Below are 115,343 nucleotides of genomic sequence, written 5' to 3'. Positions count from 1 at the left end.
CCTGCACACCAGTTCGAGCAACGCCGGCATGGGCGCGCGCCAGTCGTCGATACGCGCCATGGTGCCGATCATCGCGGGCTCCTCGACGCTGTCGGGCAGCCTGACCTCGCTGCCCTGTCGAAGCACTACGACACCGAACTCGGTGCCGTCCGCCAGACATCGCTTGATCATGTCGAGGTAGCGCACCTCGAAGATGCGCAAATGCAACACCCCGGAAGGGAACAAGGCGTTGCCGAGCGGGAAGAGCGGAATCTGTGCCATGCCATATGATGACATGAAGTTGTCCTCTGCAAGTGTCATGTCACGCGCCGTCCCGACACTCCTGGCATCTCCGACTCCGCGTCGCGAACGCCTACTGCGTCACGGACGGCACAATGCCCGTCTCGCCGCCATGGCGCACCAGACAGACATCCGGCAACGTGGCCGACTCCTGCGCGAAACGCTCGATCAGGAAGTCGAGCAAGGCGCGCACGCGCGGCACCATGTAACGCGTACGATGCCGCACCGCATAGACACCGGCCTCCTGCGCAGTGAATGTCGGCAGCAATATCTTCAGCCGCCCGGCGCGGACGTCGTCGGCAGCGTCCCACAACGTCTTGCGAACGATGCCCCGGCCGTCGAGCGCCCACCGACGCGCAATCGTGCCGTCGTTCGTCTCCCACGCCTGTGCCATCGGCACGGAGAACTGCCACGTCGCCTCTTCCTTTTTGAAATGGAATTCGTTGAGTGGCCCGGAGGAAGTAACGAGCACGATGAACTGATGCGCCCCCAGCGCATCCGGGGTTTCCGGCTCGCCGTTGCGCGCCAGATAGTCGGGCGATGCACACAGCACGCGGCACATCGGCGCGAGACGACGCGCCACCAGCGTGCCGTCCTCCGGCTCACTGAAGCGAATGGCGATATCCACATCGTCCTGCACGAGATTGGAGATCGAGTCGGTCAGCGTCAGCGATAGCCGAATGTCCGGGTAACGCTCGACGAACGCATCCAGCCACGGCGAGAGCTTATGGGTACCGAAATCGGTCGACGCGGACAGCCTGATCTTCCCTCGAATCGCCTCGCACCCCGCCTGCAGCGCCGCTTCGCCATCGTCGATGGCCTGCAACGCTACAAGGCAGTGCGACAGGTAGACGCGCCCCTCCTCCGTAAGCCGCAACTGACGCGTCGTGCGAACGAAAAGACGGGTCTGCAACGACGCCTCCAGCTTCGCCAGCCGCGCACTCGCCGCCGCAGGCGACAGTCCCAGCTTGCGTCCGGCCGCCGAAAGGCTGCCCAGCGTCGCTGCCGTGGTGAACAGGCGCATGTCGCCCAGTTTGTCCGTCGCCATTTTCTATCTGGTTTTGAAAGTCATTCAAATTTACGACAGATTATCAAATGCAACGAGCATTGGCAGACTACGTCACATCGTCCCGTCGGGGACACTCACGCTCGACGCCCAACCATGTCCGCTTCCTCGCCAGCCCTCCCTCCGTCATCCCCTTCGACCTCCCACAAGCATCGTAGCGACGCCACCGTATGGGCATCGCTCACCGCGCTGATGCTCGCGACCTTTGTCGCCGCCGCGAACGAAACCGTCCCCGCTGGATTGCTGCCGCAACTGGCGGACAGCTTTCGCATTTCCGAATCGTGGGCCGGTCAAATGGTGACGCTGTGCGCGTTGGGCGCAGGCCTCGGTGCCGTGCCGCTCACCGTGCTGATGCACCGCTGGTCGCGTCGCACAGTCCTCGTTGTCGCCCTGCTCGGCTTCGCCGTGTGCAACGCCGTCACGGCGTTCTCGTCGAACTATGTGCTAACGCTCGCGGCACGCTTCGTCGTCGGACTTGCGACGGGGCTTGCATGGAGCGAAATCGCCACATACGCACGACGGCTCGTAAGTCCGTCACGACAAGGCCGCGCGCTCGCATTCGCCATGCTCGGCATTCCGCTGGCGCTGGCTGTCGGTGTTCCCGCCGCCACGACCCTCGGCCACCTGATCGGCTGGCGCTGGGTCTTCGGCGGCTTGTCGACGTGCGCCCTGATCCTCGTCGGATGGATGTTGCTGATCGTGCCGGAGGTGACTGATGTAGACGCGACCAGCGCCCCCGCAGCCCGCGCCTCCGTGATAGACGTATTGCGTTTGCCGGGTGTGCGTCCGGTGCTTGCGGTGGTCATGCTGTGGGTCATCGCGCATTACACGCTCTACACGTACATCGCGCCCTTTCTTGCGTCGTCCGGCATGAGCGAACGGCTCGCGACGATGCTCTCGCTCTTCGGCATCTTCACGCTCGTCGGGCTCTGGGGCGTTGGCCTGTGGGTGGACCGCTGGCTGCGCCGACTCGTGTTGACGGCACTGGCAACGTTCGTCGTCGTAATCGTCGCCTTTGGCGTCTGGCCGACGTCGTGGCCCGTGCTGATGGCGGGTGCGGTGCTCTGGGGACTGAGCTTCAGCGGTGCACCGACGATCTTGCAGACCGCGTTAGGCAACGCCGCAGGCAAGCACGAGAACGTAGCGCAGTCGATGCTCGTGACCGTCTTCAATCTCTCATTCGCTGCCAGCGGCGTGCTGGGTGGTGCCGTGCTGTCGACGTGGGGTGCCGCAGCACTGCCGCATGTCCTCGTGACGCTTGCCCTCGCTGCGTGGGTCGTCGCGTTCGCCGCACGACGCCACGGGTTTGCGACACGCACGCCGCACTAGTCTGCAACCACGCAGCAAGGGCCCGCCTCAGCTAGCGCAAGCCGTCAAGCGCTGTGCGAGGGCCATCGCCTCGTCACGCGTAGCGACCGCTTCGTGCGGGATGCCGAAGGCCTTCACCGCCGTCTCCCCCATCGCACGGACGGCCGCACGTCGCGTTTCGTTCGGCTCGATGCTCACCAGCGCTTTGCACACCTCGGCCAGGGCCGCCTTGTGTTGCTTGAGCCAGATGGCGCGTTGCTTGCGGTCTTCGTGGGTCTCGTCGCGCGTGAGTTGGTCATAGACGACCACGAACGGCTTGCCGTGCTTTAGCAGTGCCGTCATCTCAGCCTCCCAGTCACGCGCATAGCCAGGCTCGGCGGCCTCCTGATTGAAGACGACGAACGGCAGTTCGCGGATGTCGTGGATCGAAAACAGATGGGGATCGAGTGTCATGAGGTTCGCTCCTAAGCGATGAAATCAAAGGGAAGCACGGGAAGCGGGTTGAATGGGTGCCGTGTCTGGCGCCCACCCCGCGCCCAGTGCTTTGTAAAGCGCGATGGCATTGAGCACCTCACCGCCCTGACTGACGGCAAGGGCGTCACGTGCGCGATTGGCGGCACGTTGCGCCACCAGCACGGGGAGATAGGGACTCAAGCCGCGTTGGTAAAGGCGCGTCGTGCGGACCAACGCCTGCTGGCTGTCGTCGACCGCCGAATGCAGCGCGACTTGCCGCGCACGCTCACCATGCAGGCCGGTGAGCGCGTCTTCCACGTCGCGAAGCGCGAGCCGGACATCCCGGTCATACGCAAGCCGCGCCGCATCGGTGGCGGCCTGCGCGACCGTGACACCGGCGCGCGACCGGCCGCCATCGTAGAGCGTCTGGCTGCCGACCAACGCAGCGGACCACGCGACGCTCGCGCTGGAAAACAAGTCGTGGATCAGACTCGCCGTCGTGCCCAGACTCAACGGGATGCTGAAGCGCGGGAAGCGCTCGGCCTGCGCCACACCGATCTGTGCCGTAGCGGCAGCAAGCCGACGCTCAGCCGCGCGGATGTCGGGACGCTCTCGAATGACGTCGGACGGTAACGACAGCGGTAGCGCTGGCATGACCGGCAATACGGCAGCGGGCGCCGCCAGCGTATCGCGCCATTGCGCAGGAAATCCGCCTGCGAGTACGCCGATTGCGTGACTCAAACGTTCGATGTCCGCCTGCAATCGCGGCGGCTCCGCCTGTGCGAGCTCACGCTCCGCGCGGGCCTGAGCGACTTCGGCGGAGGTTCCGAGACCTTGCGCGAAGGCGCGTTGCGCCAGACGCTCCCCCTCGAACAGCGTACGGATGTTCTCCTGCGCGATGGACAACCTCGCCTGCGTAGTCCGCAACATCGCGTAGTCGGCAGCCAGCTCGGCTAGCAGGCTCACGCGCACAGCCTCCCGGTCGAACGCCACTGCTTCGACATGCGCGTCAGCCGATTCCACCGCCCTTCGCGTACCGCCGAAAACGTCGAGTTCCCAGCTTGCGTCGAATCCCAATTGCCATGTACGCGACTGCCCGATGCCCGGTGGCCAGTCCAGACGCTTGCTGGAGCGCAACGCCTGCGCCGTCCCGCCAGCCGAGACTGTCGGCCCCAGTCCCGACGCGATCTGCATCCGCTGCGCGCGTGCCTGCACGAGATGCGCCTGGGCAATACCGAGATCGCGGTTGTTTTTAAGCGCCGTGTCAACGAGTTGGTCGAGTATCGGATCGCCGAACGACCGCCACCACTCGCGCAGCCGCGAAGCATCGGACGTGCCCAACGTATCGACCGCATCTCGCGTCTCATGCCACTGAGCAGGCACGTCGGTCTGGGGCGTGTGGTAGTCGGGACCGATCGTCGTGCAGGCTGCGGTGGTCAGCAGCAGGCTCATCCCGCCCATCGAAAACGCTCGACGAAACGCATGGCTAAACACCTTGCGAGAAACATCTGACGCCGGTAAGGCCACGAACGCACCCGGCCATTTCAATGCGAGCTTCATGACGTCACATCCAACGCATCAGCAGGCTGGCGAGATGCCCCTTCGGCACGCCTGTGGCCTCGGGCCGACCGACGTCTACGCTGCACGTCATGCCCGCAGCCAGCACCACCCCGCCAGGCACGTGGTCGATGGCGATGCGCACCGGGATGCGCTGCGCCAGACGCACCCAACTGAAGCTCGCTTCGACGCTTGGCAGCCCCTGTGCGTCGGCGTGCTCGTTGGCGTCGGTGATACCACGGCCGATACCCGCGACATGGCCGTCCAGCATCTCGTCGAACCCCATCAATCGGATACGCGCTGGCGCACCGGTGCGGATGCCATGCAGCTTGGTCTCCTCGAAGTAGCCCGTGACCCAAAAGCTGTGCGCGTCGATCAGTGCGACGTTACCCCGTCCTGCCACCGCGTAGTCGCCCGGACGCAGCCGCAAATGGGTGATGTACCCATCTGCGGGGGCCCGCAATTCGGTGCGCGTCAGATCAAGGCGGGCTACGTCGAGTGCGACCTGCGCGCGACGTTGCTCGGCTTGCGCGACAGTGACTGCGTGATTCGCGCGTTGAATGTCCTCACCGGGCACAAGATCGTCCATGCCGCGCCGACGCTTCGCGTCCTGCATCTTTTGCTGCATGACGGCCGTCGCCGCACTCAACTGCGCTTCGGCCTGCGCCACGGCATAACGGAAACGCTCGGGGTCGATTCGATACAGCAACTCGCCGCGCTTGACGAGCTGATTGTCGACCACCGCCACGTCAAGCACCGTCCCCGACACTTCAGGGGCGATATGCACAACCTCCGCACTGACGCGACCGTCGCGCGTCCAGGGCGCGACGACATACGCCCGCCAGAGCGCCGCAACCAGCGCCACCGCGAGAGCTACCGCTACCAACGTACCCGCCGCCCTTGCAGCGGGACGCAACCACATCATTCGATCAGACATAAATCACCAGCAGAGAAACCAGACAGAGAGAAACGGCGAACTCGAAGAGCGCCGGATGCCAGACGCGACGCATCACACCCGCGCGCGTCATGACGAAACGAAGACCTAGGAACACCGGCAAGGCAATGCAGGCGTAGACGAAGAACGGCGGCAGATAAATGCCCGCCACGGCAACTTCACTGAGCATGGGTTTCCGGAGCTAGAGGTTGAGGTTGGCCGAAGTAGCCTGCGTGTGCGTCGAGCGTCGCAGCGATGTCAATGAGCGCCGCCATGACGCGCCCGAGATGGCTAGCCTCGTCCGGCGAGACGGGTGAAGTGGGTAACGCCGCCTCAATTCGCGCCAGCCGTCGCACCGCATTGCGTGCATGGCGCGCTGCGAGCACGGGTTTGGGGTGACGCGCCAGTAAGCGGCGTTGCATCCGGTCAAGTACGACGGCAACGACTCGCCTTGCCTCCGCGAACTGGGTATGACGACGCTCTCCGGCCATCCACACCCGCACCCGCCACACTTCTCGCCCAAGATGGAGACCGGCAAGTGCGTCGGCGATGTCGCGATGCATGGCGTCCGGCTGCGACTTGCGGAGCGCGCCCAACGATGCGATGCGGTGTTGCTGACGCCATCTCCATACGCGGGACGCCGTTAGCAAGCTGCGGAAAGACGCAGACGGCGTAGGTGAACGAAACGTACGCAAGGCTTCGTCGCGAATCCGCATCCGCAGCCGCGCGACGTCTCGAGGCAATACCCGAGGCAGCAGCAAGCGGAATCCCATCCACGCAACGAGCGTCCCCACGATCCATGCGACCGACCAGTTGAGAAACAGCGGCAGGTTGTACTGCATGGGGTTGTCGGCCGCTGTGAGCGTATTGAAACCGACGAGGTACGCCAGCGCCGCCAGGCCATGCTGCGGCAACGTCGTTGCGTAAATCCCCGGCAGCCAAAACAACGCCAGCACGACGAGCAGCAACGGCAGTCCATTGATTTGCGGCAGCACGCCGAAGGCGCACACGAACGCGACAGGCACCGCAATCACCGACCCTTTGATGAACTGCCACGCACCGGCAGCCGGGTTCGGTGCGGCGGCAAGCAGCGCACAGTACGGCGCGACGATCAGCAGCATCATGTCGCCATGCGGCCAGCCGGTGACGATCCAGATGGCCCCTGCGGCGAACAACGTCAGCGCTGAGCGCAGACCGTTCTGCCACGCAGCGCGCGGATCCCTGTGAAAGCTGACGACAGCCTTCGCGCCTGCCGGTCGCGGACGATGCAGCGATGCAAGTCCATCCAGCGCGGCGAGATAATCGTCGATCTGATCGATCAGCAGGTCGATGGCGATGAAGGTTGCCGACGATGTGGCGTCAGCACCCGCGCGTGCATCGATAAGCCGCTGCTTTGCCTCTCGCATCACGCTCGCAGCCTGTTCCAGTCCCTGCGAACCGGTGCCGACGGCCTGTGCAGCTTCGCGCCATGCAGCGGCGAGCATTGACGACAACGTTTTCCCGAGCGGTTCTCGCGAGCCACCGGCCAGTGCTGCAAAGAGCGACGCCATTGCATGCCGTACGGCATGCGCACGATGCGCGAGGTCCACCGACTCCGCCTTGCCGACGGCCAGCAGATCGTCCACACCGTAGATCTCGGTCATCAGCTGACGTTTGGCGTCGGCGGCAACGGCGTGTGATTTCGCCTCGTCGGCCACGTTGACTGCGGCCAACACCTCCGCAGCCTGTGCGGTCAGTCGCGTCAGCACACCCTCCAGCTTCCCCCGCACGCTGCGGGCGCTGAATAGCGCAGACACCAGCGACAGACACACCACACCCACCATCACGGTCGAGGCACGTCCGATGACGTGATCGAACGTGAGATGTGGGTGTTGCAGTGCGCCGAACGTCGCCAGGCCGACGGTGTACCCCGCGACCACCACGCCCGACGCCCGGAAGTGCCTCAGCATCGTCATACCGGCCACGCACAGACCCAGCCAGACCGAGAATCCGAGGAGAAAGAGCCACGGCATCTGTCCGAAAGCAGACATCAGCAAGAACGACGCGACCATGCCCGCGAGCGTGCCGAGCACACGCCACGCGCCCTTGCCGATCACGGCCCCCTGCACGGGGTTGATGACGAGTAACACGGTCGTTGCGGCCGAGAACGGCATCTCCAGTTCGAGGAGATACGCGACGCACAGCGCCAGCCATGCGGCGACGATGGACCGAAAGACGTAGGTGGCACGCGGCGACGTGAAGTCCGTACGCGAGACGATGGCAGCCAGCCAGCTCAGCCGCGACGCTTTAGGCGCGCCGGACCCGGTGACCGAAACAGGTGTCGATGACACGATGACCCTTGAACACAGTGACGATGCTCATCACTGTAGGGTCGGGGTCTGTCATGCGAAAAGTGACTTGATTGGAATGAACGATTGCATCCAACGCATCGATTAGCGCATCAGTACATCTCGCAGATCGTGCGCACGGTGCGGCGCAGCCATTGATGCGCCGGATCGGCCTGAAAGCGCGGATGCCACGCTTGCGTCAGCACCACCGTCTCAAGCGGCACGGGGAAATCGAACTGACGCAAACGCATCCCCGCTTCCAGCGCGCTTTGCGCAAGGTGCGACGGCAGCGCGAGCAGCAAATCGCTGCTAAATAGCGCGAAAAGCGCTGCGGACGGCGTGGGGACGACCAGCGCCACGTGGCGTCGCAACCCCAACGACTCCAGCGCATTGTCGATCGGTCCGGCGAACTTCCCGCGTCGCGACACGCCGATGTGTCCCCATCGGGTGATGCGCTCAGGCGTAATGTCCTCGTCGAAAATCGGATGATCGTGACGTGCCATGCCGACGAAGCTGGTTGTGAACAGCGGTTGTACGCGAATCTCCGGGCCCAACGGTCGCGCCGCACTGATGAACAGATCGATCCGCCCGCTACGCAGCGCCTCGTCGTCCATATCGTCTTCTTCCGGCGAGAAGCGCAGCATGGCGCGCGGCATCTCGGCGGCCATCGCTTCGAGCAAGCGTCCCGAGTGCAGGCCGACGACGATATCGTTTGCACGCACATTGAAGCGCCGGTCGAGCGTTTTGAGGTCAACGCCATCGCCGGGCGTAAGTACCTGTCGCGCCTGCTCGACCGCCAGCCGCACCTGCTCACGCATAGCCAACGCACGCGGCGTAGGCACCAGCTTACGGCCCGCCTGCACGAAGACGGGATCGCCCAGCGTTTCGCGAATCCGGCTCAGCGTACGGCTCATCGCTGGCGGACTCAGATGCATGCGTCTCGCCGCACCGACAACGCTGCCCTCCTCCAGCAGGATATCGAGCGCGTGAAGCAGGTTGAGGTCGGGAAGCGACATGACGGCATCCGTGATGATTGCATAAAACGCAATGCTAACGCGTGTCGCGTGTCTCCCGCAAAAGCCATTCGTGGACGTCGGCGATTTGCGCGGCGTGCCGGGTGCGGCGGGGATACACGATGTAAAAGCCCGCCCCCGTACGCAGCTCGGTATCAAAAAGCCGCACAAGACGCCCCGCCGCAATATCCGCTGCTACGAAGTCGCGATGCGCGAGCGCCAGTCCTTGTCCGGCGACGGCGGCATCGATGGCCAGCGCCGTCTGGTTGAACCGCACGTTCTTCGCTTCCGACATCTGGGCCTTAGGTAACGTGAGGTCAAGAAACTGCGGCCAGGCGTTGTGGGCGTCGTGAAGCAAGGCATGACCTCTCAGGCTCGCCGGGCTACCTGAGCCATCCGTTTTGCCAGGATGACCGGCGGCCGCGATCACGGCAGGACTCGCGACCGCGACTTGCGCCTCCTCGAACAACGGCTCCACGACGAGCCCGCTACCAAACGGCGGACGGCCGTAGCGAACGGCCAGATCGACGGCGTCTGCCTGAAAGTGTGACAACCGGTCCGTCGCGAGGATACGCAGATCGATGTCGGGATGCGTTTCAAGGAATGCGGGCAGTCGGGGAATCAGCCATTTCGATGCGAACGTCGGCGTCACACTGATCGTCAGCCGCAGCGGCTCCGGGCGCAGCGCTTGCGTTGCTTCCGTCAGCATCTCGAAAGCGCGCCGCACGCCGCTTGCGTAGCGTCGTCCGTTCTCGGTCAGCGACAGCGCACGCGGATGCCGATCGAACAACTTCATCCCCAATTCCGCTTCGAGGCCGCGCACTTGCTGTGCCACAGCGCCTTGGGTCACGCCCAGTTCTTCCGCCGCGAGCCGGAAGTTGAGATGCCGACTCGCCGCTTCAAAAGCACGCAACGCGTTGAGCGACGGCAATCGCCCGATGGCTTCCGTCATGGTGTAGTTTTTCTACTGATTAAAGTGTCGAAATCTGATTCGTCGGCCGGGTCGCACGGTGTTACGCTTTGAACACTTGAGAACAGTGTTAACCCGTCTGACGTGCCCATCGAGCGGCACTCGACGTCATCGGAGGATAGCAGCATGACAGTAGAAAAAGTGGCATTGATTACGGCCGGTGGCAGCGGCATGGGTGCGGCGGCGGCGCGACGTCTCGCAGCGGACGGTTTCAAGGTCGGCATTCTGTCGTCGTCCGGCAAGGGCGAGGCGCTGGCGGCTGAACTGGGTGGCATCGGCGTGACGGGTTCGAATCAGTCCAACGAATCGCTCAAGGAACTGGTCGATCTGGCGGTGCAACGCTGGGGACGTATCGACGTACTCGTGAACAGTGCTGGCCACGGCCCGCGCGCCGCCATCCTGGAGATCAGCGACGAGGACTGGCATCGAGGCATGGATACGTATCTGATGAACGTGATCCGCCCGACGCGTCTCGTCACGCCGATCATGCAAAAGCAAGGTGCGGGCGCGATCATCAATATTTCGACGGCATGGGCCTTCGAGCCGAGCGAGATGTTCCCGACGTCGGCCGTGTTCCGTGCGGGGCTGGCGTCGTTCACGAAGCTGTTTGCAGACAAGTACGCGAAAGACAACGTCCGCATGAACAACATTCTGCCGGGCTGGATCGACAGCCTGCCGCAGCAGGAAGTACGCCGCGAAAGCGTGCCGATGCAGCGGTATGGCAAAGCCGAAGAAATTGCGGCGACGGTGGCGTTCCTGGCGTCCGAGGGTGGCGGTTACATCACCGGGCAGAACATTCGCGTCGACGGAGGCCTTACTCGCTCGGTGTGACGTCGAGCAGGAACGGGAGGATGTCGGCCAGCAGCACTTCCGGCGCTTCTTCTGCAATGTAATGGCCGCAAGGCAGCGGGTGCCCGCGCACGTCGGACGCCACCCGTTGCCACTCGTCGAGCGGCTTGAAGCATCGGTGCACGACGCCCTGCTCGCCCCACAACGCGAGTACCGGCATGGGCAATCGACGTCCGGCGTCGCGATCCGCGCGGTCGTGATCGAGATCGATGGTGGCCGCGGCCCGGTAGTCTTCACAGACACCGTGCGCTGCGCCCGGAAGCGACAAGCATCGCTGGTACTCCGCCAAGGCGCGCGGATCGAACGGTGCCAATCCGGCACTCCGACGCCCCATGACATCGCGCAAATACGCTGCCGGATCGGCTTCGATCAGGCGCTCCGGCAACGGCGCGGGCTGAATCAGGAAGAACCAGTGCCAGTAGGCGCGCGCAAAAGCGTCGCTGGCTTGTTCATACATCGCAAGGGTTGGCGCGATATCGAGCAGCACCATGCGCCGGACGATATCCGGATGATCCGCCGCCAGTCGATGCGCGACGCGCGCCCCGCGGTCGTGGGCCAGCACCGAAAACGTCGAATGCCCCAACGCCTGCATGGCGGACACCATGTCCTGTGCCATGACGCGCTTGCTGTAGGCCAGATGATCGGCGCCACCAGCCGGTTTGGCCGAGTCCCCGTAGCCGCGTAGGTCGGCCAGTACCAAGGAGAAATGCCGGGCCAGGGTCGGCGCAACCTTATGCCAGATCGCGGACGTTTGCGGGTGGCCGTGGAGCATCAGCAGCGCCGGGCCACTGCCGCCCGTCAACGCATGAATGTGCTGGCCGTCAGGCGTTGGCAAACGATAGGCGGTGAATCCGGGGAACAGCGCTTGGGAAGTCATAGACCCTTTTACCTTTTTCTGCGTGCGGGTTCGGTGCGATGCGCGCGACGCTGGGCGGCATTCGCGTTCGGCCACGTGTCATGCACATCCTATATTTGATGCAAAACGACATAAAGTGACTCAGAATCACTTCATTGTTAATTGCAGGACACGAATCACCATGTCAATCGACGGATTTTCCGATCTGCGCTTTTTCGCGACGCTCATGAAAGAAGGCAGCATGGCGGCCGCTGCGCAGCAGATGGGCATTACGCCACCGGCGGTGAGCCGTCGGCTCGCGCAACTTGAGCATCGTCTTGGCGTGCGATTGCTGCATCGTACGACACGACGCATCAGTCTCACGCCTGAAGGCGACATGTACTTGCAGGACGGCGCACGTATTCTCGGCGAACTGGAAGCGCTGGAGCATGCGGTGACCGGTGCACAGTCGTCGCCTCGCGGCCTGCTCCGGCTGGCGGCAACGCTCGGTTTCGGGCGGACGCACATCGCCCCGGCGTTATCCGTGTTTGCACGAGAGTATCCGGAGGTGGAGGTGCAACTGCATCTGACGGACCGTCCGGTGAACCTCGTTGAACAAGGGTTCGATGCGGCGATCCGTTTTGGCGACTTGCCGGATTCGCGCCTGACGGCGCGACAGCTGATGCCGAACGCGCGGGTGTTATGCGCGTCGCCGGTGTATCTCGCGGACGCGGGCGAACCGGTGCAGCCGTCGGATCTGGCGGCGCATCAATGCATCGTGATTCGCGAGAGCGACGAGACCTACGGCACGTGGCACTTCCGTCAGGCAGATCGCCAGGAGACGGTCAAAGTGCGCGGCATGCTCAGCACCAACGACGGTGCGGCCGCAACGACATGGGCGCTTGACGGTCACGGCATGCTGATCCGGTCGATGTGGGATATCCGTCCGTATCTGGCGTCGGGTCAACTTCGTGCTGTGATGTCTGACTGGACGTTACCCGCTGCCGATATCAAGCTCGTCTATCCGACGAAGAGTCATCTCTCTGCCAAGACGCGTGCGCTGGCGGATTTTTTGGTGGGGTGGTTCAGGGACGCGGCAGTGCGCCCGGAATGCTAGACGCGAAGGGGAAAACGGGGCGACTACCTAAAACGCGGTATCGATTCGGGCGAGGTCGTCATGATAACGTCGCTGCGAACCTCAATGCGTAAGCGACCTGGAGACGCCCTGGGCGCCGCGCGCCTTACCGCTGTCCCCAGCCACCCCGGCTTCCCTTCCGTTCCGGAGTTCTCTCGCATGACCGAGTTCCAACCTCACCGCAGACGCACACTCAAGCTCGCTGCCGCCACGCTCGCATCGCCAGCACTGCTCGCGCAGTCCCCCAATGCCATGTCGGCCAGCCGTCCGATACTCGACGACGCCGTCCTGCGCTTCGGAAAGCACGAACCGGCGACTTCGAGCTGTCTGGTCGTCGCGGACGTCCCCAATGGAACCGGCTGGACCTCGGCTTACGAACCCAATCGTTATCTTTTCGTCGGCAGTGCCGTCAAAACGTTCATCCTGGCGCAATTTCTCATCGACGCCGAATCGGGCCGCAACGGCCTCTCCGGCACGAAACTGTGCGACGTGAACGACGCGGTTCGCACACCGGGCAGTCCTGTGTTTATCGGATTGAGCGGCCAGACCCAATACCGCACCGCGCTCGAATCGATGATCGCGCACAGCGATAACATCGGTACCGATATTGCGCTCGCGGCAGTGGGACCGCAGCGCGTGCGCGAGTTGATCCGTCAGGCACAACTAAGTACACCGCACGTTCCCGATTCCACTCGAATTCTCTTCTCATATCTCGCGGGCGCTGCCCCGGGCACGGATCTCGGCTGGGCGGGCATGCAGAAGCTTGAACATGGCGATAATCTTGGCCTCACACCGCGTCGGGACGTCATCAACAACAAGCAGACCATGACGAGTTCGGCCACCGATCTCGTGAACTGGTATCGGGACACGCTTAACGGCCGCTTCTTCCACAAGCCCGAGACGCTGCTCGAATTCAAGCGCATCTCGGCCATGGCAGATGCGGCATGGATGACGGTACCCGACGGCCTACCAGCGTATGGCAAAGGCGGCAGCCTGGATTGGGAGAACTTCCACGCGCTGTGCTTCGCCGCACAGATGCTCGTGGGCAAGACGCGCGTGACGTTTTGCTTCACATGGAACTGGCTGAACGGGAAGACCAGTGTCGAGCGCACCGGCGAGTTCATCGACAGCGTTCGCGACGTACTGAAAGCCGCAACCGACGCCGCACGGACCTGAGCCCCGGTCCCGTCGCGCTCATTCACAGGCCCGGACGATCGATTGTCCGGGCCTTCGTCATATCGACGCGCGTCGGCTTAAAAGTGCTTTGCCAAGCGTAATGCTGCGCTTTGTACCGTCTGAGAGGGCGCGGTGCGAAGGCTGTACTCCGCACGGACTTCAAGGCCCTTGTCCGACAGCAATTCGACGCCGGCCGAGAAGTTGCCATAGGCGCGCGGCTGCAATGCACTCACCGCAAACGTCGCGCCGGGGAACTGCACGAACGAGACGTCGGTGCTCAGGCGGCGTGTCGACGCGAAGCTCATGCCTAGCGAGAGATACGGACGCAGTGTCGCGCCTCGCAGATCGAACCGCCCGCCCACCTCGATGGCAGGGCTGAGGATTGCCGTCGTATGCCCCTGCCCCGATACTGCGAGATCGAATACGCCCGCGCCGCTCTCGCGATAGGCACCGCTGCGGTCATACACGACGTCCAGATCCGCGTAGGGCTTCACATACCACCCCGAAAGGTTCAGTTGATACGAGAGTCGCGATCGCGCGCCGACGAAAAACGCGTTCGGCTGGCTGCTCGCACGCGCAGTGGCTTCCGGATAATCGACGGCACGGTTCTGCGTGCCGCTCTCAAAACCGCCCAGCAACGCGAGCGCGACCTGCCACGGGCCCATCTGCCGTTTGAGCGTGACGCCGGCGCGAAAGCCATCGCTGGAGACATCCATCGACTGGTCGGACGACCGCGCGTGCGTTACCACGTAGCTCGCCGAGCCCCCAAGGAACCAGTCCGGCGCGATCTCCTTTTGTACGCCGAACTGGTAGGTCACCTGCTGGCTGCGAAAGCCGACGTCGTCGGCCGTATCGTAGCGGTCCGCGCGCGTGCCGATCACGCGTGCCCAAACGCAACTCCCCTCCGACAAACGCGTTCCGCCACTCATGAACTGCGGGCAACTCATCAGGCGATTCAGGAAATCGAAGTTCTCCTGCCCACGCGATCCCGCGCGCATGAGTGATGCCGCGCCGGACAGTGTGTTGAGCGCGCGCCGATAGCTCGCCGCATCGCCCACGCTCGCAAACGGCTGGAACAGCGGCCCCGCATCGACTAGCCCCTGATCCCAAAGCCATTGCAAGTGATTGGCAAACGAAGACTGATTTCCATTGAGCGCAACGCCTTGCGGTTTGAAGTTGGCATCGACGGAGATCAGCGGGTCCTGCGTGCCGCCGTAGTGATCCTTCATCTGATAGCTGAAGACGAGCGCCGTACTTTTCGCTGTCGCAGACTCGCCCGTTGGCGCACGGTCGAAGTGGCCAATGCCGAGCCAGATGTTCTTCACCGGATTGTGCAGCACCGGCACGACGCTGCCACCGAACGTCAGCGCACCGGTGGTCGCCAGAAAATCGCTGTTGTGACGCGTGAAATCGAGATCGGGCGCGTACACACCGGTGCCCGTTTGCGAAAACGTGCCGTCGACGGTCGATGCCTGAAACACGCCCGGACCGCCAGGATTGAGCGTGCCGAAGTTCTGCAACAGCCCTGTCGTGACCCGGCTAGCCGTATACAGTGCACCGCTTGTCTGGTTGACGAACGTGCTGTCGTTCGTGAGCTGAACATTCCCCCGAACCTGTCCGGTATTGCTCACGCTCGCACGGCCCGCCGATTCGATTGCCGTGGCCGCCGTGAGTGTGCCCGCGTTATCGATACTCACCCCATCGGTCGTGATCGCCAGCACGCCGATCCCGGAAGCCGCGTTGGCGGCCACAGTCGCCCCGTTGCCAATGGTCACGCTGACCGGCTTGCCTTGCGTGGTGTCGCTCGCATTGCCTCCAGTGCGGCCCGCACTGATCGCAGCGATTGCCGGCGAGCCTGCGCCCATCGCCACGACCGTCGCGCCCGGCCGAATCGCGACGCTCACTGCGCCACCACTGTTCTCGCTCGCATTGCCCGGGTTCTTGAGCAGGATGCCTCCGTCGCTGAACACCGCCCCACCGCCAAGACTCATGGCGAGGATGGCCGGCGCATTGGCACCGTACGTGGCGACGCCACCCGCAACGTCGACCGTCACCGTGTTACCCACGCCCACCGCACCTGCGATGCCGGTCAAATGTACGACGTTCGTCCCATAAGCGATGGAGGCTGCATCGCCAGCAATGCCACCACCGCCACCGACACTTTGTGCGAGGACGCCGACCGCGCCGTCACCGGTCGTCTTCACCTTGCCTGCGACCGATACGTCGACCGTGCCGCCGTCGTTCGCGCCAGCGGCCGTGAACGAGTTGTTCAGCGACGCGAGCGTAACGCGACCGGGGGCAGTCGTCAGACCGGCGATACCACCGCCGCCGCCCACGCTTTGCGCGACGATACCGAACGCGTTGCGACCCTGCGTCTGAACGACTGAATCGGCATCCGCCGTCACACTGACCTGTGCCCCCGCGCCGCCGGTTTGCCCCTGCGCGCCTAACTGCAAACTGGTGATCGGTAACAACGATGGCTCGCCGTCGCTCACCGTTGCGGCATAACCGCCGCCCCCGCCAATGCTCTGTGCCAGCACACCGAACGACAGCGCGCCAGCCGTCGCTATCGTTGCCGGAGCGCCGAGTGAGACGGTCACATTGCCGGCCATGCCCAAAAGGCTGTTGGCCCCCGATTGCGACGCGCCCAGTTGCATCACCGGTCCCGCGAGCAACGCCGTCGCACCACCGCTCGCGACCCACCCTGCAGCACCGCCGCCGCCCGACACCGACTGCGCAAAGATGCCGTGAGAGAGTGCTCCTGTAGTCTCGATGGTCGCGGTATTCGTCACGGTCACCGTACCGCTGCGAACGATCGCGGGTGCGGCCATGCCGGTCACCGAAGCGCCCAGCGTCAACGCCGGTGACGTCGCCGCCTGCCCTTGGGCGAGATGCGTGCTCGCGCTCCCTGCCAGATTGGCGACGGCAGCACCACCGCCGCCCGCAATGTTCTGCGCGAGCACGCCGCTCGAATCGTCCCCGTGGGTGCTGATGGCCCCCCCGCTTTTCACAACCACCGGAAACGACGTACCGCTCACGCTGCTAATCGTCGAGTCGTAGGCTGCGCCGAGCGAGAGTGCCAACGCGGGTTGCGTGGTCCCAGCCGTCGCGCCGAATGTGCTGGGTCCGAACGTATAGGCACTTGCGCCAGCGAGTCCCCCTCCGTCGGCAATCCCTTGCGCAAGAATGCCCGGCGAGCTGTCACCGAGCGTTTGAATCCGGCTCGACGCGCTGCTTGCATCTACGGTGACCAACCCCGCATAGCCTGCGCCACCGCCTTTCGCGCCAACGCTCACGTTCACGTTGTGCTGGGCGCTCGCCAGATTGGAACCAAGAAGATCGACGATGCGGGTGATGTCGCTCAGAATGCCAGGCGCGTCCTTCGCAGCCCAGTTGGACAGGAAGACCTCAAGGTTCTGCGCGGTCGAAACACCGGCACCGCCCCCGCCGCCGATGCTTTGGGCAACGATGCCGGGGGAGGCGAAGCCCTTCGTAACGATGGTGCCCGATTGGGTTACACCGACCGACCCGCCGTTGCCTCCGCTCCCGCCCGATCCGCCCACGGCAACATTGGTGCCGGTGTTCGGAGACACCTGAAAATACTGACCGACCTTTCCCGTCGCCACACCGAGCAAGCTGTCGATGCTCGACATGAGGCTCGACGCGCTCGTCGACGTGGCCGTCCCGCCGCTACCGCCCCCGCCGCCGACGCTCTGCGCTACGATGGCGGCTGCGCCGTCTCCCGTGGTCGTGACTTGCCCACTGTTGAACACGCTGGCGCCAACGCCGTCACCGCCGCTGCCACCCGAGCCGCCTACGCGCACGTCGACACCGACCTTGAGCGAGCCGAATTTCACGTTCAGCGACTGACCGGACGTCTCCAGCCACTGGATAATCGTCTGCAACGTGCCAAGTGCGGAAGTCGGCGAACCCAGCGTTGCCGAGAACGACTGGGCAGTCTCCTGTTGGACGCTGCCGCCACTACCGCCCCCACCGCCGACACTCTGCGCCAGAATGCCGATGGCGTGATCGCCGGATGTCTCGACGATACCCATGACGCTATTCGTCACAGTGGCGACGCCGCCGGTGCCTCCGCTGCCACCCGCCCCGCCGATGGACACACCCACACTGAGGTCCAACCGGCTCCCCGGAGCCGACACCGTCTTCGCGCGTAACGGGGCGGCGGCGTTGCCGCCTGCGCCACCCCCGCCGCCAATGCTCTGGGCCAGAATTCCGAGACTGCGGTCACCCCGCGTCACGACGTTCCCGTCGTTTTCGACCTGCGCCAATCCGCCGTTTCCACCGCCTCCGCCACGCCCCCCCAGGCTGACATGCGGACTTATCGTGCCGGTCGGGAGATCGGGTCCAAGATCGGGAGCGATGGTGATGCTCGAAGCGCTGGCCAGGCCACCATAACCGCCACCGCCGCCGATACTCTGCGCGACCACGGCATCGCTGCTCACGCCTTGCGTTGTGACGCTCGCGAAGTCGTCCACGCTCACGCGGGCCGTGCCACCCGTGCCGCCCTGTCCGCCACTGCCACCGTGACTGACGGCAACACCAAGTCCAATACCGACTGTGATCGCGGACGACGACCCGCCCACCCCGCCGCCGCCGCCGATACTCTGCACGACCGCGCCGGCCGCCCCTGCGCCCGCCGTGGAAATCGCGCCCGCCTGATCGAGCGTAGCAGTATTGCCATCGCCGCCCGCCCCACCGCGACCGCCTGTGGCAATGCCTACGATAATGCCCGTCGTATCCGCGTCGCCGCCGTGCCCACCACCGCCACCAACACTCTGCACCACTGCGGCGGGACTCTGGTCACCCGTCGTGAAAATCGTGCCGTTGTTCTGGACGTAGACATTGCCGCCTTGTCCGCCATTACCGCCTGCACCGCCGCCAATGTTCATCAGGCCCTGACTGATTTCGGCGTTCCCTGCGCCACCACCGACGGCGTGCGTGAGAATGCCGATCGCATCGCGTCCGTTCGTGAGAATGTTGCCGTTATTGACAATGTTGACCGCGAGCGCCCCGGTATTGCCGCCTGCGCCGCCATCGCCGCCGTGCCCCGACCACGGCCCGGACGCCCCACCATTGCCACCGCTGCCGCCGACGACCACCACGCGAATGCCGGTCGATCCGAGCCCCTGCGTTGCGATACTGCCGGAGTTCGTCACGGAAGCGCCACCCGGTGTGCCGCCGTCGCCGCCGGGGAAACCGCTCCCCGAATTGCCATCGCCGCCATCACCGCCATCGCCGCCAAGGCTGTAGACGGCGATACCCGGAGCGTTGACACCGTCGGTGGAAATTGCCGCCCCGTTTTGCACGAAGACGTGCCCGGCATTGCCGCCATTCCCGCCTTTCACATCGGTGCCCGCTCCTTTCGGGCTGCTGCCTCCTACGGCGCGAGCCAAAATACCGCCCTCGCCGGTGCCGTGTGCGGTGATCGTGCCGTCGGCAATCGTCACATTGACATTGCCTGCATTGCCGCCCCATCCGGAATCGACGTACCCGGCAATGTCGTCATCGACACCAAGGCCACCCTGACCGCCAAGCGATTCCGCGCGAATCGCAGCGCCACCCGTGCCACTCACCGTAATGACAGCGCCGCCTTTGACAGTGACGTTTGCGTCTCCCGCATTGCCTCCGTAACCCGCGTTCAGGCCGGGGGCAAGGCCGCCAAAGGAGGGAATGGCGCTGTCCTTCCCGTTACCGCCGACGGATTGGGCCGAGAGTCCGTAGCCGACAGCGTTGACCGAGCCGCCCACCAGGGTGAGGGCGGCCAGATGACCGTCACCGCCAACGCCATGACCGTCGCTGCGATTGCCCCACAGGCCGCCATCGCCGCCGGCAGAAAGCACGCTGACGCCTATGCCGGTGCTCATCACCGTGCTTTGAGCGAGCGTGAAGTCGATGATGCGGCCAATGCCGCCGTTACCCCCCCAGTGGTCACGGCCGTTGTCGTCGTCGTTCGTATTACCGTTTCCGCCATTGCCGCCACTGACATCGACCAGCACGCCCGTGGCCCCGCCCGTCGTGCGAATGTTCAGTCCCATCGCCGTTTGCGTGACATCCTGACGGCCATTCTCGCCGTTGTATCCGTTGCTGGACGTGCAACAGCCCCCCGTCGCACCGCGATAGTTCAGTACATAGGGGCCGGACGACTGTGCTGCCGCGTGACCGGCGAGGATCACACTGGCCATCCCGCAGAGGGTCTTGAGCCGCAGTGGTGCCGCCAACGCGCCGGATTTGTCTCGCACGCTTCCCCCGAAATACCAGACGATGTTGCCGCTATGACAAGCGGTGTGCCCGGTATGCAAAGGTGGTGCGCCTTTGCGATGTGTCGCCGGGTGCGCTGAATTTCGCAGCAACATACCACTCGCCCGGCTCGGTACTCCATCCCCCGAAATGAGTAATACGAAGGATCGGCGCCCGACGCCGATCGAGTCCCCCATCTACCCCCCTGTTTCGGGGATAGCAGACGTGTTCGCAGGCGTGCTATTTTGCGATACCGCTACTCCAGCCCCCTTCTCCACTTCGCCTGCCATGTCTGCCAGCACGCTTGCGAATATCGAACCGGTATTGCCCGGTCCGTTGTTGCTCGTAGAAGACGATCCGGGCATGCAAATTCGCATGCGCGCCATTCTCCATTCCCTTGGCTATGCTGACGACGCCGTGCAAGTCGCCGGTAGTCTCGCGCAGGCGCGGGCGGTGCTCGCTGACGAACCGTTCGCACTCGTATTGATCGACGTCGGCCTGCCCGACGGCAGCGGCATCGACCTGATCAGCGAGCTGCATGCGCGCGACCCTGCTCTGCCGATTCTGGTAATCTCCGCGTGGAGTACGGAGCAGATCATCGTTGGGGCCCTGCAACGGGGTGCCACGGGATATCTGCTCAAGGAGCGCGAGGACGCAGAGATCGCGCTATCGATTCGAAGTGCGTTGCGCGGGGGCGCGCCGATCGATCCGTTCGTGGCACGGCACATTCTGGGGCTGGTTGCGCTCGCACCCGGCGGCTCACGCATACCGGTGCCGCCTTCCGGTACCGGCAGCGGCCTGGCAGCGGCGCGAATGTCCGATGTCCCGTCGATGCTAAGCCCGCGCGAAGTCGAGATTCTCGGACTCGTGGCCAAAGGCATGACGAACCGCGAGATTGCAGCATTGCTCTCCATCTCCAGCCTCACGGTCGCATGTCACATCAAGAACATCTACAAGAAGTTGGCAGTCAACTCGCGCACTCAGGCCGTGTTCGAAGCCCGCATCTCCGGCTTGTTGCCCTGACGCTGATCACGCTGATCGCACTGCTCTGCCTGTTCTCCGCCACTGCGCACGCGCAGCGCTCCATCGCCCCGCGTCCGGTTTCCGACGCCTCGTTGCCGTTCGAGCACGTTGAAGCCGTGCGCAGCGACTGGCAGGCAACGCAGCCGCCGAATGCCGGTTGGGTTCCCGTAACGCTGCCGGACGTGTGGACATCGCGCTGGCCGCGTTTCGACGGCGTCGTCTGGTACCGGCTGACATGGCAGGAGCCGTCGCCCGTCAAGGCACGGGGCCTGATGCTGGAATACCTGAACATGGCTGGCGCGGTGTATCTGAACGGCAGCCTGATCTCACGTGACGATTCGTTGGTCGAGCCGCTGAGTCGCGCCTGGAATACACCACGCCACTGGGTTGTCGACGCGCCGACGCTTCGTGCCGGTTCCAACGTGTTGCTGGTGCGTGTCTCGGGCCTTGCGGCATACAGTCCGGGACTCGGTCCGGTGCTGCGGGGATCGCCCGACGCCATCCGTTCGGCGTACGACAGGGCGCGATGGCTGCGCCACGATCTGCAGCTTTTCAGTCTGGCGATCACCGTCACGCTCGGTGTCGTAGTGCTTACGCTTTGGCTATACCGCCGGCAGGAGACGTCATACGGGTGGTTCAGCCTGATGTCCTTCGCATGGTGGCTCTACGCGATCAATCAGATCGCCACACGACCGTGGCCCTTTGCGACCAACGATGGCTGGCAGTTGTTCGTGTCCATCGCGTTTCTCTTTTACTGTGCGTGCTTCACCATGTTCGTGCTGCGCTTCTGCGGCAGACGAATGCCTCGGATCGAGGCCACGATGTGGATCACGTTCGGTGTGGGCGCAGCAACGCTGATCGTTGCACCACGCACCTATACTGAAACGCTGCGCGCGATCTGGGCTGTCGTGCCCGGCATGACGTGGCTGGCAACCTGCGTGCTGTTGTTCGTGCTGACGTGGCGCGAACGGCAGACGGAACAACGGATCGTCTCGCTTTGTGCGCTCGTGTTCGTCGCCGCCGGGTTACACGACTTTCTCGTGTTCTTCGGCATTCTGAGCTCCAACGTCTACTACACCGCGCAAACCTCACAGATCCTGATGATCGGCATGGCCGTTGTGCTGGCGCGACGATTTGCCAACAACGCCCGGCGCATCTCGGAGTTCAATGACGAACTACAGCAGGCGATCGACGACGCCCGAGGTGAATTGTCGTCCACCCTGAATCGTCAGCATGAACTGCAAGTCGCCAATGTCCGGCTCGCCGAGCGGCTCAATCTGGCGCACGACCTGCACGACGGATTGGGGGGTACGCTGGTGTCGGGCATCGCCGCCATCGAACATGCGCCACACACGCTTCCACCCGAGCGCTTTCTTGCGTTGCTGAAGGAATTGCGGGATGAATTGCGCTTCGTCGTAGACAGCGCAACGGTGCATCAGGCAGGAGAGCAGACGCTGGCAGAGCAGATTGCTTCCCTGCGCCATCGAATGACGGCGCGTTTCGAGATTCAGATGATCGAGTGCGAATGGCGCGTGGAAGGCATTGAGCGATGCGAAATGGGCGCCGCCCGATCGCTGGAAGTGCAACGCATTTTGCAGGAGGCACTGACCAATGTCCTCAAGCACAGCAAGGCGAGTTGCGTGCGCGTCGAACTCCGTGACGTCGACGGAGAATTTACGCTGCGGGTGGAGGACAACGGCGTTGGCTTCGACACCGGTCGTTTTGACGACGCTGGGGAAGCCGTTCCTCGCACGATGCACGAAGGTGCCGGATTGCACAGCATGAAGCGGCGCGCGCAGAAACTTGGCGGCACGATGACGATTTCCCGGAATGGGCCTTACACAGTCTTGTGCGTCAGGATGCGAACCGCTTAGGAGGTCCAAGTCTCGTCTCGACCACCGAATAACGGATCATGTAGCCTGACTTGGAGAGCGACGCCCTCTCCTTCTTCGACAGCCTGCGACCAGCCGATACCAAACAGGAATGCAAAAAAGCCCGCAAAAATCGCGGGCTTAGGTGTGCTTTACTGTCAGCGGACGCCGACCAGTGTCAGACGCCGAATCACTCCCACTCAATCGTCGCAGGCGGCTTGCCCGAGATGTCGTAGACAACACGGTTCAAACCACGCACTTCGTTGATGATGCGGTTCGAGACCTTGCCGAGCAGTTCGTGCGGCAGGTGTGCCCAATGTGCCGTCATGAAGTCTTGCGTCTGCACGGCGCGCAGCGCCACGACCCACTCGTACGTGCGGCCATCGCCCATCACGCCCACGCTCTTGACCGGCAGGAACACCGCGAACGCCTGACTCGTCAGCTCGTACCACGTCTTGCCGCTGTTCGGCTCGACCGTGTTGCGCAGTTCTTCGATGAAGATCGCATCGGCGCGGCGCAGCAAGTCCGCGTACTCCTGCTTCACTTCACCCAGGATACGCACGCCCAGACCCGGACCCGGGAACGGGTGACGGTAGACCATGTCGTGCGGCAGGCCGAGCGCCACGCCCAGTTCGCGCACTTCGTCCTTGAACAGATCGCGCAGCGGCTCCAGCAACTTCAGACCCAGCGTCTCCGGCAGGCCACCCACGTTGTGGTGGCTCTTGATCGTCGTCGCCTTCTTCGTCTTCGCGCCGCCCGACTCGATCACGTCCGGATAAATCGTGCCCTGCGCCAGCCACTTCGCATTCTTCAGCTTCTTCGCTTCGGCCTGGAACACTTCCACGAACTCACGGCCGATGATCTTGCGCTTCTGCTCCGGATCCGTCACGCCCGTCAGGTGGCCCATGAACTGTGCCGTGGCATCGACATGCACAACCTTCGCGTGCAGACGGCCCTGGAACATTTCCATCACCATCTTGCCTTCGTTCAGACGCAGCAGACCGTGATCAACGAACACGCACGTCAGTTGATCGCCAATCGCACGATGAATCAGCGCCGCCGCGACGCTCGAATCCACGCCGCCCGACAGACCCAGAATCACTTCCTCGTCGCCCACCTGCTCGCGGATCGCCTTGACGGCTTCCTCGATGTGGTCGCGCATGATCCAATCCGGCTTCGCACCTGCAATCTCCAGCACGAAGCGTTCGAGCAGTTCGCGGCCCTTCACGGTGTGCGTGACTTCCGGGTGGAACTGCACAGCGTAGTAATGACGCTTGACGTCAGCCATACCGGCGATCGGGCAGCTCGGCGTCGACGCCATCAGCGCAAAGCCTTCCGGCAGTTGCGTGACCTTGTCGCCGTGGCTCATCCACACCTTGAGCATGCCGTGACCGTCGTCGGTACGGAAATCTTCAAGCCCGTCGAGCAGCGGCGTATGGCCATGGGCGCGCACTTCGGCGTAACCGAATTCGCGATGGTTGCTGGCTTCGACCTGGCCGCCCAACTGGACCGTCATCGCGAACATGCCATAGCAGATGCCCAGGACCGGCACGCCCAGATCCCAGACGGCCTGAGGCGCACGCAGATCCTGATCCTCATACGTGCTCGCGTGGCTACCCGACAGAATGACGGCCTTAGGATTGAATTCGCGGATGAATTCGTCCGTTACGTCGTTCGGGTGGATCTCGCAGTAGACGTGCGCTTCGCGAACGCGGCGTCCAATGAGCTGGGTGACTTGCGAGCCGAAGTCAAGAATGAGGATTTTGTCGTGCATCGTGAGGTACGGATGAAGTGGATTCGTTGGACGTCGGCGCCGTGTCGGACGGCACGGGCGCGACAATGCCGGTGGCGCCCACGGGCGCGACCGGCGTGCTATTGACTGGTGCGGAGCCGCCACGAGGCGTCTCCATGCGCGGCTCAGCGCGCGTGCCACGGGCCTCGTCGACGACCCGGGCATCGGCATAATCTCTCGGTGCGTCGCGTCGCGTGTCGCTCACGACACCGCCACGCACCCGCTCGCCTGCCTGCTGCGCCGCCTGTACACGCTCTTTCGTGCGCACACTCGACGCCAGCTTGACGAGAATCCCGCCCACTACCAGCAGGACAGCCCCGAGCATGGCAAGCATCCACTTGCCGCCGCTCGACACCACCAACTGGCCGGAGATCAGCCACCCCAACACGAACGCACCGCTGATCCAGCTGATATGTCCCGTCACCTTTGCCACGGTCGACGTCAACAGGCCATTCACGGTGGCGTGCCATTGCAGCCAGGCCACGCCAATGAAGGCCACACCAAGCACCTGCGCATACAGCACGGGCGATGGCGCGGGCACATCAATGGCCGCATACAGCGATGACCAGAACGACGCAATCAGCAGCACGCCAAGTGCCAGATTCAACGCCGCATCGAGGAACAGTACCGTACGCAACATGGCCTTCATGGGCAATTACTCCACGTGGTAGTTGGGGGCTTCCTTCATGATCTGGACGTCGTGCACGTGCGATTCGCGCATGCCGGCGGACGTGATTTCGACAAATTCTGCCTTCTCGTGCAAATCCTTGATCGACGGGCAACCGAGGTAGCCCATCGACGAGCGGATACCGCCGGTCAACTGGTGCAGGATCGCGTTCACGCTACCCTTATAGGCCACACGGCCTTCGATGCCTTCCGGCACGAGCTTGTCGGCGTTGTTGGCCGGGTCCTGGAAGTAACGGTCTGCTGCACCGTCCTTCATTGCACCCACCGAACCCATGCCACGGTAGCTCTTGTACGAACGGCCCTGATACAGAAACACTTCGCCCGGCGCTTCTTCCGTGCCGGAGAACATGCTGCCCATCATCACGGTGTGCGCACCGGCGGCCAGCGCCTTGGCCACGTCGCCCGAGTAGCGGATACCACCGTCGGCGATCAGCGGAACGCCCGTTTCCTTCAGTGCCTCAGCCACATTCGCGATGGCCGTGATCTGCGGAACACCGACGCCTGCAACGATACGCGTCGTGCAGATCGAGCCCGGGCCGATACCGACCTTGACAGCGTCTGCACCGTGCTCGACCAGCGCCAGCGCGGCGCTTGCCGTCGCAATGTTGCCGCCGACGACTTCAATCTGCGGGAAATGCTTCTTGACCCACTGTACGCGGTCCAGCACGCCCTGGCTGTGACCGTGCGCCGTATCGACCACGATCACATCGACGCCGGCCGCAACCAGCAGCTCGACGCGCTCTTCATTATCCGCGCCCACGCCAACAGCAGCGCCGACACGCAGCTTGCCGTGTTCGTCCTTGCTTGCCAGCGGGTATTCCGTAGCCTTGGTAATGTCCTTGACGGTCATCAGGCCGCGCAGTTCGAACGCGTCGTTGACGACCAGCACGCGCTCAAGGCGGTGATCGTGCATCAGACGCTCGGCGTCGGCCGGGGAAGCGCCCTCACGCACGGTGATGAGCTTTTCCTTCGGCGTCATGATCGCGCGCACCGGCTCGTCCAGGCGGCTTTCGAAACGCAGGTCGCGGTTGGTCACGATACCGATGAGTTGCGCGCCCTCGACGACCGGGAAACCGGAAATGCCATGCTGACGCGACAGCGCGATCACATCGCGCACCTTCATGTGCGGCGGAATGGTGATCGGATCACGCAGAACGCCCGACTCAAAACGCTTGACCTTCGAGACTTCCCGCGCCTGCTCAGCCGGCTTCAGATTCTTGTGAATGATGCCGATACCGCCCTGTTGCGCCATGGCAATGGCCAGACGCGCTTCGGTCACCGTATCCATGGCGGCCGACAGCAAAGGCATGTTCAGGGTAATGTTGCGCGTGAGCTTGGTTTTCAGGCTGGTGTCGCGCGGGAGAACGGCAGAGTAGGCCGGGACGAGGAGCACGTCATCGAATGTGAGTGCTTTTTGGATCAGACGCATGGCAAATCCTATAGGCGCAAAACCGAATTATACAGAAATCGCGCGCTGCATGGCAGGTCTGCCCCACATGTCAAGGGGCTTTTTCCCCGAGGGACGGATTCGGCACCCGCTGAGGGCAAAACCGGCCCTCGGCGGCCCGAAGCCGTGACGCGGGCTTATCCCCCGCCAAGTGCCGGATTTCACAATCAGCCTGCGCGGAGCGAGTGCTATTCTTGCGCCCTTTCCGGCAGGATTTCGGCCGGACGCTTCTTGTATCAACGACCAACTGCGGGCTAGATTTCATGGGGAAAGGCATTTCGTACGGACTGGCGGCGGGCGCGCTGTGGGGACTGGTGTTCCTTGCCCCGCGCCTGCTACCCGGATTCTCGCCGCTAGAGTTGTCGGCTGCGCGTTACGTCCTGTACGGATTGGTCTCGGCGGTGTTCCTCGCCCCGCTCTGGCCGCGCTTGCGGCATACCGTCACGAGTAACGACTGGCGCGCGTTATTCCGACTGAGTCTCGTCGGCAATCTGATCTATTACCTGTTTGTCGCCGCATCGGTGCAAATGGCGGGCATCGCGCCGGCGTCGCTGATCGTGGGCGTGCTGCCCGTGACGGTCACACTGGTCGGCAGCCGCGATCACGGCGCCCTCCCGCTGTCGAAGCTGGCGGGCCCTCTGGCCCTGGTCGTCGCTGGCATCGTCTGTATCAACGTCGACATCTTCACGCACGCCGCCGCGAGCGGTGGTGACTGGCGGCTCACGCTAGCCGGCGTCGTTTGCGCGGTGGGGGCATTGGCAAGCTGGACATGGTATGCCGTCGCCAACGCCCGATATCTCGCGAAATTCGGGCATTTCACGAGTCAAGAATGGTCGTTGCTTACGGGGGTAGCGACGGGGGTGCTGGCGTGCGCACTGGCGATTGCCGCCTTGCTGCTGCCGCATCCGATGACAGCGGATGTGCCGCGTGACTGGCAGATGTTTCTGATCGTGAATATCGCCGTGGCCATCGGTGCGTCGACCATCGGCAATGCATTCTGGAACGCGGCGAGCCGGACGCTGCCGCTCACCCTGTCAGGGCAGCTGATCGTGTTTGAAACGCTGTTCGCGCTCGTCTACGGCTTTATCTATGAGCACCGGCTGCCACGTCTGCTGGAGATCGCCGCGGTGGCGTTATTGCTGGCAGGTGTCAGTGCGTCGGTGCGATTGCATTCGCGGGGATCGACGCACTGATCGACGGCAGGTCCGGGACGAGACGTCCGGCCTGCCTCAGCCTTGCGCCACCAGCATTAGCTGCCCTTACGGGCGCTGCCCAGCCACTTCTGTCCTTCCCGGCTGCCCTCGTTGCGGACTTTTTCGACGCGCCGTTGCCGCGCCAGCTTCGGATCGGCCTTGAGCGTGCGGTAAATCTCGACGCGATCGCCCGTCTCCACCGCCGCATCCAGCGCACGCACCTTCCCGAACACGCCGACCTTCATCCGGTCGAGATCCAGCTCCGGAAACCGTTGCAGCAGTCCGCTTCGTTCGATCGCGTCGCGCATCGTCGCGCCTTGGGCCAGCCTCAGCGGGACAATCGTTTGTTCGCTGGGCAGCGCGTAGCAGACTTCGATGTTCAGCTCACTTGGCATAAACCGTCTCCGCACGTTTGACGAAGGCGTCTACGAACGTGTTCGCAATGTGGCTGAACACCGGACCGATAACCTTTTCCAGCAGGAAATTCGCAAACTCGTAGTGCAGACCGAACTCGATCTTGCAGGCGTTCTCGCGCAAAGGCGTGAACTTCCACGTGCCGTGAAAACGTTTGAAAGGCCCCTCGACGAAGGTCATCTGGATGGAGTGCGGGCGCTCCTGGATGTTGCGCGTCGCAAACGAATGCTTCAGGCCTTTGAAGTCGATGATCAGCGACGCTTCCATGCTGTGCTCGTCCTGATGCCGAATATCGACACCACCGCACCAAGGCAGGAATTTAGGGTAATCGGCGACATTGGTCACCAGATCGTACATTTGCTCGTCGGAGAAATGCACGAGAACAGTTTTACTGACTTCGGCCATCGTCTGTCGGGCTGTGAGTGCATGCGATACGTGCGCCGTCGAGCCGCGTGTGTCGCAAGCCGCCTCTTGCCGAGACTCTTTGTTAAAATCGCTATTTTACCCGAGCCCGACTCACCGGGTCCGACCAAGTTACCCCGCCAAGGATCCATGAGCATCATCGACAACAGAAAGGCCTTCTTCGACTACTTCATCGAGGAGCGATTCGAAGCCGGGATCGCGCTCGAAGGGTGGGAAGTCAAGGCAATTCGCGCCGGGCGGGCGCAGATCAAAGAAGGCTATGTCGTCATCAAGAATGGCGAGATCTTTCTGATCGGCGCGCACATCAGCCCACTGCAATCGGCATCGACGCACATCAACCCCGATCCGGTCCGCACCCGAAAACTGCTGCTCAAAGCCGATGAAATCAAGAAACTCATCGGCAAGGTCGAGCAACGCGGCTACACGATCGTCCCGCTTAACTTTCACTACAGCAAGGGCCTCGTGAAATGCGAGATCGGGCTGGGCAAGGGCAAGAAGCTGCACGACAAGCGCGAGACGGAAAAGGAACGCGACTGGAATCGCGAGAAAGCGCGACTCATGCGCAACCCGACCTAAGATCAACGCTGAACGACACGTGAGGAGCGACAGCGCTCTCGCACAAAGAAAACGGCCCGCTCGGGCCGTTTTCTTTTCGTCAGTCAGTTGTGCAACCGAGAGCGCCCCCCCCCCGGCCCCCTCATCCATCTGCTTGCACTCAACGGCGCGGCACGGAATTGCCGAAACCGCCGGCACTTCCATCGACGGGTGCATTTGAACCGCCCTCGGTGCCGCGCACTATCTTGAGCGCTGATGCGATCATGCCGCTCATGTCTGAAAAGTTGCCCGGCACGATCAGCGTGTTGCTCGTCTTGGCGACCTTGCTGAAGGCGTCGACATACTGCTCGGCGACCTTCAGGTTGACGGCTTCCATGCCGCCTTGCGTCTGAATCGCCGTAGCAATCTTATGGATGGCCTCGGCATTAGCTTCCGCCACCGCAAGAATGGCCGCCGCCTCACCCTGCGCCTGGTTGATCGCCGCCTGACGCTCCCCTTCCGACTTCTGAATCGCCGCCTCACGCGCACCGGACGCCAGGTTGATCTGCTCCTGCTTCTTCCCTTCCGATGCCGCGATCAGCGCACGCTTCTCACGCTCCGCCGTGATCTGCGCCTGCATGGCGTGCAGAATTTCCTTCGGCGGCGTCAGATCCTTGATCTCGTAACGCAGGACCTTCACACCCCAGTTCGCCGCTGCTTCGTCGAGGGCATTCACCACGCTGTGGTTGATGAACTCCCGCTCCTCAAACGTCTTGTCCAGTTCCAGCTTGCCGACCACGCTACGCAAGGTGGTCTGGGCGAGCTGGGTAATGGCCACGATGAAGTTGCTCGAGCCATACGACGCCTTCATCGGATCCGTCACCTGGAAGTACAGAATGCCGTCCACCTGCAACTGCGTGTTGTCCTTGGTGATACAAATCTGGCTCGGCACATCGAGCGGAATTTCCTTGAGCACGTGCTTGTACGCAACACGGTCGACAAACGGCACGACGATCGACAGGCCCGGCGTAAGCGTCCCGTGATACTTACCGAGGCGCTCCACCACCCACGCATGCTGCTGCGGCACGATCTTGATCGACCGGGCCGCAATGATCACCGCGATGATGAAGAGAATGAATGCGACGTTGGATAACATATTTTCCCCTGAAGCGCCGACCTTGGGCGGTCAGCTAGTTCCCCGACGCCCCGCAATGGCGGGACATGTCGTCAGACCGCAACGACGCCGAAGTGTTCTGCCCACGGATCGACATCGGGCGAGAAGCTTCGACGTCGGCCATTGAACTGCGCGATCCGTGCGATCTATGCCGCCACATGCGCGACGTACAACCGGCTACCGCGCACCTCGCGGATAACGAACCATCCGGCATCGGGTGCCTCCCCCGGCATCAGCTCCACATCCCACTCTGCGCCCCGGTACATGGCGCGCGCCTGACCATCAGGACGCCATCCGTCGACATGCAAACGCTGGCCGATATCCAGATTGGTGTTGGGGTCGGCCGAGGCATCGACCTTGATGCGACGCCGCCCAAACCGGCTACGTCGCAACAACCAGACCGCCATCCCGGCGACGATCGCCGCCACGACCCACTGCAACGGCCCGTCGGCACGCAGCAGCGCCGCAACGCCGCCGGCCGCCACACCAAGCGCCACCATGAGGAGATAGAACGTCCCGCTCGCCAGCTCCAGAACCACGATCAATCCGGCAACGCCGAACCAAAGCCAAGCCTGCTCCATCGCAACTCCCAGAAACGAAAAAACCCCGGTGTTATACCGGGGTTTATAGCACGAAACCCACCGATCAGCGCGCGCATCCCAAGGGATTGCGCAGGCTTTCAGCGGCGTCCGAGATGCCGCTCGGACGCTTCCTGTTTCAGGTGTTTCTTGCGACGCTTACTTCGCCACTTTGGCGAGTTGTTGCCACGTTTCCACGACCGTGTCCGGGTTGAGGGACATCGAGACGATGCCTTCCTTGACCAGCCACTCGGCCAGATCCGGATGGTCCGACGGGCCCTGACCGCAGATGCCGACATACTTACCCTGCGCCAGGCAAGCCTTGATGGCACGGCTGAGCATGAACTGCACTGCCGGGTCACGTTCGTCGAAGTCCTTCGCCAGCAACTCCATACCCGAATCGCGGTCCAGACCCAGCGTGAGCTGCGTCAGATCGTTCGAGCCGATCGAGAAGCCATCGAAGTACTCGAGGAACTGGTCAGCCAGAATCGCGTTCGACGGCACTTCGCACATCATGATCAGCTTGAGGCCGTTTTCACCGCGCTTCAGACCGTAGCCGCCGAGCATGTTGACCACGCGCTCCGCCTGACCCAGCGTACGCACGAACGGCACCATGATCTCGACGTTCGTCAGACCCATTTCGTCGCGAACGCGCTTGAGCGCACGGCACTCCATCTCGAACGCTTCGGCGAAGTCTTCCGAGATGTAACGCGACGCGCCACGGAAGCCCAGCATCGGGTTTTCTTCATCCGGCTCATAACGCGAGCCGCCGATGAGCTTCTTGTACTCGTTGGACTTGAAGTCCGACAGACGCACGATCACTTGCTTCGGATAGAAAGCCGCCGCAATCGTGGCGATCCCTTCAGCCAGCTTGTCGACGTAGAACGCGCGCGGCGACGCATGACCGCGAGCGACCGATTCCACCGCCTTCTTCAGGTCGGCGTCGATATTCGGGTACTCGAGAATCGCGCGCGGGTGAACGCCGATGTTGTTGTTGATGATGAATTCGAGACGCGCCAGGCCCACACCGCTGTTCGGCAGCTGTGCAAAGTCGAAGGCCAGTTGCGGATTGCCCACGTTCATCGTGATCTTCACCGGGATCTTCGGCATTTCGCCACGCTGGATCTCGGTCACTTCGGTCTCGAGCAGACCATCGTAGATCTTGCCTTCGTCGCCTTCTGCGCAGGACACGGTCACCAGCGCGCCGTCCTTCAGCACGTCGGTAGCGTCACCGCAGCCGACCACGGCCGGCACACCCAGCTCACGCGCGATGATGGCCGCGTGGCACGTACGGCCGCCACGGTTCGTCACGATGGCCGAAGCGCGCTTCATCACCGGCTCCCAGTTCGGGTCGGTCATGTCGGCCACCAGCACGTCGCCCGGCTGCACGCGCTCCATCTCGCTCGGATCCATGATCACGCGCACCGGACCTGCACCGATCTTCTGGCCGATTGCGCGGCCCGTGGTCAGCACCGGAGCGTCGCCCTTGAGCTTGAAGCGTTGCTCGGCCTTGCCGACGGACTGGCTCTTCACCGTCTCCGGACGCGCCTGAAGAATGTAGATCTTGCCGTCCTTGCCGTCCTTGCCCCACTCGATGTCCATCGGACGACCGTAGTGCTTCTCGATGATCAGCGCGAACTTGGCCAGCTCGACGCAATCGTCGTCGGTGATCGAATAGCGGTTACGCAATTCCATCGGCACGTCGATGGTCTTCACACGGCCCGGTTCGCCCGGTTGCGTGAATTCCATCTTGAGCAACTTCGAGCCGAGCGTGCGGCGAATGATCGGGTACTTGCCAGCGTTGAGCGTCGGCTTGAAGACGTAGAACTCGTCCGGATTCACCGCGCCCTGCACAACCGTCTCACCCAGACCATAGCTGGCCGTGATGAACACCACGTCCTGGAAGCCCGACTCAGTGTCGATCGTGAACATCACGCCCGACGCGCCGCAGTCCGAGCGCACCATACGCTGCACACCGGCCGACAACGCCACTTCGGCGTGCGTGAAGCCCTTGTGAACGCGGTACGAGATGGCACGGTCGTTATACAGCGACGCGAACACGTGCTTCATGCGATCCAGCACGTCTTCGATACCGACGACGTTCAGATAGCTTTCCTGCTGGCCTGCGAACGAGGCGTCGGGCAGATCTTCGGCGGTTGCCGACGAACGCACGGCGAACGACGCGTCCGGCTGGTCGGCCGTGATGCGAGCGAACTGTTCGCGGATGTCCTTCTCGAGCTGCGGTTGCAGCGGCGCGTCGACGATCCATTGACGGATTTCGGCACCGGCTTCTGCGAGCGCCTTGACGTTATCCACGTCGAGGCCCTCGAGACGCTTGGCAACGCGCTCGGTCAGGTTGTTGTGCTGGAGGAACTCGCGGAATGCGAAAGACGTCGTGGCGAAGCCACCCGGCACGCGAACGCCTGCGTTGGCCAGTTGGCTGATCATTTCGCCAAGCGATGCATTCTTGCCGCCGACCGACTCGACGTCGGTCATGCGCAGATGCTCAAACGGCACCACGTAGGCGCCGTCGTGTGCTGCGTTAGTCATAAAAGCCCCTAAGGTAAGAAAAAAAATTCTCGGCGGACCGGCTGGGACTGACGTGGGCCGGTCGACCTGTTGGATAAGAAATCGCGCCTTGGCAGCGTCGGGTACCAGGGGCTAGCGCCCGACGTCCTGCATCGAACCACCGTCATTTCCCGTAGCGCCCCGTCAGGCGGGGCTGACATGGAACCGGGCGCGATGGCCGCGCAATTGCTTATCCAACAAGTTGCCGCTATTCTACCGTGCAATGCACCATTTTGCGATTCTGCGCATGAGCGACGCCCTCACTCCCGGAAATTCCCCTACACCCGCCCCTGACGGCCCCGCCGCGCCGGTCAAACCGGTTGCCGCACGGCCCGTTTTCATCGTCTCCGATGGCACAGGGATTACAGCCGAAACGTTTGCGCACTCGATCCTCGCGCAATTCGAGATGCGTTTCCGTCAGATTCGCGTTCCGTTCGTGGATTCCGTCGATAAAGCCTATGAAACGGCCCAACGCATCAATGAAATGTATCGGACCGAAAACGTTCGTCCGATCATCTTCAGCACGTTGGTGGACGCCAGGGCCAACGAGATCCTGCGCAATTGCCAGGGCGTGATTCTCGACATGTTCCAGACGTTCATCGAGCCGCTGGAGCAGGAACTCAATCTCAAGTCGATGCATGCCATCGGCCGCGTGCACCAGAACGCCGACAGCGAAGCGTACAAGAACCGGATCGAGGCAGTGAACTTCTCGCTCGCCCACGACGACGGCCAGTCCAACAAGAACCTCCAAAGCGCCGACGTAATTCTCGTGGGCGTGTCGCGCAGCGGCAAGACGCCGACAACGCTCTATCTCGCCATGCAGTACGGCGTGAAGGCGGCCAACTATCCGCTGATCCCGGACGATTTCGAGCGCGAGAAACTGCCCTCCACGCTCGATCAGTACAAGGAAAAGATTTTCGGACTTTCCATCGATCCGCAACGACTTTCGGAAATCCGCAACGAGCGTCGTCCGGGCAGCAAGTATGCGTCGCTCGAAAACTGTCGCTACGAGGTCAACGAAGCCGAGGCGATGATGCGTCGCGAAGGGATCAAGTGGCTCTCCTCGACGCACAAGTCGATTGAGGAAATCGCGACGACGATCCTTCAGGAAATCAAGCTGGAGCGCGACGTCTACTGACGTCAACCGACGCCCGCCTGAGCTCTATGCAGGACGATAGCAACGCAAAAGGGACGCATAAGCGTCCCTTTTTCATTCGCACCGGCCGATCACGACAATCGCTGCCGCACCGCCTCGAACAAGCAAATAGCGGCGCACGCTGCGACGTTCAACGACTCCATCCCACCCGGCTGAGGAATGCGGATCGGTGTCTGTACACGTTCGAGCCAATGGGGTGATACGCCCGCCCCTTCGTTGCCGAAAACCCACGCCACAGGACTACGCAAATCCTGTTCGTAGAGCGACGTACTCGCTTGCAGGCTTGTCGCCAGCAACGGCACCGACAGTCGCGGCGCCAGCGAATCCGGCGTGCAATGCTCGACGATGTTCAACGAAAAATGTGCACCCATGCCCGAGCGCAACACCTTGCTGGACCATGTAGTCGCCGTGCCCGACATGCAGTAGACGTCGCGCACGCCAGCGGCCGCTGCGCTTCGAAGGATGGAGCCAACGTTGCCTGCGTCCTGCACAGCATCGAGAATCACGCAGTCGGTCGTTTGCGTTGCGGGTAGATGACCTGACGGCATCTCCACCACGAAGAGCAGCGGCACCCCGTTGACCAACGTCGACAACGGCTCGAACAGCGCCTCGGGCAAACATACGCGTCGATCCGGATCGACCCGCGCCCAGATCTGCGCGACTTCGTCGTTATCCAGCGCCGATTCTGCCGCTACGCAAACGAGTGGCTGTCCGAGCGCACCGAGATAGGCGTCGGCAAGATGCACGCCTTCGAGCAACGTCTGCCCCAGCTTGCGGCGCTGCTGGTTCGACTGCGCGAGTAGCTTCAGGCGCTTGTAGAAGGGATTGTCTTTGGAACTGATGAGCTTCATGACGTACGGACCACGCGTGACACCGTCAACGTGCCGAAAATTTCAAACGCATCGCGCACAGGCGCAAACGACTGGCGATGATGCGGGCTCGGCCCATGCGTGCGCAGCGCTTCGAGGTGCCTGGGCGTACCGTATCCGACGTGCTCGTCAAAACCGTACTGCGGAAACTCCTCATGAAGTGCTGCCAACTGACGGTCACGCGTGACTTTCGCCAGAATCGACGCCGCCGAAATCGCAGGCACCTTGTCGTCACCCTTGATCACTGCTTCGGCACGCATCGGCAACACGGGGCACCGATTGCCATCGATAAGCGCCAGTGCTGGCACACGCGAAAGTCCGTTCACCGCGCGCTGCATCGCGAGCATCGTCGCATGAAGGATATTCAGGGAATCGATTTCCGCCACGCTCGCCTCGGCGATGCAAAATGCCAGCGAGCGCTCGACGATTTCCTCGTAAAGCGCCTCGCGACGAAGTGCCGTGAGCTTCTTCGAATCGGCCAGTCCTTTGATCGGGCGCGACGGGTCGAGAATCACCGCCGCTGTCACGACCGGACCGGCCAGCGGACCGCGACCGACTTCGTCCACGCCGCAGGTCAGATCGGCTGCGATATCCGCGAACAGATCGAACGCCATCTGCGGAGGCGTCGCTTTCGCCACACGCGTGCGGGGCTTCACGGCGGGAGACGTCACGCCATTGCTAACGGCAGTCTTGCGCGTCGTCCGATGCACCTTCACGTCGTCCGTCATAGCCGCCCCTTTTCGCGCAGTACACGCTCGATGACCTCCGCCGAACGCGCCGCCGTGTTCTGACGCAACTCTTCGTGAATCTTCGTGAAACGCGCTTGCAGCGATGCACGCAACGCCGGATCGGTCAATTGCTGCCAGACAGCATCGGCCAGCGCTTCGGGCGTTGCAAAATGCTGCAACAGCTCCGGCACGACGAACTCGCCGCACAGAATATTCGGCAAGCCCACGTAAGGCAAATAGCCCTGGCGCTTCATGATCTGCGCCGTCAGCCAGGGCACCTTGTATGAGATCACCATCGGCTTTTTGTACAGCGCGGCCTCCAGCGTTGCCGTCCCGCTTGCAAGAAGCACGCTGTCTGCGGCTTCCAATGCCAGCGGCGCACGTCCGTCGATCACTGTCAGATTGAGGTCGCTGTGGGCATCGAAAATCGGCTGCATCAGCACGCGCAGACGGGGCGTTGCAACCGGCAGGACGAATCGAATCGACGGCTCTCGCTTGGCCAGCAGACGCATCGCCGCGAAAAACACCGGCGTGAGACGCTGCACTTCAGACGTGCGGCTGCCCGGCAGAATCGCAACGACAGGCCCGTCGCTCTGAAGCCCCAATGTGGCCCGCGCCCCTGCGACGTCGGGCACCATCGGAATCTTGTCCGCCATTGGATGACCCACGAACGTGGCGTCAATTCCGGCACGGTGATAGATCTCGGGCTCGAACGGGAACAGGCACAGCATGTGATCGACGGCGCGCTTGATCTTCTTGATGCGCCCACCGCGCCACGCCCAGATCGACGGGCTCACGAAGTGAATCGTCGGAATGCCCGCTTCACGCAGCTTGACTTCGAGATCGAAGTTGAAGTCCGGCGCATCGAAGCCAACGAATGCGATCGGCTTTTCCGCAAGCCAGCGCTCGCGCAGTTGCTTTCGAATCGAGAGGATTTCGCGCAGATGCTTGATGACTTCGACGTAGCCCATGACGGAGAGCTTGTCGATCGGCCAATAGGCGTCGAAGCCCTCTTCCGCCATATGCGGACCACCGACACCCGCGTAGGCGATGTCGGCCGGGAGACTTTGCTTGAGACCGGCAAGCACGTTGCCGGCAATGAGATCGCCTGACAGCTCCCCGGCCACCATCGCCAGGGTTCGCTGGCCGGCGCCGGGAAGGGTCGGCGACATAGGTCAGCGCACGATACCGCGCGTGCTTGCGTTGAGGAAATCGAGCAGTGCGCGCACTGCCTCGAAGACGTCCGGCGCACCGGCATTGCCGAAGGCTTCGATTTGCACCTTGGCTTCATCCAACGTCAATCCGCTCTTGTAGAGCAGCTTGTACGCGTGGCGCAATGCCGTGATTGCATCGGCGGAAAAACCGCGACGGCGCAACCCTTCGACGTTGATGCCGTACGGTACCGCGCGGTCACCCGAAGCGATCACGAATGACGGCACGTCCTGTACCAGCACCGACGCACCGCCCACCATCGCATGAGCACCGATGCGCACGAACTGGTGCACACCGGTCATGCCGCCGATGATAGCCCAGTCGTCGACATGGACATGGCCCGCCAATTGCGCGTTGCTCGAGAACACCGTGTGATTGCCGACGTGACAATCGTGCGCGATGTGCACGTAAGCCATGATCCAGTTGTCGTTGCCGAGACTCGTCAGGCCACCGTCCTGCACCGTACCGGTGTGGATGGTCGTGAATTCGCGAATGGTATTGCGGTCGCCAATGACAAGCTTGGTCGGCTCGCCCGCGTACTTCATATCCTGCGGACTGCCGCCAACCGATGCGAACGGGCCAATCTTGTTGCCCTCGCCCAGCGTCGTATGACCGTCGATCACCGTGTGCGCGAGAATCTGCGTACCCGCGCCGACCGTCACGTTGGGGCCGATAATCGCGTACGGACCGACAACGACGTCGGCCGCCAGTTGCGCCTTCGGATCGACGACGGCAGTGGAATGAATGTTCGTCATGAGCGTCTCAGTTCCGGTTATTCGCCGTTCTTCTTGACCATGCACATGAACTCGGCTTCGGCAGCCAGCTTGCCGTCCACCGTTGCCTCACCCTTGAACTTATAAAAGCCGCGCTTGTGGCTGATGAAATCGACCGAGAGAATGAGCTGATCACCCGGTTCGACCGGACGCTTGAAGCGTACGCTCTCGATACCCACGAAATAGTAGAGCGTGTTTTCGTCGTGCACCGCCTCTTCCGAGAAGGTGAGCAACGCTGCGGCCTGCGCCAACGCTTCAACGATCAGCACACCCGGCATCACCGGACGCTGCGGGTAATGGCCGGTGAAGTACGGCTCATTGATCGTGACGTTCTTGATGACCTTGATGTTCTTGTGCGGCTCCAGTCCGATCACGCGATCCACCATCAGCATCGGATACCGATGCGGCAGCAGCTTCATGATCTTGTGGATGTCGATAGTAATAGTGGTCTCGCTCATTTGTCTTGCAGGTCCTTGACCTTCGCTTCAAGTTGACGCACGCGGTCGCGCATCTTGTCCAGATTGCGCATGATCGCCGCGTTTTTATTCCATTCGGCGTTCGGGATTGCCGGAAACGCGCTGGTGTAAGTGCCCGGGCCGGGGATCGATTTCGATACCCCCGACTTTGCCGTCACGATGACCTTGTCGCCTAGCGTCACGTGGCCCGCGATGCCGACGTTGCCGCCCAGCATGCAGAATTTACCGATCGTGCTACTACCGGCAATACCGGTGCATGCCGCAATGACCGTAAAGGCGCCGACACGCACGTTGTGCGCGATCTGCACCTGATTGTCGATCTTGCAGCCGCGCTCGATGACGGTATCCGCCATGGCGCCACGGTCGATGGTCGTCGACGCGCCGATCTCGACGTCATCTTCGATCACCGCACGCCCCACCTGCGGAATCTTCACCCATTCGCCGCCCGTTGCGGAGAAATCAGGCGCAAAACCAAAACCGTCCGAACCGATGACGGTGCCCGCGTGAATCACGCAACGCGCACCGATCACACTCGTGTGATACAGCGTGGCATTCGGATAGACGAGCACATCGTCGCCCAGCGTCGTGCCTCGGCCGACGAACACGTTCGCCATCAAACGGACACGCTCACCCAGACGCACCCCCGCCTCGATCACGACGTTCGGTCCGATCACGCACGAGGCCGGCACGACGGCCGAAGGATCGACGACGGCACTCGGATGGGCACCTGCAGGCGGCACTGGTGTCGCCGCGTCGGCGAACATCTGCGCCACGCGGGCGAAGTACGCGTACGGATTCGGCGCAACGATCCACGCACGGCCTTCATGCGAAGGCAGCTTGTCGAAATCGGCTTTGGAGAGAATGACAGCAGCTGCGCCCGAGTTAGGCACTTCTGCGAGATACAGCGGATTGGACAGGAAGGCCAGTTGCTTCTTACCCGCACGATCGAGCGGAGCCAGGCCTTCGACGGCAACGTTGCCATCGCCCACCAGGTCGCCGCCGAAGCGCGCGACCAACTGGGCCAGGGTAACGGATGGCGCGGACGACGATCCCGACATGGAATGCCCGCCCGTCACTTGCCGCTGGTGCCGCCACCCGAACTTGCGTTCAGCGTCTTGAGCACCTTGTCCGTAATGTCGATACGCGGGCTGACGTAGACCGCTTCCTGCACGATCAGATCGTACTTGTCCGTCTCGGCAATCTGCTTGATGACGCGATTCGCGCGATCGAGCACGGCCGCGAGTTCTTCGTTACGACGCTGATTCAGGTCTTCACGGAACTCACGCTGCTTGCGCTGAAATTCGGTGTCGGCGGCGGCCAGATCACGCTGACGCTTGGCGCGCTCGGCGTCGCTCAACGTCGGATTGTCCTTGTCGAGCTTGTCCGACATCGCCTTGAGACGTTGGGCCATGTCTTGCAGCGCCTTGTCTCGCGTGGAGAACTCGGCCTCAAGTTTGGCTTGTGCGGCCTTGGCCGGTGTGGAATCGCGCAAAATGCGATCCGAATTCACAGCGGCGATGCGCGCATCCTGAGCCGTGGCAGCAAAAGCCGCACCAGCCAGCAACGCCGCGGCGACGCCGCGAAGGCAATGCTTACGGATACCGTTCAATGTATTACCCCTTACAACGATGAAACGTTCGGAACCGGTCGATCTGCCGTCGTTAGAACGACGTACCGACCTGGAACTGGAATTTCTGATACTGGTCGCCCGTCTTCTTGACGAGCGGGAAGCCCATCGAGAGCTTGAGCGGGCCAATCGGCGAAATCCACGACAGACCGAAACCGTAAGAATAGCGCAGGTTATTGAAGGTAATCGCCTGACCGTTATCGAACACGTTACCGCCGTCGAAGAACGTAAAGATACGCAGCGTACGATCGTAACCCGTGCCCGGCAGCGGGAACGTCAGTTCGACGTTACCGATCAGCTTCGATGCCCCCCCCAGCGGTTCGCCGTTGGTGTCCTTCGGACCCAGCGAGCTCGGCTCATAACCACGCACCGAACCGATACCGCCCGCGAAGTAGTTCTTGAAAATCGGGAACGGCTGACCGCCCATACCGTGGCCGTAGCCCACTTCGCCGTTCAGCGCCAGCGTGAAGCCACGGCTCACCGGGTAGTAGTACTGGTGCTGATAGTACGCGCGGAAGTACTTGGTCGTTCCGATCGGCGTACCGATTTCGATGTTCGCCTGTTGGTAATGACCGCGGTTCGGGATCAGCGCGCTGTCACGCGAGTCGCGCGACCAGCCCACCGTCAGCGGATAGTTGTTGCTGACGTAACCGAACTGGTTGGCATAGTCGACGTAGCGTTGCGGCGTCGTACCGTCGCTCGTCAGGTGCAGACGCGTTTGTTCGAAGCCCAGACCGAAGAAGACCGTGTCGACTTCGGAGAACGGCACGCCGAACTTCAGGTTACCGCCGAGCGTGTTGATACGGAAATCCGAATCGCTCGTCAGCAACAGCGGCTGATACGTACGGTAGTAGATGTCGGTAATACGGCTCACACCGTCAACCGTGAAATACGGGTCGACTTGCGTCACCGCCAACGTACGGTACGTCTTACCGGTGTTCACGTTCACGGACAGCGACGTACCCGAGCCGAACACGTTGTCCTGGCTGATACCGGCCTGCAACACCACCTTGTCGGTCGACGAGAAACCGGCACCGACGTTGATCGTACCGGTCGGCTTCTCTTCCACCTTCACCTGAAGGTCGACCTGGTCGTTCGAACCGGCCACCGGCTCAGTCGTCACGTTCACGTCGGTGAAGTAGCCCAGACGGTTGATACGGTCTTGCGACAGCTTCAGGCGGTCGGCGTCATACCACGAGCTTTCGAGCTGACGCAGTTCGCGGCGAATCACTTCGTCACGCGTACGCGAGTTGCCCACGATGTTGATCTTGCGCACGTACACACGACGGCCCGGATCGATCGTCAGATTGAGCGCGACGGTGTGGTTGTTACGGTCGATGTTCGGCTGGGCGTTCACGTTCGCAAACGCGAAACCGTAGTTGCCCAGCAGGTCGGAGATGGCTTTCGTGCTCGCCTGCAGCTTGGCCGCCGAGAAGGTATCGCCGGCCTTGAGTTGAATGAGCTTCTGGATGTCGTCTTGCTTGCCGAGCATTTCGCCCGTCAGCTTGACGTCCGACACCTTGTAGGGCTCGCCTTCGTGAATGTTGATCGTGAGGAACATCTCGTCCTTGTCCGGCGTGATCGAAACGTCGGTGGAGTCGATGTTGAATTCCAGATAACCGCGGTTCAGATAGAACGAACGCAGCTTTTCCAGATCGCCCGTGAGCTTGTCTTTCGAGTACAAGTCGTTCTTCGAATACCACGACAGCCAGTTCGGCGTGCCCAGTTCCATCTCGGCCGTCAGGTCCGACGACGAGAAGGCCTTGTTGCCCACGAAGTTGATCTGCTGAATCGTCGCCTTCGGACCTTCCGTCACGGCGAACTGGATGCCCACGCGATTGCGCTCGAGCGGCGTGATCGTCGTCTTGACCTCAGCAGCGTAGTAACCGCGCGTAAGGTATTGGCGCTTAAGTTCTTGCTCAGATTTGTCGAGCAGGTTGCGGTCGAAGGTGCGACCTTCGGTCAGGCCGACCGAGCGCAGTGCCTTCTTCAGACCGTCTTTGTCGAATTCCTTGATGCCGAGGAAGTCGATGGAAGCAATTGCGGGACGCTCGTTGACGTGCACCACCAGCACGCTGCCCTGCGCTTCAACGCTCACGTCCGAGAACAGGCCCGTGGCATAAAGGGCACGAATTGCTTCGGTGCCCTTATCATCGTTGAACTTGTCACCGGGTTTGACCGGGAGGTACGAGAAGACGGTACCGGGTTCAATACGCTGCAAGCCCTCCACTCGGATATCCTTGACCACAAACGGCTCGACGGCCCGTGCCAGGAAACTGTGTGCCGCCAGAACCGCAATCACCAGGGTCTTCGGAACAAGGTGGTATTTATTCGACAACTTGCTTCCCCAAGAAACAATTGAATCGTGAAAAACTCGGATTTGCCTGCGACCGGCAGGCACGTGACGCTGTCCTAGTGCAACAACTTCGACAGGTCGTTGAAAAGTGCTACGGCAGAGAGCGCAAGGATGCAAACGATGCCCACTCGTTGCAGCGCGCCCTGCCACCGTTCGGAAACTGCCCGACCGGTAATCGCTTCGACCGCATAATATAACAGATAGCCACCGTCCAAAACCGGAATCGGCAATAGATTCAATACGCCGAGGCTAATGCTGACAAGCGCCAGAAAGGCGATGAAATAATCCAGACCGAGCCGGGCCGAACGCCCCGCGTAATCCGCAATCGTCACCGGACCGCTCAGATTCTTGAGCGACGCCTGCCCAGTGATCATCTTCCCAAACATGCGCACGCTGAATGCCGTCACATCCCACGTGCGCTGCGCCCCACGGCCAATCGCCTCGAACAGTCCATAGCGGACGGTCACCGAATCGACCTGACTGGCCAGCGCTGCGCCGATCTTGCCCACGCGCTCGCCACCCGCCGTCGCCGAATCGACTTCCACATTAGGCGTCAGTGTGACGTTTCGAAGGCTGCCGTCCCGACGCACCGTCAGGGTCATCGCCTTGCCAGGGTGGGCGCGAACGGCATCGACGAGCGCCTTGGCGGAGGTCACGGGAGTGCCGTCCACCGCCGTAATCTCGTCGCCCACGCGCAACCCGGCGAGTCCCGCAGCACCGCCTGCGATGATCTGCCCCACCTTGACACGCGCCGAGGGCACCAGGCCCAGACGCTGCATAAAGTCCTCTTCGCCGGCCGCATCGAAATGCTGCCCGGCCGCGTCCAGCGTGTATTCCGCACGGCCATCGCGCGTGCGCGCCACCAGCGTCACGCGCTGCCCTTCGATCATCGGATCGACAAGACGCCAGCGAAGATCTTCCCAGGAACGCACGGTCGCTTCCTCCCCGACGGCCTCATCGGGACTTCTGCCGTTTTCCCGCACCCCGGTGATCAGCTCACCGCCGGACAGCCCTGCACGGGCCGCGAGCGTACCGGCCGTCGGCGGCGCGATTCGCGCGACCGGCTCCGTCACGCCAGCCAGATTCAGGCTCGCATAGAGGGCAATGGCAAGGAGGAAGTTGGCGACCGGACCGGCCGCCACAATGGCGAAACGCTTGTAGACAGACTTCTGATTGAACGCACGCGCCCGATCTTCCGGGGCGACGATCTGCGTTTCGTCACGCTCGTCGAGCATGCGGACGTAGCCGCCGAGCGGCAATGCGCAGACCGTCCATTCGGTACGGTCCCGCCCCATCGTCCATTTGAGGAGCGGCGTCCCGAAGCCCACGGAGAATCGCAGAACCTTCACGCCACAAAGCCTTGCGACCGTGTAGTGGCCCAACTCATGGAACACCACCAGAACACCAATGGCGATGGCGAACGCTAGCAACGTGGTCAGCAGATTCATGAGCGAACGAGCCCCGGGAAAATTACGACATGGGCAGCGGCGTCAGGAACGCGCTGGTGCAGGCAAACCGGCAACGATCTCCGTCGCCAGTTCGCGGGCACGACGATCGGCTTCAAGCACGACCTCGAGCGAGGTGGCCTCACCCACGGCGACGGTATCGAGCACACGCTCGACCACTTGCGCAATCGCAGTGAAACGGATGCGCCCATCAAGAAACGCCGCCACGGCCACTTCGTTGGATGCGTTGAGCAAAGCCCCCGCCGTACCGCCGCGATGCAGCGTATCGAATGCCAGACGAAGACACGGGAAACGGCGCAGATCCGGCGCTTCGAACGTCAGCTTGCCGATGTCCGCGAGATTCAATCCGGCAACGCCCGACGCCACCCGGTCCGGAAACGCCAGCGCGTGAGCGATCGGCGTGCGCATATCGGGGTTACCGAGCTGCGCCAGTGTCGAGCCGTCGGTGTACGTGACCATCGAGTGAATCACGCTTTGCGGATGGATCAGTACCTCGATCTTCTCCGGCGGCATATTGAACAGCCAGTGCGCCTCGATGACTTCAAGGCCCTTGTTCATCATGCTCGCCGAATCCACCGAGATCTTGCGACCCATCACCCAGTTCGGATGCGCGCATGCTTCGTCCGGCGTCACGTTATCGAGCGACGCCAGTTCCCGCTCACGGAATGGGCCTCCCGAAGCAGTCAACACCAGTTTCTCGACGCCACGCGTCGAAATACGGCTCTCCCCGGCGACTTGCGGCAAGCATTGGAAAATAGCGTTGTGTTCGCTATCGAGCGGCAGCAACGTGGCGCCCGCGCGTTCTGCTGTCGCCATGAACAACGCACCGGAAAGCACCAGCGACTCTTTGTTCGCCAGCAGAATGCGCTTGCCTGCGCGCGCCGCAGCAAGGGTCGATTGCAGACCTGCAGCACCCACGATGGCCGCCACGACCATCGTGACCTCGCCGGCCTCGGCGATTTCGATCAGCGCTTGCGGACCGTACATCACGTCGATCTTCAGGCCAGCCTCAGCCAAACGCGCCGACAGCACGCGTGCGCCATCGGCGTCGGCCACGACCGCCACTTGCGGACGATGGGCAACGCACTGCTCAAAAAGACGATCGAGATTACGGTGCGCCGACAGCGCGTAGACCGAGAAGCGATCCGGATGACGCCCCACAACGTCGAGCGTGCTAACGCCGATGGAGCCAGTGGAGCCGAGAATGGAAAGACGTTGCGACATGATCAGACGAAGAGCATAGCCAGCGGGAGCACCGGGAGCAGTGCATCGATTCGATCGAGCACACCGCCATGACCGGGCAGCAGCGCGCTGGAATCCTTCACGCCGGCTTGCCGCTTGAGTTGAGATTCGAACAGATCGCCCACGACCGAGAAAGCCACCAGCACGGTCAGCGCGAGTGCGCCAAGTGCGAGGCCCAACGTGCTGGCGAGATGAGAAACGATGGTCGGCGCCTGCAATCCGCTGGCGAGCACTGCCGCGGCAATCACGAGGACCAGCAACCACCCGCCAATGGCACCTTCCCACGACTTTCCGGGGCTGATGGACGGCGCGAGCTTGCGTTTGCCGAAAGTCCGGCCAGCGAAATAAGCGCCGGTGTCGGCGAGCCAGACGATAACGAGCACCGACAGCAAGAACGCGATACCGCGCTCACGCGCGAGACAAAGCGCCTGCCAGGCAGCAATCAGCAATACCGGCCCAGCCACCAGCAACAGACCACGCCACGCGCCTTGCGTCGCGGGCTTACGTGCGAGGGTATAGGGTCCGGCGAGAATCCAGAAGACGGCGGCCGGTTTGAGCCAGATCGACGACAGCGTCCAGCCACCTGCCCAGGTCAACCCGACGCCCAGCAGTGCCAGCGCGCCATAAAAAACGGCGCCCGTGCCGTTCAGGCCGACCAGGCGCCCCCACTCCCACCCGGCGGCCGCAACTATCACGGCCGCGAGCAGCGCAAACTGCGCCGGCGTACCGGCGAAGATTACGGGCAAAAGGATGGCGAGAAGTACGACAGCGGTAATAACGCGTGTCTTGAGCATCAGGCGGATTGTCCCGAGGGGTTCTGGACTTGCGCGCTGGTACGGCCGAAACGGCGTTCGCGCTGCTGAAACTCGGCGACCGCCCGCTTAAGCGTATTGGCGTTGAAGTCCGGCCAGAATTCTTCGGTGAAATAGAGTTCAGTGTACGCCAGTTGCCAAAGCAGAAAATTACTGACGCGCTGATCGCCACCGGTGCGGATAAAGAGATCCGGCTCCGGCGCATAGGCCATGCTCAGGTAGGGCGCGAGATCGTCTTCCGAAAACGATGCATCGAGCGCTGCAGCCCCACCCTGCGCGACACGCGCAGCGGCGAGCTTCCGAGCAGCCTGGAGAATATCCCACCGCCCGCCATAATTGGCTGCGATGGTCAGGGTGAGACCCTTGTTGTCCTGCGTACGCTCTTCCGCACGCCTGACGAGTTCCTGAATGCGCGGCTCGAACGCTTCGAGCGCACCAATGACGCGAAGACGGATGCCGTTGCTGTGCAGTTTCCCCACCTCTCGCTCGAGCGCAAGGATAAAAAGCTGCATGAGTGTCGAGACTTCATCCTGTGGACGACGCCAGTTCTCGGAACTGAACGCGAACAGGGTCAGGTACTCGACACCAAGCTCGGCACATGCCGTCACCGCTTCACGCACGGCGTCAACACCACGCTTGTGCCCCGCAACGCGGGGCAATTTACGACTGGTAGCCCAACGCCCGTTGCCGTCCATGACGATGGCAACGTGGCGCGGAATGCTCGCTGTCTCGGGAGCAGAAAGCGTAGAGCTGAGAAAACCCATTGAGTTACGGCGCGGAGTCGGGCGCGAAAGTCTGCGGAGATATAGCGGTAAGTGCGCTGGGCACTTAAACCGTCATGATCTCAGCATCCTTCTGCTTCACCAGCTCATCGATTTCGGCGACGAACTTGTCGGTGAATTTCTGAACGTCGTCACCACCACGGCGCTCGTCGTCTTCAGAAATTTCCTTGTCCTTCACCATCTTCTTGAGCTGCTCATTAGCGTCGCGGCGCAGGTTGCGCACGGCAACCTTAGCGTTTTCGCCTTCCGACTTGACCAGCTTCGTCATTTCACGACGACGCTCTTCGGTCAGTTGGGGCATCGGCACACGAATGATATCGCCCTGCGTGGCCGGGTTCAGCCCCAGATCCGACTCGCGGATTGCCTTTTCGATCTTGGGGACCATGTTCTTTTCCCACGCTTGCACGCCGATCGTACGGGCATCGACGAGGCTCACGTTGGCCACTTGAGAGATGGGCACCATCGAACCGTAATAATCGACCTGAACGTGATCGAGCAGGCCAACGTGCGCGCGGCCGGTACGAATCTTCGCCAGGTTGTTCTTGAACGATTCGATCGAGCTCTTCATCTTCTGCTCGACATTCTTCTTGACGTCAGCAACGCTCATGGCAACCTCCAAACCTAAATTGTTACGCAAACATAAATGATACGGCGTCGACACGCCATTGCGCGTCGACGCCGCAATTTGAACTCAAACGTGGACGAGCGTTCCCTCGTCTTCGCCGAGAATGACGTGCTTGAGCGCGCCCGGCTTCACGATCGAGAAAACGCGCACCGGCATCTTCTGATCGCGGCACAGCGCGAAAGCCGTCGCGTCCATGACCTGCAGGTTCTTCGAGATCGCCTCGTCGAAGCTGATGGTCGAGTACTTCACTGCATCCGGATCCTTCTTCGGGTCGGCCGAATACACGCCGTCGACCTTGGTCGCCTTGAGCACGACTTCCGCACCGACTTCCGAGCCACGCAGCGCGGCTGCCGTGTCGGTCGTGAAGAACGGGTTACCCGTACCAGCGGCGAAGATCACGACTTTACCCTCTTCGAGCTGACGAATTGCGCGGGGGCGGATGTACGGTTCAACGACCTGGTCCATACGCAGCGCGGATTGCACACGCGCTTCGATGCCGGCGTGACGCATCGCGTCCTGCAGCGCCAGGGCGTTCATCATCGTGGCGAGCATGCCCATGTAGTCGGCCGTCGCGCGGTCCATACCTGCAGCACCGCCTGCCACACCCCGGAAGATATTGCCACCGCCGATCACGACGGCCAATTGCGTGCCCAGGCGAACGACTTCGGCAATGTCGCCAACCATTCGCTCGATGGTTGCACGGTTGATGCCAAACGAGTCGTCACCCATGAGGGCTTCACCAGAGAGCTTGAGAAGTACGCGTTTGTAAGGAGTAGACATGGCGGTCCTTAAGAAGTCTGGTCGGGCACTGTTGGGGTATTCTGGATGAAACAACGGGGACGACACCGCCGCCCCCGGATACTACGGTACTGCGCGAATTACGACTGCTTGGCAGCGGCCACTTGAGCAGCCACTTCAGCAGCGAAGTCGTCTTGCTTCTTCTCGATGCCTTCGCCGACCACGAACATGGTGAAACCCTTGACCGTGGTGTTGTTGGCCTTGAGCATCTGCTCGACGGTTGCCTTATCGTCCTTCACGTACGTCTGGTTGAACAGCGAGACTTCCTTCAGGAACTTCTGCACGCTGCCTTCCACCATCTTGGCGACGATCTCGGCCGGCTTACCCGACTCGGCGGCCTTCTCGGCGGCGACCTTGCGTTCCTTCTCGATCAGATCTGCCGCGACCTGATCGCCCGACACGGCGACCGGCTTCATGGCGGCGATGTGCATCGCGACGTTCTTGCCCACTTCAGCGTCAGCACCTTCGTACTCGACGATCACGCCGATACGCGTGCCGTGCAGGTACGATGCCAGCTTGCCCGACGTTTCGTAACGCTGGAAGCGACGAATCGTCATGTTTTCGCCGATCTTGCCGATCAGGTCGGCACGGATCTGGTCAACGGTCTTGCCGTCGAGCGGCAGCGCCGACAGAGCAGCGACGTCGGCCGGGTTGTTCTCGGCGACCAGCTTGGCCACATCTTCTGCGAACTTCAGGAAGTCGTCGTTCTTCGAGACGAAGTCGGTTTCACAGTTGATTTCAACCACGGCACCCGTGCCGCCGTCGATGTATGCCGAGATCACGCCTTCAGCCGTGATACGGCTTGCGGCCTTGCTGGCCTTGCTACCCAGCTTGACACGCAGGATTTCTTCAGCACGGACCATGTCGCCGTCGGCTTCGGTCAACGCCTTCTTGCATTCCATCATCGGCGCATCGGTCTTGGCGCGCAGTTCGCCCACCATTGCTGCAGTAATTGCCGGCATATCGTTACTCCTGTATATCGAATCAGTCGGGAGAGGGTTTCACAAGAGCGGCCTCACTGCCCACCCTTGGCGCCCCACTCACCCGACGCGGGGAAATCGGACTAAAAAAAAGGGGCGCCACAAGCAGCCCCTTTTGTTACGCAGCGGTGGCCGCTTACGCCTCTTCGTTCACTTCGACGAACTCGTCGCCTTCACCGCGAACGGCTTCAACGACTTCCTTGACGGCGTTTGCGCGGCCTTCGAGGATTGCGTCGGCAACGCCTTGCACGTACAGCTCGACAGCCTTGCTCGAGTCGTCGTTACCCGGGATCACGTAATCCACACCTTCCGGCGAGTGGTTCGTATCGACCACGGCGATCACCGGAATGCCCAGCTTGTTGGCTTCGGTGATGGCGATCTTGTGGTAGCCGACGTCGACGACGAAGATGGCGTCGGGCATGCCGCCCATTTCCTTCACGCCACCGATCGACTTTTGCAGCTTGGCCATTTCGCGATCGAACAGCAGCGCTTCCTTCTTGCTCATGCGCTCTTGTTCGCCGGCTTCCAGAGCCTGCTCCATGTCCTTGAGCTTCTTGATCGACGACTTCAGCGTCTTGAAGTTCGTCAGCATGCCGCCCAGCCAACGGTTGTTGACGTAAGGCATGCCGGCACGTGCTGCGGCTTCCGCCACGATGTCACGCGCTTGACGCTTCGTGCCCACGAACAGGATCGTGCCGCGGTTTGCTGCCAGTTGACGCACGTACTTCAGCGCGTCCTGGTACATCGGCAACGTCTTTTCGAGGTTGATGATGTGAATCTTGTTGCGATGGCCGAAGATATAGGGGGCCATCTTGGGGTTCCAGAAACGGGTTTGGTGACCAAAGTGGACGCCCGCTTCCAGCATCTGACGCATCGTGACAGACATGTGATTCTCCGTGAGGGTTAGGTCTTAGACCGGCTGCCGTACCCGTTTCGCCAGACTGCCATACAGCTTTGCATGACCCGCCTGCGAAGATCGGGCACCCTAGGTGCGCCGGCCCGCGATTTCAAAATTTCCAAGCCGAGAAGACAAGATCGTTGCCCGACGAATCACCGAACTCAGCGCCTTTCGGCACCAACTTGGGGCTAAACACCCCAAAACTCCGGCGAATCGCACAAAAAACCAAGGGGAAACCCTTGACCATATTGACAACTCGTCCTCGACTTAGCCCGAGATTATAGCATCGCACCGGGCCATCACTCAAGGGGCTCGTGAACTTGCGATGACAGACCGCAGATGCCCGGTTTGCGCGGCATACCGGCCGGTTCGGCTTCGCTTCCGACGAAGCGATCGGAACTGCGGAAATTCTCCGTCGGAATGCTCCGAAATCCACGCCTGACAAGGGCGAAACCCGGCCAAAACCCTCCATTGGTGCGATAATGCGTCACTGTTTCCGCAATTTGCCCAATTCCGCGATGGCCATCACTCTCAAAAATGCCCACGACATTGAAATGATGCGCGTCGCTTGCCGCCTGGCCAGCGAAGTGCTCGATTTCATTACGCCGCACGTGCGCGCAGGCGTCACCACCGGGGAGCTCGACCGCCTCTGCCACGAATTCATGATCAAGGAGCAGGGCACCGTCCCGGCACCGCTAAACTACCAGCCGCCCGGCTATCCGCCCTACCCCAAGGCCACCTGCATCTCGGTCAATGACGTGATCTGCCACGGCATTCCCGGCGACAAGGTGCTCAAGAACGGTGACGCGCTGAATATCGACATCACCGTCATCAAGGACGGCTACTTCGGCGACACGAGCCGTATGTTCATCGTCGGCGACGGCACGATCCTGGCCAAACGTCTGGCGCAAGTCACCTATGAGTGCATGTGGCTCGGCATCAACCAGGTGCGTCCGGGTGCGCGTCTTGGCGACATCGGTCAGGCGATTCAGACACACGCCGAGGCGCAGGGCTACAGCGTCGTGCGCGAATATTGTGGGCACGGGATCGGTCAGGTATTCCATGAAGATCCGCAAATCCTGCACTATGGACGTCAAGGTACCGGCCTGGAATTGCAGGCCGGCATGATCTTCACCATCGAACCGATGATCAACGCTGGCAAGCGCGAAATTCGGACAATGCCGGATCAGTGGACCGTCAAGACGCGAGACCGCAGCCTGTCGGCCCAGTGGGAACACACCGTGCTGGTGACGGAGACGGGCCACGAGGTGCTGACGCATTCGGCCCAGACGCCCGCACCGCCGCCGGGCTCGTCGTACGTCACCTCGTTCGCAGCAGCAGCTTAACAACGTAAGAACCATCAGATTCCAACGAAGCAGTAACGTCCGGCCGCCGGCATCTCTGGCGGCCGCCTGGCCCGGTCTCGCAGCATTCCGCAGCGCGTTGCCCGGCCTGATTCGTTTGTCCACTCCCTGGAAGCCGCCATGCACGCACGTGCACACGCCCCTTCTCCGCTACGTCAGGCCCTCAAGGACCGCAAGGCTGAACTCGTCGAACGATTTGTCGCTAACGGCAAGATCGACGGGCTGCTGAACGGTTTGTGCCACGCCGTCGATCAGGCCATGCGCGACGCATGGGCCGAGTACCGAATGCCGGACAACTTCGCGCTCGTGGCGGTCGGCGGTTACGGACGCGGCGAACTGTATCCGTATTCGGACGTGGACATTCTGTTGCTGCATCGCGGCACTGACGAAGAGGCGCTGACGTCGCACGTCGAGCCGTTCATCGGTTTTCTCTGGGATATCGGCGTTGAGATCGGTTCATCGGTACGCACTGTCGACGAGTGCATTTCCGAAGCACAGGCCGACATCACGGTGCAAACGAGCCTGCTGGAGGCGCGTCTGCTCACCGGCAATCAAGCGCTGTTCGACGAATTTCAGGAACGTTTCGCTGACGACCTCGACCCGCTTGCGTTCTTTCGGAGCAAGCAACTCGAGATCCGCCAGCGCCACGCGAAGTATCAGGACACCCCGTACAGCCTTGAGCCGAACTGCAAGGAAAGCCCGGGCGGTTTGCGCGACCTGCAAGTGATTCTGTGGATGACGAAGGCAGCGGGGCTCGGCAATAGCTGGGCGGAGCTGTCCACGCGCGATCTACTGACGGATCGCGAACTCAAGGAGCTGCGTCGCAACGAGCAATTCCTGAAGGGTTTGCGCGCGCGACTCCATCTGCTGGCACGTCGTCGTCAGGACGTGCTGGTTTTTGACCTTCAGACGGCGCTTGCGCAAAGCCTCGGCTTCGACGCCACGACGACGAAGCGCGCCAGCGAGCAACTCATGCGGCGCTATTACTGGGCTGCAAAGGCGGTCTCGCAGCTCAATACGGTGCTGTTGCTGAACGTTGAAGCCCGGCTGTTCCCGCAGACAAGCGGCGTCACTCGCGTGATCAACGAGCGTTTCGTCGAGAAGCAAGGGATGATCGAGATCGTTGACGACGAACTGTACACACGTCATCCGAATGCGATTCTCGAAACGTTCCTGCTTTACGAGCAAGTCGTCGGGGTGAAAGGGTTGTCTGCCCGAACCCTGCGGGCGCTCTACAACGCTCGCGAACTCATGAACGGGCAGTGGCGGGCGGACCCGGAAAACCGCCGCACGTTCCTCGAGATTTTGCAGCAGCCGCAGGGCATCACCCATGCATTGCGCCTGATGAACCAGACGAGCGTGCTGGGCCGGTATCTGATCAACTTCCGTCGCGTGGTCGGGCAGATGCAGCACGACCTGTATCACGTGTACACCGTTGATCAGCACATTCTGATGGTCGTGCGCAATATTCGCCGCTTCGCGGTCGCGGAGCATACGCACGAGTATCCGTTCTGCAGTCAGTTGATCGCGAACTTCGACCGTCCTTGGGTGCTGACGATTGCTGCCCTCTTCCACGATATTGCGAAGGGCCGCGGTGGTGACCACTCGACGCTCGGCATGGTCGACGCCCGCACCTTCTGCACGCGTCACGGCATCTCCAAGGAAGACACCGATCTGATTGTCTGGCTGGTCGGCGAACATCTGACGATGAGCACCGTGGCGCAGAAGCAGGACACCACCGATCCCGAAGTCATCCGACGTTTTGCGGAAAAAGTGGAAAACGAACGTCGCCTGACCGCGCTTTACCTGCTCACCGTGGCAGACATTCGCGGTACCAGCCCAAAAGTCTGGAACGCCTGGAAAGGCAAGCTGCTCGAAGACCTTTATCGTCTGACATTGCAGGTGCTGGGCGGCGCCAACCCGGACCCGCATGCGCAATTGAAAGCGCGCAAGGAAGAAGCGCTTGGACTGTTACGCCTGTACACGGTGCCGGAGCGGGCGCAAGAAGCGCTCTGGAGCACGCTGGACGTCGCGTACTTTCTACGCAACGACCCGGCGGATGTGGCGTGGCAAACGCGCCATCTGTGGCGACATGTCGACAGTGCATCGCCCATCGTCAAGGCGCGTCCGTCGCCCATTGGCGAAGGGTTGCAGGTGTTGGTTTATGTGCGCGATCAGGTCGATCTGTTCGCGCGTATTTGTGGCTACTTCGAGCGCAAGGGACTGTCGATTCTTGACGCCAAAGTGCACACCACCAGCCAGGGCTTCGCGCTCGACAGCTTCCTGCTGACCGACCCGGGCCTCGACACGAGTTATCGCGACATCATCAATTTGGTGGAAAGCGAGCTGGTGTCGTTGCTCACACGGGAAGAGCCTCTGGCAGAACCGAGCAAGGGGCGTCTGCCGCGCCGCTCGCGCAGCTTCCCGGTCACGCCTCGTGTCGATCTTCGGCCCGATGAACGTGGCCAGTACTACCTGCTATCGGTGTCGGCCAACGACCGCACCGGTTTGCTTTATGCGGTCGCTCGCGTGCTTGCGCGTCACGGCGTCAGCGTGCGAACCGCCCGCATCAATACCCTCGGCGAACGTGTTGAAGACACGTTCCTGCTCGACGGCAGCCGTTTGCAGGATAATCGCCTGCAAATTGCCGTGGAGACCGAATTACTCGAAGCATTGGAACCATGAGCGATACCCCGCGCGCCAAACTGAGCGCCAAACACCCCCGCACCCTCGACAAGACGCGCTCCCCTGTGCGCTCGGCTGGCGCATTGCGTCGTCCGACCAAATCAGTGCCCGCGTCGATGCTCGACGCCAGTGGCGCAAAGAAGCCTGCTGGGAAGCCGGCTCGTCCGCGTCCGGTGGACGATAACGCGACACCCGGAGGCGCTCGTCGCCCGGCCGGTAGCGGCACGGCACCGCGCAAGCCCGCAGGTGGCGGCGCGCCATACGAAAAGCGCCCGACGGGTGAACGTCCGCCGGCACGCGGTCAACGCGAGCGCGTCGCCGGTGCACGCCCCGCCCGCTTCGACGATGAGTCCCGCGCACGTCGTGACTTCGATAATCCTGCACCGCGTCGCTTCGATGAAGACCGTCCGCGTCGCAATACCGAAGGTGGCGCACGTGGCGACTTCGCTCGTCCGGTGAAGCGTGACTTCGATAACCGCGCGCCGCGCCGCTTTGACGAAGACCGTCCGCGTCGCAATACCGAGGGTGGTGCACGCGGCGACTTCGCACGTCCTGCCAAGCGAGACTTCGATGATCGCGCGCCGCGTCGCTTCGATGAAGACCGTCCGCGCCGCAGCACCGAAGGTGGTGCACGCAGCGACTTCGCACGTCCTGCCAAGCGAGACTTCGATGATCGCGCGCCGCGTCGCTTCGATGAAGACCGTCCGCGCCGCAATACCGAAGGTGGCGCACGTGGCGACTTCGCACGTCCTGCCAAGCGAGACTTCGATGATCGTGCACCGCGTCGCTTCGATGAAGACCGTCCGCGTCGCAATACCGAAGGTGACGCACGTGGCGACTTCGCACGTCCGGTGAAGCGTGACTTCGATAACCGCGCGCCGCGTCGCTTTGACGAAGACCGTCCGCGTCGCAATACCGAAGGTGGCGCACGCGGCGACTCTGCCCGTCCTGCCAAGCGAGACTTCGATGATCGCGCACCGCGTCGCTTCGAAGACGATCGTCCGCACCGCACTAACAAAGGGGCTGCGCGTGGCCGCTTCGCGCGTGATGACCGTGACAATCAGGCGAACCGCGCCGCGCGTCCCTCGCGTGCGCCGCGAGTTGAGCGTGACAACGATGACGACGATATCAAGATCCACCACGACGCCGTGGGCTCGCTGCGTTTGTCCAAGCGGATGTCCGAGCTCGGATTGTGCTCGCGCCGCGAAGCGGACGAGTGGATCGCCAAGGGCTGGGTCCGTGTCGACGGTAAGGTGGTGAAGGAACTGGGCACGAAGATTCTGCCCACACAGGAAATCACCGTCGTGCAGGCCGCGCAGAAGGAACAGGCCAATCGTGTCACGATCCTGCTGCACAAGCCGGTGGGTTACGTCTCGGGTCAGGCAGAAGACGGCTACGATCCCGCTGTCGTGTTGGTGACCAGCGAGCATCACTGGGCCGAAGACGACGCCGGCGTGCGCTTCTCGCCGTCGCATTTGCGCAGCCTGGCACCTGCCGGACGCCTCGACATCGACTCCACGGGTCTGCTCGTCCTCACACAGGACGGCCGCATTGCCAAGCAGTTGATCGGCGAGGATTCGGACATCGAGAAGGAGTATCTCGTACGCGTGTCGTACAACGAGCACTCGCAGAACGTGCAGGCGCACTTCCCGGCCGATCGCCTGGCGCTGCTGCGTCATGGGCTTGAGCTTGACGACCAACCGCTCAAGCCCGCACAGGTCGAATGGCAGAACCCGGAGCAACTTCGCTTCGTGCTCAAGGAAGGCAAGAAGCGTCAGATTCGCCGCATGTGCGAACTGGTCGGTTTGCACGTGACGGGCCTCAAGCGAGTGCGCATGGGACAAATCACCCTGGGCAACCTGCCTGTGGGTGAGTGGCGTTACCTGCGCGCTGGCGAAGGGTTCTGATTCGGCGACGACTCACCCATCGCGGCCATGAAAAAGCCCGCCATCTCGGCGGGCTTTTTTTGTGTCATCACCGGCAAGCGCCGGGGTGAAACTTCAATCGTAGATCAACGACACCTCTACCCCGGCATCGCACTCAATCATCACTATTCGGATCGAGCCCCGGGAAGAGGATTTCGGTAAAACCGAACTTGCTGAAGTCCGTAATCCGCATTGGATAGAGCTTGCCGATCAGATGGTCGCACTCGTGCTGCACGACACGTGCATGAAAGCCCTCTGCCACGCGGTCAATGGCGTGACCGTGCTGATCGAATCCTTCGTAGCGCAGCATCGAATAGCGGTTGACCATACCGCGCAGCCCTGGCACCGACAGGCAGCCTTCCCAGCCCTCTTCCATGTCCTGAGTCAACGGCGTAATGACCGGGTTGATCAGCACGGTTTCAGGCACTTCCGGGGCGTCCGGATAGCGCTCGTTGTGCTCGAAGCCGAAGATCACCACTTGCAGATCGACGCCGATCTGGGGTGCGGCAAGCCCAGCGCCGTTCGCATGCTTCATGGTCTCGAACATGTCGGCAATAAGCTCGTCCAACTCGGGCGTGCCGAACTGTTCGACAGGTTTGGCGATACGCAGCAAGCGCGGATCGCCCATCTTCAGAATGTCGCGAATCATCGGTTCGGTCCTCACATCAAAGCGCGGCCAACATCGCGCGCATAGCGTCCTCGTCGAGCACGGGCACGCCCAGTGCCTCGGCCTTTGCCAACTTGCTGCCCGCCTCTGCGCCCGCAACCACGTAGTCCGTTTTCGCAGACACCGAGCCAGCAACCTTTGCTCCTTGCGCTTCGAGCATTGCCTTCGCTTCGTCACGCGAGAGCGTCGGCAATGTTCCGGTCAACACAAACGTCTTGCCCGCCAGCGGCAACGGCGCGACAGCTGCCGGTTCCGACTCCGGCCAGGTGACGCCCGCCGCTCGCAGTTGCTCGATCACTTCGACATTATGATCTTCGCAGAAGAAATTGTTGATCGACTCGGCCACAATCGGTCCGACGTCCGGAACGGCCAGCAGTTCCGTCAGATCGGAATCGCGTTTGCAGACGGCGATCAGGTTGTCGAGCTTGCCGAAGTGTCGTGCGAGATCCTTCGCCGTCGCTTCACCGACGTGGCGAATGCCCAGCGCAAAGATAAAGCGCGCCAGCGTGGTATGACGCGCCGTCTCCAGCGCCGCGACGAGATTGGAGGCCGATTTGTCGGCCATCCGGTCGAGCGCAGCGAGCTTGGCCACGCCCAGCTTGAAAAGGTCGGCCGGGGTCCGAATGATCTGCTGATCGACCAGTTGCTCCACCAGCTTGTCGCCGAGCCCCTCGATATCGAGTGCGCGACGCTGCGCGAAGTGCAGGAGCGCCTGCTTGCGCTGCGCGGCGCAAATCAGCCCGCCGGTGCATCGTGCGATCGCTTCGTCCGGAAGCTTCTCGATGGCGGAACCGCACACCGGACACTCAGTCGGCATAACGAAAGCGCGGGCGTCGTCCGGACGACGGTCCAGCACCGATCCGACGACTTCGGGAATCACATCGCCCGCGCGACGCACAATCACCGTATCGCCGATCATCACGTCCTTGCGACGAATTTCGTCCTCGTTGTGCAGCGTGGCATTCGTCACCGTCGCGCCGCCAACGAACACCGGCGCGAGTCGCGCTACCGGCGTGATCGCCCCCGTACGTCCCACCTGCACTTCGATGTCAAGCAAGGTCGTCAGCGCTTCCTGCGCCGGGAATTTGTGCGCCAATGCAAAGCGCGGGGCGCGCGAGACGAAGCCGAGACGATCCTGCTCGTCGCGGCGGTTGACCTTGTAGACCACGCCGTCGATGTCGTAAGGCAACGAGGCGCGTGCCTCACCGACTTCGCGGTAGAACTTCAGCAGTCCTTGCGCGCCCTGCACGACTTCCCGCTTGTCGTTGACCGGAATACCCAGCGTCACATACCAGTCGAGCAAGGCTGAGTGCGTCTCGGGCATCGGCACGCCAACCAGCTCCCCCACGCCATAGGCGAAGAACGACAACGGGCGCTTGGCCGTAATCTTCGAATCGAGCTGGCGCAGACTGCCCGCGGCCGCATTGCGCGGGTTGACGAAAACCTTCTCGCCAGCCGCTTCCTGCGCCACATTGAGCTTGTCGAAGTCTGCACGGAACATCAGTACTTCGCCCCGCACTTCAAGCACCTCGGGCGGGTCGTCGGTCTTAAGCTTGAGGGGGATTTTCTTGATAGTGCGGATGTTGGCAGTGACATCCTCGCCCGTTGTGCCGTCGCCGCGCGTCGCAGCCTGCACGAGCACACCCTGTTCGTAGCGCAACGCAATAGCCAGACCGTCGAACTTCAGCTCGGCGGCATATTCAACCGGCGCGCCGAACAGGTCGCCGGATGACGCATTACCCGCCCCTGCAGCACCCGCTGCATCGGGACGCAAGCCGTCACTCACCCGTCGGTCGAACGCCTCGACGTCCTCATCGGCGAACCCGTTATTCAACGAGAGCATCGGCACACGGTGCACCACCGGTGCGAATCCGTCGACGGGCTTGCCCCCGACACGCTGGGTGGGCGAATCGGCCCGTTGCAACTCGGGATGCGCGTTTTCCAGCGCGACGAGTTCGCCGAAGAGGCGGTCATACTCGGCGTCGGGAATGAGCGGCGCGTCGTCTTCGTAATAGGCGCGGTTGTGGCGGGCTAGCTCAGCGCGCAACTCGGCGGCACGTTGTGCGGCGGCCGTAGCGTCGGCTGGCGTAGGGGCGTTCGCGCCCTGACCCGGAACGGAAGTTTGGGACATGCGTGCAAGACTCGGGATACGAGAAGTCAGAACATTATGCCTTCGACGTGCGCGGTTGCGCGTCGTCGATAGGTGCAATCCATCGGAACAAAAACGCCGCTCACCCGACGGTGAACGGCGTGCATCGAATGCGGCGGCAGGCCGCGTAAATCCGGCCTTGCCCGAACGCAGCAAATCGCCCTGAACTTACTGACTGAACAGACGGCGCGTGACGGGCGAACCCGCTGGCAGACCACGCGCTTCGAGGCGTTCGTACAGCTTGAGCAACTGTTTGTCGACGTTTTGCAGCGCAGCATCCGAGAGCGGACGGCGTTGATCATCCACCACGCGGCCACCGATACGTTGTCCGATCGAACGAGCGTAATCGCACATCAGACGGAACGGCAGGAGGTCTTCGTCGGCCACCGGCACGTCGAGCAGCATGGTGATCAGGTCGCCGCCCTTGTAAGTCAGGTCGTCGCGCAGGAAGTTGGTGTCGCCGAATTGCAGCATGAACACCGGATTCTGACGCGAATCGAGTTTGACGAAACGCATACCGTCGCGCGAGAGCAGCAAACCGTCCTGAGTGGCTACGGCCTGCACGTAATTGGCCGACCACGGTGCGCCGTCCGACAGTACGTTGACCGACAGTTGGGCGTCGCATTGTGCGGCAAAGCTGTCGAGTTCACGGGCGCGAGCGACCGTTTCCATCATGTCGGGCAATTCAGGCAAGGCATCGACGGCATCCGCCAGCGTCTGCACGAGATTCGAGAACTCGGAGAACTCGACTTCGTTGAGGGCGCCCGCGCGATTGGCCAGTTGCACGGCCATGCGCAGCTGGTGATATCGGCCGCCCGTGCGAATCGGCTCCCATGCGGACGCTTCGTCGACGCGGCCCTCCACGTTCACAGGCTTGCTGCCCGCGCGACGCATGCGCACCGTCAGCGGCATCAGTCGTTCAGCCGCCACCATGTTCGCCAGCGGCAACTCGACGACGCAGTCGATGCGTTCGTCTATGATCGGCGGCGGACCGCTCGGCACCGCCGGACGCGCGTCTGCAACCGGCGCTGCGGGTGCTGCCGCAGCGGGCACCACCACATCGGCGGATGTCGAGACAGCATCGGCTTGCAGCGCAACCGCTTCGGCATCGGGTGCCGCTGCGGCATTAGCGGCAGCACCTGCCGTGGCAGCGTCTACCGTGTCGTCGGCGGCCAGTTCGGCGTCGACGCGGGCGACTGCGCTGGCAGCCGCCGCGTCCTGCGCATCGCGGCGTTGTGCTTCATCGGCGTCATGCGGCCCGACGGGCACTGTGTCGGCAACCATGTCCGACTCGCCGCCTTCCGCAGCCCGCGCCGCCGCTTCCTGCGCGGCACGCTTACGCGCTGCCGGCGGGGCGTCCCAGGCATCTTCGTTGATAGCAAAAGCATCTTGCACCGACGTGCCAGCGGCGGCCGGTCCAAGCGTCGGCTCGCGACGCTCGCCCGACTGTGCGGGCACGCGCGGCGGCGACAGCGTCGGTTCGATGAACGGGCGGTCGTCGTCGGCGTCGGGCGTGCCGGCGGTCGCGTCGATACCCGCGCCGTCGACCGGCATGCGACGCGGTATGCGCGCGCGTGCCTTGCTGCCTTGCCAGGCGTTATAGGCCACCACTCCAAGCAGTACCACTACCCCTGCGGCAATCAAGCTCAGCTGCAGTTCATTCATGCGCGGCGTTCCTCTCTCTTCTCCATCGTAGGCGCGGGGTCAGGCGATCTCGGCCAGATTGATCGCAGACTCCATGTCCACCGCAACGATCCGCGACACCCCTTGTTCCTGCATGGTGACGCCGATGAGCTGATTGGCCATTTCCATCGCGATTTTGTTATGCGAAATAAATACGAATTGGGTACGGTCCGACATGCGCGCCACCATCTTGGCGTAGCGCTCGGTGTTGGCGTCGTCGAGCGGCGCGTCCACCTCGTCAAGCAAACAGAATGGCGCAGGATTGAGCTGGAACATGCCGAACACCAGCGCAATGGCCGTGAGCGCCTTCTCTCCCCCTGACAGCAGATGGATCGTGGAGTTCTTCTTGCCCGGCGGTTGCGCCATGACCTGCACACCGGCGTCGAGAATTTCGTCGCCGGTCATGATGAGTTTCGCCTGGCCGCCGCCGAATAGCATCGGGAACAGTTCGCCGAAATGCTTGTTCACTTCGTCGAACGTGCCTTGCAGCAGCACACGCGTCTCTTCGTCGATCTTGCGGATGGCGCCTTCGAGGGTCTCGATGGCGTCGTTAAGGTCGGCCGATTGCGCATCGAGGAAAACCTTGCGCTCGCGCGCCGTCTCCAACTCTTCGAGCGCGGCCATGTTGACCGGTCCGAGCGCGTTGATCGCGTTGTTGATGCGCGTGACTTCACCTTGCAGATACGACGGCTTCATATCCGCCGTGAGTTTCGCGGAGAGCGCCTCTTCGTCCACTTCGGCCGTCGTCAGTTGCTCGACGAACTGTTCGCGATTCAGGCGCGCCGCCTGCTCCTTCAACTGCAATTCCGTGATGCGATCGCGCAGGGGCTGCAAACCACGCTCTGCGGCCAGCCGCTCTTCGTCGCTTTGACGCAGTTTTTGCGTCAGTGCGTCGAGTTCGATGCGGGCGGCACCCAAAATTTCTTCCTTCTCGGCGCGCAGTTCGAGTGCGTCCTGCAAACCGTTTTCGGCCGTCTGCTCGGTGATCAGCGCGAGTTCCGCCTGCGCCTGCTCAATCGAGACAACAAGGCGCTCAGCCTGTTCGAGCGCCGTCTGAATGCTGCGGCGATGCTCGTCGATCTTGCTGGCGATGCCCTTCTGGCCGTACGACGCTTCCTGCGCCAGACGTTCCAGTTCACGGGCGCGATTGCGGGCATCGGACAACTGACTGTCGAGCGATTCGAATTCGAGCTGACCGTCTTCGAACGTGGCTTGCAATTCGGCCAGACGCGCGTCGCTTTGCTCGAAGTTCGCCTCCGACTCGGCGCGCATCGCCAGTTGCTCTTCGATCTGCGCGGCGATTTCGCGCAGTTCTTCGTCGATCTGCGTGCTGCGGGCGTTGTAGCGCTCGTACGCCTGCGTGAGCTTGAGCACATCCATCTGCAAGGCGTGCACGCGTTGCGTTGCCCGCTCGGCGCGTCCGCGCACTTCGCTCAGCGACTGCGCCGCCTGGCTGTATGCCGCCTCGGCACGCACGGCGGCCGACTTGGCTTCGTCCGACAGCAATGCTTGCGCACGCAATTGCTTACCCAGATTCTCGATTTCTTGCTGACGGGCAAGCAAACCAGCCTGTTCGGAGTCCGCCGCATAAAGCTGGACGCCGACACGAGTGACCTGATGGCCTGCCTTGACGACAATCGATGCGCCTTCCGGCAACTGTGCGCGGGCAACCATCGCCTGCGCGAGATCGTCGGCAACGAACACGTGACCGAGCCATTCCTGCAGCACGGCTCGCAGGCCCGGATCGTCGATGCGCAACAGCGACAGCAGCGGGCGCAGCGACGCCGGCGCTTCGATCGGACGCGCGGCCGGCGGCGGCGAATAGAACGCCAGCTTGGCCGGCGGCGCATCGCTCGCAAAGGCCTTCACCCAATCGAGATTGCTGATTTCGAGCGCAGCGAGACGTTCGCGCAGCACCGATTCGAGTGCAGGCTCCCAGCCCGGCTCGATATGCAGTTTCTTCCAAAGACGCGGCAATTGCGCCAGCTCGTGCTTGTCGAGCCACGGCTGCACCTTGCCTTCCGTCTGGACACTTTCCTGGAGTTGCTTGAGCGCCGTCAGACGTGCCTCAAGCTGAGCGATCGTCGCCGCTTCCGACTGCACGCGCGCCTGCGCTTCGGCACGCTCGGCCTCGAGCCGAGGCAGACGCTCTTCGGCATCGGCCAGTTCCGCCTGTGCGTCTTCGAGCATCGCCTGATGCTCGGCGAGGTCGCCGCGCTGCATCTCAAGCTCGGCTTCGTCGGGCTTGTCGAGCCCGCGCGCTTCACCCTGCAAACGCTCCTGACGCTGCTGCAACTGCTGCAACGCCTGATCGGCATTGCGCTGATGCGCGGCTTCAAGTTTCAGATTCTGCTCGACCTGCGCGATCTCGCTGCGTTGCTCGTTGAGCAGGTTCTGCGCGTCGCGCCAGCCGGATTCGAGCGCGGGCAGCGCCTCGTTCTGATCGGCGGCCTGGTCCTGCGCAGTCGCCGCGCGTTCCTCGGCGATGATGAGTTCTTCTTCGGCGAGTGCGAGTTCCTCTTCCGATTGCGCCGAACGGGCCTGCCACTGCTCGCGCTGCGAGGTCAGCGCCGCCAACTGGGCCTGCACCCGATTGCGCGACTCGACCACGTAACGAATTTCGGCTTCCAGACGGCTGACTTCCGAGTTCGCTTCGTACATGGCGCTCTGCGCGGCCTGTACGGCGTCGGTGGCCGTGTAGTGCGCGGCGCGCAGCGTTTCGAGATCGGACTCGGAGCCGCGCAGACGCGACATCTGCGCTTCCAGATCGACTTGCGCCGACTCGATCGCGCGCTGCTGGCGTTCCTGCTCGTTCTGCGCTTCGTTCTTGCGAAGCAGCCAGAGCAACTGCTGCTTCTCTTCGCCGTCGCGTTGCAAGTCCTTGAATCGATTGGCGACGACCGCCTGCGATTCAAGCTTTTCGAGGTTGGTGCCCAGTTCGCGAAGAATGTCTTCCACGCGTGTCAGGTTTTCGCGCGTGTCCTGCAAACGGTTCTCGGTCTCGCGACGGCGCTCCTTGTACTTGGAGACGCCCGCGGCTTCTTCGAGGAACACGCGCAGCTCTTCCGGCTTCGCCTCGATGATTCGCGAAATCATCCCCTGGCCGATGATGGCGTAGGCGCGCGGCCCAAGGCCCGTGCCGAGGAAAATGTCCTGAATATCGCGGCGGCGTGCCGGCAGGTTGTTGATGTAGTAACTGGAGGTGCCGTCGCGCGTGAGCACGCGCTTGACGGCGATTTCGGCGTACTGGCTCCACTGCCCGGCGGCGCGCCCGGCGCTGTTGTCGAACACCAGTTCGACGCTCGCGCGGCTCGCCTGCTTGCGGGCGGTCGATCCGTTGAAAATCACGTCCTGCATCGATTCGCCGCGCAGCTCGGAAGCGCGCGACTCGCCGAGCACCCAGCGCACGGCATCGATGATGTTGGATTTGCCGCACCCGTTCGGGCCGACGATCCCGACCAACTGGCCGGGCACCGCGAAGTTCGTCGGGTCGACGAAAGATTTGAAGCCAGCGAGTTTGATGGAAGTCAGACGCACGGCAGGTTCGCTTTATCGGTCATTGAATGATAGGAAAGACGCAGACGCGCTAGCTGGTCCTGTCGGGCCTGCGCACGCTGGCGTGCACGGGCCACTTTTCTTGCTGCTGTCTTGCCGCATTTTTGCCGCTTTAGGCGTGCTTACGACGTTACAACGACGGTACGCATCATACCATCGCATCCCCCGCCGTCGCGGATTTACAACGTCGTGAATCGGGCAATATTCCGGACAGCACGCCCGCCGCCACAATGCACAGCCCACCGGCAATTTCCCGCACCCCCAGGCCTTCGCTGGCCAGCCACCAGGACGATATTGCCGCCACCACGATTTCGAAGAGCATGATGAGCGCCGCCTGATTGGCCGGCACCCGCGCCAGACCGAATTGCACGATGACGTTGGTCACGGCGATGGTGCAACCCAGCGCCAGCGCGACCGCAGCGGTCGCCGCACTGGACGTGAGCGCCGAGACCGCCGCCTGCCCGGCCTGTGCCCCGCCGTCGAACGGCAAGACCAGCAAACCGCCCACGACACAGCCCAGATAGAGCGTCCAACTGCGCATTTCGGCAGGAACGTCGGGCAACGCCTGGCTGACACGCCGCAACAGCACGTTATTGAGCGCAAATGCCGCCCCGGCGATGGCACCGGCCCATTCCCCCGGATTGTTCGGCACCGGCCAACCCAGCTCAGGCGACCAGAGCATCAGCCCCGCGCCGCCCAGCGCCAGTGCAATCAGCCCCACACCGCGCAGGCCGACCCGCTCGCCCAGCAGCCAGTGGGCGAACAACGCCGTCCAGACCGGGGTCAGATAAAAAAGCAGCAACACGCGCATGACATGGCCGTGCGTGGTGCCCCATACGAAGGCGACGTTGGTCGTGCCTCCGGCGAACGCCACGCCGACAAGCAGCCACGACCAGCGCAGCGTGCCGAGCGAGCGTCGGTAGACGAGCGAGAGCAGCAGGATGGCCACGGTGGCCGTGCAGATCTGGGCCGGCACGGCTGCAACGCCCCACTGAGCCAGAACGCGGTACGGGAACCAGGCCAGTCCCCAGACGGACGATCCGATAAGAATGGCCAGAGCGGGCGCTGCCCGGGTGCCGAAGGAAGTGCTGGAGGCGCCGGATGCGGATTCCGGGCCGCCCGCGCCGTTGCCGGCTACGGTCATACTCTTAACTCCTGAAAAACCTGAGATACTCCGCAGACTTGCCCCATTGGCGCCTCGGAATATGCTGAATTACGCGCTGGTCGCGCTTTGTGGGCGCCGTAACGGTATAATTTTCGCTTTGCCGATCTTGCCATTCTTGAACGCGTCCGGGAACCCCTTGGCGTGATGAAGCGGATAAGCGCCAGCCTATGCCCGGCCTGCGATCCGTCGAATCTGAGGCAGGAAAGGCACGGTGTCGCACAGCGCGCCGGTGCGTCTCCTATCTCGCCCAGCCGCCCTGTGCGTTCGCGGGTGGCCCGAATCCGCTCGACAACGCCTCGACTGGCGTTGCGAACCCTAGCCCTGAGTCTGTTTGAATCCAAGTGAACCCATTACTCGACAAGCTCCAGCCCTACCCCTTTGAACGCCTGAAGACACTGGTGGCGGACGTCACGCCTGCCAATACCTACAAGGCCATCAGCTTTGGCATCGGTGAGCCCAAGCATCCGACGCCGCAGTTCATCAAGGAAGCCCTGATCGAAGGGCTGGGCGGTCTCTCGAACTATCCGGCCACGGCCGGCGGCGAACCGCTGCGCGCGGCCATCGCCCAGTGGCTGGAACGCCGCTACGCGCTGCCCAACGTGAACCCGGCCACCGAAGTGCTGCCGGTCACGGGCTCGCGCGAAGCGCTTTTCTCGTTCGCCCAGGCCGTTGTCGATGGCAGCAAACCCGGCGCGCGCGTGCTGTGCCCGAACCCGTTCTATCAGATCTACGAAGGCGCGACGTTGCTCGCGGGCGCCACGCCCTATTACGCCGACAGCGATCCGGCGCGCAACTTCGCTCCCGACTACGACGCCGTGCCGGCCGACGTCTGGCGCGACGTTCAGCTCGTCTACCTTTGCTCGCCGGGCAACCCGACCGGGGCCGTGCTGAGTCTGGCCGACTGGAAGCGCTTGTTCGAGTTGTCGGACGAATACGGCTTCGTGATCGCGTCCGACGAGTGTTACTCCGAGATTTACTTCGACGAAGAACGCGCGCCGCTGGGCGGTCTGGCTGCCGCCCATCAACTGGGCCGTGGCTTCGAGCGTCTGGTGGTCTTCTCGAGCCTCTCGAAGCGCTCGAACGTGCCGGGCATGCGCTCTGGCTTCGTGGCGGGCGACGCCGCCATCCTCAAGAAATTCCTGCTGTACCGCACCTACCACGGCTGCGCCATGAGCCCGGCCGTGCAGGCCGCAAGCATCGCCGCGTGGAACGACGAGGCGCACGTGCGCCTGAACCGCAGCAAGTACCTGAAGAAATTCCAGACGGTCACGCCGATGCTCGCCGAAGTGCTCGACGTACGGCTGCCCGACGCCGGTTTCTATCTGTGGGCCAAGGTCGACGCGAAAACCGGCCTGTCGGACACGGAATTCACGCGCCAGTTGCTGGCGCAATACAATGTGGCCGTCCTGCCCGGATCTTATCTGGGACGCGCGGCGCACGGCGCCAATCCTGCGGAGAACTATGTCCGTATCGCCCTCGTGGCCGATGTGGACGAATGCACCGAAGGCGCCCAGCGCATCGTGCAGTTCTGCCAATCCCTTTAATTCCAACTGCAACTGATTCTCGCCATGTCGCAACAACTGCAAACCATTATCGATCAAGCCTGGGAAAACCGTGCCGAGATTTCGGCCAAGGCCGCGCCCGCCGACGTGCGTGAAGCCGTCTCCCACGTCATCGCCGAACTGGACAAGGGCGCGCTGCGCGTCGCCCAGAAGCAAGACGGTCAATGGATCGTCAACCAGTGGATCAAGAAGGCCGTGCTGCTGTCGTTCCGCCTGGAAGACAACGCCGTAATGCCCGCGGGCGGCTTCAGCCAGTTCTACGACAAGGTGCCGAGCAAGTTCGCCGACTACACCGCAGAAGACTTCGCCCGTGGCGGCTTCCGCGTCGTGCCGCCGGCCGTGGCTCGCCGTGGTTCGTTCATCGGCAAGAACGTCGTGCTGATGCCGTCGTACACCAACATCGGCGCATACGTCGACGAAGGCACGATGGTCGACACCTGGGCCACCGTCGGTTCGTGCGCCCAGATCGGCAAGAACGTTCACCTGTCGGGCGGTGTCGGCATCGGCGGCGTGCTTGAGCCGCTGCAAGCCAACCCGGTCATCATCGAAGACAACTGCTTCATCGGTGCCCGCTCGGAAGTCGTGGAAGGCGTGATCGTCGAAGAGAACTCGGTGATCTCGATGGGCGTGTATCTGGGTCAGTCGACCAAGATCTATGACCGCGAAACGGGTGAAGTCCATTACGGCCGCGTGCCGGCCGGTTCGGTCGTCGTGCCGGGCAACCTGCCCTCGAAGGACGGCAAGTACAGCCTGTATTGCGCCGTGATCGTCAAGAAGGTCGACGCGCAAACGCGCGCCAAGACGGCCATCAACGACCTGCTGCGCGGCGAATAATTCCGCGCAAGCGCCAAGGAGCCAACGTCGCAGCGGGTGCTGCGGCGGGGGCTTTGACCTTCGCGCTATGAAGTCCGCGTCGATGTTCGCATCGACGTTGTTGTGCCTAATGTTTTGCAATCGCCATCTCAGGAGTACCGGCAATGACCGCTGTGCTGTACGGCATTCCCAACTGCGATACCGTGAAGAAGGCGCGCACGTGGCTCGACGAGCACGATGTCGCGTACGACTTCCACGACTTCAAGAAGGCGGGCGTGAGCGACGCACTGCTGGGCACGTGGCTCGCACAAGTGCCTTTGTCAACGCTACTCAACCGCAAGGGCACGACGTGGCGCAAGCTCACGCCGGAGCAACAGGCGGCCGCCGCCGACGAGTCCGTCGCCCGCACCCTGATGATCGAAAATCCCTCGCTCATCAAGCGCCCTGTGCTGATGGCCGAAGGCAAGGTTTCCGTGGGCTTCACGCCCGACAGTTACGCCTCACGATTCTGATTTCATGACTTCCTCCCAAGGCGCCACGCTGGCGCTTACCGAGCAACTGATCGCCCGTCATTCGGTGACGCCCGAAGACCGCGACTGCCAGGCTATTCTGGCGCGCCGCCTCTCGGCCATCGGCTTTGCCTGCGAAACCATCGCCTCGAATGGCGTGACCAACCTGTGGGCGGTCAAACGCGGCACGCGCGGCACCGACGGCAAGCTGCTCGTCTTTGCGGGCCACACCGACGTTGTGCCGACCGGCCCGGTCGAGCAGTGGCATTCCGATCCGTTTGCGCCCACGCATCGTGACGGCATGCTTTACGGTCGCGGCGCGGCCGATATGAAGACGTCGCTGGCCGCGTTCGTCGTCGCCTCGGAGGAATTCGTCGCTCAGCACCCGGATCACGCCGGTGCCATCGGCTTTCTGCTCACGAGCGACGAGGAGGGCCCCGCCACCGACGGTACGGTGAAAGTTGTCGAAGCCCTGACGGCACGTGGCGAGCGTCTGGATTACTGCGTGGTCGGTGAACCGACGTCCAGCCAGCGCCTCGGCGACATGGTGAAGAACGGCCGTCGCGGCTCGATGTCCGGCAAGCTCGTCGTCAAAGGCGTGCAGGGCCACATCGCTTATCCGCATCTCGCCAAGAACCCCACGCATTTGTTTGCCCCGGCACTCGCCGAGTTGACACAGACCGTGTGGGACAACGGCAACGAATACTTCCCGCCCACGACGTGGCAAATCTCGAACATTCACGCAGGCACCGGTGCGACCAACGTCATTCCGGGCGAACTGACGGTGATGTTCAACTTCCGCTTCTCGACCGCCAGCACGTCCGATGGCCTTCAGCAGCGCGTGCATGAGTTGCTTGAGCGCCACGGCCTCACCTACACGCTCGACTGGTCGATCAGCGGTCAGCCGTTCCTCACGCCGCGTGGCGACCTGTCGGACGCGCTGTCGAGCGCCATCCGTGAAGAGACCGGCCTCGATACGGAACTGTCGACCACGGGCGGCACGTCCGACGGTCGCTTCATCGCACGCATCTGCCCGCAGGTCATCGAATTCGGCCCGTGCAATGCCAGCATCCACAAGATCGACGAGCACATCGCGATCGCCGACATCGAACCGCTGAAGAACGTCTATCGCGGCGTGTTGAAGCGTCTGGTGGCATAAGACACGGGCACACGGCTAATCCATCATGACGACTCAGAAGACCCACCCGTTCCAGACGTTGCGCGACCTGCTGCGCTACGCGGTCTCACGCTTTACCGAGGCCGAGCTGGCCTTCGGACACGGCACCGCTACGGCGTACGACGAAGCCGCATATCTGTTGCTGCACACGCTGCACCTGCCCATCGACACGCTCGACCCGTTCCTCGACGCCCGCTTGCTGCCGGAAGAAATCGAGCGCGCGCTGTCGGTCATCAACCGTCGCGCGGGCGAGCGCGTTCCCGCGTCGTACATCACGAACGAAGCGTGGATGCACGGCCATCAGTTCTATGTGGACGAGCGGGTCATCGTGCCGCGCTCGTTCATCGGCGAATTGCTCGAAGACGCATTGCAGCCGTGGGTCAATCACCCCGACGACGTCGCCGACGTGCTTGAACTGTGCACCGGCTCCGGATGCCTGGCGATCCTCGCCGCTGAGACGTTCCCGGCCGCGCAGATCGACGCCGTCGACATTTCGCACGATGCGCTGGATGTGGCGAAGATCAACGTGGCCGACTATGGTCTCGACGACCGTGTCGCGTTGCATCTGGGCGACCTGTACGCGCCGCTGCCGGACGGCAAGCGCTACGAAGTCATCATCACCAACCCGCCCTACGTCAACGAAGGCTCGATGCAGGTGCTCCCGGCGGAGTACCGTCATGAGCCTCGCCTGGCGCTTGCCGGTGGCGACGACGGCATGGACGTCGTGCGACGGATCATCGCAGGAGCACGCGAACGCCTGACGGACGACGGCGTGCTGGTCGTGGAAATCGGTAACGAGCGTCACTTTGTCGAAGCGGCGTTCCCTGATTTGCCGATCACGTGGCTGGCCACCAGCGCCGGCGACGACATGGTCTTCCTGGTGCAGGCTGCCGATCTGCCGTAACGCTGTTATCGCTGCGGCTACGTTTGGCCTCGCGGGCTCGCATGCCCTGACTTCAATGTCGATATTGTCGTCAGCGCCGCGAGCCCTCGCCTAAGTTCGCGCACCCCGGTTACACTCAAGGTCCCGAGTCGGCGCGACTCACGGCATGGAGGTATTTGAACCGTCATGGTGCTCAATTGGCTCGACGTCGGCTTTGCCGTCGCCTGTCTCCATGCATTGGGGATCGCCGCCGCGATCCATGCAGTTCTGACGGTGCGCACTTCGCAGGGTGCCGTCGCCTGGGCCGTCTCGCTCGTGACGATGCCCTATCTCACGCTCATCCCCTATCTGTTTCTCGGACGCTCGAAGTTCATCGGCTACGTGGAAGCACGCCGGGCGCGCAATGAGGTGCTGCAATCCCGAATGGGCGAGACGCAGTGGAGCGGCGAGCCGCCTGTCGCGATGGAAGCGCACCCGGAGTTTGCGGCGCTCACGGCCATGACCGGGATGTCGTTCGTGGCAGGCAATCGCGTCCGGTTGCTCGTCAACGGACGCGCCACGTTCGACGCCATCTTCGCCGCGATCGACCGCGCGCGCGATTACGTCATCGTTCAGTTCTTCATCGTCAAGGACGATGCGCTCGGTCGCGCCCTATCCGCTCGCCTGTTGGCGCGCGCCGCAACGGGCGTGAAGGTCTATCTCCTGTACGACAGCATCGGCAGCCACGACCTGCCGCGCAGCTATTGTCAGAAGCTGCGCGAGGGTGGCGTGCAGGTGCATGAGTTCGCAGCCAAAAAGCGCGGCATCTTCGTCAATCGCTTTCAGCTGAATTTCCGCAATCACCGCAAGATCGTGGTGATCGACGGCAACGAAGCGTTCATCGGGGGGCACAACGTCGGGGTGGAATACCTCGGAGAGAAGCCGCCGCTTGCGCCGTGGCGTGACACGCACATTTCCGTGCGTGGACCGGCAGTGGTGGGTATTCAGCGCGCCTTTGCCGAAGACTGGCACTGGTGTACGGGCATGGTGCCGGAGCTCAATCGTCAACCTGTCGCGTCCGGCGAAGACATGCACTGTCAGGTGGTGCCGAGTGGCCCCGCGGATCGACTGGAGACGTCCTCGCTCTTCTTCGTGACGGCGATCAATGCCGCACAAAAGCGTATCTGGCTCACTACGCCCTACTTCGTCCCCGACGAAGCCGTATTCGCCGCGCTGCGCCTGGCGGTACTGCGCGGTGTCGATGTGCGCATACTGATTCCGGACCGGGCGGACCATTATGTGGTCTTCGAGGCGACGACGTCGTATGCCTACGAGGCGGCGCGCAGTGGCATCAACGTTTATCGTTATCACCACGGCTTTATCCATCAGAAGGTCGTCCTGATCGACGACAACGCGGCGGCGGTCGGAAGCGCAAACCTCGACAACCGGTCGTTCCGCCTGAACTTCGAGATCATGCTGCTCACGGTGGACCGTGGTTTCGCCGATGACGTCGCCTTTATGCTCACGCATGACTTCGAGCACGCCGGGCTGCTCGATAAAGACGACTTCCGGAAGATTCCGCGATGGCGTCAGATCGTGATGCGCGTCGCAAGGTTGTTTGCACCGATTCTCTAGGGTCCGGGGGCATGCCCCCTTCGTCTCGCCTTACCCTCTTTCTCCCGCCAGATCCCGCACCGCACGTCACCTGTCAACGTTGACAGGTGACGCCCCGCATCTCCCGCGCATAGTCTCACTCAGACGATCCGTAGAACGTCTTTCCGAACCGGGAGATGCCCGTTCGGTGACGAGATCATATGCGCGCTTCGATGGTGCCGGGTCCGTCGGTGCCTTACTCAGGAGGCTATCATGGCCGAACATCAAAGTACCGGAGAACTGCTGACCAATGGCCAGTTCGCTAACGGCGATTTCCTCGGCTGGAGCGTCTCCGATCACGAGCAAATTTTCCTTGCACGACAGGAAAGCGGGCACGTTGCTGTTTTAATGCCTGTTCCCTACCTCAGCGGCATTTCACTTCGCCAGCGAGTGACTCAGGAGCGCGCAAGCGGTAAATACATTCTTACGTTCTGGATTCGGACGTCCGACAAGCGAGGAAACGCGGTTCCGGGTATCGCGCGAAACACGAACGTTCACTTATGGGTGCACCCGTTGGACGAAGGGGTCGGATACTGGTACAGGCTCGACCCACCCGCCGTGCAATTTTGGGGGAGGCGGGTCTATCACTTCTTGTTGGAAGACCGAGGCACCCTGCAATTTGAAATTTACTTCAACAACTATAACGCCCGCCCCGATGCGCAACACTTCACGCCGATCGAGCGCGAAGGCTACGAACAACTAGCCGTCGTCGATGAAAGCCCCGAACTCGTCTTGCCCGCCGATTCGGACGTCGGCGATTGGCCATATGCGATTCGTCACGTCTCATTGTTCAAGGCTGCCTGAGCGCAAAGACTCCTAGCCTTATTCTTAGTCTTCCACCAGATCTCGCTCCGCACGCCACCTGTCAACGTTGACAGGTGACGCGCCACGTCTTCCGCGCATAGATTCACACAAACGATCCGCTGAACGTATTGCCGGACCGGGAGATGCTCCGTTCGACGACGGGGTAACGCGCGTGTTCCGACGGTGCCGAACCTATCGGAACCTTAACAAGGAGGCTGACATGGCCGACCAACAAAGTACCGGCGAACTGTTGACCAACGGGCACTTTGCCACGGGCGATTTTGCGGGTTGGAGCGTCACCCACCCCGAGGACATTTTCCTCGCGCGACAGGAAGGCACGCACGTTGCCGTAATCATGCCCGTTCCCTACGACGCCCGCGTCCTACTTCGCCAGGAAGTAGTTCGGGAGCGAGCGAGCGGTTCATACATTTTTTCGTTCTGGCTTCGGACGTCCGATAAACGCGGGGATGCGTTTCCGGATATCACGCGAAAGACGAGCATTCATTTGTGGCTTCACCCGCACGACGGAGGGGACGGCCTCTGGGTCATTCTCGACCCGGTGGCCGTGCCATTTTGGAGCAAGTCCGTGTATCGGTTCTCGTTGAAAGACCGAGGCAGAATGCGATTCGAAATTTACTTCAATAACGAGAACGGCCGCCCTGATGCGCTACGCTCGCCCCCGATCGGACGAGAGGGCTACCAACAACTGGACGTCATCGATGAAAGCCCCGATCTCGTCTTGCCTGCCGATTTCGACGTCGGTGACTGCCCCTATGCCGTTCGTGATGTCTCCTTGTTCAAGGCCGCCTGATTCCAGGCACCTTCAACCGCGAGGTTCGTCATGCACACCATGGAAGGCAAGAAGGGAGAGATTCTGGCCAACGGCGATTTCGCCACGGGCAATTTTGACGGGTGGCGTGTAGTAGGTGATCCCACCCGCATCCATATGACTCAACAGGAGGGCGGGAACGTCGCCGTATTCTCGCCAGCGCTCACGCCTGAAGAATCAACAAAGCTTGAGCAGATCTGGGTTATCCCGCAAGCCGGGGGCGAGTACGGCGTGTCATTTGACTTTCGCGTTTCGGATGAACACGGCGCACCGATCGAGGGCATATATCGCCACTTCCACTGCTCGTTTTGGCTACATCCACACCGAGAGTCGGAACAGGGCCTGTGGTTAATACTGAACGCCACGGCCGTGCCTTACTGGCGTACGCGCTCCCACCGACTCACTTACGAGGCGCAGTTTTCGAAGAAGATGCAATTCTATGTCTACGATCCTGGCGGTGACGGAGACGGCATACCGAGGCCTGACAATGCCCCCGAAAACACAATGATTGTGAACGTACCTGATCCGATCCAGCTTTCAGAGGAGCACGAGCTCGTCCCCGGCGTTGTACATATCGCTTTTCGCAACTTCCGAGCGTTCAAGATCCGTTGACAAGGCGCGTTACTGCCATTCGCGTATCTCCGAAATGCATGACACGCGTCGCATGTCATGCATTCACGCCGCCCGCATCACCGATTCCCCCGCATTCCTCCGCCAATCTCGCCACACCCGGTAAAATACGCGTTTTCGCCGCGCGGTTGCGACGGCTTGGTTCGCCCCTCCCTATTCCCTTTCGCTGTGATCCGATTCGAACACCTCAGCCTCGCCCGCGGCACCAAGTCGCTCTTCGAAGACACCTCCGTCACGCTGAATCCCGGCGAGCGCGTCGGCCTCGTCGGCGCGAACGGCGCAGGCAAGTCCACGCTCTTCGCGCTATTGCGCGGCCAGTTGCACGCTGATAGCGGCGACGCCTTCGTGCCCAGCAGTTGGCGCGTCGCACACGTCATGCAGGAGACGCCTGCCGTCGATCGCACAGCGCTCGATTACGTGCTCGATGGCGACACTCGACTCAGAGAGATCGAAGCGAAGCTCGCCGCCGCCGAAGCCGCCCACGACGGACACGCCCAAGGTGAAGCCCACGCCGCCTTCGCCGACGCCGACGGTTACACCGCCCCGGCACGCGGAGAAGCCTTGCTCCTCGGCCTCGGCTTCACGCTCGCGCAAACGCAGTTGCCGGTTGCCAGCTTCTCCGGCGGCTGGCGCATGCGTCTGAATCTGGCGCAAGCGCTGATGTGTCCGTCCGATCTGCTGCTACTCGACGAACCGACCAACCACCTGGATCTGGACGCTATCGTCTGGCTCGAAGACTGGCTCAAGCGTTACGCAGGCACGCTAATCGTGATTTCCCACGATCGCGAATTTCTGGACGAAGTCTGTAACGTCACCCTGCATCTCGAGAACCAGCAGATCAAGCGCTACGGCGGCAACTACAGCCAATTCGAAATCACGCGCGGCCAGCAACTGGCGCTGCAACAGAACGCCTTCGATAAACAGCAGAAGACAATTGCGCACCTCGAATCGTTCATCACGCGCTTCAAAGCGAAGGCGACCAAGGCACGTCAGGCGCAGAGCCGCATGAAAGCGCTCGAAAAGATGGAGCGCATCGCGCCCGCACACGTCGCGTCGCCGTTCACGTTCGAATTCCGGCCGGCCGACAGCGCACCGAATCCGATGCTCGTACTCGAAGGCGTTCGCTGCGGCTATCGTCTCGATGATGGCGGCGAAAAGGTGATCCTCCCACATGTGACGATGTCGGTGCAGAACGAGCAACGCATCGGCCTGCTCGGCGCGAACGGCCAAGGGAAATCGACGCTCATCAAGACGCTTGCCGGTACGCTTGCAGCACTTGCCGGAGACGTGAAGACCGGCAAGGGATTACAGATCGGCTACTTCGCGCAACATCAGGTCGAAACCTTGCGTCACGACGATTCGCCGTTGCAGCACTTGCAGCGTCTCGCACCCGATACACGCGAGCAGGAATTGCGCGACTTCCTCGGTGGGTTCAACTTCCGAGGCGATATGGCGACGTCGTCCATCGCACCGTTCTCGGGCGGCGAAAAGGCGCGTCTGGCGCTCGCGCTCATCATTTGGCAAAAGCCGAACCTTCTGCTGCTGGACGAACCGACCAATCACCTGGATCTGGAAACGCGCCACGCCCTGACGATGGCGCTCGCACAGTTCGACGGCACGCTGATTCTCGTCTCGCACGACCGGCACTTGCTGCGCGCAACGACCGATCAGTTCCTGCTCGTGGCCTCCGGCGAAGTGAAGCCGTTCGACGGCGATCTCGACGATTACCGCGACTGGCTGCTGCAACACTCAGCCGATCAGCGCGCCGCCGCACGCGAAGCCAGCAGCGGCGCGGGCGATAGCGCGAGTGGCGACGATGGCGTCAATCGCCGCGATCAGAAGCGCGCCGAGGCGCAGGAACGCCAGCGTCTGTCGCAACTGCGCAAGCCGCTCCAGCGCAAGATCGAAAAACTCGAAGCGTCGATGAGCCAACTATCGGACGAGAAGGCTCGGCTCGATGCCATCCTCGCCGACAGCGCTACGTACGAAGAAGCGAAGAAATCGCTCCTGACCGATAGCCTCAAGCAGCAGGCCGATGTAACCGCCAGACTCGCCGACGTGGAAGCCGAATGGCTCGAAGCGCAGGAAGCCATGGAGCAGATCGTCTGACAGGTGTCGTGACGATACCTTCTACAGATCTGAAACCGAATTGAACACGATGTCGACATCAACGATTGATGCACGCCTGGATGCGCTGATCGCATCCATGACGACAATCGAGACAGTGCTTAAGACACTTGCTCAAGCGGACCGCACGGCGCTTGGACTCGCCCAGGCAGCACTGAGCGCATCCAAGCCACCGTCTGCGGGAACGCCCACCAGCTCGGCCGCGTTGGGTGAACTTGCCGGAGAAATGCACTTCCTGTCGCACGTCTCGATGGATGACCTGCTCGACGAGTGGCGTCGCCTATATGCGGAAGGCTCCACGGCAGCGCCGCAAGCCGCCAACGATGTCGACTCAGCGCCACGGCTTGTCGAACATCAGGCGATCTTCCGCGCGATGGTCTCGCACTTGAAAACCATGGCGACCGTGAGAAATCGAGAGGCAGACACTTTCCGCACCGCCTTCGCTTCGCTTGCGGAACTGATCGGGCAAAACGCCCCCGTCGAGAAGACGTTGATTGCGCGCATGCATGCCCTCGGTACGCAGTTACTGCATAAGGAAACGTGGCTGAGCGCTGGCACCGATGCAGGCGCTCAAGCGCGCAGCGTGACCTATCAGTCGCTCCAGCGCGAGGGAATGAGGTCCAATGCACACGCCGAGCAGCTCGTGGAACTGATCCAGCTCGATTTGACGCGTATGAAGTGGGTGAGCGATTTCGAACCCACCCTGAAGGCACAGACGGAGGCGCTTGCCTCCGCCAGCGCGGCGCTCGGCGGCAGTTAATGCCACGAGGCCGCTCGCTTCGGCACGCGATGTGCCGAAGCGTCGCGCAACATTAGTCCGAACGTGAACTACAGTCCGGCCACGACCGAGATGGCTTGTTCCAGACGGTCCACCGCGTGGACTTCCAGTCCGTCGATCGGCTGCTTCGGCGCGTTCGCTTTCGGAATGATCGCAATCGAGAAACCCAGCTTGGCCGCCTCCTTGAGGCGATCCTGACCACGCGGGCTCGGACGGATTTCCCCAGCAAGCCCCACTTCCCCGAACGCCACGATGCCCCGCGGTAGCGGTTTGTTGCGCAATGACGAGTGAATCGCGAGCAACACTGCGAGATCGGCCGCCGGTTCGGTAATCTTCACGCCGCCGACGGCATTCAGAAACACGTCCTGATCGAAACAGGCAATGCCCGCATGACGGTGCATCACTGCCAGCAACATCGCCAGACGGTTCTGCTCCAGCCCCACAGCCAGACGTCGAGGATTCGGCACCTGCGCCGTATCGACCAGCGCCTGCACCTCGACGAGCAGCGGCCGTGTGCCCTCCTGCGTCACCAGCACGCACGAACCAGGCACGCTTTGCTCATGCTGCGAAAGAAACAGCGCCGAAGGATTGGCCACGCCACGCAGGCCCTTTTCCGTCATCGCAAACACGCCCAGCTCATTCACAGCGCCAAAGCGGTTCTTGAACGCACGGACCAGACGATACGACGAATGCGTATCCCCTTCGAAGTACAACACCGTGTCCACAATGTGTTCGAGCACGCGCGGCCCGGCGAGACTGCCTTCCTTCGTCACGTGGCCGACCATGATGACCGTCACGCCACTCTGCTTGGCGGTGCGCGTCAGTTGTGCTGCGCACTCGCGCACCTGCGCGACCGATCCCGGGGCCGACGTCAGCGCTTCGGAATAGATCGTCTGAATCGAGTCGATGACGACGACGTCGGGTTTCTCCGATTCGATCGCACCGAGAATCTTCTCAAGCTGGATTTCGGCGAGCAGATCAAGTTCGCCACCGCCCTCACCCGCTGCGCCAAGACCGAGCCGCTGCGCACGCAATGCAATCTGCGCACCGGACTCTTCCCCGCTCACATACAGCGCACGGCGCTCACGCGCGAGATGCGCGAGCGATTGCAGCAGCAGCGTCGACTTGCCGATCCCCGGGTCGCCGCCGATCAATACCACACCGCCCGCGACCAGACCACCGCCCAGCACGCGATCAAATTCGCTCACGCCGCTGGAAAAACGCGGTACGTCGGAGGCTTCGATTTCCGCCAGCTTGCGAATCGGCGTGCTCTTGGCGAGCGATTGGTAGCGATGGCCGGTAGACGCCTCCGCCACCGATTCGACGAGCGTATTCCAGCCATTGCAATTGGGACACTGACCAGCCCACTTGGGGGTCTGGCCACCGCATTCGGTACAGATATAGACGGTCTTGGCTTTAGCCATGCAGGCAATCCTGTCGCGGGGTTCAGACGGCGTGAATCGGCACGCGACGCGCCACCGCACACATCAGTTCATAACCCAGCGTACCGGCCGAAGCGGCGACTTCGTCGATGCACAGGCCGCGCCCCCACAAGGCGACGGACGCTCCCACGCGCGCCTGCGGCACCGGCGTGAGATCGACCGACAACATGTCCATCGATACGCGCCCGATGGTACGCGTGCGCACACCGTCCACCAGAATCGGCGTGCCCGTGGGCGCGACGCGCGGATAGCCGTCGGCATAACCGCATGCCACGGTGCCAACGCGCATCGGCGTCTCCGCGACGAACGAACTGCCGTAGCCGACGGAGCCACCGGCAGGCACGTCCTGAATGCCGATGAGTTCGGCTTCGAGCGTCTGCGCCGGCTGAAGGTCGAGTTGCGCGGCCGTCACTTCCAGCCCCTTCGGCGACGAACCGTAGAGCATGATGCCAGGACGCACCCACGCACCATGCGCGGCCGGATGGAACAACGTGGCGGCCGAATTGGACAGGCTGCGCTCGCCCGGCACATCGCAAGCACCACGCTCGAACGTCTCCATCTGATGCGCAATGCCCCGCTCGCCGTCGGCGTCGGAGAAGTGCGTCATCAGCACGATCTGGCTCACACCGGCAATGGCCCGCGCGCGTTCCCACGCGGCGCGAAAGCGCTCCGGCGCGAATCCGAGACGGTTCATGCCGGAGTTCATCTTGAGCTGGATATTGAGCGGTTTCGTCAGACGCGTGGTCTCGAGCATGCGCAACTGTTCGTCGCTATGCACCGTGGTCGTCAGACCGTACTTGTCGACGATGGCGAGATCTTCGGGCTTGAAGAACCCTTCGAGCAGCAGAATGGGACCGGCCCAGCCCAGCTCTCGCAGGCGCACGGCCTCTTCGAGGTCTAGCAGGCCGAAACCATCGGCGTCACGCAATCCGGGGTAAGCGTTTTCGATGCCATGTCCGTAGGCATTGGCCTTGACCACCGCCCAGACTTTGCTGTTGGGGGCGTGACGGCGGGCGACATCGAGATTATGAGCGAGTGCTGCGGTATGAATCGAAGCTTTGATTGGACGAGGCATGGCAGGATCGAATCTTAGGGGAAGCTGCGCCAGCACAGGCCGGCGGCATAACGCATCGGCATATTTTCGTGTTATAAAGCCGTGCGCACAACTTGTTTTGCCGAAATCTTTTTCCCGATAACAATATCGGTCTCAGACCGAGGGCGACCGGGCGCCCGGCACGGGGGCTTCAAGACCGAACATACGGTCCATTAGCGACTTTTGCATGGCCGATGAGCGCAGATACCCCTGTGTTTAAGCCCGGTTTCTTCCCGTATGGGTATCCCTGACGGGATACCGCGGATTCCGACAACCGAGACACGCAAGTTTTACGCCGCACGGGATCGACTCAAGTACCGATGAAGAAAGGCTTTTATACCATCATGGCCGCGCAGTTTTTTTCGTCGCTGGCCGACAATGCATTGCTGATTGCCGCAATCGCACTCCTGAAGGATCTGCATTCCCCGCAGTGGATGACACCGCTGCTCAAACTCTTCTTCGTTCTCTCGTACGTCATTCTCGCCGCCTACGTCGGTGCGTTCGCCGACTCGATGCCCAAGGGCAAGGTCATGTTCATCAGCAACTCGATCAAGGTCGTGGGCTGTCTGATGATGCTGTTCGGCTCGCACCCGTTGATTGCGTACGGCGTGGTGGGCTTCGGCGCAGCGGCGTACTCGCCCGCGAAGTACGGCATTCTCACGGAGCTGTTGCCCGCCGAGAAACTCGTCGCAGCGAATGGCTGGATCGAAGGATTGACCGTCAGTTCGATCATTCTTGGCACCGTGCTCGGCGGCGCGCTCATCAGTCCGCACATATCCGCATGGGTGCTGCACCACACCCCTGAGGTGATCAACTCGCCGGCGATGGCCGCGATGATCATCATCATGGGCATTTATGTAATTGCTGCACTGTTCAATCTGCGCATTCCCGATACCGGCGCACGCTATGCGCGTCAGGAACGCAATCCGATCAAGCTGATCTCCGACTTCGCCGATTGCTTCGTCACGCTGTGGCGCGACAAGCTGGGCCAGATCTCGCTCGCCGTCACCACCCTGTTCTGGGGGGCCGGTGCTACGCTCCAGTTCATCGTGCTGCGGTGGGCCGAAAAGGCCCTCGGCATGACGCTTTCCGAAGGTGCGATCCTGCAAGCCGTGTCGGCTGTGGGCGTGGCCATCGGCGCGATCGTCGCCGCCTCGCGCATTCCGCTCAAGCGCTCGCTGTCGGTGCTGCCGGTCGGCATTGCGATGGGGATCGCCGTCATGGCCATGGCTTTCTTCTCGAAGGACTTGCTGCCCTGGGGCACCGAATGGAAGGTGCCGCTGTATCTGATCGTCTCGTATATCTTCCTGATCATCGTCGGCGCGCTCGCGGGTTTCTTCGTGGTGCCGATGAATGCTCTGCTCCAGCACCGTGGCCATGTGCTGCTCTCGGCCGGCCACTCCATTGCTGTGCAGAACTTCAACGAGAACCTGTCGGTGCTGATCATGCTGTGCCTCTACGCGCTGCTGATCTGGTTCAATGTGCCGGTCGGGGTCGTGATCATTCTTTTCGGGGTGTTCGTGTCGGGAACGATGTGGCTCGTCATGAAGCGTCACCAGGCCAATCAGCGCGAATTCGATTCGGTCGCGCTCATTGGCGAAGTCAAGCATTGATATGAATTTGCGTCAGCCTTCCCAAGCACGTCAGTCGTCCATTCCCATCGCCCTCACCATCGCCGGCTCCGACTCCGGCGGTGGCGCAGGCATTCAGGCCGACCTCAAGACCTTCTCAGCCCTCGGCGCCTATGGTGCCAGCGTGATTACAGCGCTCACCGCGCAGAACACGCAGGGCGTGACGGACATTCACACGCCGCCCGCAAGCTTTGTGACGGCGCAGATGGACGCCGTCTTTCAGGATCTGAAGGTCGACGCCGTCAAGATCGGCATGCTCGCTAATGCGGATGTCGTGCGTGCCGTGGCCGCCGGGCTGCGTCAATACAAGCCGCGCTTCGTCGTGCTCGACACGGTCATGATCTCGAAGAGCGGTCACGCGCTGCTACAACCGGATGCGGTCGCGGCCTTGCGCGACGTACTGCTGCCACTGGCCGACATCATCACGCCGAATCTGCCGGAAGCGGCAGCATTGCTGGGGGTAGAAGCCGCGACGGACGAAGCCGAGATGGAGCGCCAGGCACAGGCACTGCGCGCGCTCGGCGCTCGCAACGTGCTGGTCAAGGGTGGTCATCTGGCGGGGGATCTCAGCCCGGACTGGCTCGTGAGTGCGACTGGCGTCGAGCGGTTCAACGCACCGCGCATTGCAGCCCATAACACGCACGGCACGGGCTGCACGCTCTCCGCCGCGCTCGCCGCACTCCGCCCGCGTCGCAACGACTGGTCGGACACCGTGCGCGACGCGAAGGCGTACCTCAACGGCGCGCTTGCCGCCAGCGACGAACTTCAGATCGGCAAAGGCATCGGGCCGGTTCACCACTTCCACGCCGTCTGGCCGAAAGACTGAGCGACAGATCAGGAAGCGGCGGCGGCGCGATCACCGATCCGGCGTCAGATCGATGGCGCGTCGTCGGCACTTTGCGCCAGTGCGCGTCGCGCTGCGGCGTCTGCCCGCTCACTCAGCTCTTCGATGCGATGCCGTGCACGCGGCGCCCAGAAGTCGGGGACGATGAAACCCCGCTCGCATTCGAACCAGGCTCCGTCAACTTCCTCGCCAGCGCCTCTTCTCAACGCAACGATCAGCAGCGGCTCTGCTACCCCACGCTCATGCCAGTGCGTCTCGATGCGGGCACGCATGGCTTCCGGCGAGAGCACCGTCGAAGCTTCGACGCGTGCGGGCGCAAGCCAGCGCGCGCGTGGCAGCATGGCCCAGGCCTGATGTGGCGATACCGATTGCGCGTGCGACCACCACGCATCGAGCGTCGCCCACCAGCCTCTACCATGTCCCTCGGACACCAGTTGCGGCAGCCGCCCCTGCTGCCCGAGCGGATGAAACAGCCATCCCTTGAGATACACCTGAGGCAACCACGGCCCATCGGCAGGCAGCGCACTGCGCGCGGCGTCAAGTGTGGTCAGGCGCAATTGATGGCCGAGCAACCGCGCCACCTTGTCTGCAAGACTGTCGGCGAGATTAGGTCCCAGCCAACGGAACTGGAGGGCGCGCTCGTCGAGCGTACCCGCTGTCTCCGGCGACTCCGACGCCTCCGGCGGAACGAACAGATACAGCTTCACCGCCAGTTCCCAATGCAATAACTGGCGATCGGCGAGACGCGTCATAAGAAAGTCGCACTCTCCAAGCGTCATGTTGCCGCGACGCGCGTCGCGAACCTGCAAACCGGCGGCGTGCAGATCGAAGTGCGGGCTATGCAGCAACGCGAAATGCAGCAGTTGCTCTGCATAGCGCCCCAGACGGTGGCTTTCGCCGCGCGCCATCATCTCGTGCAACGGCGCGGGATCGGCGTCACAGGCGAGCAGCCAGTCGTGAAGGATTTGAGAGGGGAAGACGGGTTCGGCGTTGAAGTGCGCCAATGCCGCCGGGAATCGGGCGGCACTGAGCAGATCGGCGGACAACAATAACCACGCGAGGTCGCGCACCGGCGCCTCGCGCAGCGTTTCGATCAGTTCGCCGTAGGCTTGTGGTCCGGAGTCGTTTCGCACACGGCCTCATAGGTAGCCCGCGCCAGGCACCAATCCGTCCAGGCCTTGGCCTTGTCGGGCAGACTGCGCAACAGATAGGCCGGATGGTACGTCACGATCACCGGCACCCCTTCGTACTCATGCACGCGTCCGCGCAAGCTGGCGATGCTCGCCTGCGTCCGCAAAATACTCTGCGCCGCAAAGCGGCCCATCACCACGATCACGCGCGGCTTGAGCAACGCGACCTGACGCTTCAGATAAGGCTCGCAACTCGCCACTTCAGCCGGTTCCGGATCGCGGTTGTTCGGCGGGCGGCACTTGAGCACGTTGGCGATGTACACGTTCTCGCCTCGCCGCAACGCCGACGCCCGCAGCATGTTGTCGAGCAGCTTACCCGCCTGACCGACGAACGGCTCACCTTGCAAGTCCTCCTGCTGCCCGGGCGCTTCGCCCACCAGCAGCCAGTCGGCCTCGCGGTCACCAACGCCGAAGACTGTCTGCGTGCGCTTCTCGCACAAACCGCACAAGCGGCAACCGGCAACGCGTTCCGTGAGCGCTTCCCAGTCCAGCGTCTCCACGCCCGGCAATGCAGGACGCGACGGCGCGTCCTCGCCCGCATCGCGTACGATCGACCAGAGCGCGGCATCGGCGGCGGCGTCGCCATCACCGTTGCCTTCGCTGTCCAGCCACATCGGGATGTCGTCGGGCGGCATGTCGGCGGAGGCGCGACGCGAAGTCTCCCGTGCTACCGGCGTCGGCGCGAAGTCGCGCGGCGCGGGAGGTGTCGGAGCCGCAGGACGCGCGGGCGCATCGTCGAACGCGGACGGACGGGCAGCAGGACGTGCGGCACTCACTGGCGCGCCTGATGGCACCGCTGACGGTGCGACATCCCACGGCGGCAAGTCGTCGCTTTGCGCAGCCCCTGGCGCATCAAGCGTTGCCACGTCGCCATGCCCGGCAGACGCCGCAGCCGTAACATCGGCGGCCTGCGCCGCATGGGCCGCATTCGCCACGGCGTCGTTGGACATCCACACCGGCCACAGCCCGAACTCTTCAAGAATCGCTTTAGGCCACGGCACGATCGATCTCCCACGACAGGCGCATCACAATGGCGTCTTCACGACGCCCACTCGCTGGATAGTATCCCTTGCGTCGGCCGATCTGCTCGAAACCGAAACGCTCGTAAATGCGTAACGCCCGCACATTGGACGGACGCACCTCCAGCAGCACCCCGCCCATGCCCTGCTCACGAGAGACACGCACGATCTCCTGCAACAACTGCACGCCGAGCCCGTTGCCTTGCATTTCGGGCACGACGCAAACATTAAGCAGATGCGATTCATCGACCACCGGCATCAACAGGAAATACCCGAGCAACGTCCCGTCGACAGCCCGCAGACAAACGCCCTGATGCCCGGCATCCAGTGAATCGGCGAAGTTCTGGCGCGTCCACGGAAACGGGTACGCGCGCACTTCGACCGCGACAACTTCGTCGAGGTCTGCCGGTGTCATCGGCGAATAGTGATTCGGTCCGGCCTGCCGCATCAGGACGCCCCCTTGCCGCTCGCTTGCGCCCCTGCCTGCTTGATGGCTTCGCGCTCGGCGGTCGTCTGCGCCACTTTGTTGCGGATGTAGACGGGCATGGCCTGATCGGCCGGAATGGCCTCGCCGCGAGCGAATGCGCGGGCGGCGAGTTCGGCGACGTGACGGGCGCGCGGCATGGCGTCGGCCAGCACGGCCTGCGCCTGCGCGCTCGCCTGCAGACGCTCGCCGAAGGCCGTCACTGCGTTGCCTGCGATGACAAATTCGGCGTCCGGTGCGCGCACCTGTTCGGCGGCATCCAGTGACGGGGCCTGCACTTCGCGCCAGTCGAGCGTCGCGTCGTCCCAGACGTAATCGGCCCAGTAGGCCTCATTCATGCGCGCGTCGAGCGCGACGAGCACACGCTGCGTGCCCACACGCATGGCACGCGCCGCTTCGGCACAGGCGACGAGCGTGCCGACGGGTACGACCGGCAACCCGGCACCGAACGCCAACCCCTGCGCTACGCCGCAGGCCGTACGCAGTCCGGTAAACGACCCCGGCCCTGCGCCAAAGGCAATTGCGTCGCAATCGGCCAGCGTCAGGCCAGCCTCGCGCAGGACATCGCGGGCGGCGGGAAGAATGTGCGTACTGGAAACCGGGCCAGTGTCGAGATGGCGTTCGGCCACAAAGGCCGCTGCGCCGCTGGCGGGATCATGGCGATACACGGCGACCGAACAGAACTCGGTCGAGGTGTCGAGGGCAAGAAGCGTAATCGATGACATGGCGCTATTGTAATCGGCCGCACGGCGAGCAATCCAGCGGGATGAAGGGATTGCGCGCCAGGCATACCGGGGCGGACGCCGGGAGACGTCCCCGGCCGGTTTGCCGCGCAATTGCCCCGCTGTTGAGCCCCGTCCACGGCGGCCCCACCACCCCGTGCAAATCCGAACGTGCATTTTTTCTGGAATGGGTATATAATCCGCGCTTCGCTTCGCGGGGCACCAAGTGTTACCCCGTCTGGCGACGAAAAACTGCGTTTTGCCCCAATCCTGTGATAAGCCGCTGTAGTTCTTGCCGGTACTGGCGTTCTTAGGAACGACCCGCCACCGTCCCCCGGCTTACGATACGGATTTCGATCCGCTTTCTGCCCCATCCGCGATTTGCTTCCTGCTTGCGACGAATTGGGTTTGCCGATTGGCGCCAACGCCCCGACATAACCCTTAATCCGCAAGAGGATTCATGGAACAGCCTTCCAAGCTGTCTGCCATCGCGCAGACGTATTTCCCGTCGTCCGAAGAAATTGAAAACGGCGCTGCCGCATCCGCCGCGTCCGTTGACGTCGCTACTGCCGACAACAACGACGGTAAGCCCACGTTCGCCGAACTCGGCCTGAACGAAGCCATTCTCTCGGCCCTGAACACCGCCGGTTACACCCACCCGACGCCTGTCCAGCAGCGTGCGATTCCCGCCGCGCTTGCCGGTCGCGATCTACTGGTGTCGAGCCCCACGGGTTCGGGCAAGACGGCCGCCTTCATGCTGCCGGCCATCCACCGCTTCGCAGAAATGCAAGCCAGTGGCGAACTGAGCGCTCGCACCGCACCGGCCGCGCATCCGCGCAACCAGCCGGCCGCCCCGGGCGAGAAGCCCCGCAAGGGACAGCGCGTGCGCCGCGTCGCCGCGCAACCGCTGCTGCTCGTGCTCACGCCGACGCGTGAACTGGCACAACAGGTGTCGACCGCTGCAGATACGTACGGCAAGCAACTGCGCCGTCTGCGCACGGTGAGCATCCTGGGCGGCATGCCCTACCCGCGTCAGCTCGAAATGCTGGCGAAGCAGCCGGAGATCATCGTGGCGACGCCGGGCCGTCTGCTCGACCACATCTCCAGCGGCAAGATCGATCTGTCGCAACTGATGATGCTGGTCCTCGACGAAGCCGACCGCATGCTCGATATGGGCTTCATCGACGACATCCAGACCATCGTCGACGCCACGCCGGAAGCGCGTCAAACGTTGCTGTTCTCGGCAACGATCGACGGCCGCATGGGTGAAATCACGCGTCGTCTTCTGCGCGATCCGGAAACCATCGAGATCACGCGTGGTAGCGACCAACGCACCAACGAAAACATCGAGCAAACGCTGCACTATGTGGACGACCGCGCCCACAAGGACCGTCTGCTCACGCACCTGCTCGGCAACGATTCGCTCGACCAGGCCATCGTGTTTACGTCGACCAAGCGCGACGCCGACCTGCTGGCAGACCAGCTCGAACAAGCTGGTTTCGATAGCGCCGCACTGCATGGCGACATGCCGCAAGGCGTGCGTAACCGTACGCTGCGCGCCCTGCGCGAGCGTCGTGTACGCGTGCTGGTGGCCACGGACGTCGCCGCTCGCGGCATCGACGTGCCGGGCATCACGCACGTGTTCAACTACGATCTGCCGAAGTTCGCAGAAGACTACGTCCACCGTATCGGTCGTACGGGCCGTGCTGGCCGTCGTGGCGTGGCCGTGAGCCTCGCCGCACACGCCGAAATCGGTGCTGTGAAGCGCATCGAACGCTACACGCGTCAGCCGCTGCCGGTGAACGTTGTGGCCGGCTTCGAGCCGCGCCGCGCGCCGCCGAAGGCTGGCGCTGGCGGCAAGCGTCCGGGCGGTCCGGGCCGTGGCGGTCCGCGCCATGGTCAGGGCAACGGTGGTGGCCGTTGGAGCAACAACGGCCCGCGTCAGGGTAATGGCGGCGGCTACGGTGGCGGCAACGGCGGCGGTTATCAGGGCGGTCAGCGTTTCGGTGGCACCAAGCCGGCGGGTACGTTCGAGCGTCGTGAGAACTCGGGCTACCAAGGCGGTTACCAGCAAGCTGAAGGCGGCAATGCCGGCGGCAACGGTTTCTCGAACGGCAGCGCAACGGATCGCTTCGAGCGTCGCTCGCCGCGTCCGTTCGACGGCAACCGTCAGGATCGCGCCCCGCGTTCGTTCGAAGGTGGTCGTCCGTCTGAAGGCGGCTATCGCCAAGACCGTGGCACCCGCAGCTTCGACGGCCAACGTCAGGATCGCGGCTTCGGCGGCAATCGTGGCAACGGCGGTAATGGTGGCTACGGCGGCAACGGCGGCGGCTACAACAAGCGTCGCGGCGACTAAGCCAACGGATATCGGTGAGGCGGGCTAATCCCCGTCTTGCGCGAATCGACAAAAACCCCGGCATTGACGGCTAACGTCATTGCCGGGGTTTTATTTTGACCCAACGGTTCGAGGCTGCAAAACGCAGCATCAGCCCTCCGCAGCAAACCGATCCGTCGCCTCGATCAGCCAATGCTGGATCGTCGGCTCACTGAAGGCGTGTCCGGCATCCGGTGCCCAGTAGAAGTCGGCTTCAGGCCACGCCTTGTGAAGCTCCCACGCGGTGCGGGCCGGCGTCGCCACGTCGTAGCGTCCCTGCACGATCACACCGGGGACGTCACGCAACGCACGCGCGCCCCCGATCAGTTGGTTCGGCTTCAGGAAACCGTCGTGCACGAAGTAGTGATTTTCGATGCGCGCAAACGCAATCGCGTAATGCGGATCGCCGAACGCTTCGGCCAACTGATCGTCCGGCAGCAATGTGATCGTGCTGCCCTCCCACATGCTCCATGCGCGCGCCGCTTCGATGCGCACCGACTCGTCGCGATGCGTGAGTCGCTTCTGATACGCGCGCATCAGATCACCGCGCTCTTCGAGCGGAATCGGTGCAAGAAACGTTTCCCAACGGTCCGGAAACAGCCACGACGCGCCCTTCTGGTAATACCAGTGCAACTCTTCGCGTCGCACCGTAAAAATCCCGCGAATGACCAGTTCGCTCACACGGCTCACATGGGCCTGCGCGTAAGCCAACGCCAGCGTGCTGCCCCACGAGCCGCCGAAAACGAGCCATTGCGCGTAACCGAACTTCGTGCGCAAGGCTTCGATATCGTCGACCAGATCCCATGTCGTGTTGTGGTCGAGACTCGCGTGCGGCAACGAGCGTCCGCAGCCGCGCTGATCGAACAGCGTGATGCAGTACTTCGAAGGATCGAACAGTCGCCGGTGCTCGGGCGAATAGCCGCCACCGGGGCCGCCGTGCAGGAACACTGCGGGCTTGCCCTTGGGATTGCCGCAGCGCTCCCAATAGATGTTGTGGCCATTGCCGACGTCGAGCACGCCGGACTCGAAAGGCTCGATGTGGGGATACAAACGGCGTGGCGACGCAGGGATTTCCTCGACGATCTTGCCGGGTCCGCGAGGCGCACGCATCAGCGGTGCGGCATCGGAAGCATTGACGGAGGTATTCGGAACCTCTGGAATATCGGGCGACATCAGCATCCTCTCAAAACGTGGACGAGTAGGACGAGGACCAACACATCAAAGTTCAGTGTAGCGCGGCGAATCAAACAAGACAAAGTACGCGTAAAACGGAATGGGACGATGTCGCCATCGTCCCATTGCGTTGCCCGTATTGCGTTCCGGCGTCTGAGCGTCGTACCGTCATGCTGCCCGCATCGGCTTTGCATGACGGCAGACGCGGCCATCAAACCTCTTCGTAAAGCGGCAGCGTGAGGAAGTCGACGAAGTTCTCGCTCGTGCTCATGGTCTCGAAGATCACAGCGGCGCGATCATACGTCGGCGCGACCTGCCCCACGAGTTCCTTGACGTTGGCGAGTTCCTGCGGAATCAGTTCGCGCACCAGTTCGGCGGTGACCTTGCGACCGTCGTCGAGCTTGCCCTTCGGCGAGCGAATCCACTGCCACACTTGCGAGCGCGAAATCTCGGCAGTGGCAGCGTCCTCCATCAGGTTGTGGATCGGCACGCAACCGTTGCCCGCCAACCACGCGCCCAGATAGTGGATGCCGACGTTGATGTTGTTGCGCAACCCGGCTTCGGTGATCGGCGCTTCCGGCTTGAACTCCAGCAGGTCGCGGCCCTTGACGCTCACGTCGTCGCGTTGCTTGTCGATCTGGTTCGGACGATCGCCCAGTACCTTCACGAACTCTTCCATCGCGACCGGCACCAGCCCCGGGTGCGCGACCCAGCCACCGTCGTAACCGTCGGTCGCATCGCGCGCTTTGTCGCTGCGGATGCCAGCCATCGCCTTTTCGTTCGCCTCTGGATCGCCCTTGATTGGAATGAGCGCGCTCATGCCGCCAATCGCCGGTGCATTGCGGCGGTGACACGTCTTGAGCAGCAGTAACGCGTAAGCGCGCATGAACGGCACTGTCATGTTGATGCGGCTGCGGTCGGCGAGACAAAAGTCGGCGTCGACCTTGAACTTCTTGATGCACGAGAAGATGTAGTCCCAACGACCGGCGTTCAGGCCCGAGCTATGCTTGCGCAGCTCGTACAGGATTTCGTCCATCTCGAATGCGGCAAGAACGGTCTCGACGAGCACCGTCGCCTTGATGGTTCCTTGCGACACGCCCAGTTCGTTCTGCGCGAACACAAACACGTCGTTCCACAGACGCGCTTCGAGATGGCTCTCCAGCTTCGGCAGGTAGTAGTAAGGGCCGAAACCACGCTCAAGCGACGTCTTCGCGTTATGGAAGAAATGCAGGCCGAAGTCAAACAGACTGCCCGACATGCGCACGCCGTCCACGCTCACGTGTTTTTCGTCGAGATGCCAGCCGCGCGGACGCACGATCAGCGTCGCGACCTTATCGTTAAGTTGGTAGTGCTTGCCGTTCTGCTCAAGGCTGATGGTGCCGCGCACGGCGTCGCGCACATTGATCTGCCCTTGCAGCTGGTTATGCCAGTTCGGGGTGTTCGAGTCCTCGAAGTCGGTCATGTAGCTGTCCGCGCCCGAATTCAGCGCGTTGATGATCATCTTGCGCTCGACCGGTCCGGTGATCTCCACGCGACGGCATTGCAGCGCATCCGGCAGCGGCGCAATACGCCAGTCTGCGTCACGGATGGCCTGCGTCTCAGGCAGAAAATCGGGCACTTCACCGGCATCCAGACGCGCCACGCGCGCTTCACGGGCGGCGAGCAACGTCTGACGTTGCGACTCGAACGCGCGATGCAACTTCGCAACGAACGCCAGCGCTTCGGGGGTCAGAATGGCTTCGTATTCGGGACGGATATCGGCGGCGTCGACATGCAGTTGCATGCCCGGGGGCAGACTCAAAGGCATCAGGGATCTCCAACAGCTTGTTTATGTTCGGACGCACGCCGCAAGGAAGGGACTTCAGGGGCTTTGCACAGGGCCCTCACACCTCATCGGGCGTGTAGGACGCGCACTTCCGTCAATGCCGACGATCACGCGATCCGACAGCATTGCCCGCCGATTCTATTATTGATGCTGATCATCATAAATATGCATAGAAATCACTTTATCTATGACTTTTTAGTACATAATCGGCGTCATGGATCGCTTCAAACAAATCGAAACGTTCGTTGCCGTGGCCGCCAGGGGCAGTTTGTCCGGGGCTGCGGCGCTGGAAGGCGTGGCCCCGGCCGTGATCGGGCGGCGCATCGACGCGCTCGAATACCGGCTGGGCGTAAAGCTGCTCGTACGCACCACCCGTCGCGTGACGCTAACGTTCGAAGGCTCCGCCTTTCTGGAGGACTGCCAGCGCATTCTCAACGAGATGCACAACGCCGAAGCGGCCGTGTCGGCTGGCGGCGTGAAGGCCAGCGGGCATTTGCGACTGTCGGCCCCCGCCGGGTTCGGGCGACGCCATGTCGCCCCACTGCTGCCGGTGTTCATCGCGTCTCATCCGGACGTCACCGTCACCCTCGATCTGTCGGACCGGCTTGTCGATCTGGTCAATGAGGGCTTCGACTGCGCCATCCGGCTCGGTGAGTTGCCCGACTCCAGCCTCGTCTCACTGCGTCTCGGTGACAACCGGCGCGTGTGCGTGGCATCCCCCGACTACCTCGCTGCGCACGGCCGTCCCGAGTCGCTCGATGACCTCGCCCGCCACAACTGCCTGGCGTTCGGCTCGACGGCCAACCAGCAGCGCGGCTGGACTTTTGCGCAGGACGGCAAGGTCGTCACCATCCGCGTGAACGGAACGATGGAATGCACCGACGGCGCAGTGCTTCACGATTGGTGTCTGGAGGGTTACGGACTGGCGTGGCGCTCGTGGTGGGAGGTGGGGGACGACATTCGCGCCGGCCGGCTGACGACCGTGCTCGACACATTCGCCGCGCCGCCCATCGGCATCCACGCCGTGTTTCCTCAGCGCCGCCACCTGCCGCTGCGCGTGCGTCTGTTCATCGACCATCTCAGGCATCACTACGGCAGTTCGGCGTACTGGCAAGACGATGCGTCTCAAAATTTGCACGAAAGCGTGCACCAAAGCGCGTAGCCATACGCGTCTACGCGTCGATTTGACACATGACGTGAAACGCCCAGCCAGCAGGGGCGCGGGCTGCGGGCCATTCCTGAAAGAGAGGTCGGCGAGGAACGTTTGCTGCGGATAGCCCGTCTCAATATCGGGTTTGCCCCCGTTGTTGCGGCGCGCCAAAGCCATAGAATCGAAGCGAAGGGTCCGCAGGCGATGCTCGACAGGCATCGGAAGATGCAAGACAGCGGACTGGGTCCAAGACCGTGATACCTGCGCGAGCCTGTGAACGCGTGTTCAGCAACGCCAACTGCGGGAGGTCATATGTTGTTTACCCACATCCTCATTCCGACCGACGGCTCGGAGCTATCCCAAAAGGCTGTGACGGGCGGACTCGAACTGGCCCGTGCCCTGAACGCCAGAGTCACCGGCTACTGCTGTCTCGCCGAGTATCCCTACTCTCCATTTAGCGAATACGTGCTCGAAGCCCCGGCGACGTTCAGTGAACGCATCGCCGAAGAAGCCTGCGCGTATCTCGACGATCTCGCCCAGGCGGCCGCCGCCGCGGGTGTGCCCTTCGATCGCGACAGCTCGACCTTCCCCGCCCCTTATCTGGGCATCATCGACGCAGCGGAACGTCACGGGTGCGACGTCATCCTGATGGCCTCGCATGGGCGGCGCGGCCTCACCAGCCTGCTACTCGGCAGCGAAACACAACGCGTGCTCGTGCACTCGAAGATTCCGGTCCTCGTCTACCGTTGATCACATAGATGAAGCGGATGGCCTCGATGCCATCGACATCGTCGGCACCATGAAAAAAGGCCCGTGAGCGGGATAAGCTCACGAGCCTTTTCTCGTTCAGGCGTGCAGCGCAGTCATGGCGGCGACGGGAACGCCGCCCCAACTGCCCCGGCCGGATAAGCCGGACGCGCGGTCCTGACGCAATATCGTTCCGTCAGCGTACGACGTGCCCCCACGCGCATCGCCGCCGACGGGCGCATCGCGCCCTCCCTCAGCCCTGTCAGGCTGCCTTGACCTGCGCCTTCTTTTCGTCGAAGAACTGTTCGTCCTCCGTCGAACCCTTCAGGGCCGTGGTCGATGCGTCGCGCTCGATCGTTTGCGTAACGGCATCGAAGTAGCCCGTCCCCACCTCGCGCTGGTGCTTGACCGCCGTGAAGCCCTTGTCGGCGGCGGCGAATTCGGCTTCCTGCAACTCCACGAAGGCGCTCATCTGACGACGGGCGTAGCCGTGTGCCAGGTTGAACATCGAGTAGTTCAGGCTATGGAAGCCGGCCAGCGTGATGAACTGGAACTTGTAGCCCATCGCACCGAGTTCCTTCTGGAACTTGGCGATGGTCGCGTCGTCGAGGTTCTTCTTCCAGTTGAACGACGGCGAGCAGTTATACGAGAGCATCTTGCCCGGGAAGTGCTTGTGGATGCCTTCCGCGAATTGCTTGGCGAATTCGAGGTCCGGCTTGCCGGTTTCGCACCACACCAGATCAACGTACGGTGCGTAGGCAAGACCGCGAGCGATGGCTTGATCCAGACCGTTACGCGTGCGGTAGAAACCTTCGACCGTGCGCTCGCCGGTGCAGAACGGCTGGTCGAGCGGGTCGACGTCGGCCGTGATCAGGTCGGCCGCTTCGGCATCGGTACGGGCGATGAGCACCGTCGGCACGCCGAGTACGTCGGCCGCCAGACGCGCTGCAACGAGCTTCGCGACGGCTTCACGCGTCGGCACGAGCACCTTGCCGCCCATGTGGCCGCACTTCTTGACCGAGGCAAGTTGGTCTTCAAAGTGAACGCCACCGGCACCGGCTTCGATCATGGCCTTCATCAGTTCGAAGGCATTGAGCACGCCACCGAAACCAGCTTCCGCGTCGGCCACGATCGGCGCGAAGTAATCGATGTAGCCTTCATCGCCCGGGTTCTTGCCTTCCGACCATTGAATCTGGTCAGCGCGCGTGAAGGTGTTGTTGATACGGCGCACGACTTGCGGCACCGAGTTGGCCGGATACAGTGACTGGTCCGGATACATTTCGCCGGCGACATTGGCGTCGCCAGCGACTTGCCAACCCGACAAGTAGATGGCTTCGAGACCTGCCTTGACCTGCTGCATGGCCTGATTGCCCGTGAGCGCGCCGAGCGCATTCACGAACGGCTTCTCGTTGATCATGCTCCACAGGCGCTCGGCACCACGGCGGGCCAGCGTTTGTTCCGGCTGGATCGAACCACGCAGACGCACCACGTCTTCGGCCGAGTAGCCACGCTTGATGCCCTTCCAGCGGGGGTTGTTCGCCCAGTCCTGTTCGAGTTGCTTCACTTGCTCTTGGCGCGTCGTCATGATGATCTCTCCTGGTTTCTCGATACAAATAAAAGGGGGTGACTCTTTGCTGCCCTGTGATCGCCGGCCCCGCGGTTGACCGCGCTCGGCGCCTCCAAATCGGCAGGTCTTGTATAAGAGTTTAGGGATTTCTCACGCAACGCAACAGAATGAATTGGCGCTCAAACACATCTTTTTTATTTATATAAATCAATCACATAACAAAATAATTTCTTTATGTGAAACGCTATTTTCCTTCCTGAAATCACGATGTTGTGCCAAGCAGCGCAAATTTTTACGCACCGCAAAGACATTCCACATCATGAAAAAAAGCCGATGACGCTGGTCATCGGCCTTCGGGAAGTCTCGGGAGGGTTCACTATGCGCCGGGGCGCACAACACTGGACGTCGGTTTCTGGCCTCCCGGCGTCTCAGCAAATCCGGGGCGCTCTCTATGAAGCTGCACGGCTCGTCGACGGCACGGCCTTCGGCGGCTTACACACGAGCCAGACGGCCAGTGCAATGAAACATCCGCCAAAGAAGTGAGCCATCGTGACGGCCTCGTTCATGAACAATGCGCCCCAGAGCACACCGAACGGCGGAATCAGGAAAGTGACGGTCAGCGAGCGCAACGGTCCGAGATCCGCGATCAGGCGGAAGAACAACATATAGGCGATGGCGCTGCACAGGAAGCCGAGCGCTGCCATGGCGGCCCAGACGCCGCCGGTGGCTGGCCCGGGAATGCCTTGCGTTGCGCAGATGTAGCCGAAGAACGGCAGCAGAACGATCGCCGCACCCAGTTGGCTACCGAATGCCACGAGCTTCGCGTCGAGGCCGCCGCGCTCAGTGATCCAGCGCTTGGTCAGGTAACCGGCAAGGCCGTAGCACGAGGTGGCGACGAGACACGCCAGCGCGCCCATCACGACCGGTCCGGACATCGTGACCGGGCCGGTACGCGTGAGCACGGCCACGCCGATCAGCCCCAGTAGCACGCCTAGACTCTTGACCCCCGTCAGACGTTCACGGAAAAACAGCGTGCCGATCACCACGCCCATCAGTGGCGTGGTGGCATTGAGAATCGCGGAGTATCCGGCGGGCAGCACGCGCGCCGCGAGGCAATACATGACGAACGGAATGCCCGAATTGATCACGCCGAGCACCATCGCGGCCCCGAGCAACCCTTTGAACTCCCAACGAACGCGCATCGCCAGCAGAATGACCGCGAGCCCGATGGCACCGAGCGTCACGCGAAAGAACGCGGTCGGCAATGGCCCGAGCGCAGGCACGATGATGCGCATGAAAAGAAAGCTGGCTCCCCAGATGGCGGAGAGCGTCAACAAACGGGTGATGTCGGATGAACGCATGGTCGGACAGGCGGCGCGAGCGGCCGCCACGAGAGGATCGGAATGCGTGAATCCTCCCACATCGGGACGGGGAGCGCTGGTCATAATCGGACATGGCGACGTCACCCCGACGAGGGCGCTGCGATGCATCGGCCCCCTTAAATGGTGAATCGCCCCATTCGCTTTTCGGAATCCGCGCATTGAAAGGCCAAAACGTCGTGCGATATGGTCTTGAGTCGAACCTCCGGAGCTTCACACGAAATGACGTATCGAAATTTGCAGGCGCTTTCTCATCGAACGACTCTCCACCCGATTCCCCGATCCCGTTTGCAATATTGCCCCCCCGAAAGCACGAACGTCCCGCGAGGATACGACCTGTGGAATCACTATGAAATCAGTTGGATGGACATGCACGAGCGCCCCCAGATCGCCGTCGTGGAGCTGGTGATTCCGTGCGACTCGCCTTACACACTAGAGATGGCAGATGCGCAGCGCTATTTCCTCGCGCTTCGAGAGTGCCGTTTCGAATCGTCGGAAGCACTGGAATCGCATATCGCGTCGGAGTTGTCTCGATGTCTTCAGGCCTACGTCCTCGTTCGTAGCACGCCGGTGCGCCAGGCGGTGCGAACGACCGCCGCATGTGGGCCGGTGGCGCGATCGCTGGATACTGAGCCCGTTGGCGTGATCCGAGGTGGCGTCGATGCCCATCTGTTGCGCATCCATCGCGACGCCAATACATTGCCAGCGTCACCGGCCCGCGAATGTCTAACCTCGGATCTGTTGAGCGTACGGTGCCCCCTCAGCGCAGGCGTCGACTATGGCACGGTATGGTTCGATTACACAGGCCCGTCCATCTGCTCGCGTTCGCTGTTGGCGTACGTTCTCTCCTTTCGGGATAGCGAGATGTACATCGAGCAATGCGTGGAGACGCTTTTTGCCGACATCCTCATGCAATGCAGGCCGTCGCGCCTGTGCGTCGGCGCACGCTTTACCCGCCGTTATGGGCTCGACATCAATCCCGTACGCTCGACGCACGGCGTCGCCATCACCAATGAACGCACTATTCGCCAGTGACCGTATGACTGATCTTGCTCCGACGTTGTCTCCCGAGAGCCTCGTCCCCTCACAGCAGGCGGCACACATCACACCCGCCGTGATTGTGCTAGCCATCGGCTTCGTCAGTTTTCTCCTGATATCGAATGCGCTGGGCGCGCGCGTGTGTGAAGTCACGCTGCCATGGACCGTCGCAGGCGAGCCGTTCCGGCTCACGTTTTCTGCCGCGCTGATCAGCTTCCCGTTTGCCTATCTCTTCTCGTCGGTACTGACCGAGGTCTACGGTTATCGCATCAGCCGCGTTGTGATCTGGAGCGGCCTTGCCGCAAATCTGGTGATGCTGGTTTTTCTTTGGCTGATGTCCTTGCTGCCCACTGAGCCCCTATGGGCCGGGCAAACCGGCTTTACCGACGAAGTGCAGCGCCATTGGTTCGAATCCATCGCCCATATGTTTCTGGCGTCGGTGTCGGCGTGCATGGTCGGGGAATTTGCCAATGCTGCTACGCTGGCACGTATGAAAATCGCGATGCATGGCCGTCTCGCAAGCGTCCGCTTCGTCGCCGGAAGTGCGCTCGCCGCACTGCTCGACTCCGTCGTCTTCGTGGTTGTCGCGTTTGCTTACGTGCTCGACATCGACGCCATGGCGCGTATGGCTGGGCTCGAATTCGTCTTCAAATGTGCCCTGCAATGGCTTGTTCTGCCGATGACGGTCGGCCTCGCCCGATGGCTCAAACGCACCGATGGTATCGATCATTACGACATCGGCACGTCGCTGAACCCGTTCGGCTTTCGCTTGTCACGAGCGCAAGCCTCGGGCAGTCGTCGATAGCGGCGAGCCTCGCCAACTACGCTGCGTCGGCGTCCCGTGCTTGGCGATAGGTGACCCAATCGCCATCAGGGATGCGGGGCAACTGGCTGATCGCTGCCGCATCCACCGGGTAGACGATGCACGCGTACGTGGCACCGGCGCACGCCACATCGAGCATCTCCCGCACGAACAGGCCTGCCTCGCCCGGATAGACGGCTTCGATTTCGTCGAGCACCGGGATCAATGCCGCGTCTATCCGGTAGACGTCACCGGTCACGCGCTCATCCACGCCTACGCCCAGCACCATCCCCGGATAGCTGCCGAAGTCGTAAAGCTGCCCGCCCAGCGTTGTGGTGCCAACGTATGTCGGAGCCGCAATATCGTGACGCTCCGCCGCGCGCATCATGTCGTTGATCTCTCCAGCGCGCAACGTGCCGTAGACGAAGACGTACACGGCATCGAGTCGCGCATCGACCGGGATGGATTGGGTAGACACTGCTTGGACAGCAGGCACAACAGGCGCGAGGCTGGGCATGACAGGCATCCCGTTCGAGAGTGACAGGCAACGAGTTTACACTTACAAAATTCCAATTGTCGCGATCACACGTCATGCCGACCCTCATGTCCGCGCCAGCCGGTCCGACGGATGCCGAGCCGCCGGGCCTCAAACCCCTGCCCGCCTCTCAGGCCGAGTTCGACAACTACGTCGTACCGGACACCTTCACGCCGACACCGTCGCGCCCGGTGCGCTTGCGCGCCCGGCCGTTGCGCGATGGCATCCGTGTTCCGAATCATCGTCATGCATGGGCACAGGTCGCTTACACCCCGCGAGGCGTCATCCAGATCGCCGTGGCCGACGCGGCATGGATTGTGCCACCCTCACGTGCAATCTGGATTCCGCCCGACATCGAACACAGCCTGCTGGTCAACGAGCCATCGTATCTGCGCACACTGTACGTGCATCCCGACGTGATCCCCTCAGGGCTCGATCAATGTCGTGTGGTGGAAGTCTCCGCGCTGCTGCGGGAATTGATCGCCGCCATCGACGTGCCCGGCCACGATCTCGATCCGCCCCGCGAGCAATTGCTCGGCGCACTGATTCTCGACGAACTGCGACGCGCTTCCCCGCTGCCACTGGAAGTCCCGCTTCCCCGCGACAAGCGCCTGCTCACGTTATGTACGGCGATGCTCGCCGATCCGGCCCGCGCCTGGACGCTCGATCAATGGGCGCGCTTCGCTGGTGCCAGCCCGCGCACGATCGGGCGTCTGTTTCGTCAGGAACTCAATATGAGCTTCGTGCAATGGCGTCAGCAGGCGCTGCTCGCGCACGCGATTCCGCTCGCGTCCAAAGGCTATCCGCTTTCGCGTATCGCGCGCGAACTCGGCTATCGGAGTCAGAGCGCGTTCTCCGCGATGTTCAAGCGCACCTTCGGACGTACGCCGACTGACTTTTTCGCGACCGCCCCCGACACTACATTTGTCGGAACAGATGAGCGTACTGACGACTGACCGCCACGCGGTCTTTGCGGCGTTTGAGTTTGAGTGTCAGACGTCCGAGCGGCGTATGCTGCGCGCTCACGACTTCCCCTACATTGACGACGGTGCTGCGATGCACCTGCCAGAATCGCGACGGATCGAGCTGCGGCAATAGCTCGCGCAGACTCGTGCGGATGAGCAGGTCACCTTCGACCGTCGCCACCACGACATACTTGTCCGCCGCTTCGAAAAAGCAAATGTCCTCGACGGGCACGATCCGGACTTCGTCGCGCACCGATGCACGCACGAACTGGAGATACTCACGGGGACTCTGTCCGTTCTGACTCGCCCGTCCCGTAGGCGCGCTCTGGGATGACACGGACGGCCGCCCCTCTCCCGTCTCCAGATGCGTACGCAAGGTCGTCAGCAACTTCGAGAGCGTATCGCCCGTCGGCGCGTCCAGCCGTTCGCGCACGCGCGCGACCGTCCGGGCCAGACGCTCCGGCGCCACCGGCTTGAGCAGGTAATCGACAGCCGCCGCGTCGAAGGCCTCCAGCGCGAACCGGTCGAACGCCGTCACAAATACGATCTGAGGCGGTCGGCTCAATCGCGCACACGCCAGCGCAACCTCGATACCAGTCGCCCCCGGCATCGAGATGTCGAGAAATACAACGTCCGGTTGCGACCGGGCGATGGCGGCAATCGCCGATGTGCCGTCGGGTGCTACGGGCAGCATCTGCAAGTCGGGCCATGCCTGCGCAAGCATGGCGCGCAACGCGTCGGCGAGCAACGGTTCATCTTCGGCGATCAGGGCGACGGGGGATGTCATGCACTCCACTCTCTGCGACTAGAAACCTCTGCCATTTGCGCTGCCCGCTTCGGCTCCCTGCCCGGGCGACGCCACAGGCAAGCGCAATGTTGCGACGACGCCCCGCGGTACGCCCTCGGCGAGCGTGAGTCGTGCATCGTCGCCATAGAGCACCCGCAGGCGCTCCCGGATATTCGTCAAGCCGATGCCGAACGTCCGTTCCGCCGCATCGCCCCCAGTATTCGCACGTGCGACGGGAAAGCCTGCACCGTCGTCTGTAACGCGCACTACGATCTGGTCCTCGCCAGAGGTCGTCCGTTCGCACCACGCGCTCACCGACACGCTCGCGCCACCCGACAGAGGCTCGACACCGTGCTTCACCGCGTTCTCCACCAGCGGCTGCACGAGCATGGGGGGCAAACGCACAGCGCGGCATTCGTCAGGCAAATCGAACGTGTAGCGCAAACGCTCGCCGAAGCGCACCTGCTGGATGGCCAGTAATGCTTCAAGTAACGCGAACTCGTCTGCGAGCGGCGTGGTCTCCGAGCGGGTCGCTGCCAGCGACGCACGCAAGAAGCGATTCAGATGGCCGAGCAGTACACGCGCCCGGGCCGGGTCGCTCGCGATCAGCGAATCGAGATTCGCCAGCACGTTGAAGAGGAAGTGCGGCTCCAGCTGCGCCTGAAGAGTCTGCAGTTTCGCGTACACCAGTTGACGGTCGGCCGCGGCTTCGCGCAACGCCTGATGCGCCGTCTCCTCACTCAACTGAGCGATGCGCGCGCGCGACCAGCCGTGATAGCTGCCAATCGCCGTCGCGATCAGCGCGATCAGCAGGACGATGGGCATCGAATGGCCGTTGACAGGACGCCACATCGTGATCGGCAGACCGAGGAGTATCGTCCCCGTCGCAATGCCGAGCGCCAGGCCTGCTGCGCAACCGAACGCGACAAGCAGCAGGAACCCCGCCATCGATGGCCGTGCATCGCGCCAGATCAACCGGCGTCCGCCGTCGATAAACACCGTGATGGCGATACCGATGCACTGCGCAAACGCCAGATTTTGCACGAAGGAGCCGCCGAAGCCGATGAACCAGAGTGCCAGCGCGATGGCCGTGTTGAAAAGCAGCACACCCGCGAGTTCACGCGCAAATCGAAGCCACAGGCCACGCGTCTCGATGACGCGGCCCGGCTGCGCGGCCTGAGCGGATTGCGATGATTTCATGGTCGAAGTCATTGTTGTGCGCCTCCGGCTCCGCTCCAGCCCGCTCCTGCGATCATCGCAAGCGGGCCCGACCCGGACTTCGGTCGCTTGAGTGCTATTTCAGGTGTCTCGTCGTGTGCTCGGGCTAGCGGATCGTTTTGCGCCTGGTGAAGCCCTTCACTGTGCCCGTCATCCAGCGTCTCTGTATGCGTCTGTTTTAATGTCCCTATCGGCCGTGCATCATGTTGCCACATCTGCGCGAACGCGTTGCCGAGCGCGCGCCCAGGCACCGCCACGGCCGCGACGCCCGCGATGACCAGTCCGGTGAACAGCCCCATCATCTGCCGCCGATGCGCCGCCACGTCGCCGCGCCGAATCGCCAGCACGGCAAGCGCCAGCCCGACCAGCACGTACGCCGAAAGCGCATGCAGCCACGAAAAGTTGCCGTGACCCAACTCCCGGATGCCGAAGCTCGTCGCTGCCGTCGCCGTCATCGCCGACACCCACAGGCGTCCCGCCCACCGGTGCCGGGGTGTGCCGCGCCGCATGAGCAAAATACCCGCGCCCAACAAAACGGCGGCCGTCGCTACGGCCACGTGGATCGCTACTATCGTCGTCATGACGTCCTCACAGGGTTCGAATCATGACCTGACGATAAGCAAGCACGGCGCGTCTCGCAGCCCGCTTGCGACGAACGGTTTGCCGTAGACGCCAACCGCAGCCTCGCCGACGCGAATGGTGCGCGGTTTGTCACGCCACCACCCGGCGATCTGCAAGGCAATGCGATGGTCGCGCATTTTCGCCGACGATTGTGACAGGACGACGCATCGCCCCACACACGAAAAAAAACCCCGCGCCTCTTGCGAAACGCGGGGATGATTCGGCCAGTCAACCGGTCAGGCTTACTCGGCGGCGGCCTCGGTCGCCTTGTTCACCTGCGCGGCAGTCTCGCCATCGAAGGTGAAGCGGCCATTGCGCCAGTCGACCGGGATCGTGTCCTTCGGGCCGAACGTGCCGGCGAGCACCAGCTTGGCGACCGGGTTCTCGATCTCCTGCTGAATCGCGCGCTTCAGTGGCCGTGCCCCGAATACCGGGTCGAAGCCTTCGCGCGCCACATGCGTGAGCGCCGCCTTGGTGACTTCGAGATTCATGTCGAGCTTTGCCAGACGCTGACGCAAGATCTCGATCTGAATCGTGGCAATCGACTCGATATGCTTCTGGTCGAGTCCGTGGAACACCACGACTTCGTCGATCCGGTTCAGGAACTCCGGACGGAAGTGATCCTTGATCTCCGTCCAGACGGCGTCCTTGATCCGCTCCTGCGGCTCGCCCACCATCGACTGAATCATCGACGAACCGAGGTTCGACGTCATCACGATCACCGTGTTCTTGAAGTCCACGGTACGTCCCTGACCGTCGGTCATGCGACCATCGTCCAGCACCTGCAGCAGCACGTTGAATACGTCCGGGTGCGCCTTCTCGACTTCGTCGAGCAGAATCACGCTGTACGGCTTACGACGCACGGCTTCGGTCAGATAACCGCCTTCTTCGTACCCAACGTAGCCCGGAGGCGCCCCGATCAGACGCGCTACGCTGTGCTTCTCCATGAATTCGCTCATGTCGATACGGATGAGGTGATCCTCCGAATCGAACAGGAACATCGCGAGTGCCTTGCACAGTTCGGTCTTGCCCACACCGGTCGGCCCGAGGAACAGGAACGAACCGTACGGACGATTCGGATCCGCCAACCCCGCACGCGAACGACGGATGGCGTCGGCCACGGCCGTAATCGCCTCGTCCTGTCCAATGACGCGCTCGTGCAGCTTGTCTTCCATCTTGAGCAGCTTCTCGCGCTCGCCCTGCATCATCTTCGACACCGGAATGCCCGTGGCGCGCGAGACGACGTCCGCAATCTCTTCCGTGCCCACTTGCGTGCGCAGCAGACGCGGTTGCGACTGCTGACCCGCCGCTTCGGCGGCATCTGCATCCTTCAACTGCGCTTCGAGCTGCGGTAGCTTGCCATATTGCAACTCAGCGACCTTGTCGAGCTTGCCTTCGCGTTGCAGCTTGGCGATCTCGGCACGCATGCGGTCGATCTCTTCCTTGACCTGCGCACTGCCCTGCACCGCCGCCTTCTCGGCCGTCCACACTTCTTCGAGATCGGCGTACTCACGCTCCAGGCGCGAAATCTCTTCCTCGATCAGCGCCAGACGCTTCTGCGACGCTTCGTCCGTTTCCTTCTTGATGGCTTCGCGCTCGATCTTCAACTGGATGAGACGACGGTCGAGCTTGTCCATCACTTCCGGCTTCGAGTCGATTTCCATCTTGATCTTCGACGCGGCTTCGTCGATCAGATCGATGGCCTTGTCCGGCAGGAAGCGATCGGTGATGTAGCGCTGGCTAAGTTCAGCCGCCGCAACGATGGCCGGGTCGGTAATCTCCACACCGTGGTGCAGTTCGTACTTCTCCTGCAAACCGCGCAAAATCGCGATCGTCGCTTCGACGCTCGGCTCTTCGACCAGCACCTTCTGGAAGCGACGCTCCAATGCGGCGTCCTTCTCGATGTATTTACGATACTCGTCGAGCGTGGTGGCCCCGATGCAATGCAACTCGCCGCGCGCGAGCGCTGGCTTGAGCATGTTGCCCGCATCCATCGCACCTTCGGCCTTGCCCGCGCCGACCATCGTGTGAATTTCGTCGATGAACAGGATCGTGCGGCCTTCGTCCTTGGCAATGTCGTTGAGCACGCTCTTCAGGCGCTCTTCGAACTCGCCGCGGAACTTCGCACCGGCCAGCAGCCCGGCCATATCGAGCGCGAGCACGCGCTTGTTCTTGAGCGACTCCGGCACTTCGCCGTTGACGATACGTTGTGCGAGCCCTTCCACGATGGCCGTTTTACCCACCCCCGGCTCACCGATGAGCACAGGGTTGTTCTTGGTACGGCGTTGCAGGATCTGAATCGTGCGACGAATTTCGTCGTCGCGGCCGATCACCGGATCGAGCTTGCCGGACGCGGCGCGCTCGGTCAGATCGAGCGTGTATTTCTTGAGGGCTTCGCGCTGGTTTTCGGCATCCTGGCTATCGACGGATGCACCACCGCGCACGCCTTCGATGGCGGCTTCCAGCGATTTACGGGTGAGGCCACGGCCGCGAGCGAGCTTGCCCGTCTCGCCCTTGTCGTCGGCGAGCGCGAGCAGGAACATCTCGCTGGCGATGTAGCTGTCGCCATGCTTCTGCGCTTCCTTGTCGGCCTGATTGAGCAGGCCCGCGAGTTCGCGGCTGACCTGCACGTTGCCGTCGGTGCCCTGCACCTGCGGCAGCTTCGCGATGGCCGTTTCGATGTCGTGCGCCAGCGGCTGAACCTGCACGCCTGCGCGCTGCAACAACGAGCGGGCAGCGCCCTCGGGTTGTGCGATCAGCGCGGCGAGAAGGTGCAGCGGCTCGATATATTGCTGGTCGCGACCGACTGCCATGCTTTGGGCATCAGCCAGCGCTTCCAGGAACTGCGTGGTGAATTTGTCTTGTCGCATCTAGTGCTCCGGTAAGAAATCTCTCTGGATCGGATGTGCGGACAAGCCCCTGTGGTTTCAAGGGGCATTACAGCGCGACGTTTGACATTTCGCGCAACGCCGGACGAGACGCCGGCTTCAGGCTTGCCAGGCGGGGAAGACGACGGAATCGCTGCCCTGCGCCGGACGCGTGGTGCGTTGGGACAACCGCAGGACACGCCCGGGTTTGAAGCTCATAATAGCGACTTTCAGCACGCCGCACCATGCGTCATCCGGGCACCGAAACACCCGAAATGACATCGCTGTCGGCCCCCGCACCCGCCGAAATGTCCGCCGAATCCACGCTTCCGACGACCGCAAGATCTGCCAGCCAGCCCGCCATCGACCCACTGGAATGGCCGACGGCTCGCATCGCCGATATAGACGAGGACGCCGTACGCCTGCTCGTCCATACGTTCTATGGCCGCATTCGCGACGACGACCTGCTTGGCCCGGTGTTCCGGCAAGCGCTCGAAGGCCGCTGGGACATGCATCTGGAAAAGATGGTGGCGTTCTGGTCCAGCATTGTGCTCGGTGCCAAACGGTATCGCGGCAATGTGACGCAGGCGCATCAGCCATTCGGGCATCTCAGCGGCGAGCACTTCAGCCGCTGGCTCGCGCTCTTCTTCGATACGCTCGACAAGCTGTTCGAGCCGCAAGCGGCGTTCGCCTTCGCGGAACCGGCCATCCGCATCGCCGAGAGCCTTCAACTGAACCTGTTCGGATGGGAATACACGTTGCCGCCCGCGCAGCGCGCCTTGCTCGACAGCATCAAGCAAAGACGGCCAACTCGGCAGCACGATTGATACGATCGGCGAAAATCAAAGCATTTCGACGACGTTATTTGAAGTAAGCGAGGAAATTGGAGGCTTGGCAGCCGCCGAAGGCAAAATCAGGACTTCTCGCCGGTCGCCCAGCGCTCGCGGGCAGCCGTGTCGGTCTCGCGGGCGTCGACCCAGCGCTCGCCTTGCGGCGTCGATTCCTTCTTCCAGAACGGCGCTTCGGTCTTCAGATAGTCCATGATGAACTCGCAGGCGGCAAATGCGTCGCCCCGGTGCGCCGACGTGACCGCCACCAGCACGATCTGATCGCCCGGCCCGAGTTCGCCGTAGCGGTGGATCACCAGCGCGTCGAACAAGCGCCAGCGCTCACGCGCCTGAACGACAATCGCCTCCAGCGCCTTCTCCGTCATGCCCGGGTAGTGTTCGAGCGTCATGCGCGAGACGTCCTTCCCGTCGTTCAGATCGCGCACGGTTCCGACGAAGGTCGCCACCGCGCCGACGCGCAGATCGTCTGCGCGCAAGCGCCGGACTTCCTCCGACAGGTCGAAATCCTCAGTCTGCACTCGAATCGGCATGAAATGACGTCTCCTTAGCTATGTGTCGCGCGGCGCGTGGCTCAACCGCCCGTCACCGGCGGGAAGAACGCGACTTCGCAGCCTTCCGTCAGGCGGGTGGACGCGGGCACCATCGTATGATTCAGCGCCATGCGCAGCGAGCGCTGCGGGCCGAGCGTCTCGGCCCAGATCGGGCCGCGCGCGCACAGCCATTCGCGCACATCTCCCACCGTGGCAATCCCGGCAGGCAGCGCGTCCACGCGCTCCTCGGCGACGTTAAGCGCCTCGCGGACGCTGGCAAAAAAGCGAAGATCGATCTGCATAGTCTGTCCAATGCGCGGCCCGAGGCGTCAGGCCATGCACCTGTCTCTCAATATAGAAGGTCGGAGAACGGCAGGAACGCCACCGTCTGGCCTGCTTCGATGCGATGTCCCGGAGGGTTGTCGATGAGGCCGTCGCCCCACACGGTCGACGTGAGGACCGCCGAACTTTGGTTCGGAAAGGCGTCGAGCCCCCCTTGATCGTTCAGTCGCGCCCGCACGAATTCGTTGCGACGATCCGCCTTCTTCTGCGTGAAATCGGCCCGCATCGCGATACGGCGCGGCGTTACGTCCGTCACCCCCTGCAAACGCAGGATGAACGGACGCACGAACAGCAGGAACGTCACGAAACTCGACACCGGATTCCCCGGCAGGCCGATGAAGTGCGCCGCGCCACCGCTCAGGCGGTTGACCTCGCCGTATGCCAGCGGCTTGCCCGGCTTGAGCGCGATCTGCCACAGGTTCAGACGTCCCTCGGCTTCTACCGCCGGCTTGACGTGATCCTCCTCGCCCACCGACACGCCGCCGGACGTGATGATCAGATCGTTGCCGCGAGCGGCGTCGCGCAGAATCGCGCGCGTGGCCGCCAGATTGTCGGGCACGATGCCGTAATCGGTCATCTCGCAGCCCAGATTCTCCAGCAGGCTGCGCAGCACGAAGCGGTTGGAGTTATAGATGCTGCCTGCACGCAACGGCTCACCGGGCATCGTCAGCTCGTCGCCCGTGAAGAACACGGCGACGCGCAAACGCCGGGCCACCTGAAGCTTCGCGATGCCGACGGACGCCGCCAGCCCCAACGATTGCGCGCGCAGCCGGGTGCCCGCCGCCAGCACCACGCTGTCGCGACGAATGTCCGCGCCCTGACGGTTCACGAACTCGCCCGCTTCCGGGGTGTGACGAATCACGACCGTCCCATCCTCACCGGCCTCGCACTGCTCCTGCATCACGACAGCATCGGCCCCCGGGGGCACCGGCGCCCCCGTGAAGATGCGCGCCGCGGTGCCGCTGGCGAGCGGCTCGGGCGCGTGCCCGGCAGGAATGCGCTGGGAGACGGGCAACACGGTGGCGTCGTCCGTCAGATCGGCAGTGCGCACGGCGTAACCGTCCATCGCGCTCGTGTCCATCGGCGGGACGTCGAGCGTGGCGACGACGTCAGCCGCCAGCACGCGGCCGTTGGCCGCGAGGGTGTCGACCGTCTCACGCTCGTCGAGCGGACGCGCCGCCGCCAGCACGGCGTCGAGGGCTTCTTGTGTACTCAGCATGCAAATGGCCCGGGAGTCAGTAAGCGCAGAAAGCGAAGCAACGGCTTACAGGCCGGTGTGCTCGGCGATGTAGGCCTTCACGCGTTCGACGTCGTTCGGCACGGTCTCGAAGCGCTGGGGCAGCGATTCCAGCTGCTCGAAGCCTGCCGGACGCGGCGGCTCGCGATGCAACGCCTCGCGAATCGTTTCGGCGAACTTCGCCGGTTGCGCCGTTTCCAGCACGACCATCGGCACGCCGGGTTCGAGCGCTTCGCGCGCGACCTTCACGCCGTCGGCGGTGTGCGTATCGATGACCACGTCGTAACGCTTGGCCACGTCCTGAATCGTCGCCAGACGATCCGCGTGCGTGCTGCGGCCCGACACGAAACCGAACTTCGCGACGCGCGCGAATGCCTCGCTGCCCGCCAGATCGAAACCGCCTTCGCGCTCCACCTTCGAGAGCAGACCGGCCGTTGCCGTGGCATCGCGGCCCAGCAGATCGAACAGGAAACGCTCGAAGTTCGATGCCTTCGAGATATCCATGCTCGGACTGCTCGTGTGGAACGTCTCGGCCGACTTGCGCACGCGGTAACGGCCGGTGCGGAAGAACTCGTCGAGCACGTCGTTTTCGTTGGTCGCCACGACCAGCTTGCGGATCGGCAGACCCATCATGCGCGCGATGTGACCGGCGCAGACGTTGCCGAAGTTGCCCGACGGCACCGTGAACGACACTTCGCCATCCTGGCCAGACTTGCCGCCCGTGGCCGCGAAATAGCCCTTGAAGTAGTACACGACCTGCGCCACGACGCGCGCCCAGTTGATCGAGTTGACCGTGCCGATCTTGTAGCGCGCCTTGTAGGCGTGATCGTTCGAGACCGCCTTGACGATGTCCTGCGCGTCGTCGAACACCCCTTCGACCGCGAGGTTGAAGATGTTCGGGTCCTGCAGGCTGTACATCTGCGCCGTCTGGAACGCACTCATCTTACCCGCCGGCGAGAGCATGAAGACGCGAATGCCTTCCTTGCCGCGCATGGCGTATTCCGCCGCGCTGCCGGTGTCGCCGGAGGTCGCACCGAGAATATTGAGCGCGTCGCCATGCTGCGCCAGCGCGTACTCGAACAGGTTGCCAAGCAGTTGCATGGCCATGTCCTTGAACGCAAGCGTCGGGCCGTTCGAGAGCGCGAGCAGCGACAACTGCGTGTCACCCTCAACACCCAGCGGCAGCAACGGCGTGATGTCCGCAGCGTCTTCGCCCGGACGCACGTTTCGATACACCTCGGCGGTGTACGTACGCTTCGTCAGATCGGCCAGGATCTCGGCCGGAATGTCCCCCGCGAACTTGGCCAGCACCTTGGCGGCCAGTTCGGCGTACGACAACTGACGCCAGGCGCGCAACTCGTCGGCCGTCACCTGCGGGTACTCCGTCGGCAGATAAAGACCGCCGTCCGGGGCGAGACCACCGAGCAGAATGCTGGAGAACGACTGCGGTTCACCAGAGGTCAGGCCCGCGCCGCGCGTGGAGATGTATTTCATGGGAATCGTGTCCTGTCGTATCGGTTACCTGTGCCGCTCAGCTCAGCGCTTCCATGCGGATGCGCGTGACCTTGGACAGCACCGTGTCCATCGCCTCGATCTTCGCGATGGCCGAGTTGATGTGCTTCTCGAGCGTCTGGTGCGTCAGGATGATGATGTCGGTCTGGTGCTCGCCTTCGCGCGATTCCTTTTGCAGCAGCGCGTCGATGGAGATGTCCAGGTCGGCCAGAATGCGCGTGAGTTCCGCCATCACACCGGCGCGGTCCACCACGCGCAGACGCAGGTAGTAGCTCGTCGTGACTTCGTCGATCGGAAGCACCGGCGTGTCGGACAGCGAGTCGTGCTGGAATGCCAGATGCGGCACGCGATGCTCCGGATCGGCCGTCTGCAGACGGGTCACGTCGACGATGTCGGCCACCACGGCCGACGCCGTCGGCTCAGCGCCTGCGCCCTTGCCGTAGTAGAGCGTGGCGCCCACGGCGTCACCCTGCACCAGCACGGCGTTCATCGCGCCTTCCACATTGGCGATGAGGCGCTTGGCCGGGATCAGCGTCGGATGCACGCGCAGTTCGATGCCGTTTTCCGCGCGACGCGTAATGCCCAGCAGCTTGATACGGTAGCCGAGTTCCTCGGCGTACTTGATGTCGAGTGCCGACAGCTTGGTAATGCCTTCGACGTAGGCGCGGTCGAACTGCACCGGCACACCGAACGCGATGGCGCTCATCAGCGTGAGCTTGTGGGCGGCGTCGACGCCTTCGATGTCGAACGTCGGATCGGCTTCTGCGTAGCCCAGACGCTGTGCATCGGCAAGCGCCACGTCGAAGTCGATGCCCTTGTCGCGCATCTCCGAGAGAATGAAGTTCGTGGTGCCGTTGATGATCCCGGCAATCCACTGAATGCGGTTGGCCGTCAGGCCTTCGCGCAGCGCCTTGATGATGGGGATGCCCCCGGCGACGGCGGCTTCGAACGCCACCATCACATTGGCTTTGCGGGCGGCGGCGAAGATCTCGTTACCGTACACGGCCAGCAACGCCTTGTTGGCGGTGACCACGTGCTTGCCGTTCTCGATCGCCTTGAGGACCAGTTCCTTCGTGAGATCGTAGCCGCCGATGGTTTCGACCACGACGTCGATGGCCGGATCGTTCACGACCTCGAACGGGTCGCCCGTGACAACCGCCGCGTGGCCCACAAGCCCCTTGGCCCGTTCGACATTACGCACCGCAACCTTCGTAATCTCGATACCCCGGCCGGCGCGACGTTGAATTTCTTCCTGGTTGCGAGCCAGTACCTGGAAGGCGCCGTAGCCTACCGTGCCAAGGCCCAGCAGGCCCAATTTGATCGGTTTCATGCAGTTTTACTCAAAAGTCGGAATCGGTTGGCGCGCGCATCACTTGCCGTGGCGACGGCGATAACCGTCCAGGAAACGGGCAATGCGACTGATGGCGTCTTCCAGGTCGCCCTCGTGAGGCAGGAACACTACGCGGAAATGGTCGGGGTGCATCCAGTTGAAGCCGCTGCCCTGCACCAGCAGGACCTTTTCTTCGAGCAGCAACTGGAGAATGAAGTCCTGATCGTTGGCGATGGGGTACACCGCCGGATCCAGACGCGGGAACAGATACAGCGCCGCCTTCGGCTTCACGCAGGTCACACCGGGGATGTCGGTGAGCATGCGGTAGGCGATCTCGCGCTGCTCGTACAGGCGTCCGCCCGGCACGATCAGGTCCTTGATGCTCTGGTAGCCGCCCAGCGCCGTTTGGATGGCGTACTGACCGGGCACGTTCGGGCACAGGCGCATCGAGGCGAGAATGTTCAGCCCTTCGATATAGTCGCGCGCCGGACGTTTATCGCCCGACACGACCATCCAGCCCGCGCGGTAGCCGCACGCGCGATAGCTCTTGGACAGGCCGTTGAAGGTGATCGTGAGCACGTCTTCGGAAAGCGAGCCGATGGACGTGTGCTCTTCGCCGTCATAGATGATCTTGTCGTAGATCTCGTCGGCGTAAATGATCAGCTTGTGTTCGCGGGCGAGCGAAACGATCTCCTTGAGGAGTTCGTCCGAATACAGCGCGCCGGTCGGATTGTTCGGGTTGATGATGACGATCGCGCGCGTGTTGGGCGTGATCTTCTTGCGGATGTCCGCCAGATCCGGCTGCCAGTCGGCCTGCTCGTCGCAGATGTAGTGCACCGGGGTGCCACCCGAGAGGCTGACGGCGGCCGTCCACAGCGGATAGTCCGGCGCGGGCACGAGCACTTCGTCGCCGTCGTTGAGCAGCGCCTGCATAGCCATCACGATCAGTTCCGAAGCCCCGTTGCCGAGGTAGATGTCGTCGAGCTGAACGTCTTTGATGCGCTTTTGCTGGCAGTAGTGCATGATCGCCTTGCGCGCCGCGAACACCCCCCGCGAGTCCGAGTATCCGGCCGAGTTCGGCAGATTGCGGATCATGTCCTGAACGATCTCGTCAGGCGGTTCGAAGCCGAACGGCGCCAGATTGCCGATGTTCAGCTTGATGATGCGATGACCTTCGTCTTCCATGCGCTTGGCATGTTCGAGCACGGGCCCACGAATGTCGTAGCAGACATTCTGCAATTTCTGCGATTTGAGGATCGGTTTCACGGCGATTGTGGTCTTGACGGGCGGCGCAGGGATCCGGACGGGCCGGCAACAGGCGGGAGCGCACGGCGAACCCGCGGGAAATGTATGAATGCGCGCGCAAAACGCACATGACACCGCATTTTTCCCGGATTCGGCGTGACAAATGCCGCACTGCAACGGTTTTGCCGTGCTGCGTACGGCAAAAAGCTATAATTTAGCCAATTATGACAGACTTCGGCAATGCATCATTGACGGTTTGCGGCACGCAGGGCAAGATGCCCGCCCGTTACCCGATCTGCCGACGCTCAGCCACCACTGGGTAGGGAATCTCAGAAAGTGAAACTGCATCAAGATCCGTCACAAGCGGCATTGAACACGGTCACCGGCTACGGCCCCGGCTATGTTGAAGTCAACAAGGTTCGTTACGATCACAGCGTGATCATTGCCCCCGAGGGCGATGTGACGCCGTGGCCGGTGTCGCGCTTCGATGCGCTGGACGCGTCCCACTTCGACCTGCTGCGCGCGCGCGAACCGGAAGTCGTCATCTTCGGCAGCGGCGAGCGCCTGCGCTTCGCCCACCCGCGTCTGACCACGGCTCTGACGAGCCAGCGGGTCGGTGTCGACTCCATGGACACACAGGCCGCATGTCGCACCTACAACATTCTGATGACCGAGGGACGCCGCGTCGTCCTCGCGGTGCTCATCGAAACCGAGGCGACTGAGTGAGCCGCCGCCCGCTCGCTCCCGGCCTGATGGCCGCAGACACGATCGCGCCGCCCCCTCCGCCTCCTGTGCCCACGCCTTCCGCCTCCGGCACACCGTCCACTGCCTATCCGCTGTCTCCGGCCGCCTTCTGGCTGCTGCTCCTGGCGTTTGCGCTCGTCTGGTTCGGGGTGCTCGACTATCGTCACCTGATTTCCAGTGACGAAGGCCGTTACGCCGAGATGGCGCGCGAGATGTGGACGACCGGCGACTGGATTACGCCGCGCTACAACGGCTACAAGTACTTCGAGAAGCCGCCGCTGCAAACCTGGATGAACGCGCTGACGTTCGCCGCCTTCGGGCTGGGTGAGTGGCAGGCCCGGCTCTGGACGGCGCTGACCGGCTTTGCGGGCGTGCTGATGGTCGGATTCACCGGCCGTCGCGTATTCAACGCCCGCGTGGGCCTGTTCGCCGCCGCCGCACTGGCCGCCGCCCCCCTGTGGTCGCTGCTCGGGCACTTCAACGTGCTCGACATGGGCCTGTCGTTCTTCATGGGCCTGTCCTTGTGCGCGTTGCTGCTCGCGCAACGCCCCGGACTCGAACGCTCCGCCGTGCGCGGCTGGATGTGGCTGTGCTGGGCCGCCATGGCGCTCGCTGTGCTGAGCAAGGGCCTCGTCGGCATTGTGCTGCCGGGGGCCGTACTCGTCCTGTATACGCTCGTCACGCGCGACTGGGCCTTGTGGCGACGTCTTTATCTGGGCAGCGGCCTGATCGTCTTCTTTGCCGTTGCCGCGCCGTGGTTCGTGCTCGTGCAGATGCGCAACCCCGAGTTCTTCGACTTCTTCTTCATCAACGAGCACTTCCGCCGCTTCGCGATGGAGGGCCACAACCGCGATGGCGCGCCGTGGTACTTCGTGCCCGTCTTCATCGTGGGCTTCCTGCCGTGGCTGTCGATTCTGCCCGGCACTGTACGCGCTACGCTGCGCATGCCGCGCCAGCCCAACGGATTCGCCCCGACGGCCATGCTGTGGGTGTGGTCGGTGTTCATCTTCGTGTTCTTCAGCGCGTCGCACTCGAAGCTGATTTCGTATTTGCTGCCGATCGCCCCGGCCATGGCGCTACTGTTCGGGCTGTATCTGGCTCAGTTGCGCCGCGATACGGTGCGCGTTCATATGGCGGGCTATGCCGTCTTCCTGATTGCCGCGCTCGTGATGGTCGCCATTTTTGCCGGACGCGCGGGCAGCGTGCGCAACCCCAACGAGCTCTACAAGGCCTTCCAGGTCTGGCTGTACTTCGCGGTGGGCGCCGGCCTCGTCGGCACGCTCGTTGCATGGCGTCTCGCCCGTCACAGCGCCCGTCGTGCCCTGCTGGCGTTCTCCGCTGGCATGCTGCTGCTCGTGACCATCGGCGGGATGGGACACGAAGTCTTCGGACGCCAGAGCACCGGCGTGTTGCTCGTGCCCGCCGTCAAGGCCGAGATGCAGCGCCTCGGGCCGAACGTGCCGTTCTATTCTGTGAATGTGCTCGATCACACCATGCCCTACTACCTCGGGCACACGATGATCATGGTGCAACACCCGGACGAGCTGGAATTCGGCGTGAAGCAGGAGCCACAGAAATGGGTGCCGACACTCGACGACTTCTATGCGCGTTGGCGCGCCGATCCGAAAGCGCTCGCGCTGGTCGATCCGGACACGTTCGGCAAGCTCGAAGCGGCGCATTTGCCGATGCGCATCGTCGCGCGCGACGCCCGCCGTGTCGTAATCTCGAAACCGCAGCCCGAAGACAACGTAAAATAGCGCGCTTGGGGTTTCCCGAGACTATTTGCGGTATCCATAATTATTCACAAACGTTCACAAACGTTCCATGAATCTCGCGACGTTTTCCCTTATTCTCACCGGCGTGCTGCTCAACGCGTGCGCCCAACTGTTGCTCAAGGCGGGCGCCAATGCCATCGGTGCCCTGGAGTTCACGCGCGCCAACATTGTGCCCATCGGCATCAAACTTGCCACGCAGGTGCCGATCATGGGCGGGCTCGTCTGCTATGCCATCAGCGTGGTCGTCTGGATTCTGGCGCTCTCGCGCGTCGAAGTCTCGATTGCTTACCCGATGCTCTCCCTGGGCTATGTCGTGAACGCGTTCGCCGCGTGGTATCTGTTCGGCGAAACGCTGTCGATGCAGCGCGTGGTGGCCATCGGCATCATTCTTGTGGGTGTTTATATTCTGGCGCGCAGCTAAGTCTGCCGTCCGAGGAAATCGCCGTACGCGTGCCCCACAGGGCTTGCGCGTTTTCCATGCACATTCGAGCTAATTTGAGGCTTAGTCATACATCATGAGCGACTCGGCAACCTCCCAACCGAATCAACCGTTCATCCCGTTCACGCGCCCGAGCATCGACGAAGCGACGATCGCCGGCGTGACCGAAGTGCTGCGCTCGGGCTGGATCACCTCGGGGCCGCAAGTGCAGGCCTTTGAGAAGGCGCTTTCCGAATATTTCGGTGGGCGTCCGGTGCGCGTCTTCAA

At 62.6% G+C, this 115,343-nt stretch carries 97 protein-coding genes (2 of these 97 only partly in view); 36 read left to right on the top strand and 61 right to left on the bottom strand.

Annotated elements, in window-relative coordinates; all coding sequences use genetic code 11:
- Together PAN31117_RS19625 and PAN31117_RS19620 are read right to left on the bottom strand one after the other, a co-directional pair.
- Positions 1-261, bottom strand: partial view of an LON peptidase substrate-binding domain-containing protein gene (locus PAN31117_RS19625; RefSeq protein WP_150739695.1) — the 5' end (the start) only. Its footprint begins 354 nt before the window's first position; only the first 261 of its 615 coding nucleotides appear in the window; the start codon lies at positions 259-261; its stop codon lies off the left edge, out of view.
- 91 nt (positions 262-352) lie between these two features.
- A complete protein-coding gene (locus PAN31117_RS19620) occupies positions 353-1,327 on the bottom strand; it encodes a LysR family transcriptional regulator (RefSeq protein WP_150739671.1) in 975 nt (324 codons plus the stop codon).
- 114 nt (positions 1,328-1,441) lie between these two features.
- Here PAN31117_RS19620 and PAN31117_RS19615 point away from each other — a divergent pair, with 114 nt between their 5' ends.
- On the top strand, positions 1,442-2,674 hold the full coding sequence (locus PAN31117_RS19615) for an MFS transporter (RefSeq protein WP_150739670.1): 1,233 nt from the start codon (positions 1,442-1,444) through the stop codon (positions 2,672-2,674).
- Positions 2,675-2,701: 27 nt separating this feature from the next.
- On the opposite strand, the gene PAN31117_RS19610 is transcribed toward PAN31117_RS19615, so the two are convergent.
- From PAN31117_RS19610 to gcvA, 7 genes are all read right to left on the bottom strand, one after another.
- Complete coding sequence (locus PAN31117_RS19610; protein WP_150739669.1) at positions 2,702-3,106, bottom strand: hypothetical protein; 405 nt, start codon at positions 3,104-3,106, stop codon at positions 2,702-2,704.
- Between the two features lie 24 nt (positions 3,107-3,130).
- Positions 3,131-4,666 carry an efflux transporter outer membrane subunit gene (locus PAN31117_RS19605; protein WP_246189173.1) on the bottom strand — a complete coding sequence of 512 codons (1,536 nt, stop codon included), beginning with the start codon at positions 4,664-4,666 and terminating at the stop codon, positions 3,131-3,133.
- A gap of 4 nt (positions 4,667-4,670) precedes the next feature.
- Complete coding sequence (locus PAN31117_RS19600) at positions 4,671-5,600, bottom strand: HlyD family secretion protein (RefSeq protein ID WP_370855774.1); 930 nt, start codon at positions 5,598-5,600, stop codon at positions 4,671-4,673.
- Complete coding sequence (locus PAN31117_RS19595; protein WP_150577906.1) at positions 5,593-5,787, bottom strand: DUF1656 domain-containing protein; 195 nt, start codon at positions 5,785-5,787, stop codon at positions 5,593-5,595. Before PAN31117_RS19595 ends, PAN31117_RS19600 begins: the two co-directional genes overlap by 8 nt.
- Positions 5,777-7,927: an FUSC family protein gene (locus PAN31117_RS19590; RefSeq protein ID WP_246189172.1), complete on the bottom strand. Its 2,151-nt coding sequence runs from the start codon at positions 7,925-7,927 to the stop codon at positions 5,777-5,779. The genes PAN31117_RS19595 and PAN31117_RS19590 overlap by 11 nt, the downstream gene beginning before the upstream one ends.
- Before the next feature lie 110 nt (positions 7,928-8,037).
- Positions 8,038-8,940 (bottom strand): LysR family transcriptional regulator, encoded by a 903-nt coding sequence (locus PAN31117_RS19585; RefSeq protein WP_150739668.1) that lies wholly within the window; start codon positions 8,938-8,940, stop codon positions 8,038-8,040.
- Between the two features lie 34 nt (positions 8,941-8,974).
- Positions 8,975-9,889 (bottom strand): transcriptional regulator GcvA, encoded by a 915-nt coding sequence (gcvA, locus tag PAN31117_RS19580; RefSeq protein ID WP_174991035.1) that lies wholly within the window; start codon positions 9,887-9,889, stop codon positions 8,975-8,977.
- A gap of 144 nt (positions 9,890-10,033) precedes the next feature.
- Here gcvA and PAN31117_RS19575 point away from each other — a divergent pair, with 144 nt between their 5' ends.
- Complete coding sequence (locus tag PAN31117_RS19575; protein WP_150739667.1) at positions 10,034-10,738, top strand: SDR family oxidoreductase; 705 nt, start codon at positions 10,034-10,036, stop codon at positions 10,736-10,738.
- On the opposite strand, the gene PAN31117_RS19570 is transcribed toward PAN31117_RS19575, so the two are convergent.
- Positions 10,722-11,633 (bottom strand): alpha/beta fold hydrolase, encoded by a 912-nt coding sequence (locus tag PAN31117_RS19570; RefSeq protein WP_150739666.1) that lies wholly within the window; start codon positions 11,631-11,633, stop codon positions 10,722-10,724. The two genes, PAN31117_RS19575 and PAN31117_RS19570, sit on opposite strands and share 17 nt — an antisense overlap.
- Positions 11,634-11,799: 166 nt before the next feature.
- Between PAN31117_RS19570 and PAN31117_RS19565 the strand changes: the two genes are divergently transcribed.
- Both PAN31117_RS19565 and PAN31117_RS19560 read left to right on the top strand, forming a co-directional pair.
- Positions 11,800-12,708: a LysR family transcriptional regulator gene (locus PAN31117_RS19565; protein WP_150739690.1), complete on the top strand. Its 909-nt coding sequence runs from the start codon at positions 11,800-11,802 to the stop codon at positions 12,706-12,708.
- Positions 12,709-12,885: 177 nt separating this feature from the next.
- Positions 12,886-13,902 (top strand): serine hydrolase, encoded by a 1,017-nt coding sequence (locus tag PAN31117_RS19560; protein WP_174991034.1) that lies wholly within the window; start codon positions 12,886-12,888, stop codon positions 13,900-13,902.
- A 77-nt stretch (positions 13,903-13,979) separates the two neighbouring features.
- Here the strand turns inward: PAN31117_RS19560 and PAN31117_RS19555 are convergent, their stop codons facing one another.
- Positions 13,980-20,162, bottom strand: a complete 6,183-nt coding sequence (locus tag PAN31117_RS19555; RefSeq protein WP_150739664.1) for an autotransporter outer membrane beta-barrel domain-containing protein — start codon at positions 20,160-20,162, stop codon at positions 13,980-13,982.
- Between the two features lie 286 nt (positions 20,163-20,448).
- Here PAN31117_RS19555 and PAN31117_RS19550 point away from each other — a divergent pair, with 286 nt between their 5' ends.
- Together PAN31117_RS19550 and PAN31117_RS19545 are read left to right on the top strand one after the other, a co-directional pair.
- A complete protein-coding gene (locus tag PAN31117_RS19550) occupies positions 20,449-21,183 on the top strand; it encodes a response regulator transcription factor (protein ID WP_150739663.1) in 735 nt (244 codons plus the stop codon).
- The gene (locus PAN31117_RS19545) at positions 21,093-23,057 is read left to right on the top strand and encodes a sensor histidine kinase (RefSeq protein ID WP_150739662.1); all 1,965 of its coding nucleotides are present in this window, start codon (positions 21,093-21,095) and stop codon (positions 23,055-23,057) included. Before PAN31117_RS19550 ends, PAN31117_RS19545 begins: the two co-directional genes overlap by 91 nt.
- A gap of 187 nt (positions 23,058-23,244) precedes the next feature.
- On the opposite strand, the gene guaA is transcribed toward PAN31117_RS19545, so the two are convergent.
- The 3 genes from guaA to guaB are packed head-to-tail and all read right to left on the bottom strand — an operon-like array spanning position 23,245 to position 26,962.
- Positions 23,245-24,828, bottom strand: coding sequence for a glutamine-hydrolyzing GMP synthase (gene guaA, locus PAN31117_RS19540; protein WP_150739661.1), 1,584 nt, complete (start codon positions 24,826-24,828; stop codon positions 23,245-23,247).
- Entirely contained in the window at positions 24,803-25,495 is a 693-nt protein-coding gene (locus PAN31117_RS19535) for a hypothetical protein (RefSeq protein ID WP_150739660.1), read from the bottom strand. The genes guaA and PAN31117_RS19535 overlap by 26 nt, the downstream gene beginning before the upstream one ends.
- Positions 25,496-25,501: 6 nt before the next feature.
- Positions 25,502-26,962 (bottom strand): IMP dehydrogenase, encoded by a 1,461-nt coding sequence (gene guaB, locus PAN31117_RS19530; protein WP_150739659.1) that lies wholly within the window; start codon positions 26,960-26,962, stop codon positions 25,502-25,504.
- Positions 26,963-27,243: 281 nt separating this feature from the next.
- Between guaB and PAN31117_RS19525 the strand changes: the two genes are divergently transcribed.
- Positions 27,244-28,173 (top strand): DMT family transporter, encoded by a 930-nt coding sequence (locus tag PAN31117_RS19525; RefSeq protein ID WP_150739658.1) that lies wholly within the window; start codon positions 27,244-27,246, stop codon positions 28,171-28,173.
- 56 nt (positions 28,174-28,229) lie between these two features.
- On the opposite strand, the gene PAN31117_RS19520 is transcribed toward PAN31117_RS19525, so the two are convergent.
- Positions 28,230-28,568 carry an RnfH family protein gene (locus PAN31117_RS19520; protein WP_150739657.1) on the bottom strand — a complete coding sequence of 113 codons (339 nt, stop codon included), beginning with the start codon at positions 28,566-28,568 and terminating at the stop codon, positions 28,230-28,232.
- Positions 28,558-28,992, bottom strand: coding sequence for a type II toxin-antitoxin system RatA family toxin (locus PAN31117_RS19515; protein WP_150739656.1), 435 nt, complete (start codon positions 28,990-28,992; stop codon positions 28,558-28,560). Before PAN31117_RS19515 ends, PAN31117_RS19520 begins: the two co-directional genes overlap by 11 nt.
- A 147-nt stretch (positions 28,993-29,139) precedes the next feature.
- Between PAN31117_RS19515 and smpB the strand changes: the two genes are divergently transcribed.
- Positions 29,140-29,586 (top strand): SsrA-binding protein SmpB, encoded by a 447-nt coding sequence (smpB, locus tag PAN31117_RS19510; protein ID WP_039398704.1) that lies wholly within the window; start codon positions 29,140-29,142, stop codon positions 29,584-29,586.
- Positions 29,587-29,725: 139 nt separating this feature from the next.
- Here smpB and PAN31117_RS19505 read toward each other — a convergent pair whose 3' ends face one another.
- From PAN31117_RS19505 to ppsA, 3 genes are all read right to left on the bottom strand, one after another.
- A complete protein-coding gene (locus tag PAN31117_RS19505; RefSeq protein ID WP_150739655.1) occupies positions 29,726-30,700 on the bottom strand; it encodes an SPFH domain-containing protein in 975 nt (324 codons plus the stop codon).
- A 164-nt stretch (positions 30,701-30,864) separates the two neighbouring features.
- Complete coding sequence (locus PAN31117_RS19500; protein WP_150739654.1) at positions 30,865-31,299, bottom strand: NfeD family protein; 435 nt, start codon at positions 31,297-31,299, stop codon at positions 30,865-30,867.
- 156 nt (positions 31,300-31,455) lie between these two features.
- The gene (gene ppsA, locus PAN31117_RS19495) at positions 31,456-33,846 is read right to left on the bottom strand and encodes a phosphoenolpyruvate synthase (RefSeq protein WP_150739653.1); all 2,391 of its coding nucleotides are present in this window, start codon (positions 33,844-33,846) and stop codon (positions 31,456-31,458) included.
- A gap of 265 nt (positions 33,847-34,111) precedes the next feature.
- On the opposite strand from ppsA, the gene ppsR reads away from it, so the two are divergent.
- Positions 34,112-35,002, top strand: coding sequence for a posphoenolpyruvate synthetase regulatory kinase/phosphorylase PpsR (gene ppsR / locus PAN31117_RS19490; protein WP_150739652.1), 891 nt, complete (start codon positions 34,112-34,114; stop codon positions 35,000-35,002).
- Positions 35,003-35,091: 89 nt separating this feature from the next.
- Here ppsR and PAN31117_RS19485 read toward each other — a convergent pair whose 3' ends face one another.
- The 16 genes from PAN31117_RS19485 to rpsB all read right to left on the bottom strand — a co-directional run bounded on the left by PAN31117_RS19485 (position 35,092) and on the right by rpsB (position 50,652).
- On the bottom strand, positions 35,092-35,871 hold the full coding sequence (locus PAN31117_RS19485) for a TrmH family RNA methyltransferase (protein WP_150739651.1): 780 nt from the start codon (positions 35,869-35,871) through the stop codon (positions 35,092-35,094).
- Entirely contained in the window at positions 35,868-36,503 is a 636-nt protein-coding gene (gene rnhB / locus PAN31117_RS19480; protein WP_246189178.1) for a ribonuclease HII, read from the bottom strand. The genes PAN31117_RS19485 and rnhB overlap by 4 nt, the downstream gene beginning before the upstream one ends.
- A 110-nt stretch (positions 36,504-36,613) precedes the next feature.
- Positions 36,614-37,789, bottom strand: coding sequence for a lipid-A-disaccharide synthase (gene lpxB, locus PAN31117_RS19475; protein WP_150739649.1), 1,176 nt, complete (start codon positions 37,787-37,789; stop codon positions 36,614-36,616).
- 3 nt (positions 37,790-37,792) lie between these two features.
- Positions 37,793-38,584 carry an acyl-ACP--UDP-N-acetylglucosamine O-acyltransferase gene (lpxA, locus tag PAN31117_RS19470; RefSeq protein ID WP_150739648.1) on the bottom strand — a complete coding sequence of 264 codons (792 nt, stop codon included), beginning with the start codon at positions 38,582-38,584 and terminating at the stop codon, positions 37,793-37,795.
- A gap of 17 nt (positions 38,585-38,601) precedes the next feature.
- The gene (gene fabZ / locus PAN31117_RS19465) at positions 38,602-39,060 is read right to left on the bottom strand and encodes a 3-hydroxyacyl-ACP dehydratase FabZ (RefSeq protein WP_150739647.1); all 459 of its coding nucleotides are present in this window, start codon (positions 39,058-39,060) and stop codon (positions 38,602-38,604) included.
- Positions 39,057-40,136, bottom strand: coding sequence for a UDP-3-O-(3-hydroxymyristoyl)glucosamine N-acyltransferase (gene lpxD / locus PAN31117_RS19460; protein ID WP_150739646.1), 1,080 nt, complete (start codon positions 40,134-40,136; stop codon positions 39,057-39,059). Before lpxD ends, fabZ begins: the two co-directional genes overlap by 4 nt.
- Positions 40,137-40,150: 14 nt before the next feature.
- A complete protein-coding gene (locus PAN31117_RS19455; protein ID WP_267919674.1) occupies positions 40,151-40,687 on the bottom strand; it encodes an OmpH/Skp family outer membrane protein in 537 nt (178 codons plus the stop codon).
- A gap of 52 nt (positions 40,688-40,739) precedes the next feature.
- Positions 40,740-43,043 carry an outer membrane protein assembly factor BamA gene (gene bamA, locus PAN31117_RS19450; protein WP_174991033.1) on the bottom strand — a complete coding sequence of 768 codons (2,304 nt, stop codon included), beginning with the start codon at positions 43,041-43,043 and terminating at the stop codon, positions 40,740-40,742.
- A gap of 74 nt (positions 43,044-43,117) precedes the next feature.
- Positions 43,118-44,509, bottom strand: coding sequence for an RIP metalloprotease RseP (gene rseP / locus PAN31117_RS19445; RefSeq protein WP_150739644.1), 1,392 nt, complete (start codon positions 44,507-44,509; stop codon positions 43,118-43,120).
- Positions 44,510-44,551: 42 nt separating this feature from the next.
- Positions 44,552-45,751 carry a 1-deoxy-D-xylulose-5-phosphate reductoisomerase gene (ispC, locus tag PAN31117_RS19440; protein ID WP_150739643.1) on the bottom strand — a complete coding sequence of 400 codons (1,200 nt, stop codon included), beginning with the start codon at positions 45,749-45,751 and terminating at the stop codon, positions 44,552-44,554.
- A 2-nt stretch (positions 45,752-45,753) separates the two neighbouring features.
- The gene (locus PAN31117_RS19435) at positions 45,754-46,563 is read right to left on the bottom strand and encodes a phosphatidate cytidylyltransferase (protein ID WP_150739642.1); all 810 of its coding nucleotides are present in this window, start codon (positions 46,561-46,563) and stop codon (positions 45,754-45,756) included.
- A complete protein-coding gene (uppS, locus tag PAN31117_RS19430) occupies positions 46,563-47,345 on the bottom strand; it encodes a polyprenyl diphosphate synthase (protein WP_150739641.1) in 783 nt (260 codons plus the stop codon). The genes PAN31117_RS19435 and uppS overlap by 1 nt, the downstream gene beginning before the upstream one ends.
- Positions 47,346-47,409: 64 nt before the next feature.
- Positions 47,410-47,970: a ribosome recycling factor gene (gene frr, locus PAN31117_RS19425; protein WP_150739640.1), complete on the bottom strand. Its 561-nt coding sequence runs from the start codon at positions 47,968-47,970 to the stop codon at positions 47,410-47,412.
- Between the two features lie 84 nt (positions 47,971-48,054).
- On the bottom strand, positions 48,055-48,768 hold the full coding sequence (gene pyrH, locus PAN31117_RS19420) for a UMP kinase (RefSeq protein ID WP_069344976.1): 714 nt from the start codon (positions 48,766-48,768) through the stop codon (positions 48,055-48,057).
- Positions 48,769-48,866: 98 nt separating this feature from the next.
- Complete coding sequence (tsf, locus tag PAN31117_RS19415) at positions 48,867-49,748, bottom strand: translation elongation factor Ts (RefSeq protein ID WP_150739639.1); 882 nt, start codon at positions 49,746-49,748, stop codon at positions 48,867-48,869.
- 154 nt (positions 49,749-49,902) lie between these two features.
- Positions 49,903-50,652 carry a 30S ribosomal protein S2 gene (gene rpsB / locus PAN31117_RS19410; RefSeq protein ID WP_039398738.1) on the bottom strand — a complete coding sequence of 250 codons (750 nt, stop codon included), beginning with the start codon at positions 50,650-50,652 and terminating at the stop codon, positions 49,903-49,905.
- A gap of 530 nt (positions 50,653-51,182) precedes the next feature.
- Between rpsB and map the strand changes: the two genes are divergently transcribed.
- From map to PAN31117_RS19395, 3 genes are all read left to right on the top strand, one after another.
- Positions 51,183-52,010, top strand: a complete 828-nt coding sequence (gene map / locus PAN31117_RS19405; protein WP_039398742.1) for a type I methionyl aminopeptidase — start codon at positions 51,183-51,185, stop codon at positions 52,008-52,010.
- Between the two features lie 138 nt (positions 52,011-52,148).
- Positions 52,149-54,713, top strand: a complete 2,565-nt coding sequence (locus PAN31117_RS19400) for a [protein-PII] uridylyltransferase (RefSeq protein ID WP_150739638.1) — start codon at positions 52,149-52,151, stop codon at positions 54,711-54,713.
- Positions 54,710-56,620 carry a pseudouridine synthase gene (locus PAN31117_RS19395; RefSeq protein WP_150739637.1) on the top strand — a complete coding sequence of 637 codons (1,911 nt, stop codon included), beginning with the start codon at positions 54,710-54,712 and terminating at the stop codon, positions 56,618-56,620. Before PAN31117_RS19400 ends, PAN31117_RS19395 begins: the two co-directional genes overlap by 4 nt.
- A 133-nt stretch (positions 56,621-56,753) precedes the next feature.
- On the opposite strand, the gene def is transcribed toward PAN31117_RS19395, so the two are convergent.
- The 5 genes from def to PAN31117_RS19370 all read right to left on the bottom strand — a co-directional run bounded on the left by def (position 56,754) and on the right by PAN31117_RS19370 (position 65,836).
- Positions 56,754-57,287, bottom strand: a complete 534-nt coding sequence (gene def / locus PAN31117_RS19390; RefSeq protein ID WP_039398748.1) for a peptide deformylase — start codon at positions 57,285-57,287, stop codon at positions 56,754-56,756.
- 16 nt (positions 57,288-57,303) lie between these two features.
- Entirely contained in the window at positions 57,304-59,436 is a 2,133-nt protein-coding gene (gene ligA / locus PAN31117_RS19385; RefSeq protein WP_150739636.1) for an NAD-dependent DNA ligase LigA, read from the bottom strand.
- 186 nt (positions 59,437-59,622) lie between these two features.
- Positions 59,623-61,119, bottom strand: coding sequence for a cell division protein ZipA C-terminal FtsZ-binding domain-containing protein (locus tag PAN31117_RS19380; RefSeq protein WP_150739635.1), 1,497 nt, complete (start codon positions 61,117-61,119; stop codon positions 59,623-59,625).
- 39 nt (positions 61,120-61,158) lie between these two features.
- Positions 61,159-64,674 carry a chromosome segregation protein SMC gene (gene smc / locus PAN31117_RS19375; protein ID WP_150739634.1) on the bottom strand — a complete coding sequence of 1,172 codons (3,516 nt, stop codon included), beginning with the start codon at positions 64,672-64,674 and terminating at the stop codon, positions 61,159-61,161.
- Positions 64,675-64,840: 166 nt separating this feature from the next.
- Entirely contained in the window at positions 64,841-65,836 is a 996-nt protein-coding gene (locus PAN31117_RS19370; protein WP_150739633.1) for a DMT family transporter, read from the bottom strand.
- Positions 65,837-66,198: 362 nt separating this feature from the next.
- Between PAN31117_RS19370 and dapC the strand changes: the two genes are divergently transcribed.
- The 11 genes from dapC (at position 66,199) to PAN31117_RS19315 (ending at position 77,583) form a co-directional block, all read left to right on the top strand.
- Positions 66,199-67,401, top strand: coding sequence for a succinyldiaminopimelate transaminase (gene dapC / locus PAN31117_RS19365; protein ID WP_150739632.1), 1,203 nt, complete (start codon positions 66,199-66,201; stop codon positions 67,399-67,401).
- A 24-nt stretch (positions 67,402-67,425) separates the two neighbouring features.
- Positions 67,426-68,253, top strand: a complete 828-nt coding sequence (dapD, locus tag PAN31117_RS19360; RefSeq protein ID WP_150577870.1) for a 2,3,4,5-tetrahydropyridine-2,6-dicarboxylate N-succinyltransferase — start codon at positions 67,426-67,428, stop codon at positions 68,251-68,253.
- Between the two features lie 143 nt (positions 68,254-68,396).
- Entirely contained in the window at positions 68,397-68,744 is a 348-nt protein-coding gene (locus PAN31117_RS19355) for an ArsC family reductase (protein WP_150739631.1), read from the top strand.
- A 4-nt stretch (positions 68,745-68,748) separates the two neighbouring features.
- A complete protein-coding gene (gene dapE / locus PAN31117_RS19350) occupies positions 68,749-69,900 on the top strand; it encodes a succinyl-diaminopimelate desuccinylase (RefSeq protein WP_150739630.1) in 1,152 nt (383 codons plus the stop codon).
- Positions 69,901-69,925: 25 nt separating this feature from the next.
- Positions 69,926-70,822 carry a 50S ribosomal protein L3 N(5)-glutamine methyltransferase gene (gene prmB, locus PAN31117_RS19345; protein ID WP_150739629.1) on the top strand — a complete coding sequence of 299 codons (897 nt, stop codon included), beginning with the start codon at positions 69,926-69,928 and terminating at the stop codon, positions 70,820-70,822.
- Between the two features lie 165 nt (positions 70,823-70,987).
- Positions 70,988-72,415 carry a cardiolipin synthase gene (cls, locus tag PAN31117_RS19340; protein WP_150739628.1) on the top strand — a complete coding sequence of 476 codons (1,428 nt, stop codon included), beginning with the start codon at positions 70,988-70,990 and terminating at the stop codon, positions 72,413-72,415.
- 231 nt (positions 72,416-72,646) lie between these two features.
- Entirely contained in the window at positions 72,647-73,237 is a 591-nt protein-coding gene (locus tag PAN31117_RS19335; RefSeq protein WP_150739627.1) for a hypothetical protein, read from the top strand.
- Between the two features lie 220 nt (positions 73,238-73,457).
- A complete protein-coding gene (locus PAN31117_RS19330; protein ID WP_150739626.1) occupies positions 73,458-74,048 on the top strand; it encodes a hypothetical protein in 591 nt (196 codons plus the stop codon).
- 30 nt (positions 74,049-74,078) lie between these two features.
- Complete coding sequence (locus tag PAN31117_RS19325; protein ID WP_150739625.1) at positions 74,079-74,678, top strand: hypothetical protein; 600 nt, start codon at positions 74,079-74,081, stop codon at positions 74,676-74,678.
- 186 nt (positions 74,679-74,864) lie between these two features.
- Positions 74,865-76,805 carry an ATP-binding cassette domain-containing protein gene (locus PAN31117_RS19320; RefSeq protein ID WP_150739624.1) on the top strand — a complete coding sequence of 647 codons (1,941 nt, stop codon included), beginning with the start codon at positions 74,865-74,867 and terminating at the stop codon, positions 76,803-76,805.
- Positions 76,806-76,920: 115 nt separating this feature from the next.
- The gene (locus PAN31117_RS19315; RefSeq protein WP_150739623.1) at positions 76,921-77,583 is read left to right on the top strand and encodes a hypothetical protein; all 663 of its coding nucleotides are present in this window, start codon (positions 76,921-76,923) and stop codon (positions 77,581-77,583) included.
- Positions 77,584-77,651: 68 nt separating this feature from the next.
- On the opposite strand, the gene radA is transcribed toward PAN31117_RS19315, so the two are convergent.
- A complete protein-coding gene (gene radA / locus PAN31117_RS19310; RefSeq protein ID WP_039398772.1) occupies positions 77,652-79,025 on the bottom strand; it encodes a DNA repair protein RadA in 1,374 nt (457 codons plus the stop codon).
- Positions 79,026-79,047: 22 nt separating this feature from the next.
- Positions 79,048-80,118: an alanine racemase gene (gene alr, locus PAN31117_RS19305; protein ID WP_150739622.1), complete on the bottom strand. Its 1,071-nt coding sequence runs from the start codon at positions 80,116-80,118 to the stop codon at positions 79,048-79,050.
- Between the two features lie 338 nt (positions 80,119-80,456).
- Between alr and lplT the strand changes: the two genes are divergently transcribed.
- Together lplT and thiD are read left to right on the top strand one after the other, a co-directional pair.
- Positions 80,457-81,749, top strand: a complete 1,293-nt coding sequence (lplT, locus tag PAN31117_RS19300; RefSeq protein ID WP_150739621.1) for a lysophospholipid transporter LplT — start codon at positions 80,457-80,459, stop codon at positions 81,747-81,749.
- 1 nt (position 81,750) lies between these two features.
- A complete protein-coding gene (thiD, locus tag PAN31117_RS19295) occupies positions 81,751-82,593 on the top strand; it encodes a bifunctional hydroxymethylpyrimidine kinase/phosphomethylpyrimidine kinase (RefSeq protein ID WP_150739620.1) in 843 nt (280 codons plus the stop codon).
- A gap of 44 nt (positions 82,594-82,637) precedes the next feature.
- On the opposite strand, the gene PAN31117_RS19290 is transcribed toward thiD, so the two are convergent.
- From PAN31117_RS19290 to tsaB, 4 genes are read right to left on the bottom strand one after another with little or no spacing between them, the layout of a single operon-like run.
- Complete coding sequence (locus PAN31117_RS19290; protein WP_150739619.1) at positions 82,638-83,744, bottom strand: DUF1853 family protein; 1,107 nt, start codon at positions 83,742-83,744, stop codon at positions 82,638-82,640.
- Positions 83,705-84,751 carry a uracil-DNA glycosylase gene (locus PAN31117_RS19285; RefSeq protein WP_370855778.1) on the bottom strand — a complete coding sequence of 349 codons (1,047 nt, stop codon included), beginning with the start codon at positions 84,749-84,751 and terminating at the stop codon, positions 83,705-83,707. The genes PAN31117_RS19290 and PAN31117_RS19285 overlap by 40 nt, the downstream gene beginning before the upstream one ends.
- A 37-nt stretch (positions 84,752-84,788) precedes the next feature.
- Entirely contained in the window at positions 84,789-85,268 is a 480-nt protein-coding gene (gene rimI, locus PAN31117_RS19280; protein ID WP_150739617.1) for a ribosomal protein S18-alanine N-acetyltransferase, read from the bottom strand.
- The gene (tsaB, locus tag PAN31117_RS19275) at positions 85,268-86,029 is read right to left on the bottom strand and encodes a tRNA (adenosine(37)-N6)-threonylcarbamoyltransferase complex dimerization subunit type 1 TsaB (RefSeq protein ID WP_150739616.1); all 762 of its coding nucleotides are present in this window, start codon (positions 86,027-86,029) and stop codon (positions 85,268-85,270) included. Before tsaB ends, rimI begins: the two co-directional genes overlap by 1 nt.
- Before the next feature lie 457 nt (positions 86,030-86,486).
- On the opposite strand from tsaB, the gene PAN31117_RS19270 reads away from it, so the two are divergent.
- Positions 86,487-88,382, top strand: a complete 1,896-nt coding sequence (locus PAN31117_RS19270; RefSeq protein ID WP_150739615.1) for a DEAD/DEAH box helicase — start codon at positions 86,487-86,489, stop codon at positions 88,380-88,382.
- A gap of 129 nt (positions 88,383-88,511) precedes the next feature.
- On the opposite strand, the gene pip is transcribed toward PAN31117_RS19270, so the two are convergent.
- Positions 88,512-89,450 carry a prolyl aminopeptidase gene (gene pip, locus PAN31117_RS19265; RefSeq protein WP_150739689.1) on the bottom strand — a complete coding sequence of 313 codons (939 nt, stop codon included), beginning with the start codon at positions 89,448-89,450 and terminating at the stop codon, positions 88,512-88,514.
- Between the two features lie 334 nt (positions 89,451-89,784).
- Positions 89,785-91,380 (bottom strand): malate synthase A, encoded by a 1,596-nt coding sequence (gene aceB / locus PAN31117_RS19260; protein ID WP_150739614.1) that lies wholly within the window; start codon positions 91,378-91,380, stop codon positions 89,785-89,787.
- Positions 91,381-91,612: 232 nt separating this feature from the next.
- Between aceB and PAN31117_RS19255 the strand changes: the two genes are divergently transcribed.
- A complete protein-coding gene (locus PAN31117_RS19255; RefSeq protein ID WP_150739613.1) occupies positions 91,613-92,560 on the top strand; it encodes a LysR family transcriptional regulator in 948 nt (315 codons plus the stop codon).
- Positions 92,561-92,863: 303 nt separating this feature from the next.
- Positions 92,864-93,298 (top strand): universal stress protein, encoded by a 435-nt coding sequence (locus tag PAN31117_RS19250; protein ID WP_150739688.1) that lies wholly within the window; start codon positions 92,864-92,866, stop codon positions 93,296-93,298.
- A gap of 259 nt (positions 93,299-93,557) precedes the next feature.
- Here PAN31117_RS19250 and aceA read toward each other — a convergent pair whose 3' ends face one another.
- Positions 93,558-94,880, bottom strand: coding sequence for an isocitrate lyase (gene aceA, locus PAN31117_RS19245; protein WP_150577848.1), 1,323 nt, complete (start codon positions 94,878-94,880; stop codon positions 93,558-93,560).
- A gap of 431 nt (positions 94,881-95,311) precedes the next feature.
- Positions 95,312-96,223, bottom strand: coding sequence for a DMT family transporter (locus tag PAN31117_RS19240; RefSeq protein ID WP_150739612.1), 912 nt, complete (start codon positions 96,221-96,223; stop codon positions 95,312-95,314).
- 204 nt (positions 96,224-96,427) lie between these two features.
- Here PAN31117_RS19240 and PAN31117_RS19235 point away from each other — a divergent pair, with 204 nt between their 5' ends.
- Both PAN31117_RS19235 and PAN31117_RS19230 read left to right on the top strand, forming a co-directional pair.
- Positions 96,428-97,276, top strand: coding sequence for an NADPH-dependent 7-cyano-7-deazaguanine reductase QueF (locus PAN31117_RS19235; protein ID WP_150739611.1), 849 nt, complete (start codon positions 96,428-96,430; stop codon positions 97,274-97,276).
- Positions 97,277-97,280: 4 nt separating this feature from the next.
- Complete coding sequence (locus PAN31117_RS19230; RefSeq protein WP_174991031.1) at positions 97,281-98,084, top strand: VUT family protein; 804 nt, start codon at positions 97,281-97,283, stop codon at positions 98,082-98,084.
- Between the two features lie 16 nt (positions 98,085-98,100).
- On the opposite strand, the gene PAN31117_RS19225 is transcribed toward PAN31117_RS19230, so the two are convergent.
- Complete coding sequence (locus tag PAN31117_RS19225) at positions 98,101-98,559, bottom strand: gamma-glutamylcyclotransferase family protein (RefSeq protein ID WP_281349229.1); 459 nt, start codon at positions 98,557-98,559, stop codon at positions 98,101-98,103.
- 113 nt (positions 98,560-98,672) lie between these two features.
- On the opposite strand from PAN31117_RS19225, the gene PAN31117_RS19220 reads away from it, so the two are divergent.
- A complete protein-coding gene (locus tag PAN31117_RS19220; RefSeq protein ID WP_246189170.1) occupies positions 98,673-99,572 on the top strand; it encodes an AraC family transcriptional regulator in 900 nt (299 codons plus the stop codon).
- Here the strand turns inward: PAN31117_RS19220 and PAN31117_RS19215 are convergent.
- The 4 genes from PAN31117_RS19215 to clpB all read right to left on the bottom strand — a co-directional run bounded on the left by PAN31117_RS19215 (position 99,535) and on the right by clpB (position 105,077).
- Positions 99,535-100,368 carry a LytR/AlgR family response regulator transcription factor gene (locus PAN31117_RS19215; RefSeq protein ID WP_150739608.1) on the bottom strand — a complete coding sequence of 278 codons (834 nt, stop codon included), beginning with the start codon at positions 100,366-100,368 and terminating at the stop codon, positions 99,535-99,537. The genes PAN31117_RS19220 and PAN31117_RS19215 overlap by 38 nt on opposite strands.
- Positions 100,369-100,386: 18 nt before the next feature.
- Entirely contained in the window at positions 100,387-101,568 is a 1,182-nt protein-coding gene (locus tag PAN31117_RS19210) for a sensor histidine kinase (RefSeq protein ID WP_174991030.1), read from the bottom strand.
- Between the two features lie 8 nt (positions 101,569-101,576).
- Positions 101,577-102,167: a DUF2306 domain-containing protein gene (locus tag PAN31117_RS19205; protein WP_150739606.1), complete on the bottom strand. Its 591-nt coding sequence runs from the start codon at positions 102,165-102,167 to the stop codon at positions 101,577-101,579.
- Positions 102,168-102,449: 282 nt separating this feature from the next.
- Positions 102,450-105,077, bottom strand: a complete 2,628-nt coding sequence (gene clpB, locus PAN31117_RS19200) for an ATP-dependent chaperone ClpB (RefSeq protein WP_150739605.1) — start codon at positions 105,075-105,077, stop codon at positions 102,450-102,452.
- 272 nt (positions 105,078-105,349) lie between these two features.
- Between clpB and PAN31117_RS19195 the strand changes: the two genes are divergently transcribed.
- Complete coding sequence (locus PAN31117_RS19195; protein ID WP_246189169.1) at positions 105,350-105,901, top strand: group III truncated hemoglobin; 552 nt, start codon at positions 105,350-105,352, stop codon at positions 105,899-105,901.
- Between the two features lie 86 nt (positions 105,902-105,987).
- On the opposite strand, the gene moaE is transcribed toward PAN31117_RS19195, so the two are convergent.
- The 6 genes from moaE to PAN31117_RS19165 are packed head-to-tail and all read right to left on the bottom strand — an operon-like array spanning position 105,988 to position 112,139.
- Complete coding sequence (moaE, locus tag PAN31117_RS19190; RefSeq protein WP_150739604.1) at positions 105,988-106,452, bottom strand: molybdopterin synthase catalytic subunit MoaE; 465 nt, start codon at positions 106,450-106,452, stop codon at positions 105,988-105,990.
- A 41-nt stretch (positions 106,453-106,493) separates the two neighbouring features.
- A complete protein-coding gene (gene moaD / locus PAN31117_RS19185) occupies positions 106,494-106,754 on the bottom strand; it encodes a molybdopterin converting factor subunit 1 (protein WP_150739603.1) in 261 nt (86 codons plus the stop codon).
- Positions 106,755-106,801: 47 nt separating this feature from the next.
- Positions 106,802-108,013 (bottom strand): molybdopterin molybdotransferase MoeA, encoded by a 1,212-nt coding sequence (locus tag PAN31117_RS19180; protein WP_150739602.1) that lies wholly within the window; start codon positions 108,011-108,013, stop codon positions 106,802-106,804.
- A gap of 45 nt (positions 108,014-108,058) precedes the next feature.
- A complete protein-coding gene (gene thrC / locus PAN31117_RS19175; RefSeq protein WP_150739601.1) occupies positions 108,059-109,525 on the bottom strand; it encodes a threonine synthase in 1,467 nt (488 codons plus the stop codon).
- A 37-nt stretch (positions 109,526-109,562) separates the two neighbouring features.
- Positions 109,563-110,873, bottom strand: coding sequence for a homoserine dehydrogenase (locus PAN31117_RS19170; protein WP_150577838.1), 1,311 nt, complete (start codon positions 110,871-110,873; stop codon positions 109,563-109,565).
- Positions 110,874-110,912: 39 nt separating this feature from the next.
- Complete coding sequence (locus tag PAN31117_RS19165; protein ID WP_174991029.1) at positions 110,913-112,139, bottom strand: pyridoxal phosphate-dependent aminotransferase; 1,227 nt, start codon at positions 112,137-112,139, stop codon at positions 110,913-110,915.
- Between the two features lie 315 nt (positions 112,140-112,454).
- Here PAN31117_RS19165 and PAN31117_RS19160 point away from each other — a divergent pair, with 315 nt between their 5' ends.
- From PAN31117_RS19160 to PAN31117_RS19145, 4 genes are all read left to right on the top strand, one after another.
- The gene (locus PAN31117_RS19160; RefSeq protein ID WP_052653146.1) at positions 112,455-112,844 is read left to right on the top strand and encodes an Mth938-like domain-containing protein; all 390 of its coding nucleotides are present in this window, start codon (positions 112,455-112,457) and stop codon (positions 112,842-112,844) included.
- Between the two features lie 26 nt (positions 112,845-112,870).
- The gene (locus PAN31117_RS19155; protein ID WP_370855777.1) at positions 112,871-114,619 is read left to right on the top strand and encodes a glycosyltransferase family 39 protein; all 1,749 of its coding nucleotides are present in this window, start codon (positions 112,871-112,873) and stop codon (positions 114,617-114,619) included.
- A gap of 67 nt (positions 114,620-114,686) precedes the next feature.
- On the top strand, positions 114,687-115,058 hold the full coding sequence (locus PAN31117_RS19150; RefSeq protein WP_039398805.1) for an SMR family transporter: 372 nt from the start codon (positions 114,687-114,689) through the stop codon (positions 115,056-115,058).
- 94 nt (positions 115,059-115,152) lie between these two features.
- Positions 115,153-115,343, top strand: partial view of a DegT/DnrJ/EryC1/StrS family aminotransferase gene (locus PAN31117_RS19145; protein ID WP_150739599.1) — the 5' portion only. 976 nt of this gene lie beyond the right edge of the window; only the first 191 of its 1,167 coding nucleotides appear in the window; it begins with the start codon at positions 115,153-115,155; the stop codon falls past the right edge of the window.

The organism is Pandoraea anapnoica (assembly GCF_902459765.1).
Taxonomy (GTDB): domain Bacteria; phylum Pseudomonadota; class Gammaproteobacteria; order Burkholderiales; family Burkholderiaceae; genus Pandoraea; species Pandoraea anapnoica.
The sequence above is the reverse complement of the archived record's forward strand: the minus strand, read 5'-3'. Positions and strand labels throughout refer to the sequence as shown.

Excerpts from the sequence above, each read along its gene's own strand:
- gcvA (WP_174991035.1), bottom strand. The coding sequence starts at position 9,889 with ATGACGGAAGCCATCGGGCGATTGCCGTCGCTCAACGCGTTGCGTGCT.
- PAN31117_RS19525 (WP_150739658.1), top strand. The coding sequence starts at position 27,244 with ATGGGGAAAGGCATTTCGTACGGACTGGCGGCGGGCGCGCTGTGGGGA.
- PAN31117_RS19620 (WP_150739671.1), bottom strand. The coding sequence starts at position 1,327 with ATGGCGACGGACAAACTGGGCGACATGCGCCTGTTCACCACGGCAGCG.
- PAN31117_RS19150 (WP_039398805.1), top strand. The coding sequence starts at position 114,687 with ATGAATCTCGCGACGTTTTCCCTTATTCTCACCGGCGTGCTGCTCAAC.
- dapD (WP_150577870.1), top strand. The coding sequence starts at position 67,426 with ATGTCGCAACAACTGCAAACCATTATCGATCAAGCCTGGGAAAACCGT.
- PAN31117_RS19585 (WP_150739668.1), bottom strand. The coding sequence starts at position 8,940 with ATGTCGCTTCCCGACCTCAACCTGCTTCACGCGCTCGATATCCTGCTG.
- frr (WP_150739640.1), bottom strand. The coding sequence starts at position 47,970 with ATGAGCGTTGCTGACGTCAAGAAGAATGTCGAGCAGAAGATGAAGAGC.
- ligA (WP_150739636.1), bottom strand. The coding sequence starts at position 59,436 with ATGTCCCAAACTTCCGTTCCGGGTCAGGGCGCGAACGCCCCTACGCCA.
- PAN31117_RS19560 (WP_174991034.1), top strand. The coding sequence starts at position 12,886 with ATGACCGAGTTCCAACCTCACCGCAGACGCACACTCAAGCTCGCTGCC.
- ispC (WP_150739643.1), bottom strand. The coding sequence starts at position 45,751 with ATGTCGCAACGTCTTTCCATTCTCGGCTCCACTGGCTCCATCGGCGTT.
- pyrH (WP_069344976.1), bottom strand. The coding sequence starts at position 48,768 with ATGTCTACTCCTTACAAACGCGTACTTCTCAAGCTCTCTGGTGAAGCC.
- PAN31117_RS19155 (WP_370855777.1), top strand. The coding sequence starts at position 112,871 with ATGGCCGCAGACACGATCGCGCCGCCCCCTCCGCCTCCTGTGCCCACG.
- PAN31117_RS19325 (WP_150739625.1), top strand. The coding sequence starts at position 74,079 with ATGCACACCATGGAAGGCAAGAAGGGAGAGATTCTGGCCAACGGCGAT.
- PAN31117_RS19595 (WP_150577906.1), bottom strand. The coding sequence starts at position 5,787 with ATGCTCAGTGAAGTTGCCGTGGCGGGCATTTATCTGCCGCCGTTCTTC.
- PAN31117_RS19545 (WP_150739662.1), top strand. The coding sequence starts at position 21,093 with ATGTCACATCAAGAACATCTACAAGAAGTTGGCAGTCAACTCGCGCAC.
- PAN31117_RS19535 (WP_150739660.1), bottom strand. The coding sequence starts at position 25,495 with ATGAAGGCCATGTTGCGTACGGTACTGTTCCTCGATGCGGCGTTGAAT.
- PAN31117_RS19380 (WP_150739635.1), bottom strand. The coding sequence starts at position 61,119 with ATGAATGAACTGCAGCTGAGCTTGATTGCCGCAGGGGTAGTGGTACTG.
- PAN31117_RS19615 (WP_150739670.1), top strand. The coding sequence starts at position 1,442 with ATGTCCGCTTCCTCGCCAGCCCTCCCTCCGTCATCCCCTTCGACCTCC.
- smpB (WP_039398704.1), top strand. The coding sequence starts at position 29,140 with ATGAGCATCATCGACAACAGAAAGGCCTTCTTCGACTACTTCATCGAG.
- PAN31117_RS19180 (WP_150739602.1), bottom strand. The coding sequence starts at position 108,013 with ATGCTGAGTACACAAGAAGCCCTCGACGCCGTGCTGGCGGCGGCGCGT.
- PAN31117_RS19330 (WP_150739626.1), top strand. The coding sequence starts at position 73,458 with ATGGCCGACCAACAAAGTACCGGCGAACTGTTGACCAACGGGCACTTT.
- lpxB (WP_150739649.1), bottom strand. The coding sequence starts at position 37,789 with ATGTCGCCGACCCTTCCCGGCGCCGGCCAGCGAACCCTGGCGATGGTG.
- PAN31117_RS19235 (WP_150739611.1), top strand. The coding sequence starts at position 96,428 with ATGGTCTTGAGTCGAACCTCCGGAGCTTCACACGAAATGACGTATCGA.
- PAN31117_RS19605 (WP_246189173.1), bottom strand. The coding sequence starts at position 4,666 with ATGAAGCTCGCATTGAAATGGCCGGGTGCGTTCGTGGCCTTACCGGCG.
- PAN31117_RS19610 (WP_150739669.1), bottom strand. The coding sequence starts at position 3,106 with ATGACACTCGATCCCCATCTGTTTTCGATCCACGACATCCGCGAACTG.
- ppsA (WP_150739653.1), bottom strand. The coding sequence starts at position 33,846 with ATGACTAACGCAGCACACGACGGCGCCTACGTGGTGCCGTTTGAGCAT.
- PAN31117_RS19230 (WP_174991031.1), top strand. The coding sequence starts at position 97,281 with ATGACTGATCTTGCTCCGACGTTGTCTCCCGAGAGCCTCGTCCCCTCA.
- moaD (WP_150739603.1), bottom strand. The coding sequence starts at position 106,754 with ATGCAGATCGATCTTCGCTTTTTTGCCAGCGTCCGCGAGGCGCTTAAC.
- tsf (WP_150739639.1), bottom strand. The coding sequence starts at position 49,748 with ATGCCGGCAATTACTGCAGCAATGGTGGGCGAACTGCGCGCCAAGACC.
- PAN31117_RS19575 (WP_150739667.1), top strand. The coding sequence starts at position 10,034 with ATGACAGTAGAAAAAGTGGCATTGATTACGGCCGGTGGCAGCGGCATG.
- guaA (WP_150739661.1), bottom strand. The coding sequence starts at position 24,828 with ATGCACGACAAAATCCTCATTCTTGACTTCGGCTCGCAAGTCACCCAG.
- rseP (WP_150739644.1), bottom strand. The coding sequence starts at position 44,509 with ATGAATCTGCTGACCACGTTGCTAGCGTTCGCCATCGCCATTGGTGTT.
- guaB (WP_150739659.1), bottom strand. The coding sequence starts at position 26,962 with ATGCGTCTGATCCAAAAAGCACTCACATTCGATGACGTGCTCCTCGTC.
- thrC (WP_150739601.1), bottom strand. The coding sequence starts at position 109,525 with ATGAAATACATCTCCACGCGCGGCGCGGGCCTGACCTCTGGTGAACCG.
- rnhB (WP_246189178.1), bottom strand. The coding sequence starts at position 36,503 with ATGGCGTTCGATCTGTTCGCGGATATCGCAGCCGATCTGACCTGCGGC.
- PAN31117_RS19435 (WP_150739642.1), bottom strand. The coding sequence starts at position 46,563 with ATGCTCAAGACACGCGTTATTACCGCTGTCGTACTTCTCGCCATCCTT.
- PAN31117_RS19370 (WP_150739633.1), bottom strand. The coding sequence starts at position 65,836 with ATGACCGTAGCCGGCAACGGCGCGGGCGGCCCGGAATCCGCATCCGGC.
- PAN31117_RS19395 (WP_150739637.1), top strand. The coding sequence starts at position 54,710 with ATGAGCGATACCCCGCGCGCCAAACTGAGCGCCAAACACCCCCGCACC.
- PAN31117_RS19215 (WP_150739608.1), bottom strand. The coding sequence starts at position 100,368 with ATGACATCCCCCGTCGCCCTGATCGCCGAAGATGAACCGTTGCTCGCC.
- PAN31117_RS19240 (WP_150739612.1), bottom strand. The coding sequence starts at position 96,223 with ATGCGTTCATCCGACATCACCCGTTTGTTGACGCTCTCCGCCATCTGG.
- PAN31117_RS19205 (WP_150739606.1), bottom strand. The coding sequence starts at position 102,167 with ATGACGACGATAGTAGCGATCCACGTGGCCGTAGCGACGGCCGCCGTT.
- PAN31117_RS19285 (WP_370855778.1), bottom strand. The coding sequence starts at position 84,751 with ATGTCCAACGACGCCGTGGCGAATGCGGCCCATGCGGCGCAGGCCGCC.
- PAN31117_RS19220 (WP_246189170.1), top strand. The coding sequence starts at position 98,673 with ATGCCGACCCTCATGTCCGCGCCAGCCGGTCCGACGGATGCCGAGCCG.
- PAN31117_RS19195 (WP_246189169.1), top strand. The coding sequence starts at position 105,350 with ATGACATCGCTGTCGGCCCCCGCACCCGCCGAAATGTCCGCCGAATCC.
- prmB (WP_150739629.1), top strand. The coding sequence starts at position 69,926 with ATGACGACTCAGAAGACCCACCCGTTCCAGACGTTGCGCGACCTGCTG.
- rpsB (WP_039398738.1), bottom strand. The coding sequence starts at position 50,652 with ATGTCTGTCACGATGCGTCAGATGCTGGAAGCGGGCGTCCACTTTGGT.
- tsaB (WP_150739616.1), bottom strand. The coding sequence starts at position 86,029 with ATGTCATCGATTACGCTTCTTGCCCTCGACACCTCGACCGAGTTCTGT.
- aceB (WP_150739614.1), bottom strand. The coding sequence starts at position 91,380 with ATGCCTTTGAGTCTGCCCCCGGGCATGCAACTGCATGTCGACGCCGCC.
- thiD (WP_150739620.1), top strand. The coding sequence starts at position 81,751 with ATGAATTTGCGTCAGCCTTCCCAAGCACGTCAGTCGTCCATTCCCATC.
- alr (WP_150739622.1), bottom strand. The coding sequence starts at position 80,118 with ATGCCTCGTCCAATCAAAGCTTCGATTCATACCGCAGCACTCGCTCAT.
- PAN31117_RS19400 (WP_150739638.1), top strand. The coding sequence starts at position 52,149 with ATGCACGCACGTGCACACGCCCCTTCTCCGCTACGTCAGGCCCTCAAG.
- PAN31117_RS19600 (WP_370855774.1), bottom strand. The coding sequence starts at position 5,600 with ATGTCTGATCGAATGATGTGGTTGCGTCCCGCTGCAAGGGCGGCGGGT.
- lpxA (WP_150739648.1), bottom strand. The coding sequence starts at position 38,584 with ATGACGAACATTCATTCCACTGCCGTCGTCGATCCGAAGGCGCAACTG.
- PAN31117_RS19270 (WP_150739615.1), top strand. The coding sequence starts at position 86,487 with ATGGAACAGCCTTCCAAGCTGTCTGCCATCGCGCAGACGTATTTCCCG.
- rimI (WP_150739617.1), bottom strand. The coding sequence starts at position 85,268 with ATGCGGCAGGCCGGACCGAATCACTATTCGCCGATGACACCGGCAGAC.
- lpxD (WP_150739646.1), bottom strand. The coding sequence starts at position 40,136 with ATGTCGGGATCGTCGTCCGCGCCATCCGTTACCCTGGCCCAGTTGGTC.
- PAN31117_RS19505 (WP_150739655.1), bottom strand. The coding sequence starts at position 30,700 with ATGTTATCCAACGTCGCATTCATTCTCTTCATCATCGCGGTGATCATT.
- PAN31117_RS19335 (WP_150739627.1), top strand. The coding sequence starts at position 72,647 with ATGGCCGAACATCAAAGTACCGGAGAACTGCTGACCAATGGCCAGTTC.
- PAN31117_RS19500 (WP_150739654.1), bottom strand. The coding sequence starts at position 31,299 with ATGGAGCAGGCTTGGCTTTGGTTCGGCGTTGCCGGATTGATCGTGGTT.
- PAN31117_RS19570 (WP_150739666.1), bottom strand. The coding sequence starts at position 11,633 with ATGACTTCCCAAGCGCTGTTCCCCGGATTCACCGCCTATCGTTTGCCA.
- radA (WP_039398772.1), bottom strand. The coding sequence starts at position 79,025 with ATGGCTAAAGCCAAGACCGTCTATATCTGTACCGAATGCGGTGGCCAG.
- dapE (WP_150739630.1), top strand. The coding sequence starts at position 68,749 with ATGACTTCCTCCCAAGGCGCCACGCTGGCGCTTACCGAGCAACTGATC.
- PAN31117_RS19170 (WP_150577838.1), bottom strand. The coding sequence starts at position 110,873 with ATGAAACCGATCAAATTGGGCCTGCTGGGCCTTGGCACGGTAGGCTAC.
- PAN31117_RS19355 (WP_150739631.1), top strand. The coding sequence starts at position 68,397 with ATGACCGCTGTGCTGTACGGCATTCCCAACTGCGATACCGTGAAGAAG.
- PAN31117_RS19210 (WP_174991030.1), bottom strand. The coding sequence starts at position 101,568 with ATGAAATCATCGCAATCCGCTCAGGCCGCGCAGCCGGGCCGCGTCATC.
- moaE (WP_150739604.1), bottom strand. The coding sequence starts at position 106,452 with ATGCCGATTCGAGTGCAGACTGAGGATTTCGACCTGTCGGAGGAAGTC.
- cls (WP_150739628.1), top strand. The coding sequence starts at position 70,988 with ATGGTGCTCAATTGGCTCGACGTCGGCTTTGCCGTCGCCTGTCTCCAT.
- map (WP_039398742.1), top strand. The coding sequence starts at position 51,183 with ATGGCCATCACTCTCAAAAATGCCCACGACATTGAAATGATGCGCGTC.
- uppS (WP_150739641.1), bottom strand. The coding sequence starts at position 47,345 with ATGGGTTTTCTCAGCTCTACGCTTTCTGCTCCCGAGACAGCGAGCATT.
- clpB (WP_150739605.1), bottom strand. The coding sequence starts at position 105,077 with ATGCGACAAGACAAATTCACCACGCAGTTCCTGGAAGCGCTGGCTGAT.
- aceA (WP_150577848.1), bottom strand. The coding sequence starts at position 94,880 with ATGACGACGCGCCAAGAGCAAGTGAAGCAACTCGAACAGGACTGGGCG.
- def (WP_039398748.1), bottom strand. The coding sequence starts at position 57,287 with ATGATTCGCGACATTCTGAAGATGGGCGATCCGCGCTTGCTGCGTATC.
- ppsR (WP_150739652.1), top strand. The coding sequence starts at position 34,112 with ATGAGCGACGCCCTCACTCCCGGAAATTCCCCTACACCCGCCCCTGAC.
- PAN31117_RS19515 (WP_150739656.1), bottom strand. The coding sequence starts at position 28,992 with ATGGCCGAAGTCAGTAAAACTGTTCTCGTGCATTTCTCCGACGAGCAA.
- PAN31117_RS19550 (WP_150739663.1), top strand. The coding sequence starts at position 20,449 with ATGTCTGCCAGCACGCTTGCGAATATCGAACCGGTATTGCCCGGTCCG.
- lplT (WP_150739621.1), top strand. The coding sequence starts at position 80,457 with ATGAAGAAAGGCTTTTATACCATCATGGCCGCGCAGTTTTTTTCGTCG.
- PAN31117_RS19485 (WP_150739651.1), bottom strand. The coding sequence starts at position 35,871 with ATGAAGCTCATCAGTTCCAAAGACAATCCCTTCTACAAGCGCCTGAAG.
- PAN31117_RS19520 (WP_150739657.1), bottom strand. The coding sequence starts at position 28,568 with ATGCCAAGTGAGCTGAACATCGAAGTCTGCTACGCGCTGCCCAGCGAA.
- PAN31117_RS19255 (WP_150739613.1), top strand. The coding sequence starts at position 91,613 with ATGGATCGCTTCAAACAAATCGAAACGTTCGTTGCCGTGGCCGCCAGG.
- fabZ (WP_150739647.1), bottom strand. The coding sequence starts at position 39,060 with ATGAGCGAGACCACTATTACTATCGACATCCACAAGATCATGAAGCTG.